The organism is Leucobacter insecticola (assembly GCF_011382965.1).
Classification (GTDB): Bacteria; Actinomycetota; Actinomycetes; order Actinomycetales; family Microbacteriaceae; genus Leucobacter; species Leucobacter insecticola.
The window spans coordinates 2588770-2702704 of the sequence record NZ_CP049934.1 but is presented as its reverse complement, the minus strand read 5'-3'; the positions used below and the strand labels follow the sequence as shown (position 1 = coordinate 2702704).

Sequence of the window (113935 nt, the reverse complement as noted above, 5' to 3'; positions counted from 1 at the left end):
TTCAAGTTATGGCCGAGGTGTTTGATTGCTCCGATAGTTCACAGTTGCTTTCGGGTACCCGGACGGCCCGCCAGGTGCTCGGGCGCGGTGAGCTGCTAGTGCTGCCGACCGACACCGTTTACGGGGTCGCGGCAGACGCTTTCAACCCCGAGGCGGTGCAGAAGCTTCTTGACGCGAAAGGCCGCGGTCGTCAGTCACCGCCCCCGGTGTTGATCCCGAACACGGCGACCCTTGGTGCGCTCGCCGCAGAGCTGACAGCCCCGCTAACCGCACTCGCCGAGGCGTTTTGGCCCGGTGCGCTCACGATCATCACCCGGGCCAACCCGTCGTTGAGTTGGGATCTTGGCGACACCGGCGGCACCGTCGCACTCAGGATCCCGAATCACCCGCTCGCGCTTGAGCTGCTGCGGGAGACAGGACCGCTGGCAGTCTCCTCAGCAAACAAGACCGGCCAGCCCGCGGCGCGCACCGCGGCAGCAGCGAGGGAGATGCTCGGAGATTCCGTCGCTGTCTACCTCGAAGCGGGGGCATCAGGTGACGGTGAGGCTTCCACGATCATTGATGCGACGCAGCTCACCGAAGGGGGCGGCGAACTGCGGATTCTCAGGCAGGGGGCCGTGACCCGTGAGGCGCTCGCCACAACCCTGCCGCAGGTGACGATCAAGGACTAGGCTCACCACTCATGTTCTCGTATCTGGTTGCCTTTGTCGTCGCAGCGACGGTCACGGCGATGGCATCGTACCTCGTACTGAGGGTCAGTCGACGCTTCGGGTTGGCCCCTGCTGTGCGCGCCCGCGACGTGCATAGCACCCCGACCCCGAGGCTGGGCGGCATCGCAATGCTCATCGGCCTGCTTGTCGCCTTCCTGATCGCGGGTACACAACCCGAGTTCGCCACGATCTTCGCCAGCAGTGCGCAGGTGTGGGCGCTGCTGGGTGCCTGTGGAATTGTCGCGGTGGTGGGGATTCTCGATGATCTGCTCGACCTGGACTGGATGATCAAGCTCGCGGCGCAGCTCGCAGCAACCGGACTTCTCGCCTGGAACGGAGTCCAGATCCTGTCCCTGCCCTTCGGCGACACGCTGATCGTTGGTTCCCCGGCGCTGAACTTTGTGCTCACCGTGTTCCTGATGACGCTCGTGATGAACGCGGTGAACTTTGTCGACGGGCTTGATGGGCTTGTCGCCGGGGTGGCGATCATCGCAAACTCGCTCTTCTTCATTTACACGAGACTGCTCGCCGAACAGCAGGGACGGGTTGACTCGGTCACCTTTGCGAGTCTGATTGCGATTATTGTGGTCGGGATCTGCGCCGGTTTCTTACCGTTCAACTGGCATCGGGCGAAGATGTTTATGGGAGACACTGGGGCGCTGCTTGTGGGACTGCTCATGGCGACCTCGACCGTGTCGGTGACGGGGCAACTCAACCCCGCGACTCTCGACCAGAAGCTGGTGCTCGCGGCTTACATCCCGATCATCTTGCCGATCGCTGTACTCGCGTTGCCGCTTGCAGACTTCTCGCTTGCGGTGATTCGGCGGCTGAAGGCCGGAAAGAGCCCGTTTGCTGCGGATCGCCTGCACCTGCACCACCGCCTGCTCTATATGGGCCACTCTCCGCTGCAGGCCGTGCTGATCTTTTACCTCGGCACGGCAGTGCTCTCAGTTGCGGTGTTGCTCGTGTTTACCACGCAGGACTTTCTGTGGCCGGTCATCGTGCTCGTGGTCGGGGGAGCCGCGACGCTCTTAATGCTCCTGTTCCCCGCCGAGCGGGTGCGGGATGCTGCCGCTCAGCGCGGCTTGATAACGTTGAAGAGCAAAACACCTACTAAGCAGCTAGCCGCGGTGCCCACTCAGGGGCCTGCAACCGAAAGGACCCCGAGTGACTACTCCCGCACTGCCCGAACCGAACGATTCGGTGGAGCAGGATCTCGGCCCCATCCAGATGCCGGCATCGCAGCCGATGCTGATGACTGCGCTGCGCTGGGGCATCATCGCGACCGTCGCACTTATCGTGGTATTCGCAGGAATCGGGTGGCTCGTATCTGATACACGCGGGCTTGTCGGAGGCGTCCTCGGCGCCGCGATCGGTGGCATTCTTCTCGGCATCACGGTCGGGAGCATCGCGTTTGCGAACCGCTTTATTGAGAGCCCGTCGTACATTGTCGTGTTCTTCGTGATCGTTTTGGGCTCCTGGATCCTTAAGTTTATTGGGTTTCTCGTCGCTGCCGTGTTGCTGCGGGATCAAAGCTGGCTCGATCCAAAGGTGATGTTCTTCGGGATCATTTCCGCGGTGATCGTCTCGCTAGCTCTGGATGTCCTGGTGATCGCAAAATCGAGAATTCCGACCGTATCTGGAGCAAAATAGATGGGTTTTGGGTTTCGCCTCGGGTGAAATTCTTGTTAGGATAAACGATGTTCCCCGCTGGGCTTGATTCATCTATGCCTGCTTCGTTTTGGGGACACGACCACCGTTCGACACTGTGCTGGCCTGTGCCGCACCAAAGTCAGGAGAATGGCGCTGTTTTCTCAAGCTCTGCACCTCGTGACCCCTGTTCTCTTTTCAGTGGACGAGGGTGAGTTCCACGCGCCGACAATCGGCGAGTTTTTCCCGGACATTGTCTTGTTCGAGGGGACACCGTTTGCGATGAACCGAATCATGATGATTCGGGTTCTCATGATGATTGTGATCCTTGTGCTGATGTGGCTCGGCACCCGCAAGATGAGGGTCATCCCGAAGCGGGGCCAGTCCCTCACCGAGATGGCGCTCGATTTTGTGCGCGTCAACATCGCGGAGGATCTGCTCGGCCAGAAAGACGGTCGTCGTTTCTTGCCGATCCTCACCGCGATCTTCTTCACGATTCTCGCGTTCAACGTGACGGGCATCGTTCCCGGTCTCAATATCGCTGCCTCGTCCGTGATCGGCTTCCCCCTGGTGCTGGCGGCGGTTTCCTACGTCACCTTCATCTACGCGGGGATCAAGAAGAGCCCAGGCAACTTCTTCAAGAATGCGCTCTTCCCGCAGGCGTGCCGAAGGCGATCTACGTCATCGTGACTCCGATTGAGTTCATTTCGACGTTTGTGATTCGCCCGGTGACGCTGACGCTGCGACTCCTCATGAACATGATGGTGGGCCACCTCCTGCTGGTTCTTCTCTTCGCAGCGACCCAGTTCTTCCTGTTCTCGGGAGAAGGATTCTTCAAACTCTTTGGCGTTGGTACGTTCGCGTTCGGTTTCGCGTTCACGCTGTTTGAGATCCTGGTCGCCGTGCTGCAGGCCTACGTCTTCACGCTTCTCACCGCTGTCTACATCCAGCTCGCGCTGGCTGAAGAGCACTAACTCGCAACAACTACAGGGTTCGGCAACCGCCGCGCTCACATACGGAAGGAAACACATAACGTGTCTGTTCTCGCTGAAATCTCGGGCAACATTGCAACCGTCGGTTACGGTCTCGCCGCCATCGGCCCCGCCATTGGTGTGGGTATCGTCGTTGGCAAGACGATCGAGGGCGTCGCTCGTCAGCCCGAGCTCGCTGGCCGCCTCCAGGTCCTGATGTGGATCGGTATCGCCTTCACCGAGGCACTCGCCTTTATCGCAATCGCGACGCCGTTCATCTTCTAGCCTTCATCCACCTTTCCACAGTCTCGAAAGGGAGGCTTGATGATTAACGCAGTCTTTGTTGCTGCTGAAGCGTCGGATCGTAATCCGTTGCTGCCAGCGGACTATGACATCGTGTGGTCTGCCGTCATCTTCGCCGTTATCCTCGTCGCCTTCTGGAAGGTTTTCCTTCCGAAGATGCAGGTGATGCTTGATGCGCGCGCAGAGGCTATCGAGGGCAACATCGCCAAGGCAGATGAGGCCCAGGCGAAGGCTGAGGCAGCGCTGCAGGAGTACACCGCGCAGCTTGCAGGAGCCCGCCAGGAAGCCGGCGAGATCCGTGATTCGGCTCGCGCCGACGCAACCAAGATCGTTGCCAAGGCGAAGGAAGACGCGACGGCAGAGCAGGCCCGCATCACCCAGGCCGCTCAGGCGCAGATCGAGGCCGAGCGCCAGAGCGCGGCGGTTTCGCTGCGTAAGGACGTCGGGTCGCTCGCCATTGACCTCGCTTCGGGGGTTGTTGGAGTTTCGCTCGCGGACGATCAGAAGGCTTCGGCCCTCGTTGATCGCTTCCTCGCAGACCTCGAAGCTTCAGAGAAGGCAGCTCAGTAATGGGAAGCGCGTCACGTGAAGCTCTCGCAAAGGCTCGCGGCTCACTGCAGGGGCGGCTCAGCAAGACCGCTGGCAGCGAATTGCTCGAGGCCGCAGATCGGATTGCCAAGGCACCCGCTCTCGGCGCGGCGCTTGGCGATGCCTCGGCGCTGACCGAGAGCAAAACCGGTCTGGTCGAGCGCCTGTTTGGAGCGCTCTCCGCCGGTGCACGTGGTGTGCTTCTTGCTGCGGTTGCCGAGCGCTGGTCGAACGCCGATGAGTTCGTGGCCGGCGTTGAAGAGCTGGGCCTGCGTGCCGAGGCTCTCGCCTACGCCGAACTTCCGCAGGAGCTCCTCGCCGTCGCCGACCTGGTTGATCGCAGCCACGAGCTACAGCTCAGCCTCGGTAGCAAGCTCATCGAGGCAGAGGGCAAGGTCAGCCTGGTGCAGCGTCTGCTCGAGGGCAAGGTTTCTGCTTCCGCTATCTCGGTGGTGAGCCATCTCGCAGCCAACCCCCGCGGCCGCCGCCTCGACGCGGCACTGCGAGAGGCTGCTCGCGTCGCTGCGGATCAGGGCGGCTTCGAGCTCGCGACGGTCACCGTCGCGGCCCCGCTGTCCGCGGATCAGCAGGATCGCCTCGCGAAACTGCTGCAGCGCTCGGTCGGCCGTCAGGTGCTGGTCACGACCGTGATCGATCCCGAACTGCTCGGCGGCGTCCGCATCCAGCTTGCTGACGATGTCATCGACGGTAGTGTCCGGGCTCGCCTGGAAGATCTCCGGCAGAAGCTCGCGGCTTAGGCTTTTACTTCAATTCCCGGCGGCCCAGCTTCCGGAACAGACAGAGGAAACGAAATGGCAGAACTCTCAATCAGCCCGGACGAGATCCGTGACGCGCTGAAAGACTTCGCAGCGTCATATGAGCCGGCCCAGGCTGACAAGACCGAGGTCGGCACCGTCATCGACGCTGCTGACGGCATTGCACACGTTGCGGGTCTTCCCGGCGTGATGGCTAACGAGCTCGTCCGCTTTGCAGACGGCACGCTTGGTCTTGCACAGAACCTTGACGAAGACGAAATTGGCGTGGTCGTGCTCGGTGAATTCACCGACGTCGCAGAGGGCCAGCCGGTCACCCGCACCGGTGAGGTGCTCTCGGTGCCCGTGGGCGAGGGCTACCTCGGCCGCGTGGTGGACCCGCTCGGCAAGCCCATCGACGGCCTCGGCGAGATCGCCAACCTCGAGGGCCGTCGTGCACTCGAACTGCAGGCGCCCGGCGTGATGCAGCGTAAGTCGGTGCACGAGCCGATGCAGACCGGTATCAAGGCGATCGACGCCATGATCCCCGTCGGCCGTGGTCAGCGTCAGCTGATCATTGGCGACCGCCAGACCGGCAAGACCGCGATTGCGATCGACACGATCATCAACCAGAAGGCGAACTGGGAATCCGGTGACGTCAACAAGCAGGTTCGCTGCATCTACGTTGCGATCGGGCAGAAGGGCTCGACCATCGCCTCGGTGAAGGGCGCACTCGAAGACGCTGGTGCAATGGAGTACACCACGATCGTGGCCTCTCCCGCATCCGATCCCGCAGGCTTTAAGTACCTCGCCCCCTACACCGGCTCGGCGATTGGCCAGCACTGGATGTACGCGGGCAAGCACGTCCTCATCATTTTTGATGATCTCTCCAAGCAGGCAGAGGCCTACCGTGCGGTATCGCTGCTGCTGCGCCGTCCGCCGGGCCGCGAGGCATACCCCGGCGACGTCTTCTACCTCCACTCGCGTCTGCTGGAGCGTTGTGCAAAGCTCTCCGACGAGCTGGGCGCAGGCTCGATGACCGGTCTTCCGATCATCGAGACCAAGGCCAACGACGTGTCTGCATACATTCCGACCAACGTGATCTCGATCACCGACGGCCAGATCTTCCTGCAGTCCGACCTCTTCAACGCAAACCAGCGTCCCGCTGTTGACGTCGGCATCTCGGTGTCGCGTGTGGGCGGCGACGCACAGGTGAAGTCGATCAAGAAGGTCTCGGGCACCTTGAAGCTCGAGCTCGCGCAGTACCGCTCGCTCGAAGCCTTCGCGATGTTCGCGTCCGACCTCGACGCGACCAGCCGGAAGCAGCTGGAGCGCGGTGCACGTCTGACCGAGCTGCTGAAGCAGCCGCAGTACACGCCGTACCCGGTTGAAGAGCAGACCGTGTCCATCTGGGCCGGCACCAAGGGCTTCATGGATGACGTGCCAGTGGAGGACATCCTCCGCTTCGAGCGCGAGTTCCTCGACTACCTTGGCCGCAACTCAGAAGCGTTGAACACGCTGCGCACCACCAACGTGCTCGACGACGACACCGTCGCTGAGCTCGAGGCGCAGATCGCGAAGTTCAAGAGCGAGTTCCGCACCTCGTCCGGGCAGAGCCTGGCAGAGCAGTTCGATGCCATCGACGAGGCCGAGATCAAGCAGGAGCAGCTGGTCGTTTCGAAGAAGTAGGGATCCGCGCTTGGGGGCATCCGCCCCCAAGCGATCCTGAACCTTTGATCACCAGCCAGCCCCGACCGAAACAGGAGAGACATGGGAGCGCAACTTCGGGTCTACCGGCAGAAGATTCGTTCTGCCCAGACGACCAAGAAGATCACCCGTGCGATGGAGCTGATCGCGGCATCTCGCATTCAAAAAGCGAAGGCCCGCGTTGAAGCTTCGACACCGTACGCGACCGCGATCACTCGCGCCGTCTCGGCCGTCGCAACGCACTCGAAGATCGACAACCCGCTGCTCGTTGAGGCCGAAAAGGTCGAACGTGCCGCGGTCGTGATCCTGACCTCTGATCGCGGACTCGCGGGTGCCTTTAACTCGCAGGTGCTGCGCGAGGCCGAAGAGCTGAGCGAGCTGCTGCGAGAAGAGGGCAAAGAGGTCATCTACTACCTCGTCGGACGTAAGGCGCAGGGGTACTTCTCGTTCCGTCGCCGCGCGTCTGAGCGTGTGTGGACCGGAGACACCGAGAACCCCGGCTTTGAGACCGGCAAAGAGGTCGCCGACGCGCTGCTTGAGGTGTTCGCGCGCCCAGCTGCAGAGGGTGGTGCTCAGGAGATCCACTTGGTCTACAACCGCCTCATCAGCATGGTCAGCCAGGTGCCGCAGGTTTTCCGCTTGCTGCCGCTGCAGATCGTTGAGGGTGTCGCGCCCGCAGACGAAGGCCCCACGCCGCTCTACGAGTTTGAGCCCGATGCCGATACCGTGCTGGACCGGTTGTTGCCGGCCTACATCGAGTCGCGCATTTTCAATGCCATGCTCGAGTCGGCGGCCGCGAAGCACGCTGCGACGCAGAAGGCGATGAAGTCCGCGAGCGACAACGCAGACACGTTGATCCGCGACTACACCCGCCTCGCAAACAACGCGCGCCAGGCAGAGATCACCCAGCAGATTTCCGAGATTGTGGGCGGCGCTGACGCGCTGTCCGGTTAACAGCAACGAAGAGAGAGAATCATGACCGAAACCGCCGCAGTGGCGACAGAGGCCGTCAAGGTTGTCGGGCGGATCGCTCGAGTAACCGGGCCCGTCGTTGATATTGAGTTCCCGCACGATGCGATTCCCGCCGTGTACAACAAGCTCGAGACCGAGATCAGCTTGGGCGAGGGCCAGGAAGCCTTCACCCTCGTGCTCGAGGTTGCCCAGCACCTCGGTGACAACCTGGTGCGTGCGATCGCGCTGAAGCCGACCGATGGTCTGGTCCGTGGGCAGGAAGTCGTCGATACCGGCGGCCCCATCACCGTGCCCGTGGGCGACATCACCAAGGGAAAGGTGTTCGACGTTGCCGGCAACGTGCTGAACCTGCCCGACGGTGAGAAGATCGAGGTCTCGGAGCGCTGGAGCATCCACCGCACCCCGCCCGCCTTCGACCAGCTCGAGTCGAAGACGCAGCTCTTCGAAACCGGCATCAAGGTCATTGACCTCCTGACCCCCTACGTGCAGGGCGGCAAGATCGGCCTCTTCGGTGGCGCCGGTGTTGGCAAGACCGTGCTGATCCAGGAGATGATCCAGCGTGTTGCGCAGGATCACGGCGGTGTGTCCGTGTTCGCCGGTGTTGGTGAGCGTACCCGTGAGGGCAACGACCTGATCCACGAGATGGAAGAAGCGGGCGTCTTCGACAAGACCGCCCTTGTCTTCGGCCAGATGGATGAGCCGCCGGGGACGCGTCTGCGCGTCGCACTGTCGGCGCTGACCATGGCGGAGTACTTCCGCGATGTGCAGAAGCAGGACGTGCTGCTCTTTATCGACAACATCTTCCGCTTCACGCAGGCCGGTTCCGAGGTCTCGACGCTGCTCGGCCGTATGCCCTCCGCTGTGGGCTACCAGCCGAACCTCGCCGACGAGATGGGCATCCTCCAGGAGCGCATCACCTCGACCCGCGGTCACTCGATCACCTCGCTGCAGGCGATCTACGTCCCCGCGGACGACTACACCGACCCCGCTCCGGCAACGACGTTCGCGCACCTCGACGCGACCACCGAGCTGTCGCGTGAGATCGCGTCGAAGGGTCTGTACCCGGCCGTGGATCCGCTGACCTCGACCTCGCGTATTCTTGACCCGCGTTACTTGGGTGAGGATCACTACCGCGTCGCGACCACGGTTAAGCAGATCCTGCAGAAGAACAAGGAACTCCAGGAGATCATCGCGATCCTCGGTGTTGACGAGCTCTCTGAAGAAGACAAGATCACCGTGGCACGCGCACGTCGCATCCAGCAGTTCCTGTCGCAGAACACCTACATGGCGAAGAAGTTCACCGGTGTTGAAGGTTCGACAGTGCCGCTGAAGGACACGATCGAGTCGTTCGACGCGATCGCCAAGGGCGAGTTCGACCACGTGGCTGAGCAGGCGTTCTTCAACGTCGGTGGCATCAGCGACGTTGAAGAGAACTGGGCGAAGATGCAGAAGGATCTGGGCTAACCATGGCCGGACTCAATGTAAGCGTCGTTTCGGCGGAGCAGCGTGTCTGGGAGGGATCTGCCTCCCAGGTCATCGCTCGCACCGTCGACGGCGAGATCGGTATCCTGCGCGGGCACCAGCCCATGCTCGCGATCCTCGCCGAGGGTGAGATTCGCGTGACGACTGATGGCGGCGAGAAGATCACCGTGGATGCGGCCGGAGGGTTCCTTTCCGTCGACCACGACAACGTGACCATCGTTGCGGGTACGGCTTCTATTGCTGCTGCCGCCTAAATCGCTGAAGTAGTGGCGAAGGCCGTGCGTTCTTCGGAGCGTGCGGCCTTTGTCATCCCCGCACACAACCGCCACACCTCCAGGAGAACCATGCACATCTTGCTCCCTCCCTCCGAGACGAAGCGTGTGGGGGGAACCGGGATCCTGAACTCGGCGTCGCTGCGTGATGCTGACATACTGCACTCGGCCCGGGCCGCCGTGCGCACCGCCCTCGAATCACTCAGTGCGGATCCTGAGGCCGCGGCCAAAGCGCTGGGGCTTGGGGTCAAGAATCGTGCCGAACTTGAATACAATCATCGCCTCGGCGACAGTGGTGTGCTGCCTGCGGGGGAGCGCTACACGGGGGTGCTCTACGACACGCTCGACGTGGAGTCGCTGGATCCTGCAGCACGAGCTTGGTTTGACGACCACGTCTCAGTGCAATCGGCGCTCTTCGGGCTCATCAGCGTGGCAGATGAGATCCCGGCCTACCGCCTCTCTGCGGGTTCGCGCCTCCCCGCGCTCGCGGGCAGTACCAAGGCGGTGTGGCAGGCCGCGCACGCAAATATTGACTGGGCAGGGTTTGGTTGGATCCTGGATCTGCGTTCCAAGGACTACGCGAGGCTTGCGCCACTGCCCGAGGGTGCTGGAAGCTCGTTGCATGTCGCGCAGCGCAGCGCCGCAGGCGAGGTGCGCGCGCTCAACCACTTCAACAAAGCTGCAAAGGGCGATCTCGTCCGCAGGCTCGCGCTGTCGCAGGCACAGATTGGCTGCGAAGAGGAATTGATTGAGTGGGCGAGCGGAGAACAGATCGAGCTTTCACGTGGTGGAGAACACCATCAACTGACGCTGGTTACGGAGCTTGGGGCACCGAGTCTGAGCGCGCGTGGCAATCAAGCGGCGCTGGCGCGGTAGGATACTCGGGTGCCTATGCGGAGTGAGCGATGACCGCGCGCGGGGAAAATGCCGTGCGACGTCGGCTTCGCTACCGCGAAAACTGCGAATTGGAGATTGAGCTCTCCTGGTTTGCGCTGACCGACGTTGGTCGGCGACGCGAGACCAATCAAGACAGCTACTTGACGGTGCCGCCGGTGTTCGCTGTCGCAGATGGCATGGGAGGGCACTCCGCGGGCGAGATTGCCTCTGCCGCCGTTGTTCGCCGTCTGGCTGAGCTTGGAGGCAGCAACTCGGTGTCTGAGGGTGACATCGACGGCGTGCTGAGCGATGCGGTAGACGACATCGAGCTTGATGCGGGTGAGACGGAACTCGGCGCCGGGACAACTGTCACTGGAGTCATCATTGGCACTGATGCTGAAGAACCGACCTGGAAAGTCTTCAACATCGGTGATTCCCGGGTCTACCAGTACTTCAAGGGTGCCCTGAGTCAGATCACCGTCGATCACTCGGTGGTGCAACACCTGATCGACACAGGTGCGATCACAGCGGAAGAGGCGGAGGTGCATCCGCACGCCAACGTGATCACCCGCGCCGTCGGCTTCAATGAGGCGCCGGTGCCCGATTACACCTCGCTTGCGTTGATCCCGGGACAGCGGATTCTGATCTGTTCAGACGGCCTCACCAAGGAGCTCACCGATATCGGGATCCAGCACTTCCTTGCGACAGAGCGCACCGCTGAGCAGGCGGCACGTAAGCTCGTGCAGCAGGCGCTCGATAACGCCGGGCGCGACAACGTCACCGTCGTAGTGATCGACGTTCACGCTGTGGGGGACGTGATCGACACCGGCAGTGTCGAGGCTGCCGGGCTGACCGCTGAGGACTACGCCACGTAGCACCTGACTTGATCCCGCTCGATCCTTCTCACACGATACTGATTCCACGTAGAACACCGATTCCACGTAGAACACCTCGAATCGGTCAAGACGGGGTGTTCTAGGTCGAATCGGTGTCCTTGGGGCACCGAGCTAGCCCAGGGCCTCGGCGAATGACTCGTCGAGTACCGAGAGTACATCTTCGATCAGCGCGTCGCTCATCTTCAGTGAGGGAAGGAACCGGATCGCTTGGTTGTAGGCGCCGGAGCTGAGAAGTAGCACGCCACGCTTGGCTGCCTCGTCGATCACGCGCCCCACGATCTCCGGCGCGGGCTCGAGCGTTCCTGGCTTCACGATCTCGATCGCGAGCATCGCGCCCTTTCCGCGTACCTCGGCAATCACGTTGTACTTCTCCTGCAGTTCACGCAGGCCTGCGCCAAAGGTTGCCTCGATGCGCTTCGCCTCGGCGAGCAGGCCGCGCTGTTTGATCTGTTCGAAGACCGCGACGGCCGCGGCGCACGATACTGGGTTGCCACCGAAGGTGCCCCCGAGGCCTCCCGGCTGAGACTTTGCCATGATCTCGGCGCGACCGGTGATGCCAGCCAGGGGGAGACCGCCAGCAATGCCCTTCGCGGAGAGCACGATATCCGGCACGACTCCGAACTGTTCGATCGAGAACATCGTGCCGGTGCGCGCCATCCCAGCCTGCACCTCATCGGCGATGAACACGATGCCGTTCGCTCGGCACCATTCGGCCAGCGCCGGGAGGTAGCCGTCAGCGGGAACGATGAACCCTCCCTCGCCCTGGATGGGTTCGACAACGAGACAGGCGAGATCCTCCGCCCCGGCAACCTTTTCAAGGTAGTTGATGGTTCGCTTGGCAGCCTCGGCGCCGCTCAGTCCGTCATGCAGCGGGTAGGAATTGGGTGCTTTGTAAACATCGCTCGCGCGCGGACCGTAGCCGAGCGCGTAGGGTGCAGCCTTGAAATTCATGGTCGAGGTGAGCATGGTGCGTCCGTGATAGGCGTGCTCGAGCACGGCGACACCGGGGCGGCCCGTGTACTTGCGTGCGATCTTGACGCCGTTCTCTACGGCTTCGGCGCCTGAATTCATGAGGAGTGTCGTGTAGCCTTCGCCGCCCGCAATGGCCTGCGCCAGATGCTCCGCGACCTGCACATAGGGTTCGTAGGGGGTCATGGTGAAGAGCGTGTGTGTGACCTTGCCGAGCTGTTCGCGCGCTGCCTGGATCACGGCGTCGTCGGTGTGGCCGATCGTCGTGACGCCGATCCCGCCGCAGACATCAATAATGTGGTTGCCGTCGACATCGACGACGATCGAGTCGTGTGCGCGATCAATGTAGACGGGGAGCACGCTGTGCACGCCCGGCGGCACGACGGCCTTGCGGCGCTCATGTAGTTCGCGAGAGCGGGGACCGGGGATCTCGGTGACCAGGCGTCGCTCCTGTGCGATCGCTTGCTCGCTCGTGGTGGACGGTGCTGCAGGGCTCAAGGTCACTTCAGTCATACGCTCGATCCTACTCCGCGCGGCCGTGTCGCGGGGTGATCGGGTGGCGCTCTTTTACCTCGGCCTATATGCTTATGATTATCGTTCTCAATAGAGAGGCGAGTTCGGCTTCGTCGAGCCGACCAACACTGAAAGGTACATCTGCATGCTCACCAAGACTCGCGCTCGAGGCGGTGCCCTCATTGGGGTGCTCGCGCTGATGGGCGGGCTGGGGATCCCTACCGCTGCATCCGCGGTGGAGGCTCCCCTCGTCATCGAAGACCCCGTTCGCCTCGAATCAGGCCACATCGACGCCTTCAATCTCATCCTGAACGAAGATGACACTCCGCGGCTCGTACTCAAGGAAGACGTCACCGGAACCCATGTACTGCGCACGCCGGAGTCTGTGGAACTCGCGGTGAAGAGCCAGTCCTTCAGCACAGGCTTCCCCGCGGCCGCGGTCCCGCCGGGAGCGCCCACAAGTTTCTATCATCTGCCCCTCACGCAGGATTGGAACCTCATTTGGCCAGGCTGGGATACGCAGGGAGTGCAGTCCGCGTTTCCTGGCGCGGACACAAAGATCAGCGTTGCCGTAGACGGGCCCGGGCAGGTGTACCTGTGGACCCAAGGCCTCTGGGGTGCTCCGGCATCGCTTCTCGTCGACGGTGGCTACTCCCTGCCCGGTACGATCGACCAGCCCTTCCCGGCACACACACATGCCAACTGGGCGTTCACCGAACCAGGAACATATAAACTGAGCGCTCAGGCCACCGTGAAAAGCGGCGACGGAGCGAAAACAGCGGTCACGAATTCGGCAAGCTACACCTTTGTAGTGTCGCCGATACCGACCGCTGTGACGGTTACCGGCGCAGACGCCGTGGTGGCCGCTGGGGATAACGTGACGTTGTCTGCAGCACAGATCCCCGCGGAATCGAGCTTCAATGAGTATGCGTGGTCGACGCGCAACTCGGACACGGATGCCTGGCAGGCCGTGGCGGGCGCGAACAGCGCGACACTGACGGTCGCCGCGGCCGAGGGAGCGCAGTATCGGGTCGCTGTGTCGGGTGGGCAAGATTTCGCTTCGGGATCGGCGAAGCCCCTGGTGGTTGAATCGGAGCCTGTGAAGATCCAGGTCGCCGCCCCGTCCGTGCAGACAATCGCGATTGGCAAGCTTGCCCACCACTACCACAGCAACTCGCCCATCAATCTCTCAGTGACCGGCGACCCGGCCGTGGAGAACGGCACTTACCGCTGGTTCCTGCAGCGCAGCGACCAGGCTGCGCCGGTGCAGATCGAGGGGGCGACAGGCGCGAGCCACCGTCTGACAGCGGAACAGGCGCTGGACGGTGCACAGGTCACCGCTGAGTTGATCGGCGAGGGAGCCACTGTGCTGGCGACCGCGAGTGCAGTGAAGATATCGGTGAACGACCACGGTGCGGCCCCGCTACAAAAGGTGAGCGTGAGTGGGATCGCCGACCACTACCACAGCGGCGACACGGTACAGCTCTCGGCGAGCGTGACCCCCGCCTCGGTGCTGAACCGCTATGAGTGGTACGTGCAGAAGCAGGGCGAGGCTGCCCCGATCCTCGTCGATGGCGCGAACGACGCCAGCTATTCCTTCGCCGCGAGCGAGGAACTGAACGGTGCCGCTGTGATCGCGAAGCTGAGCTACGATGACGGGCGCCCCTACGTGGAATCTGCGCCGGTCGTAGTGAAACTTGACGACCACCACGGCGGCGAGGTACCCGAGACGGATCTGACGATCAAGACGAACCGGGCCGCTGACGACTACTGGGTCGGCCAGGGCGCGACCCTGACGGCCGAGCAGTCCACCCCGACCGGGCTGAGCGAATACCAGTGGTGGGTGAAGCTGCCTGGCGCGGACTCCTTTGCCGCGGTCGACGGACAAACTGCCGCCACCTACAAATTCAAGCCGAGCCTTGCCAACAGTGGGATCCAGGTCAAGGTGCAGTTGCTGCACAACGGCAAAGTGCACGCCGAATCCAAGCCCGTGACGATCACCGCCAAGCAACGCGAGATCGCCACGGTGCTGAACGTGACCACCGACAAGCACAGCTATGTGCCCGGCGACGTCGCGAAGCTGACATCCACGCAAACACCGCAAACGGATCACGATCACTACCACTGGTATATCAAGCGGGCAGGTGCAACCGACTTTGTCTGGGTCGACCAGTCGCGCGACAAGGATCTCGCATACCCGGTGACCGCGGAAGACGCGGGTGCACAGCTCGTGCTGCGTCTCTTTGACGAGACTCACGCCGTACTCGCAGAGTCGGCACCCGTCACCCTTTCCGTGACGACAAGCGGCGAGAATCCGGTCCCGGAGACAACGTTGACTGTCGAAGGACTCGCTGCGGGCTACTACGCTGGCGACACGGCGAAATTGACCGCGGTGCAGAACCCTGTCACGGGCGAGGATCACTACCACTGGTTCATCAAGCGGGCGGGCGACGCGGATTACTCCGTGATCTCCGGGGCGCGAGGGGCGGAGCTGAAGCACGAGGTGAAAACCGGCGATGCTGGTGCGCTGATCGTGGCAAAGCTCTACGGACACGGACACAAGGTCATCGCAGAGTCGCAGCCGGTCGCACTCACGGTGCTGCCTGGATCCGCAAAGCCGAGCAAAGCACCGCAGGCGCAGAGCGAATCCGCGCTGGATCACACGCAGGCCGGTGGGATCTCCCTATCGACGAAGGCTCCTGTGCAGGGGCAGGTCGTCTCCGTGCAACTCGGCAAGGGGAACGAACGCGCAGGTGAGTGGATCGCCGCGTGGATGTTCTCAGAGCCAAAGCTGCTCGGCAACGATTGGGTGCAGGTTGCGGCGGATGGCAGCATCGCGGTTACGATTCCAGCCGACCTCCCTGTCGGAGCACACCGCCTCGCCGTGTTTGATGCGGCTGGGCAGGTCATCGGCTGGGAACAGTTGCAGGTCAGCGCTGCTGGAACAGGCGGCGGCACGACGCCGGGCGCCAAGCCCGGCGATGTGAAGCCTGGCGCGGTGAAGCCCGGCGGCACAGCGGGGGACAAGGCCGGAGCGGCCGGCTCAGGTCTCGCAAAGACCGGTAGCGAGCTCCCCATCGGGATCGGCTTTGCTTCAGGTCTGCTGCTCCTCGCGGGTACTGGCACGGTGCTGCTGCAGCGCCGCCGTAACACAACACCGATCGACTAACACCCGGGGTGTGGGTGGGGCAGTTGTTTCCTGCCCCACTCACACCTCCTCGTACCTATTTCTCAATTTGAAAGAAGTGTTGTGCGTATTCGGTCCCTGAAACTGGCGGCCCTGGCGGCCGCCTCCGCCGCGCTCCTTGCCGGGTGCGTGGCGGCCTCACCGGCCCAGTCGGCGCAGCACATGCAGCCGGCGGCGCAGCGATCCGCCGCCGACCCGATCCAAGTGGTCACCACCACCGGTATTCTCGCGGACCTCGCCCGCAACGTCGCCGGTGATCGAGCAGAAGTCACCCCACTCGTTCCCCAGGGGGCGATCCCCACAGTTACGAGCCCACGCTGCGCGATGTCCGCGACATTGTCTACGCCGATGTTGCGTTTACGAACTACCTTATGTTCGAAGAACAGAGCCTGATTAAGGCGATCGACACGAATCTGCCCGATGGCATCCCCAACGTTGCGCTCGCGGAAGAAGCGGTGAAATACGCGGCGGAACTCATTCCACTCGTCGAAGACGCCTCTCTCGACACGGTTTGGCTGGGATTGCGCGTGAAGGGCGACGGCGCGGCGCTCGGAGCAAACCGCACCTCAACCGTTCTTCTTTCTGCAACCGCGGCCTCGGGCCCCGGCGATCTCGTCGCGTATCTCACGGGGAGCTTCGGTGACGTCGATGTGTACTTTGAATCCGCAAACGGTTTTGATGCGACCAACGGATACCGCGACGACACAGTCAGCTTGCCTCCGGACGCGCACACACACCTCAGTTGGGCCTTCACAAAACCCGGCATCTACACCCTGGATCTTGAGGCGAAACTGCAGACCGATGCCACGCAGAAGCCGATCCCGATCGCCTCAGATCGGGTCACCTTTGCGGTCGGTGTCAACCCGCACACCGTTCCGGGGAAAGAGACCGCGACGGTTTTGGATTCTGGTCACTCAGACCTGACAGTAGATCTGGCCACTCGTAGCTTCGAGGTGCTACTCGACCATGAACACGGCTCGGGAGACGTGCATCAGGAGTTCTTTCCGATCGCCGACGTCATTGTGGAGGTGCCGAACAAGGCGCTCCACGAAATCCCGGGCGACCCCGCCTATCGCTTCCTCGGGCGGGCGGGGAGCCGATCTATCAGCTACCGCAGGCGGTGCTTGGCAAGCACGTGCACGGGGAAATCGATCCGCACCTGTGGCAAAACGTGCGCAACGCGATGGCCTACGTTGAGATCATCCGCGACACCCTCAGCGAGGTCGATCCTGCGGGCACTGCCGAGTACTCGCGCAATGCCGCAGCCTACCTGACCGAGCTCGCGGATCTTGACCTTGAGGTGCGCGACACCGTTGCGCAGATACCGCGCCAGGATCGCACCCTCGTGACGACCCACGATGCCTTCGGATACTTCGCGCAGGCCTACGACCTCAGCGTGTCGGGGTTTGTGACGCCGAATCCGGCGGTGGAGCCCTCGCTCGCGGAACGAAAACGCCTCACAGAGACGATCCGCAATTTGCAGGTGCCGGCAGTGTTCCTGGAACCCAACCTGGCCTCCCGTTCGTCAACCCTTACGGAGGTCGCGAAGGAGCAGGGGATCAGCGTCTGCCCGATCTACGGCGATGCATTCGACGAAGACGCCACCACCTACATCGACATGATGCGCTTCAACGCGCAGTCCGTGCGCGACTGCCTGACCGCGCCCAGAAAAGGAACACCATGAACAGAGTGAAGCCGACACGATTCACACCACTGAGATCGCTGGTGCGCGCTGCGGCGCTGGCTTCAGCGATCGCGCTGGCCGGGCTCTTCCTCGCAGCCCCGGCTAGTGCCTTCGCGGAACCAGGAGACGGCCTCGACCAGATCCTCGATCCGAATCAGGCGCAGGGCAGCGGGCAGGTCGTGTTGGATCGCGGACACGTTGACTTCGGGCCGACGCTGAACACCGGCGAGTGGATCATTCAGATTCACGACGACACGGCCTCGCCGTCGTATTGGCGGAACCTTGAAGACGTCGTGTTGAAAGTCAGTGATGCGGCCATGCTCCAGGTCCCGGATGCGCCAGCCTACGCATTCCTCGGTCAGGCTCCCGGCTCCGAAGTTTGGGTGGTGCCGCAAGCCCAGAAGCCCGACGTGGTGTGGGCAGGCTGGAATACGCAGGAGCCCAACGTGCTTGGCTCCCTGAAACTTGGCACCACGCTGACCGTTCTGGGGTGGAGGGACCGGGCGACGTAGTGGTCTACCTGCAGAGCGGCAACTTCGGCGATCCTGAACCCCTGTGGTCTTCGCTCGAGTCCTTTCCGCAGCAGTCCTGGATCGAGGTCAACACGCACACCCACGCGAACTGGGTGTTCAGCGCACCCGGGATCTACCTCGTCGACATTCAGTTCGACGCGGAGCTCAACACAGGGGAGGCCGTGACCGCCCAGGGCACACTCCGCTTCGCAGTTGGAGATGCGACGGACCCGGCTCCCGCGTTCACGATGACCTCGCAGCCGCACGACACGAGCGCGCAAGACGGCGATACGGCCAAGGCTCAGGACGGCTCGATCGCAGAGCCCGAGGCGGGCGCAAATACGCTCGCCATCGTGGTGTGGTGTGTCGTCGGAGTGATCGCTCTCGCGCTGATCGCTGCGGTGATCATCGCGATGGCGGCGTCGAGACGAGCGAAGGCGCGCGCGTTCGCCGCACGCGAGCCGCAGACTGACCTCCCAAACCCCATAGAGAAAGCAGATACGGTATGAGCCGCGCACTGACCGTGACCGACCTGACCGTGCACTTGGGAGGTAGACGGGTGCTGCACAACGTCAATCTTGCGCTCGACGTCGGCGAGTTTGCGGGGCTGATCGGGCCGAACGGAGCGGGTAAGACGACGCTGCTGCGGTCCGTGCTCGGGCTCATCCGCACCGAATCTGGTCGCGTCGATGTTGCGGGGCGAAGCGGCACCCAGGCGCGCTCACGGATCGGCTATGTACCGCAAAGGCACGAGTTTGCGTGGGATTTCCCGATCACCGTGGAAGACGCCGTAATGACGGGGCGCGTGCGCCGAATCGGGTGGCTTCGGCGACCCGGTGTGGCAGATTTTGACGCTGTTGCTGAGGCGCTTGAGCGCGTGCATATGGCCCATCTGCGGTCCAGGCCCGTGGGAGAACTCTCCGGCGGGCAACGACAGCGGGTGCTCGTCGCCCGGGCCCTCGCGCTGCGCCCGACACTGTTGCTGCTGGACGAGCCGTTTACCGGGCTGGATATGCCCACCCAAGAGCTTCTGATCGAGCTGTTTCGGGAACTCGCACACGAAGACAAGGCGGTACTGATGACCACACACGATCTTGTCGGCGCGATCCACGAGTGCTCTCGCCTGTGCCTGATCAACCGCACGATCATTGCAGACGGGTCACCCGTGGAGCTCAACGATCCCGAAACCTGGATGCGCACCTTCAGCATCAAGGCCACGAATCCGCTGCTCACGACGCTGGGGTAGCCGCCTGATGCTGACACCCATCGACTTTATTCACGACCTCCTCAACCCCGACCTCGCGTTCCTCCCAAAAGCGCTGATCATTGCAGTGATGTCGAGCATTGTGTGCGGGGTGATCGGCAACTATGTGGTGCTGCGCGGTATGGCGTTCATCGGAGACGCGGTTGCGCACGCGGTGTTCCCCGGTCTCGCGGTCGCGTTCGTGATCCAGGGCAATCTCGTGCTCGGCGGGGCCGTCGCGGGCGTGCTCACCGCGATCCTCGTCGCGATCTTCTCGCAGAATCGGCGCATCAAAGAAGACTCGATCATCGGGGTGTTCTTTGTTGGCGCCTTCGCGCTCGGGATCGTGGTGATCTCGCTCGCGCCGGGGTATGCCGGATCGCTGCAGCAGTTTCTCTTCGGTTCGATCACCGGGATCCCCGACGAAGATATCTACACGGTCGCGATCACCGGCATCCTGCTGATGCTCACCGTGTTCCTGTTTCACAAGGAGTTCGTCGCGGTCACCCTCGACCGTGAGATGGCCCGTTCCACAGGGTGCCGGTGTTTGCCCTCGACCTGCTGCTCTACGTGATGGTCGCGGTCGCGATCGTGATCTCGATCCAGACGATCGGTAACATTCTTGTGCTCGCGCTGCTGATCACCCCGGCGGCTGCCGCGCGGCTGCTCACTGACCGGCTGGTGCTGATGATGGTGCTCGCGCCCGTGATTGGGGGAGTTCGGCGCTCGTCGGGCTGTATGCGTCGTGGAGCTTTGATCTGCCAGTCGGCGGCATGATCGTGCTCGTCGCAACCGCCGTCTTCATGCTGGCCTGGTTCTTCGCGCCCAGGCACGGCCTCGTGGTGAAGGCGCTGCGGAAGAAAGCGCGGGCAGTTGAAGGGGAAGGAGAGCCGGCGTCGGGATCGGAATCCGCCGATATTGACATTCGCGAACTTCAGAAAGAGGTGGTGGTGTGAAACCGCTACGGGGTGCGCATATTCGAAGCGCGAGGGTGTTGGCCGCAGGGCTTAGCGCGGCGCTTCTGACGGGGATGCTCTTTCCCTCCGTCGCGGTGGCCACCGACGAGGTGTTGTCAGTTGACACGGCGGAGGTAGTGGCGGTGCCCGGCGCTGGGGCGGACGCGGAGGATTGGGAGATCCCCGGAGAGGATCGAGAACCCCGGTAGAGAATCCTGTCGAGGATCCGGCGGAGGATCCGGCAGGGGATACCGCTGCAGAACCGCCCGTTGACGACACACCTAATGAAGCGGAACCGTCAGAAGCGGAGCTTTCCGTGGACACTCTCGCTCCGTCTTTCACGCAAACGGTGCCTTTGCCCGCGGGACAATCGCGCGATCCCGCCCCGGCGAGCCGGGCAAAACGGGTGATCGGAGCCGTGCACACCGACGCGGTTTCCGCCTACCTTGATGGCGGAGCGCTCGTCTTGGAATCGAAAGCAGACATTGATGTCACCGGCGATGGTGTGATCGATCTGGGATCAAGGCTTACCGCGCGCGAACTGCTGTTTCACCTTTCCGACCAGGGCAAAATTACGGTGCCTGATCTCCCTGCCTACGCCTTCCTCGGGAAGCCGGGATCAACGATCTGGATGGCGCCGCAGACGCAAAACCACCAGATCATTTGGCCGGGGTTCAGCACAGAAGATCCGAATCTTTCGGGTCGGGTGCAGGGCAACTCGCTCCAGGTGCGACTCGTGCGTGCGCAGGGACCGGGCACCGCCGAGGTGTACATGCAAGACGGTGCGCAGGTGAAGCGCATCTTCAGCAGCACCGCCCCGCTGCCGGACTGGAAGATCGGCGTACCGCAGCACACTCACATGAACTGGGCGTTCAGCAAGCCTGGCAGCTACACCCTCACCTTCGAGATGAGCGGGATCATCGACGGGCGCCCTCAGACCGCCGCAAACGATTACACCTTTGTGGTCGGCAACCTCGACGCGCACACCCGCGCCACAACCGCCTCGCTCACCGCTGCAACTCGGCAGCTCGCCGTCGGGGAATCAGTGGCGCTCACGGCGCGCGTTGATCCTGCAGCCGCCAGCGGTGCGGTGCAGTTTCGTAACCTCACCACCGGCACGTTGCACGGGCACGCATTGCTGCGACAAGGATCTGCCGAGTTTCGCGTTGATGACCTGCCGCCTGGAACCCACAAAATCGTCGCGGAGTTTGTGCCGACGTGGAGTGACGACTTTGTTCCCGCCACCTCACGGCCCGTCACTATTGAAGTCGCTGGTCAGGTAGAGAAAAAACCCGCCCACGATGACACCTCGCCGGTGTCTGAGGCGGAGATTGCCGCGAGCCGCCCGGGAGTCGCGGCTCTCATCACCACGAAGGACAAGCGAGTGGATGTTGGGGGAACACTGGCCGTGCGACTCGCGGATCCAGCTCTCGCAGGCAAATGGGTGTCGGTGTGGCTGCAGGGGCAGCCGCCCGTCTGGCGAGGATGGGTGCAGGCCGGGTTGGGCGGTGCGCTCACCGTAGAACTGCCTCCGGCGGCGAAGGCGGGGAGCCACCGGCTCGTCATTAAGGACGTCGCTGGCAGCTTCATCGGCTGGGATACGTTTACCGTCACCGATCGCAGTGGTGGTGGTCCCGCCGCACCGCCCGCCCCGCCGCCTTCTGGGCCCGCTGCACAGGCTCCGGCTCAGAGCTGCAGTCCGGGAGTGACGCTCGAAACCGGGCACATCGATGCCTTCTATGTGTCCGCTGCGAACAACAAGGCGGTGCTGCAGCTCATGGAGGACGTCACCGGGCATCACGTGATCCGCGAGGCGGAGACGGTGCTGTTGAAGGTCAAAGAATCGGCGTATCGGTCGAACATTCCCGCAGGTACGCCAGGCGCTCCCGCCGGCTATGTGCTGCCGCTGACGCAGGATCCTGCCCTCATCTGGCCGGGCTGGGATACGAACCGCACCGCTGCCAGCGGCCACAGTGATGTCTCCATCAACGTGACAGCGGTGAACGGCCCCGGCAGCGTGTTCCTGTCGAGCCAGGGCTCCTTCGGAGGTCTGTCATCGCTGTTGCAGGGCGGCGGATACAGCTTCCCGGGAACGATCCGAGAGGCGGTACCTGCACACACGCACGCGCAGTGGGTGTTCAGTGAGAAGGGGATCTATAAGCTCACCGTGCACGCGGTTGCGACGAACCCGTCGACCGGGCGATCCCTCACGACAGTGCCACACACCTACGTGTTTCAGGTCGGCGATGTGCCCCTGGGAGATGCGTTTTGCGGACTGCAGTCGGCGGGTGTCGCGGACGCCGCCGAGGTGAACGCCGCCGTCAACAAGGCTGCTGCGGCTGCGGTCGCGGCGGATCAGGAGGCTGCCGCCGCTGACGCGACCGCGGAAGCTACGGCAAACGCGCGGCGAACTTCCGGCGCGGGTAGCAACGCTGAGGAGCTGCTCCGGCAGGCAATCGGGGCAGGGGCAGACCCCGCTGTTGTGGCCGGGCTGATCGCGGGCGGTGCGTTGGTGCTGCTCGGGATCGCGGGCGGGACCGTGTGGTACCTGCGCCGGCTGCGTGCGGGCGTTGATGCAGGGGCCGTGGCAGATGCGTGACTGGCGCGGATCGGGCAAAGCCCTGATCCTTGGTTCTGTAGCAATGCTGCTCTTAGGCGTCGGTGTGATTGGCGCCTCCTTTGTGGTGGGGAACACCGGCGCCACGCTAGCCGCGGCCTCAGCGGAGGTGGTGCCGGTAGATCCTCCGAAAGCTCCTCTGCGCACTGACCCTCAGATCCTCGCGGCACAGCCGCAGATCCTCAGCGAACGCGCCGACCCGGAATGGGTGAAGACGGTTTCGGGGCGGACGGGGATCCCGGCGCGGGCACTTGCGGCATACGCGGGAGCCGCGATCCAGGTCGCAGCGGAGGCTCCCGGATGCAGTCTCGGCTGGAACACCCTCGCCGGCATCGGTCACGTTGAGTCGGAACACGGCACCATCGGTGGCGCACACATCGATGCTGCGGGCAATGCCGTCCCCGTGATTATAGGGATCGCGCTCGACGGGCGCACTACCGACGCGATCCCCGACACCGACGGCGGCACTCTCGACGGTGATTCTGTGTGGGATCACGCTGTCGGCCCCATGCAGTTCATCCCCTCAACCTGGGCCACGTGGGGTGCCGATGGGAACGGCGACGGCGCGAAAAACCCGCAAAACATTGACGATAGTGCGCTCGCCGCGGCCCGCTACCTGTGTGATGTCGGCGGTGACCTGTCGCGTCCAGAACGTTGGATCGCGGCTGTTGCTGCCTACAACAACACCGTGGAATACAACAACCGCGTGGCCGAGGCCGCCAGTCACTACGGAGCGCTGGGGTGAGCGAACGCGGGAGTGCCGGGATATGCGAAGTGAATTTACGGCGCAGGACACTAGCTCGTCAACACCGCCAGCACGCTTGGTGCGTAGTACCTGCGTTTGTAGCCAGCTGGATTGAGAGCTTGGAGAATTCCTAGATCCGCCAGTTGATTCACGAGTTTGTTGGCCCGACCGTAGGAGAGACCGAGCTCAGTCTCGACCTTGGCAATAGTTAAGCTTGGGTTTGCGATGGCAAGATCCACAAGTGCATGGGCTGAGTCAGCCCGCAGATGCGAAGCTCGCACCTGTTCCTTGAGCCTTGCCTGTACCGAGACAAGCGCAATCATTTGATTCTTGGTCTGCTCAGCCGCGCTCGAGAGGCCATCTGCGAAGAACTTGACGTATCCATTCCAATCCCCGTCGGTGCTCACCGTGAGGAGGTGATCGTAGTAGGCGGCTCTTCGAGCCTCAAACCAGGGTGAAACAGTGAGCGTGGGCTCGCTCAGCACGCCTGTGGCTTGCAGATGCAGAACGATCAGGTAGCGGCCGACACGACCGTTTCCGTCCATGAACGGGTGCAATGTCTCAAACTGGTAGTGCGACATTGCCGCGGCAATGACAGGATCGATCGCAGCAGAGTGATCCTGGCGCATCCAATCGGTCAAATCTCGCACCCCGCTTTCAAGCGTGAGCCCAGGCGGTGCGGGCACAAACCGTGATTTTCGCGCAGGAAAGTCTTGCGGGTCAGCATCCGTGCGTTGACCGATGACCACCTGCCTGTCTCTCACTTGACCAGAGAGCTCCTCCAACTGGGTTCCTCGCATGAGCTGGGCTTGCAGCTCGCAGATGAGCGTGACGGAGATCGGAAACCCGGAGGCAACTTTGTCAAACCCGATATTCGCCATCGATACATAGTTCAATACCTCGATGAGCTCCGGAGTTGCGGGCGCGTCTTCATCTGCGGTGAGAACGTCTGCAAGTGGGGCATACGTGCCTTCGAGCGCGGAAGTACTCTGCGCTTCTCTGCGGAGCGTCGGAAGTCTCAACAGGGTGGGATTCGGAAGCTGCTTCGCTGTTGCGTCCAGTGCCGAGAGGGCAGCTCGCGCTTTGAGGACGGAGAGGTAAGTTTCTGCGGATAGCTCTGGGACTGAACTCGGCAGTGGGGTTGGAATAAACGCGCTGTGTGTCCACTCCCCAAGCTGCGGGTCGGTTCCGTAAATGGGTACAAGTGTTCCCATGTCGGCATTCTTAAACGATTCGATATCCACAGCTTCACTCTACGAGTGAATGGGGAGTCTTGTCTATGTTAAAAGTGTCTTCAAGCGACGTTTAAGGACATGTTTTTTGTAAGAATTGTCGTCAAGTGGCACTTGAGGGAAGATGTTTCAGGGAATCTGTCGTCAAGAGATGCTTGGAGGGAGAATGTGGGGGACTGTCTAAAATGAAGGCATGAACGGACTGCACGAGTACCGAATCGGCGTCGAGTGGACGGGCAACCGCGGCACGGGCACGAGCGGGTACCGCGAGTACGGGCGGGAGCTGCTGATCCACGCCGCAGACAAAGATCCGCTTGCAGGATCCGCCGATCCCACCTTCCACGGCAACGCCGAGCGCTGGAACCCCGAGGAACTGCTCGTCGCCGCGCTCTCACAGTGTCACATGCTGTCGTATCTGCATATGGCGGTGCGGGCCGGTGTGGTCGTGACCGACTACACGGACGAGGCCACTGGAACCATGCAGCAGCAGGGACTCGGCGGCGCGTTCACCGAGGTGACGCTCAGGCCGCGAGTCACGGTTGCAGAGGCGTCGATGGTGGAGGCGGCGCGGGCCGCCCACGCAGAAGCACGTGAGCACTGCTTCATCGCGAACTCGGTCAACTTCCCTGTGCATCACGAGCCGGAGATTGTGGTCGCGGGTTGACTGAAGCCTTCAGAATCTCCCCGCCGTAATACGGAGGATGCGTGTCGGTGGTTCCGAATAGAATGGACCCCATGGCCAAGCCCGATTCGTTCTTTCTCACCACGCCGATTTTCTATGTGAATGACGCGCCCCACATCGGGCACGCCTACACGGAGGTCGCGGCTGATGTGCTCGCGAGGTGGCACCGGCAAGCTGGTGACGATACCTGGTTCCTCACCGGCACAGACGAGCACGGGCAGAAGATCCTGCGCACGGCGACCGCCAATGGTGTCGAGCCGAAGGAGTGGGCGGATCGCCTTGTGGAGTCGGCCTGGAAGCCGCTGCTCAACACGATCAACATTTCCAACGACGATTTCATCCGCACCACTGACGCTCGGCATGAACAGGGCGTCGCGAAGTTCCTGCAGAAGCTCTACGACGACGGCCACGTCTATGCGGGCGAGTTTGAGGCGCTGTACTGCGTCGGGTGCGAAGAGTTTAAGCCGAAGAGTGAGATCCTTGACGGTGAGGGGGAGTTCGAGGGCCAGAAGGTCTGCATGATTCACTCGAAGCCGCTTGAATTGCTGCAGGAGAAAAACTACTTCTTCAAGATGAGTGCGTTTCAGGATCGCCTGCTCGCGCTTTACGAGGAGCGCCCGGACTTCGTGCAGCCGGCGAGCGCGCGCAACGAAGTCGTAGCGTTTGTGCAGCAGGGACTCGAAGATCTTTCGATCTCCCGCACCTCTTTTGACTGGGGTATCCCGATTCCCTGGGACAACTCACACGTGACCTATGTCTGGTTTGACGCGCTGCTCAACTATGTCACGGCGACCGGCTACGGGGTCGATGATGAAGAGTTTGCTCGTCGCTGGCCGGGCACCCATCTTGTCGGCAAGGACATTCTCCGCTTCCACGCGGTGATTTGGCCTGCGATGCTGATGGCGGCGGGGCTTGAGGTACCGGATCACGTCTTCGCACACGGCTGGCTGCTTGTCGGTGGCGAGAAGATGTCGAAGTCGAAGCTGACAGGCATCGCGCCGAACGAGATCACTGACACCTTCGGTGCCGACGCGTTCCGCTACTACTTCATGCGCGCGATCTCCTTCGGGCACGATGGTTCTTTCAGCTGGGAGGATCTCGCGGCCCGCTACCATGCCGAACTCGCGAACGGTTTTGGTAACCTCGCGAGTCGAGTGCTCGCGATGAACGCGAAGTACTTTGACGCGCAGGTGCCGGATCCGGGGGTTGAGCTTGAGGCTGATGCGGTGATCCGTGATCTCGCGGCCTCTGTGGCGTCCCGCGCCGACGCACACATCAACGCGTTCGCGATCCACGAGGCCATTGCCGCGATCTGGGAACTGGTCGACGCCCTGAACGGCTACATTACGGAGCAGGAGCCGTGGGTTCTCGCGAAGGATCCCGCACAGCGTGACCGGCTCGCGCGCGTGCTCTACACCACTTCCGAGGGTCTGCGTGTGCTCGCTGAGTTGCTGTCGCCGGTGCTGCCGGAAGCCACCGCGAAGCTGTGGGGCGCGCTGGGCGCAGAGGAATCTTTGGGGGCCTTGGTTGCGCAGCCGATCCGGGAGGCCGGTACCTGGGGCAAGCTGGTGCCGGGCACCACGCAGCATGCGCTCGCGGTGCTCTTTCCCCGCATTGAGACCGAGGTCTCATCGTGAGCGGTGAGATGCCAGCTGCGGGTCTGCGCAAACGCCATCAGTCCGAGGGGCGAGACTTGACGCGGCCGGAGAGCCCCGAGCCGCTGCCGTTCCCGCTGTACGACAACCATGCACACCTTGAGTTTGAAGACGGCCACGAGCAGCTCGATCCGAGCGATTCACTCGATCGCGCTGCAGCCGTTGGGGTGCGCGGGATCGTCCAGGTTGGCACCGACCTTGAGACGAGTCGCTGGAGTGCGCAACTTGCCGAGCATGATCCCCGGGTGCTCGCCGCGGTCGCGCTGCACCCAAACGAGGCTCCCAAACTCTTCGCGCAGGGCCAGTTAAGCGCGCACCTCTCCGAAATCTCGCGCCTCGCCGCCCAGCCCTGCGTGCGCGCGGTAGGGGAGACCGGCCTCGACTTCTTCCGCACGGGTGAAGACGGCCGTGACGCCCAGATCGAGTCGTTTGAGACGCATATCGAGATTGCGCGCGCAAACAAGATCGCGCTTCAGATCCACGATCGCGACGCGCACGACGAGGTCGTGGCCACCCTGAAGCGTGTCGGCGCGCCCGACAAAACCGTGTTCCACTGCTTCTCGGGAGACGCAACGCTCGCCCGAATCTGCAATGAGAACGGCTGGTACATGTCGTTCTCCGGCACCGCGACATTTAAGAATGCGCCCGCGCTGCGCGAAGCACTGAGTGTGGCCCGACCCGAGCTTGTGCTCGCGGAAACCGATTCGCCGTTCCTCACACCCGAGCCCTTCCGAGGCCGCCCGAACGCACCCTACCTGCTGCCCTACACGGTGCGGCGTATGGCTGAGGCCCTGGGCGAAGACCTCGCAGAAGTCTGCGCTCGCATCGCAGCCAACACCGAGCGAGTGTACGGATCTTGGGATCCAGCTGAGGCGGCAGCGTGACAGACGCCTCCGAGAGCCCGCAGGGCGGGGCACTGCTCGGTCCGAAAGAGGTGCGCGAGCTCGCCGAAAGGCTTGGAGTCTCGCCGACGAAGAAGCTGGGGCAGAACTTCGTCATCGACCCCAACACGGTGCGCAAGATCGTCCGCCTCGCCGGCGTCGAATCGGGGGATCGCGTGATCGAGGTCGGTCCGGGGCTGGGATCTCTCACCCTCGGCATCACCGAGGTCGGTGCCCGAGTCACCGCCGTCGAGATTGATCACCGGCTCGCGGCTGAGCTCCCGCAGACAGCGCGTGCAATTCAGCCCGAGATCTTCGCTGACGAGCAGGATCCACGGCTGCGGGTGATCCGGAGCGACGCGCTTGAGATTACCGCGGCTCAGCTCGCAGACGCAGCTCCCGAGAGACTCGTTGCCAACCTTCCCTACAACGTGTCGGTGCCGATCCTGATGCACCTGCTTGAACTGATCCCGGAGCTTCGTGGCGGGCTCGTGATGGTGCAGGCAGAGGTGGGCCACCGCATCGCAGCGGATCCCGGCTCGAAAGAATACGGCTCACCGAGCGCGAAAGCGGCATGGTACGGCGAATGGCGGATCGCGGGCACCGTGAGTCGCCGCATCTTTTGGCCTGTGCCCGGGGTCGATTCAGTGCTGGTGTCATATGAGCGACGCTCCATCCCGCTAGGCTCCGATGCGGAACGAGAACTCACTTTTGAGATCGTGAATGCGGCATTTGCGCAGCGCCGCAAGATGCTGCGACAGGCCCTGCAACCCGTATTGGGGCCGCTCGATCAGGCCGTTGCCACGCTTGAAGCGGCTGGGGTGGCTCCCACCGATCGTGCGGAACAACTGAGTATTCGCGACTATCTCGCGGTCGCACGGGCGCACGGAAACGGGCACAAAGCAAACACGTAAGTTCGGGGTGTGCGGGTGCGCTAGCGTGGTCTCATGGGCGGAACACAGCGAGGATCAGTCACGGTGCGCGCACCGGGCAAGATCAACGTCTTCTTTCGAGTCGGGGCCCTGCAAGATGACGGGTATCACGATGTTGCGTCGCTGTACCAGGCCGTGTCACTGTTTGAAGAGGTTACCGCGACCGACGCCACCGATTTTTCGGTGCGTTTCAGTGGCCCCATCGACTGCTCGGGGCTCAGCACGGATGACTCTAACCTTGCGGTGAGGGCGGCAAAGCTGCTCGCGGTGCACACCGGCTATGAAGGGGGCGTCAGCCTCACCGTGCTGAAGCGCGTGCCGATCGCGGGGGCATGGGGGGCGGATCCGCCGACGCTGCTGCAACGCTCGTTGCCTGCGATGAACTCTGGGGGACCGGTGTGGGGCGTGCGGGGCTGCTCGCGCTCGCGGCACAGCTCGGCGCCGATGTGCCATTCGCGCTCGAAGGCGGCACCGCGGTGGGCACGGGGCGCGGTGACGAGCTCAGCCCGGCGCTCGCCAAGGGGAATTTTCACTGGGTGCTCGCGCTGTCTGATGCGGGTCTCAGCACTCCCGTCGTTTACAACACACTCGATCAGCACCGGGCAGATCACCTGCGAGATCTCGGCCCGCAGCCCGAATACGTGAAGGTTGACACCGCGGTGCTCCAGGCCGTGCGCGTCGGCGATCCCGAATCCCTCGCCGAAGCGATGCACAACGATTTACAGGCGGCGGCACTCCGGCTCGCCCCCGAACTCGCCGAACTGCTCGAACTCGGTGAATCTCGCGGTGCGCTCTCGGGTATCGTCTCAGGATCCGGCCCCACGGTCGCGTTTCTCGTTGACAACGCTCAGGAGGCCGCGGAGCTGCTTGGCGTGCTCACGCGAGCGGGACACCGCGCCCTCACCGTCACGGGGCCGGTCTCCGGCGCGCGTGTGGTGCATAAAGGAGGAGATATCCTTGACTGCTAAAGGGATATGGATTACGGCGTGGTCAGTCGTGGGTCTGCTTGTGTTGGGCGGTGGCTTGATCTTTGGAAAGGTATTCATGGATAAGGGTGCGACTGAGCAACCACTCTCGGATAGGAGTGCGATGGAGCTCGCCTACCAAGACGGCATGCGACAGGTACAGGAGACCTTCACGGAATACCTGCTGGAGAATTATGAAGGTGTCGCTGCTGTTGAGTGGGAGGGCGTGGAAGTGGAATGGCGTGATTCCCCCGTCTTCGGGCCTTCGCTCTTAGGTAACGGCGTCGCAAGCGATTTCAAAGTGTATGTGAATGATACGGACTACTTCACCAGCTACTACTGGCTAAACGACAAGATGGAGTACGATCACGATCTCGAACGATATGTTCCCACAGGGACGCTGTCACCGAAAAATATGGATATGAGAATCGAGGATGGCATCTCGGGTTTGCGCGAAGAGACGGGCAGCGCATTTGATGAGTTTCGTAAGTCTGCGACGGGAAGTCCTGGAGCAAGAGTTGTCTATGACCTTGAAATTCACGAGCCAAGGTACTAGGCAGAACCAGCGCGGGAGGCTGTCATGAGCGAGGAGATCACGACCGAAGTAATCGCAAAAGCCATCGACAAGACGAGAGATATTGCTCGTTCTGGTGCAGAGGAGGTATGGCTTGATATTGGCGACAAAGAAGTCAAGTTCGTCGTGTTGGATAGCATTGGGGCGATGATAGCAATGCCATGAACGCGATGGCTTTTGCTCCGATAAAAGGAGATGGCACGCCTGACTACAGCAATGTTGCGGTGGTGTTTGCGGGGACGAATAACGTCAATCTCATGGGTGACACAGGCAAGACCGGAACGGGCGGTGCGATACGTTCGATGGGCGGGTATTTGTCGCCGGAGTACAAGCCTGCATCTGCTTTCCTGGAAAAGACCTTGATGTCTGTTGAAAGCAAGCCGGGGGGACGTGTGACGGATGTTGGCGGGTTTAGCCAGTCTGGTGCGTACCTGATGAAGATGACTGCCGTGTATGCTCCGGTGCATGGGTTTCGGTCAGTCAGTTTTGATGATTTTGGGGGGATGCAGCAAAGGACGCTGACTACTGACGAACTCGCCTGGTTGAAGGAGAATCCACAGGCGTTTCTGCGGTATCGAAATGCAAGATCGTTCGCGGCCTATTCGCTTCGCGACCACATGTACGGCACCATCGTCTCAGTCTCATTGAAAGAGCACGACACGCTAGCGCGGTATTTTGATGGCGATGCGTTGAATCTTGACCGGCTTGCAAAAGATGGTCATTTTGTATCTGGTATGTCTGCGGAACAGGTTGCTCTCGCGGCAAGAACGTTTCTCAAGGATAACCCCTCCTGGATGTCAGGTTCGAGCGAGAAAGAGAGAATTGCCGCGCGGATCAAGGAGTGAATTGGCCTGGGTTTAGTTCCGATCTTTCAACAAGGAAGATGGAAACACCATGGCAAGAAAATACGATCTAGAATTCCGTGAACGCGCACTCCGCATGCTCACCGAAGCGCTCCCCGAGCATGCAAGTCTCAACGCAGCGAGTAACCACGTCGGAGGCTTGCTGGGTGTCTCACCAGACACGCTCCGTATTTGGCACCGTCAATTCCTGATTGATACCGGCCATAAACATGGCGTGACGACCGACATCACTGAGGAGAACCGGCGTCTGCGCCGCGAGGTCGCTGAGTTGAAGAAAGCGAACGAGGTTTTGCGGGCTGCGAGTATATTTTTCGCCAAGGAACTCGACCACCCACGAACGAAATGATCAGATTCATCGATATGTATCGTGATCGTTTCGGGGTCGAGTTCCTCTGCCGAACACTCCGTGCGGTAGTTCGTGGTTTCCTTACGTCTCGCGAGTATCGGGCTGCGAAGCACCGCCCGCCCTCTGGGCGGCAGCTTCGCGATGAACTCCTCGTTCCTGAGATCCAGCGCCTCCACGAGAAGCATTACAGCGTGTATGGGCGTCGCAAGATGCACGCGCTCCTCAACCGTGAGGGGTGGGACGTTGGCCGTGATCAGACCGAACGTCTCATGAAAGCTGCCGGGGTGCGCGGAGTGCGCAAATCGAAGCGAGTGTTCACCACGCGCTCGGACCGGTCGGCGGTCTTGCCATCTGATTTGGTGAACCGGGAGTTCACCGCTGCAGCGCCGAAACGATTACTCGTGTGTGATGTCACCTACGTCGCGACATGGTCCGGGTTCGCGTATACCGCGTTCGTCACTGACGTATATTCACGCAGGATTGTGGGCTGGAACGTCGCTTCGACACTCAGATCAGAGGTACTCCCGATGCAGGCGCTTGATATGGCTGCCTGGCAACTCGGGGGCGACCTGAACGGAGTAATTCATCACGCTGATCACGGATCGAATTACACCGCGATGGTCTACACCGATCGCATTGTGGAACTGGGTGCGCTCCCCTCAACTGGAACTGTTGGAGACAGTTTTGACAATGCGATGGCAGAAGCGGTGAACAACCTCTACAAGACCGAGCTAATCCGTCAGCAACGTCCTTGGAAGAGTGTCGAGCAGGTCGAGCTCGCGACTTTGAAGTGGGTGTGGTGGTGGAACCATGAGCGCCTCCATGGGGAGCTCGATATGCGCACCCCACTCGAGGTTGAGGAAGCGTACTACGCTGACAGTACAAAGCTTCCGCAACCAACTGGTTGACGGATACAACGGTCGGAACTAAACCCAGGCCAATTCAGAGTACCTGAGGATCTATGGCCCCTATGGCACGGGCGCACTGACTTCCCGCACTACTTCTGGCTTGGGCACTGTGGGCTTGGTGAGCGGCTTTGCTGCGAGTGGTGCAAAGCTGATCGATGACGCGATTGACCACCTTCAGGATGCTCGTCAAGTGAATGATGATATTCCTAGAGAACTTCAGGAGTCGTATCAACGGGTGCTGCAGGAAACTGGTGCAATGTGGTTCTGGGTTATCGATTCGTATGACGTGGAAGAAGAGGCACATCGGCGCGGTTTGCAGCCTGAGCGCCACATGAATCTTGACGCGATCTCACAGGCGAGCGCGAAGATTGGAAAAGAGATCGAGGAACTGGACGAGTTGAAGGCCACTCTGTTGAATGTTTCGAGTGGGCGTGAGCGGCAGGACGTTCAACAGGCCGCCGGGTTCCGTTTCTAAATGAGGTGCGAAAGGGTTGGACTTCGATGGTTGATGTATCGTTTCTGGAGCAAAAAGCGAAAGATCTTGCCAAGAGGACTGCCGGGGCGATTATGGCGGCACGGTTGAACACTGAGCGTTCCGAAGTGAAGCGGAATGCTTCCCGCAAGATTGAGGCTGCCCGTGCGGGCAAGGCAGCCGCTCTGAAGTCTCTTGATACACAAGCTCAAAAGGGGATGAAGGGTAAGGCTGGGAAGGCCTTGTCACAACGAGCCGGGGTTATTCAGGCGACGACCTACCACCATGACGGCGTGGAGAGCGTTTCTTGAAATGAGTGATCGCCTTGAACGGGAGCAACTGGAGCAAGAGTTGCTGATATTGAGACGCGAAGTAGATGAGGCTGAAGAGTCCATTTACGAGAGCGTGCGCCTGTTTTATCGGGTGCAGGATGCCGCGTACGAGGATGCTTCGCGTCATGGCGTATTTGACGGTGAAGTCAAGCGGGTGCTTGAGCAGAACCAGGATGAGTTTTTCGAGGTGAAGCGTGACGCGGATCGTCTTGTGGAGTGCAAACAGGAAGAGTGTGATCGGCTCGCAGCAAAACTAGCCGACCTATAGAACTGATGACGAATGAGCGAGCAGGCATTGAACTGCTTGTCGCGGGAATAGTCGCTCATAGTAACCGGTTGCATCAATTGTGAGTGAAACGATCCGCGTAGATATCTGGTCCGACATCGCCTGCCCGTGGTGCTACATCGGCAAGCACCGATTCGAGGCGGGCGTGGCGGAGTTTCGCGCCGCGCACCCCGAAGTCACCATTGAGGTGGAGAGCCACAGCTACGAGCTGGCCCCCGATACGCCGCTCGATTTCGCGGGCAGTGAGATTGACTTCCTCGTGAAGCACAAGGGAATGCCTCGCGAGCAGGTCGAGCAGATGCTCGGGCAGATGACGGAGCTGGCAGCGAGCGAGGGGATCGTGTTCGACTTCGGCAGGGTCAAGCACGCAAACACTAGACGCGCTCACCGGGTGCTGCACCTCGCGAAGGATCGTGGTGTACAGCCCGAGGTGATGCAGCGGCTCTTCCGCGCCTATTTCGAAGAGGGCGAAGATATGTCGGATCCCGACGCCCTTGCTCGTCTCGGTGCCGAGGTCGCGCTCGACGCCGATGAGGTGCGTGCGGCGCTCGACAGCGCGAAGTATGGTGAAGCCGTCGACCGCGACATCACCCGGGCGCAGATGCTCGGTGTGACCGGTGTTCCGTTCTTCTTGATCGAAGAGAAGTATGGAGTATCGGGGGCGCAATCGGCCGAAGCTTTCGCGGGAGCGTTCGAGCAGGTGCTCGGGCTTGTCCGCGGTGAAGAACCAGTTCAGCGATAAGACCCGAGGGAGCACAACATGACCGATCAGAACCGTGTGACCGACACCAAGGTTGCTACGAACCCCGAGGCTGAGGCCGCGCCGGCGCTGGATCCCGCAGCCGGGCTGGCCTCGGCCGCAGCGTTTGCCAGCGCCGAAAGCCAGGAGATCCTGAATCTGCTGGGTGACTCCGAGGCAGGATCCTGCTGCGGCGGGAGTTGCTGCAGCGTGTAGGGGCCCACCCAGCCGGGTGAACTACGCTTGAGAGGTTATGGCGCATCTTCTCGGGGCAGAGTCCCTACATCTTGAGGTTCCGACGAAAGTCGTGTTCGATTCTGTGACGCTCGGAGTAGCGGAGGGGGATCGCATCGGCATCGTCGGCCGCAACGGCGACGGCAAGTCGAGTCTGCTGATGATGCTCGCTGGCAGGCGGGATCCCGATGGCGGCAAAGTCACCATGCGCGGCGGCACCACCATCGGGGTGCTGGATCAGGCCGACAAGTTTGTGGATGGTGAAACCGTCGGCAACGCAATCGTCGGTGACCGCCCCGAATACGAGTGGGCAGGTGACGCACGCACCCGCGACGTCATTGCCGGACTCGTGAAAGATCTGGCATGGGACGCGCCCGTCGACTCTCTCTCGGGCGGTCAGCGGCGGCGTGTAGCGCTGGCCCGGCTACTGGTGGGGGACTGGGAGATCCTGGCCCTCGATGAGCCCACGAACCACCTCGACGTCGAAGCCATCGCGTGGCTGGCGAACCACCTCAAGCGGCGCTGGCCGCAGGGTCAGGGCGCACTGCTTGTGGTGACTCACGACCGGTGGTTCCTCGATGAGGTCTGCAACACGACCTGGGAGGTGCACGACCGTATCGTCGAGCCCTTTGAGGGCGGGTACGCGGCATACATTCTGCAGCGGGTGGAGCGGGACCGCCAGGCCGCGACGATCGAGCAGAAACGGCAGAACCTCGCGCGCAAGGAGCTCGCCTGGCTGCGCCGCGGTGCCCCTGCCCGCACCTCAAAGCCCAAGTTCCGCATCGACGCGGCGAATGAGTTGATCGCTGATGTGCCCGAGATTCGGGATCGCGTCTCCCTGCAGTCGATGGCCGTCGCGCGCCTCGGCAAAGAGGTCGTGAACATCGTTGATGTCCGGGTGGCATACGGTGACCGCGAGGTGCTCGACGATGTCACCTGGCTACTCGCCCCCGGTGAGCGGACCGGGATCCTCGGCGTCAACGGCGCTGGCAAGTCGACGCTGCTCGGCCTCATCTCGGGAGACGTCGAACCGACCTCCGGGCAGGTGAAGCGCGGCAAAACCGTGAAAATCGCGACGCTCACGCAGCAGCTCGACGAGCTTGAAGAGCATCTGAACGATCCCGTGCGGGTCGTGATCTCGCGGCTGCGCACAAGCTTCACGGTGGGGTCGGGATCGAAGGCCCAAGAGCTCACCCCCGGGCAACTGCTCGAGCAGATGGGCTTTGCGAGCGCGCAGCTGTCGACCCCGGTGAAGGATCTCTCGGGAGGGCAGAAGCGGCGCCTGCAGTTGCTGCTGATCCTGCTCGATCAGCCGAACGTGTTGATCCTTGACGAGCCGACCAACGACCTCGATACTGACATGCTCGCCGCGATGGAGGATCTACTCGACTCGTGGCCGGGTACGCTGATCGTGGTGTCACACGATCGGTACTTCCTGGAGCGCGTCACGGATCAGCAGTACGCGATTCTGAAGCATCACCTCCGGCATTTGCCTGGCGGGGTCGACGAGTATCTGAAGCTGCGTGCGGCCGAGGAGCGCGAGAGCGAGGCCGCTGGCCAGCAGGCAGGGTTTGCGGGATCCTCCGCGGCGGCCTCTGCGCAGCAAATTTCAGAATCCTCGCCCGCATCTGCGCTCGTGCTGCCTCCGGGAAGCGCCGAGCGCCGCGCGGTCGAAAAAGAACAGCAGGCGGCGGAGCGCCGCCTCGCCAAGCTCGACACCGAGGTGAAGAAGCTGCACGCTCGCATGGCCGATCATGACCAGAGCGATTACGAAGGTCTCGGCAAGATCGGCGACGAACTCCGCGCGCTTGAAGCAGAAGTCAACGAGACTGAGGAACGCTGGCTGGAACTCTCCGAACAACTCGGTTAGCTCATAGCCCACTGCGGCGCGCGGCCGTCGCTCACCAGCCGCGGTCAGCGAGGCGGTGGGCGACGGGGAGCTCAGCAACGCTGATCCCGACCATCGCCGCGCCGAGCCCGCGCGATGCCTTGGCGACGGCGGCGGGATCCCCGAAGTGTGCGGTCGCGGCGACGATCGCCGCCGCACGCTTCGCGGGGTCGCCGGATCCGAAGATCCCTGAGCCGACGAACACGCCGTCCGCGCCGAGTTGCATCATGAACGCGGCATCAGCGGGAGTGGCGATCCCGCCAGCGGTGAACAGGGGAACGGGGAGCGTGCCGGTCTGTGCGACGTTCCGCACGAGCTCGTAGGGCGCCTGCAAATCCTTCGCTGCGACGAAGAGTTCGTCGGGGGTGAGGGCGCCAAGTCGGGCGATTTCCCCCTTGATCGTGCGGATGTGCCGGGTCGCCTCCGAGACGTCTCCGGTGCCCGCTTCTCCCTTTGAGCGGATCATCGCGGCCCCCTCGGTGATGCGGCGCAGAGCTTCGCCGAGGTTGGTGGCGCCGCAGACGAACGGTGTCGAAAACGCTCGCTTGTCGATGTGGTTGACGTAGTCCGCGGGGCTCAGCACCTCGGACTCGTCGATGAAGTCGACGCCGAGCGCCTCGAGTACCTGTGCTTCAACGAAATGACCGATGCGCGCCTTGGCCATGACGGGGATCGACACCGCGGCCCGAATACCGTCGATGAGGTCGGGATCGCTCATGCGGGCGACACCGCCCTGCGCGCGGATGTCGGCGGGTACTCGCTCAAGTGCCATCACCGCGACGGCCCCCGCGCCTTCGGCGATGCGGGCCTGCTCGGGGGTGACGACATCCATGATGACGCCGCCGAGGAAGGTGTCTGTGTTGTGGTGAACGGGGGGCTGAGGAACGCTGTTAGAAGACATCTGTATACCTTGACAGGGTTAATGGTCCATCTCAAGGTCCACTTGTTGCTGATATCAATGAACCAATGTCCCTGCGGGGATGGCTGGAATACTGTGCTCGGCGTCAATGGACCGCGTATTGACGAGAGGACCCCTCGTTCACCTTGTGTGACGCGTCACTGTGCGGTCCGGTGGTGAATGGGCGGTCCACTGGGATCGGCATCGTTTGGGTCACAGGATCTGGCAAGGGGGCGCAGACTCTGACTATCGCCCGATATCTCTGCGGTTGAACAGGATCCAGCTCGCGACGATCAGCGCGGCCGCGACGCCGTAGAGCAGACCCAGCCCGGACCAGTCGAAGCCGTTCGCCAAGGGCAACTTGCCGTACGCCCAGTTGTAGGGAGAAGCGTCGGACATCCAGCTCAGCGAGTCTGACTGCCCGCCGAGTGCCTGCATGATGTACGACAGGACCAGCACGCCTGCGCCCGACATGAGGGCTGCATTTCGTCGTCCCGTTGCGGCTCCCATCATCACCGACACGCTGGCGGCGAGAACTGTGAGGCCGAGTAGTGCGAGGGTCACCGCAATCATGTGCGCAAACTTGATCCCCAGATCCGCCATTGCATTGAGCAGCGAAAGCGTGGCGACAATGACGACGCCAAGCAGCAACAGGCGGATCAGGATCGCGGTGACCCGTTCAAGAAGCACCCTGGTGCGTGAGACACCGTGTGCAAGAGTCAACTCCAGGGTGCCGCGTTCTTCGTCGGACGCGATCGCGGCGGTGCCCCACGACACGGCCAGGATCGCGTAAAGAACGAACCCCAGTAGCCCAAAGAACGTGGACTGTGCATAACCGGCACCCGTTGAGATGCTGTCGAGCCCGAGCGTCGCTACGAGCTCAGAAGGCAGGGACGCGATGAGGTCTTCGAGTCCCTGGGAGTCGGTCGACAGCGAGGGGTAGAGCCCGAGATAGAGCGTCATTGCTGCTGCGGTAGCAACAGCCCAGACCGCGGTGGAGAACCACGTTTCGCGCAGCGTGTGGCGGAGAAGAGGAAGCGTTTGTGTGGTCATTTGGTGTGCTCCTGTGTGCCGTCGTGAAGAGTGGGTGCTGCGCCGCTGCTGGGGCGAGCGTCGTAGAGGTCGAGCACGGCGTCTTCGAGATTCGGTGCCGCGATGGTGACGTCAGCGACCGCGCAGCTCGCGAGTGCCCGGATGAACGCGTCAGGGCCTCCAGAAAGCCTGCCGGTGACGGTGGTCGTGTTGTCGTCAGACCGTGCGACTGTGACTTCGCTGAGCTCCGTTACGGAACTGAGCAGCTGAACAACCTCGGCTTTGCTGCGATCCGTGATGGTCGCTTGTACGCGCCGTTTCGCTGCCGCTCGCAGTTCAGTCACGGTGCTCGCCGAGACGACCTTGCCCTTTCTCACGACTGCGAGCTGCTCGGCGATGCTTTCGATCTCGCTGAGAACGTGGGAACTGAGCAAGACCGTCTGGCCATTTGTCTGAGCCTCCCGCACGAGCTCGTGGAATGTCTGCTGGACGAGGGGGTCGAGTCCGCTGGTCGGTTCGTCGAGTACCAGTAAATCGGGCTCGTGCATGAAAGCTTGAATGAGGCCCAGCTTTTGCTTGTTGCCCTTCGAGAGTTTGTGGGTCGATCTGTCGAGGGGGACATCGAATCTCGCCGCGAGCTCCTCGATTCTGCCGGCGCGCACGGGCCCGCTGATGCTGGCGTAGTGTTTCAGGAGCTGGCGGCCGGTGCTGCGACCGTCGAGGATGAGCTCGCCGGGCAGATAGCCGATACGTCGTCGTAAAGCCGGGCCACCCTCGCGTGGGTCGATCCCGAACACCGACACGCTGCCGCTCGTTGGCCGCACAATGTCTAGCAGCACCCGCATCGTGGTGGTCTTGCCGGCGCCGTTCGAACCGATCAGCCCGAAGACCGCACCTCTCGGCACGGCCAGGTCAATGCCGTTGAGCGCGTGGTTTGATCCGAAGCTCTTCTTCAGATCCTGAACCTCAATTGCGTGGGTCATGGTGTCTTCTTTCCTTGAAGCTCTATTCTTACGATTCGGGGCGCTCTGCCGCGAAGGCGTCCCGGGTGGCGCTGAGTAGGGTGCTGTTTGCGTACAGGCCGTCGGTGTAGATATCCGCCATGGTGAGCATCATCCGTTGCATGTTCGCCGGTGAGAAGCTGTCGGATCCGAGCATCTCGCTGACGTGGCCGCGGAGCATGAGTGACGCCAGACCCTGGCTGGTCAACACGATGGCCACCATTTCAGGGTCATCGAGTTGCCGCATGACGCCAGCATCCATCTGTGTCTGCACGATAGTGACGGTGTCGCGCACCAGATTCTTGAAGAGCTGCAGGCCGGGATCACCGCCGTCCATCAGCATTCTCGTGAGGTAGTTGAGGAGCGTGTCGTAGCGCGAGGGATCTTGCATCCAGGTGTCGAGCGTGCCGCGAATGCCCACGGAAGTTGGGGCCCCGTCCTTTGTTTGGACGAGCTGCTTTGAGACGTGAGCGTTGCAGGCTTCTCGCAGCTCTTCCTTGCTACCGAAGTGGTGGATCACGAGCCCCGGGCTTACTCCCGCGCGTGCCGCGATTGCTCGTACGCTGACCCCGTCAACACCGTGTTGCCCAAAGAGCTCAAGCGCGGCCGCGAGGATGCTGTCTTCACGCTGCGGGAAACGCGCGGTTGATTCAGGAGTTGAACGCATGTTTAAAGATTAAACGATTGTTTAGTGGTGTGCAAGGGGCGCAGAAACCGGGCGGAGGAGCAGGTCGGCCCTGGGCGTGTGAGGCCAAGCGTGCGTAAGCTGTCACCATGACCGCACCGAAGCCCGCCAACTGGGTTTCACGCGTGCTCGGAACACCCGGCTCGGTGTCTCTCAAGCGCTTCGCGAAACCGACACCCTTCACCGAACAGGCCAGCCTGGCAGCCGCCGAAGCACTCGGGCTGCAGCCCTTCCCCGAACAGGTGCAGGCTGCCCGCGCGTTGATGGCGGGTCACGCGATCGAGATGGACACGGGGGAGGGCAAGACGCTCGTGGGCGCGATGGCCGCAGCCGGACACGTCGCGCGCGGGCGAACGGTGCACGTGCTGTCGGTAAATGACTACCTTGCGCAGCGCGACGCCGAGTGGATGCGGCCGTTCTACGCCGCGCTCGGGGTGACCGTTGCCTGGATCGGGCAGCACACGAGCCACGCCGATCGACAGCGCGCCTACCGCTGCGACGTCGTGTATGTCCCGGTCAGTGAACTCGGCTTTGACGTGCTGCGGGATCGTTTCGCCGTCGCTCAAGAAGCACGCGTGGAGCCGATCCGCGACGTTGCGATCGTCGATGAGATCGATGCCGTGATGATTGACGAGGCAATGGTGCCTCTCGTCCTAGCGGGGAGTAGCGACGGTATCGCGCAGGATCTGACCGAGGCGACGGCGCTCGCCGCAGCCTTGGAACGGGACACCCATTTCACGGTGAGCGAAGACCGTGCGGTCGTGATGCTCACCGATGAGGGGCTTGAATACCTTGAGGGGCAGCTGGGCGGCATCAACCTCTACACCACGGCACACGCGGATCGCCTCACCGCCATCAACCTTGCACTCCACGCCCGGGTCGCGCTGCTACGTGACGTTGACTACCTCGTCACAGAGGGCAAGATCCGCCTGGTGAACGCGCAGCGGGGCCGGGTCGCCGCACTGCAACGCTGGCCAGATGGCCTGCACGCGGCCTTGGAAGCGAAGGAGGGGCTGCTCGCGACGCCGGCGGGTGTGGTGCTCGATACCGTCACCGTGCAGGAGGTGTTGCGCGGCTATGAGACGCTCTCGGGTATGAGCGGCACCGTTCTCGCGGTCGCGGAGGAGCTCGAAGAGTTCACCAGCCTGAAATCGGGCAGGATCGAGCGGCACGCACCCAAGCGACGCGTCGACGAGCCCGACCGAGTGTTCATCACCGAAGCCGAGAAATGGGACGCTGTCGTTGCGGAGATTGCCGTCAGGCACGGTACGGGCCAGCCGATCCTGATCGGTACACGAAGCGTGGCCGAATCCGAGTTGCTCTCCGCGAGGCTTGTGGCCGCGGGAATACCTCACCGGCTCCTCAACGCGAAGAACGACGCTGAAGAGGCCGCGGTGATCGCCCGCGCGGGTGAGCTGGGCGCGGTGACGATCTCCACGCAGATGTCGGGTCGCGGAACCGACATTCGCCTCGGCGGCGAGGATGAGCGCGAACGAGAGCGCGTGGTTTCGCTCGGTGGCTTGGCGGTGCTCGCAGCCGGCCGCGATGAATCGGCGCGGCTTGACGCGCAGCTTCGTGGCCGCGCTGGTAGGCAGGGCGATCCCGGATCGAGCATCTTCTACGCCTCACTCGAAGACCCGCTGGTGCAGCGGCACGCCCCCAGACATCTCTGGAAGCAACTGGACCTGCGTGAGCAGAGCGGCAGGAAACAGATCCTCGACACCTCGCAGCGTATTGCCGAGGGGATTCGGCGCGACCGCCACCGTGCGACTCAGCGCTACAACGCAGCGATCTCGCATCAGCGGGCCGCGGTGCTGCGGCTGCGCGCGCAGATCGAGTGCGAGGGGCTCGCGCTGACGCAGCTGCGGGAGTCGATTCCGCGGCACCTCACCGAGCTTGAAGCGACGTGCGGCGCCGCTGACGTTGCCGAGACCGTGCGCCTCGCGGCGCTCTATTTCATCGATGACGCGTGGACCACGCAGCTCACAGAGCTGCAGGAGATACGCGACGGGATCCACCTGCGCGCGCTCGGCGGGCAGGATCCTGCGAGCGAGTTCCACCTCACCGCGCTGCGGGTCTTCGAAGGATTCCTGGAGTCCGTGGTTGAGCGCACGGCGCAGTTCGTGCAGCATCTCGCGGCGGAGGACGTGGGGAAAGATCTGGAGGCCCTCGGGCTGGTGCGCCCCTCGGCGACCTGGACCTACATGACCCGTGATGATCCGTTTGGCAGCGCGGGCGATCGAGCCGTCCGTAACCTGGCCCAGCGGTTTCGCCGAGCGGTGCTCAAGATCGAGTAGTGTGCTCAGGAATGTCGGTAGCCTGGGATAGCCTGGTGCGAGGCTGCCCGGGCCCTTCCCGAAAGGAATTCACATGGTGTATCGAGTGCAGGGTGTCATTGTGCGTGAGAAGAACGCGCCCGCAACTATCGAGACGGTGTTGGTGCCGGATCCCGGCCCCGGTGAGGCTGTGGTGGACATCATCACCAGCGGCGTCTGTCATACCGATCTGCACTATCAGCAGGGTGGCATCAACGACGAGTTCCCCTTCTTGCTGGGCCACGAGGCCACCGGCCGAGTCGCTGCTGTTGGCGAGGGCGTGACCGAGGTAGCAGTGGGGGATCGCGTGATCCTGAACTGGCGCGCGGTCTGCGGTCAGTGCCGCGCCTGCGCGAAGGGTCAGCCGCAGTATTGCTTCGCCACCCACAACGCGAAGCAGAAGATGACCCTCGAAGACGGCACCGAGCTCTCGGCCGCGCTCGGCATCGGAGCCTTCATTGAGAAGACGCTTGTCGCCGCGGGCCAGTGCACCAAGATCGACGAAGAATCCGATGCCGCCGCCGTCGGATTGCTCGGCTGTGGGGTGATGGCGGGCATCGGCGCCGCGATGAACACCGGTGAGATCCAGCGCGGCGAGTCCGTTGCCGTGATCGGCTGCGGTGGGGTCGGCACGGCCGCCATCGCGGGAGCGCAGCTTGCGGGTGCCACCACGATCATCGCCGTCGACATTGACGACGCAAAGCTTGCACAGGCGAAGCAATTCGGTGCGACGCACACGGTCAACTCACGGAGCCAAGATCCCGTCGAGGCGATCCGCGAGCTCACCGGGGGCAACGGTGCCGATGTGGTGATTGATGCGGTCGGTCGCCCCGAAACGTACAAGCAGGCGTTCTACGCGCGTGATCTTGCCGGACGAGTCGTGCTCGTGGGGGTCCCCACGCCCGAAATGATGCTTGAGTTGCCGCTGCTCGACGTGTTTGGCCGCGGTGGATCGCTGAAGTCCTCGTGGTATGGTGACTGCCTGCCGAGCCGGGACTTCGCAATGCTGATTGACCAGTACAAGCTGGGCCGGCTGGATCTTGACGGCTTTGTGACCGAGCGGATCGGCCTGGGAGACGTCGAGGCGGCGTTCGCGCGTATGGCCGAGGGTACCGTCCTGCGATCGGTGGTGGAGCTGTGAACGCGCGCATTGAGGGCTACGTGACAAGCGGGACGTTCTCGCTCGACGGCGGCACCTGGGACGTTGACAACAATGTCTGGATCGTCGGTGATGATGCCGAGGTCATCGTTATCGATCCCGCGCACAATGCCGCGGAGATCGCTGATGCGGTGGGGGAGCGACGCGTGCGCGCGATCCTGCTCACCCACGGGCATGACGACCATATTCGCGCGGCCCGGGAGACTGCGGCCCTGCTCGAGGCACCGATCTATCTGCACGCCGCAGACCGCATGCTGTGGGATGCGGTGTACGACGAGGCGCCCGATGCGGAACTGGCGGACGGCGACGTGTTTGAGGTGGCGGGCGTCGAGCTGCACGCCATGCACACGCCTGGGCACTCTCCGGGGTCGACGAGCTTCACCGCGCCTGCGCTCGGCGCTGTTTTTACGGGTGACACACTCTTCCAGGGTGGCCCGGGGGCGACCGGGCGTTCCTACAGTGACTTTCCGACCATCATCGAATCGATTCGGGATCGGCTGCTGACGCTCCCGAGTGAGACGGTCGTGCACACGGGTCACGGTGAGAGCACCTCGATTGCGGCGGAGGCACCCCATTTGCAGGAGTGGATCGACCGCGGGCACTGAAAAACCGGCGCGCTGTCGGCTGGGCAGCACGCCGGTTTATCAGTAGTCGCCTTCTGAGTGAGCCACTGCGCACTACTGGCAGCGGCTCACCCGGAAACTAAGTGGTGGGCGTCGCCGTACAGCAATCAGGAGCGCGCCGCCGAGGAGGGTAGCGATACTGCCCGCGCTCAGGTAGGCGGCGATCGGCGCTCCGGTGACCGCGAGCGTCTGTTCGCTCTGCGAGTCTGCTGAGCCAGCGGAAGCTGCAGCGCCCGCGGGGCCCTGGTTCCCGCCCTGCGCAGGCAACACCGCTGAACCGCTCGGGGGAACCGTGCTGCTGCCGAAGACGTGGTCGACCGTAACGGAGGCGGTCTTCCCGCTCTCCATCACCACATCGTTGGTGGTGATCGATGCGCCGCTTGCGTTCCCGCGATCGATTGACGTGAGACGGCAGGTCGCGCCCGCCTCGACCGTAATCTGTTGGCTGCCGGGGCTGTCAAAAATGACGGTGCGAGGGAAACCGGGAAGTGACGTACCGTTGATCACGCAGTCGACCTCAACGATGAATGGGCCCTGTGCCTCGTCAGCCCCATCGCCCGAGAGCGAGTTGTTGATCTCGAGGATCGCGTCATCGGCCTGCTGCGTCGGCTCTCTGTAGCAGGGTGTGCGAATCTGAATCGTGTCTCCGTTGACGACCCTATTGCGCGTCTCGTACGTTGCGGGATTCTCGCGGAGATTTTCCCCGGTTGCTGTGGTCTGGTTGAACTGTGTGTTGTAGCGGTCCCACGCCGTGAACCAGTCCGAGAACATGATGGTGCAGGTGAGATCGTAGTCATCGTTGGCGTCCCGGTTTGAGGCCCAATGCAGGTCGGCTTCCGCGACGGCGTACTGCACCTGGCAGGAGACGGACTCACCGGGAGCCAGGAAGCGCTGGCTGACGCAGCCGTCGATCGACTTGATGTAATCGTCAGAAATGCTGCTGTTCGCGGTCGGGGAGCCGGGAAGGTCATTGTACGGATTGTCTTTCACGTCACTAGACGCGCTGAACCGGTGGAACCCAGCATCAAAGCCGTTGAGCACGGTGTTGCCCGTGTTGGTGATGTCTATGGTGAAGGTGATCACCTGGCCGGCGTACGCAGCGAGGTCAGTGTCCGCGGTGATCTTGACATCGAGGTCCGGGGAAAAGGTATCACCGTAGGGCAGGTTAGCGCCGCGAGTGTGCGACACCGAGACGGTGGCGTTCTCGCTGCCGGACGCAACCGTCACGGTTGTCGGTGCGGCGGAAAGTGCGTAACCATCGGGCTGATAGATCTCCGTGATGGTGTACGTCCCATAGGGCAGATTCTGCACGGTGATCACCCCCGGGGGTGCTGTTGGAATCGTTGAGCGGCGCGGTGCGGATCGTCCGGTCCTGGTCGGCCACAACCAGCTCGACGCCGTTGTCTCCCTTGATCAGGAAGAACGCGTAGTGGGAAGAGAATGCCTGACCTGCACCCGGAGTCTTCGCGGGGAGTCGGTTTCCTTGCTCATCGAGGACGTTGATCGTCACCGAACCTGGCCCGCTGAGTGCACGCGCATGCGTATCTGTTGTGGTGTCCGAGGTGTCCTCGGGGGCAGCTTGCGCGGCAGATGAAAAGGTGCCGACGAGCAGTGCAGTCAAGAGTATGCTGCCAGTGGCAGACAGCATACTAGTGAGCTTATTCATGAGATTCTCCAGTGTTGGAATTGCTGACGCATTGGGTCAGCCGTCAATTTTCTACAAACGGAGGATCTTGTCCCAGAACGTTTGCAAATGAATGCTACGGTTGTCTCCTAGTGTCCCGTGTGGTGGCCAGGAAGAAGCGGATACTAAGTCTCGACATGCTGGGGACGGTCCGGTCGCCTTGTGGCCTGCCTCACACGCGGGCGAGTCGCAGTGGAGGATGTGTGGTGGGTGTCGCCAGAGGGCCCATCATTTGGGGCTGAGATGTGTGAGACTCAGTCGCAGCCACCGCGACTGCGACCGGGCACGATCCCGGCCCGCGCAATCACTCAGAGAGGATCCGCAATGCCGCAGAAAGCACACCTCCCCATCGCACCGGGCACCCAAGAGCCAGAGTACGAACTCTGGGAGCCGCTCGATCCGGACGTCGCCGGGGTCTTTCGAAATATCTCTGACGCAGACCTGGCCTATCGTGACCGGGCGCGCGCCTTTGTGCAAGACGAAGTGCGGCCCGTCATCGCGGGTCACTGGGATCGCGCCGAGTATCCGCTCAACCTTGCGAAGCGCCTTGGTGATCTTGATCTGCTGCGCGATGGCGTCGACGTGCCGGGGTTTCCTGAGCAGAGCCTGCTTGCCGCAAGTCTGACGACGATGGAGCTGGCGCGCGGGGACGGATCCGTCGCCACGATTGTTGCGGTGCAGGGCGCACTGGCGCTGCGTGCCATCGCGGAGTGTGGATCAGAGGTGCAGAAGGAGCGCTGGCTCGAGCCGCTCGCGCGCGGCAGGGAACTTGGTGCGTTCGCGCTTACGGAGCCCACCCACGGATCTGACTCGGTGAGTCTCGAGACGCGCGCTGAAGTTTCGGGAGACGGCTACGTCCTCAATGGCCACAAGAAATGGATCGGCTCGGGCAGTGTCGGCCACGTCGCCGTGGTGTGGGCACGCGGCGACGACGGTCAGGTGCAGGGATTTCTCGTTCCCCAGGATGCGCCGGGGTACGATGCGAGGACCATTGAGGGGAAGGTCTCTCTCCGCGCGATCTGGCAGGCGGACATCTCCCTCAATGATGTGAAGGTTTCTGCGAGTGCAAAAATGCCGGGGGCAGCGAGTTTCAAAGACACGGCTCGGATCCTGCAGGCCACAAGGCTCGGTGTTGCGTGGTCTGCTCTCGGCCACGCGACGGCCGTCTACGAGACGTCAGTGCACTATGCCAAGCAGCGCGTGCAGTTCGGGCGCCCGCTCGCAGCTTCGCAGATCGTGCAGGCGCGGCTCGCCGAAATGCTGAGCCAGCTCACTTCCCTGCAGGCGCTACTTATGCAGCTCACTCGCGCGGAGGAACGGGGGAGCTCTCCGGCCCCGGCGCCTCGCTCGGCAAATACACGGCGACCCGGACCGCACGGGCGATGGCCGCGAATGCGCGGGATCTGCTCGGTGGGAACGGGATCCTGCTGGAGAATCGTGTGGCGCGACACTTCGCAGACATTGAGTCGCTGCACACCTATGAGGGCACCGAGACGGTGCAGGCGCTGATCATAGGCCGCGAAATCACGGGGATATCCGCGTTCGCGTGATGGTGCTATCCGCCATCACCACGTCGACCCGCCATCTGTTCCGCGCGAAACAGGTGGCGGGTCGCTGAGATCATTCGGTCTCGGCAGGAGAGGCGTCGTCGCCGGTGCCGGGGAGTGCGATAGCGGCCGTGAGCGGTCGACCCTCGCGTTCCAGGCGGCGCTTCGTGAACTGCCACATTACGGCCAGGATCACGAACCAGATTGGTGTGAATGTGAGCGGCACCCGCGTGTCTTCAGCCATGAGTAGTGTGAACACGATGAACACGAAGAAGGCGAGCACGACCCACGGCACGATCCGGGCAAGCGGTGTCTTGAACGTCGAGGCCGCGTGACGCTCGGGGTACTTGCGCAGATACTGGATGAAGCTGACGGCGATCATGCCCCAAATGAACAGAATGAATGTTGAAGCGACCGAGCTCACGAAGGTGAAGGCCTCGATGACGCTCTCTCCGAGCAGCAGGATCGGCACTGAGGAGAAGACAAATACGGCGGAGAAGAAGACCGCGCGGCGGGGTACTCCGCGACTATCGGTGAGCGCGAAGCGTGCGGGGGCGTGGCCGTCGTGGGCGAGACCGTGCATCATTCGTGTGCCGGAGTAGAAGCCCGAGTTTGCGCTCGAGGCCGCCGACGTAAGCACCACAAGGCTGATCGCGAATGCGGCGGAGGTGAAGCCTGCGTAGGCGAAGGTCGTGACGAACGGGCTTGCCTCCGGGTCGATCTTGTCCCACGGTGTGAGCGCCATGATGACCGTGAGGGCTCCGACGTAGAAGATGATGACGCGGACGACGATGGAGTTGATGGCGCGCGGCAGGTTGCGGTGCGGGTCCTTCGTCTCCGCGGCCGCGGTGCCGACGAGCTCCACGCCGATGAACGAGAAGATCCCGAGCTGGAATCCCAGGATGAAGCCGCCTGCTCCGTAGGGGAACATGCCGCCGTTGTCCCAGAGATGCGTGAGCGAAGCAGAGGTGCCAGTGTCGGGGTTCTGGAAGCCGCTCACGATCAGCACCACCCCGGTGACGATCAGCGCGAGAATCGCGACGATCTTGATGATCGAGAACCAGAACTCGAACTCGCCAAAGAACCGCACCGGTTGCAGGTTCAGGATCGTCAGCACGATGGCGGTGATGAGCGCGGGGAGCCACACTGGCGTGTTCGGCTTCATATCGAGGACGTAGGCGGTGATCGCGATGATGTCAGCGATGCAGATCGTGGCCCAGGTCACCCAGTAGGTCCAGGAGACGAAGAAGCCCGCCCAGGGACCGATGAGGTCTTTCGCAATGTCGCCGAAGGTCTTGTAGTTCAGGTTGGAGAGGAGTAGCTCTCCGAGTGCCCGCATCAAGAAGAACATCATGCAGCCGATGATGGTGTAGATGAACAGGATGGAGGGCCGGTGAGGCTGATGACCTTGCCGGAACCGAGGAACAAGCCCGTGCCGATTGCGCCGCCAATCGCAATCAGCTGCAGGTGCCGATTCGACAGTCCTCGTTGCAGTTGCTCCTGCTGAGGTAGTGATGCGTCAGTGGACATGACTGCGTTCCTCTCGATGGTCATCAATGAATCGGTGCAATCCGGATTCCGTGGCACGATGTCGGCGATCCGCCGTGAGCCCCAATGTTTGATTCTAGGCCGCCAATGGCTCAGAGCGTGGTTTCCTTAGGCCCCGCTGGGTACCCCGGGCGCGTCGGATTCACTGAGCCCGAGTCCGTGGAGCGCGAAACGCACCGCGTGTTGCGCCTCGTCTGCGGTGATCTGGCCGGTCAACCATCGCCCGGACAACCCCTCGACGAGTGCGGTGAGAAGGAGCGCTGTGGCTGCCGGCCCGGTGTTCTGCTCAGGTTCGTGATCCTGCGGGGTGCAAGCGAGGATCGCCTCGCCGATGAGCGTCTCTACCGCGCTCTGCCACTCCGCGGTAGAGCGGGTGAGAGCGGCGGCGCTCGTTGGCTCAAACACCGAGACCGCCCGCAGCTCGTTCCACACGATGGAGCCGGCGCGGACCTGCGCGTCGTCACCGAACTCTGAGCACAACAGGGCGCTCAATCGCTGTGCGGGGGTGTGGGCGTGAGGGGTTCGTCCTGCGCGGTCGGAGCTCCTAGCGTTGACGTGGTCGAGGGCGGCCTGAAGGAGGCCGTCGCGGTCGCCGAAGTGGTACGACAGGAGACCGATGGAGACTCCCGCTTCCCGTGCAACGTCCTGCATTCTGAAGCTGCGCAGCCCCGAGCGGGCAATTGTCCGTTCGCAGGCCTGCAGGATCTTGTCTCGGCTATCTGCTCTGCTGTCGGCTTGGGTGTTCTCTGCCACGCTGCCTCCTCCGGCTGCTGGAACTGAAACTATTTTCAGGATACGATACTTTCGACACGGAAACGAGGAAGACATGAGCGATCCTGCAGCCGGCTTCAATCTAATCGAGGCAAGTATCGAAGAGATCCTCGCGGCATTTGCGCGCGGTGAGATCACGAGTACTCAGCTTACCGAGCGCTATCTTGCCAGGATCGACGCATACGACAGGGGATCTGGCGGCCTCAACGCGATCCCGGTGCTGAACCCCGCAGCGATGGCGCAGGCTGCCGAGTCAGACCGCCGCTGGCGCGAGGGCACGGCGCGGCCCCTTGAGGGTGTGCCGTTTACCGTCAAGGATTCGTATATGGTGCAGGGCCTCACGGTCGCCGCGGGATCGCCGGCGTTCAAGGATCTCATTGCGCAGTGGGACGCGTTTTCCGTCGCCAAGCTCCGCGAAGCCGGCGCGGTTCTCATCGGCAAAACCAATATGCCTCCGATGGCAGATGGCGGCATGCAGCGCGGCGTATATGGGCGCGCCGAAAGCCCCTACAATCGTGACTACCTCGCCGCGGCCTACGCCTCGGGATCCTCGAACGGCTCGGGGGTTTCAACCGCCGCGAACCTCGCGGTGTTTGGCATGGGGAAGAGACGGTCTCCTCGGGCCGCAGCCCCGCCTCAAACAACGGTCTCTGCGCATATACTCCGTCCTGGGGTGTGCTCTCCATTCGCGGCAACTGGCCGCTGTTTCCCGCCCGCGATGTGGTGGTCCCGCACACCCGTTCCATGCCTGACATGCTGCGGCTGCTTGACGTGCTGGTGCAGGATGACGAGATCACCCGCGGCGACTTCTGGCGCAACCAATCAGTCGTGCCGCTTCCGAAGCCGAGCCAGCACCGGCCCGAATCGTATCTCTCGCTGCAGGATCCCAACGCCCTGCGCGGCAAGCGTTTCGCGGTGCCGGCGATGTATCTCGGCCAGGATCCGCGGTTCCCGATCGCGGTGCGCCCGTCGGTGCTCGCACGGTTCGAGATCGCTCGGGCGCGGCTTGAGGAGCTTGGTGCCGAGGTCGTGGTGACGGGATTCCCGCTCATTGAGCAGTACGAGGGCGACCGGCCCGGGCAGGAAAACGTCGGCGCGCTCGGAGTACTCCCCGAGGGCTGGATGGACACCGAGTTCACCGACTTCCTCGGGTTTGGTTGGGACGATTTCTTGAAGGCGAACGGCGATCCGGCGATCCCGAACCTGGGGGTGGTGGATCCCGATCAGATTTTCCCCAGGCCGCCGGGCGCGCTGCCAGACCGCTACGAGGAGGTCGAAGACTACGACAACCGCTACCGCGCCACTGTTGCCGCGGCGCGAGCGGGTATCGCGGATCCGCGCGAGCGACCGGATTTCGCGGACGGGCTGCGCGCGCTTGTGCGGCTGCGCGAGGAACTGTTCGAGGCGTGGCTTGCTGAGCACGGGTACGATGCGGTGGTGTTCCCCGCGAACGCCGATGTGGGGGCGGCGAACGCCGACGTCGATGTTGCCGCCGCGGATCACGCCTGGTCGAACGGTGTGTTTTTCTCGAACGGCAACTACGCGCTGCGCCACCTCGGCATCCCGACCGTGACTGTCGCCATGGGACTGATGGAGGACATCGGGATGCCGGTCGGATTGACCTTCGCCGGTCCGGCCTACGCGGATCCCGAGCTGCTTGGATATGCCGCGGCGTTTGAGGCGGCGGGATCCATGCGAGTGCCCCCTGCCTCGACGCCCTGAGCTTGAGCTTGAGCTTGAGTAACAACATCATTTTGCTGAGAACACCGATTCCACTGAGAACACCTACTTTGCTGGAACTTGGGTGTTCTGAGTGGAATCGGTGTTCTCAGTGAAAAGGGGCCATTGCGGAGCGCCCGTGAACGCGAGGGCGGGAATCGCGCGGGTAACAGGGGTCAGAGGATCCCGCCAATCATCGCGAAACACGGCCCGATGAGGATCAGCCAGGCTGCCGCGGTAAGAATCAGTGCGCCGATTCCCAGGCGTCTCGTTCGCGGAAGAACTGCGAGCAGGATCCCGATCGCCAACGGGGAGAAGAGCAAGAGCAGAAAGACGTTGCCTGAGAAGTAGACTCCGGAGCCAAGCAGTACAAAGCCGATGAGGAGAACGAAGACATAGGAGCCGCATCCGATTCCGACTCCGCCCCAAATGCTGCCTCCGCTGGATCCATCAGGCAGTTGCGAATCCGGCTCCTGGGATTCAGGTGGGTCGATACTCATGGATGTTCCTCCAAGACACTAAACGAAGAGATCGATGCACATGCTCAGAAAAACAAGCCAGAGTGAGGCTGAGAGGATGAGCACCCCGATACCGGTCTTACGAGTACGCCGAAGAATCGTGAGCACGATACCGAGGATGACGGGGCGAGGACCCAGAAGCGGATTGCCTCAGTCGAGGGATATCTGTTCGGGCCGAAAAGGGAGAGGATGACGAAGATGGCGACCACATACGCGCCGACTCCGATCCCGATTCCGGCCAGAATGCGGCCACTGGGTGGTCGCTCCGGCGGCAGATTGTCAGGCAGGAGATTGTCAGGCGGGAGATTGTCAGGCGGGAGCTCAGGCGGGTTGATGTTCATCAGCTCTCCTTTCTTGAGGGACGGTGAGCTTGCCGTGGCGCGCCAACCAGATCACCCGGACGGCAAAAAGTGGGATCGTCAGCAGCAGAAATAGCTGCGGTCTGGTGAGCCCGAGCCACGCGATCTCGTTGCCGCGCACGAACTCGACGAAGAAGCGGAAGACCGCGTACGCGCCAATATAGAGCGTCAGGATCTCACCGGGCGCGATCCTGAGCCGCCGGAGCCACCACCAGATCACCGCGAACGCGACCGCGTGAAAAATGATCTCGTAGACGAAACTGGGGTGGAGGCCGACCCCCGCGGGAGTCCTAGTCTCTCCGCCTGCGCCGCGTCGAGCACGATACCCCAGTCGCCGCCGGTGGGCGTGCCCGGACGTTCGGTCAGGAGGCAGCCGATCCTCCCGATCGCGAGCGCGAGTGCGACTGCCGGAGCGAACAGGTCGCCCGTGCGCTCGCGGTACCCGACGAGCCGTTTCGCGATGTGCACGCCAAGCCAGGCGCCAACGAGGGCGCTCAGGATCGACGCGTTGCCGCGTAAGAGTTGTTCACCGAGATTGAGGTTCTCAGACGGGTCCAGATGCTGCCCCCAAGTTCCGAGCCTGGCAAACACCGCGGCGCCCACGAGCGCCCCGAGCACCAGATACGGGATCCGCGGGTCGTGTACGCGGCGGCGACGCGACTCGATCCAGAACACGATGCCGCCCGCGGCCAGGCCGAGAGCCACAAACGCTCCGTGGGTATCAATCGGCAAGCCAAAGCCGAACAGGTCAGAAAGCGTGGGATACATGTGTCAGCCGCCGAAGACCCGCACCCACAGCATGATCCAGAACGGGATCGCGACCGCCGCACCAACGGCCAGCACGCTGAGATAGGCCAGCACCAGCCGGGTGTCACCCAGCTTGCACTTTGACCGCATCAGGCCGCCGCGGCGCGCCCGCGCGTACCCGGCGATCGCGATGAGGGCAAAACCCAGCAGTGAGATTGGCCCGAGCACGCAGGTGATGAGTGCGACCGTGGTGTGCACGCACAGTCTGAGTGGGTCGAAAGCCGGAGCGGGGTCACCGACGGTCGGGTCGTAACTGCCGAGCGGCGGCATCTGCGCGGTCACCGGGAACTCCTTGATTTCACGGGGATGAGTCTCGAAGCGTCAGGCGCAAACTGTGGTGGTTGGGGCTCAGGATCCTGCCCTGGATCAACGCCCCGCACCCCGGTCGCGGTGGACAGCCTGCGCGCGCCGAGCGGCGCCCACGCCTGCACGGCACAGAACGGCGCGCACTGGTGCACGTTGCCGCCATCCTCCGCTGCGCTCTCGTTCACGGTGGCGACGTGCACGCAGCACTGGGTGAGGCGTTCCTCGATCATCGTGTTGATATCCATGAAGGGTTTGACGGTGATGCGTTTCACACGCTCGCCCAGAAACTTGCGCATGCGCCCGTGCTGACCAGGCAACGCCGAAGTTGCGAGCGCCGTGAGCGTCCCGATGCCGAGGTCGCACGCCGTGCACACATCGCGCCAGATCCCGGCGATTGAGGGGTGGGAGAGTGACGACTGCTCGCTAAAGAGATCCAGCAGCGACTGCTTCACGTTCTCTTTCAGCTTTCTGTTGATCTCGCTGTCGGCGATCCGGTTCGCGATGAGATCGGGTTCCAAATCCAAGAACTGCTTCAGCCGCTCGTGGCCAACGATCGCGGTGAGGGAGCGCCACTCGTCAGAGTCGTCGCGGAGCATGTATCCGACTGAGCAGCAGTGGGGGTGGCTGCAGGGGAGCGCGGTCAGGTCGCGCCAGGTGACGGTGCCGTGTGTCTGCGATTCGAGCCGCTTCAGCACACCGCCGTGGGTCAGCCGATTCATCGGGTCGACGCCGGCCGAACGCCCAGAGCCGAACACCGGCTGGATCGTCACGCCACCGACGTAGGGCGTATCCATCGCCCGCTTGATGACCGCGCCGATCTCGTGGTCGTTGACGCCGAGCGTAGCCGTCATCGTGAGTGTCGTAAACACGCCAGCCTCCGAGAGGCGTGCAAGCGCGCGATCCTTGAAACGGCGAATATCGGCACCGCGGTGAAACTTCGACGACTCGGGCTCTTCGCCGTCGAACTGGAGGTAGATTTCGACCCGCTCTCGGTGTTTCTTGAGCGTTTCCACAAAAGCGTCGTCGTTCGCGATGCGCAGGCCGTTGGAATTGATCAGGATCCTGACCACCGGGCGGGTAGCGAGATGGTCAAGCAGCTGCTCCAGCCACGGATACAGCGTCGGCTCGCCGCCGGAGAGCATCAGCACGTCGATCCGGTTGTTTTCGCGTGCGAGGCGCTGATCCACCGACGCAAGCACCTCGGCGAGAGGCGCGACGGCGCTCGCCGCCGGGCTTGATTCCGCGAAGCAGGTCGGGCACTTGAGATTGCAGTGATCCGTGATGTCTTGCAGCAGGATGCAGGTGTGTTGCGTATGCATCTCCGGCAGGCCGTCTTCGAAGGCCTCGGGTACCGGTTTGAAGTTGCCGGCGAGATCGGGGGTGTGGACCTTTGTCGGTGCCGTCCACTCTTCGAGGTAGCTCAGGATCTCGGCAGACTCGTCGTAGAGGGTGCGCTGTAGGCCGTGAGTGCGGCAACCTCGCTCAAGCCAGATCACGCCGTCACGGTCGGCAAGCCAGCCGCTCAGCCGCTGGACCTCCGAGAGCGGCTGGTCCGGGTTTTCCTCGTGGCACTGCGGGCAGAATGCGTTGACGTAGCGGTGCACACGGTAATCACGCAGGGGCATGCCTGCGCTTGCTGTTGTTGCCATGTGGCTAAGCTATCCCACCTCGGGTCCCGGTTCGGGAATGGTGATTGGTTCGGTGACGGGCTGCTCGAAGCGGTCGACGCTGATAGCGAGACGGCGCAACAGAGCAGCGAGGCGATCGCGTTCGGCCCGCGGAAGACCGCCCAGGAGTCGCTCTTCCGCGTCGCTCAGTCGCGTCATGGCGGCATCGACGAGGGTCTGCCCGTGCGGGGTCATCTCCACGAGCACGCCGCGACCGTCATTGGGGTCGGTGAGTCGGCGTACCAGTTCGCGGTCGGCCATCCGGTCGATGCGATTGGTCATCGTGCCGCTCGAGACCATCGTTTGGCGGACGAGGGTTTTGGGGCTCTGCCTGAACGGGGCACCGCTTCTGCGAAGTACCGCGAGCACGTCAAATTCCCAGGAACTTAATCCTGAGCGTTCAAACGCGTGTGCTCGTGCGCGATCGAGATGCTTGCCGATGCGAGACAGTCGCGAGAATACAGCGAGCGGGGCGAGATCCAGGTCCGGTCTCGCGCTTGACCACTCGGCGATGATGCGGTCAACTTCGTCCTCGTATTTCATCCTCCTATTATCGGGGTCGGTACAAGAATTGTGTGCTGTCCGCGCGGGGCCTCCGAATCTGGCAGACTATAGGACGTGCGTTTTCGCACGATCCGCCTTGGTGTAATGGCAGCACGACAGCCTTTGGAGCTGTTAGGTCCAGGTTCGAGTCCTGGGGGCGGAGCTGTAAAACAAGAGCCTAGGCTCTTGTTTTACAGCTCCGTGCAGCGCTCACAAGCGCTGTCAGGGCAGGGCAAAGCGAAGCTTTTCCGTGTGTGGGGAGCTGTTTTGTGGGAGCCTAGGCTCTTGTTTTACAGCTCCGTGCAGCGCTCACAAGCGCTGTCAGGGCAGGGTAAAGCGAAGCTTTTTCCGTGTGTTTGGGAGCGGTAATTCAAGAGCCCAGGCTGTTGAATTACAGCTCCGTGCAACGAGAGAGGCAATCTCAGATGACAGAACGATCCCTCGCGGTTGTGATCCTCGCAGCGGGGCAGGGTACCCGCATGAAGTCGGCTCTGCCGAAGGTGTTGCACCGGATTGGGGGCGTTCCCTCATCGCGCACGTGCTCGATGCCGCTGCCGGAGTGTCTCCGCAGCAGGTGATCGCCGTGGTGCGACACGAGCGCGAGCGGGTCTCTGCAGCGATCGTCGATCACGCCCCCGACACGATCATTGTTGATCAGGATGATGTTCCCGGCACGGGGCGTGCGGTCGAGCAGGCGCTTGCGGCGCTGCCTGGCGACTTCGACGGCTCGGTTGTGGTGCTTTCGGGCGACGTGCCGCTTATCGACGCGGTCACGATCGAGCGCCTGGTGCGCGGGCACCTTGACGGCGGTCGGGCGATGACGATGCTCTCCGCGATCTACGAAAATCCCACGGGTCTCGGCCGGATCCTGCGTGATACCAACGGTGCCGTCACTGGCATCGTTGAGGAGAAAGACGCGAGCGAGGTGGAGCGCCGCATCACAGAGATTAATGGCGGCATCTACGTGTTTGCCCGCCGCGATATTGAGCGTGCGCTCTCCGAAATCGATACGAACAATGCGCAGGGAGAGAAGTATCTGACCGATGCTGCGGCCCGCATTCTCGCGAGCGGTGGGGTTGTCGAGGCCGTCGCAACCAACGATGCCTGGCTGATCGCCGGTGTCAACGACCGCGTACAGCTGGCTGAAGCCGGACGCGAACTGAACGCGCGTATCGTGCAGGCTCACCAGCGTGCGGGTGTCACGATCCAGGATCCGAGTGCGACGTGGATCGACGCTGACGTTTCGATCCAGCAGGATGTTGAGATCCTGCCGGGAAGCTACCTGCACGGTGCGACCTCGATCGCGAGCGGCGCGATTATTGGCCCGGATACCACCCTCGTGGACTGCGAGGTGGGGGAGGGCGCGAGGATCCGACGCAGCGAGGCGACGCTCGCAGTGTTCGCGGCGAATGCTGAAGTTGGGCCTTTCACCTACATTCGCCCCGGGACAGAACTTGGCGAGGGCGGTAAATTGGGTGCTTTCGTCGAAGTGAAGAATGCGAAGATTGGCGACGGCAGCAAGGTGCCGCATCTTTCGTACGTCGGCGATGCCACGATTGGCGAGGAGTCGAACATCGGCGCGGGCACCATTGTTGCGAACTACGACGGCGTGAAGAAGCACCAGACCGTCGTTGGTGACTCGGTCAAGGTCGGCTCCAAGAATGTTCTCATTGCTCCGGTTACCATTGAAGACGGCACGTACACGGCGGCGGGTACTGTGGTGCGTAAGAACGTGCCTGCAGGATCCCTCGCAATGAACGTGGCACCCCAGCGCAATATTGAGGGCTGGGTGGCCGAGAATCGGGCGGGTACGAGTACCGCTCGGGCAGCGGAGCGAGCACAACTGAATAAGACTGAAGCGGCGAACAATGGCGGGAACGAGCTGAGATGAGGAACACGCAGCGATGAGCAATATCGAGATGGCCGGGCAGAAGAAGCTCGTCTTGATTACGGGCCGGGCCTATCCCGAACTTGCTGAGCAGGTGGCTGCCGAGCTGGGAGCCGAGCTTGTCCCCACTGATTCGCGGACCTTCGCGAACGGTGAACTCTATGCTCGTTTTGACGAGAGCGTGCGTGGCTCGGATGCGTTTGTCATCCAGTCACACACGAATCCCATCAACGAGTGGTTGATGGAGCAGCTCATTATGGTGGATGCGCTGAAGCGTGCGTCTGCGAAACGCATCACCGTGGTTGCCCCCTTCTACCCTTACTCGCGCCAGGACAAAAAGGGTCGTGGGCGCGAGCCGATTTCTGCGCGCCTCGTCGCTGATCTGTTTAAGGCGGCTGGTGCGCACCGCATCATGTCGGTGGATCTGCACGCCTCGCAGATTCAGGGCTTCTTTGACGGCCCGGTTGACCACCTGTTTGCGATGCCGGTGCTGCTGGAACACTTCCGCAAGACGATCGACCGTGACGATCTGACCGTCGTATCACCCGATATGGGTCGCGTGCGCGTCGCCGATATCTGGAGTGACAAGCTGGGCGCTCCGCTCGCCATTATTCACAAGCGCCGCGATCCGATGGTCGCAAACCAGGTCTCGGTGCACGAGATCGTTGGTCAGGTGAAGGATCGCTGGTGTGTCGTTGTTGACGACATGATCGATACTGGCGGGACGATCGCGAAGGCTGCGGAAGCGCTGAAGGCTGCCGGGGCACGCGGTGTCACGATTGCGTGCACGCACCCCATTTTCTCAGGGCAGGCGACGACGCATTTGTCGCAGGATTTCATCGATCAGGTTGTTGTTACGGACACGCTTCCGGTACCCGAGGAGAAGCGTTTCGAGAAGTTGACGGTGCTGCCGATCGCTCCGCTGCTCGCGAAGGCGATCCACGAGGTCTTCGAGGACGGCTCGGTCACCTCGATGTTTGAGGGCGCGGCGTAGAAAAAACGCGTACCAGCGTTTTTCAAGCCGCGGTGAGGGCGTCGCCCGAGGCCTACGGAGCGAAGCGAGAGGTGGCGGCGTAGCGCGAATCACTAGAACGAAATCGCATCGCGATTTCGCGTGATTCGCGGTGCCGCCACTGCGGCAGACGCATCGCGTTCTTTACGCCGCGGTGAGGGCGTCGCCCGCCGCGCGAAGCCCCTCACACGGCCTGGGCCGCGGATCCTGCGGGGAGCTCGGCGAGATGCCGCAGAGACGCGGGGATCTCACGGCCTTTCGCGGTCATCGCCTGCGCCCACAGCCTGCCCGCGCGGTAGGAGGAGCGCACGAGGGGCCCCGCGAGCACCGCGGCGAACCCCATCTCCTCGGCCTCGATCCGCAACTCCGTGAACTCTTCTGGCCGCACCCAGCGGTCGATCGGGTGGTGCAGTCTCGAGGGGCGCAGGTACTGGGTTAGGGTCAGAATGTCGCACCCGGAATCGCGCAGTTCCCGCATGGTGTCGATGATCTCGGCGCGATCCTCACCCATGCCGAGGATCAGGTTTGACTTCGTCACCATGCCGGCCTCTTGCGCCTGCCGAATGACGCCGAGGGAGCGGTCGTAGCGAAACCCTGGGCGAATGCGTTTGAAGATGCGCGGTACGGTTTCGAGGTTGTGGGCAAACACCTGAGGCCCGGTCTCGAAGACCTGCGCAAGATCTTCGGGCCGGCCGCCGAGGTCATCCGCAAGGACTTCAACACCGGCGCCCGGGTTGAACTCTTTGATCTTGCGGATCGTTTCGGCATAGAGCCACGCGCCGGTATCTGGCAGATCGTCGCGGGTCACGCCCGTGATGGTGGCGTAGCGCAGTCCCATGGTGCGCACGGATTCGGCGACGCGGCGCGGCTCATCGGTGTCGAGAGCGAGGGGCTTCCCCGAGGTGATCAAACAGAAGTCGCACCGCCTGGTGCAGATAGAACCGCCGATCAAGAAGGTCGCCTCGCGATCCTCCCAGCACTCGTAGATGTTGGGACAGCCGGCTTCTTGACAGACCGTGTTGAGGCCTTCGCGTTTCACGAGTGCCTGCACGTCGCGATACTCGGGGCCCTGGCGTGCGCGGGTCTTGATCCATTCGGGCTTGCGTTCGATCGGGGTTTCGGAGTTGCGGACCTCCACGCGCAACAGCTTGCGGCCTTCTGCGAGGGGGGTACCGAGATTTGTGGCGCTCACTGGGCGACCTCCTGAAGTGCTGCGGTGAGATGTTGAACGAGCGCGGGGGCAACGTCGCTCGGGGTGATGGTGCGCCCGGTCAGGCGACTCATGGTGGTGACTCCGGCATCGGTGATGCCGCAGGGCACGAAGGATTCAAAGGGCGTGAGAGAGTTGCTGCAGTTCACAGCGAGGCCGTGCGTGACGATGCCCTCGCTTACTCGGATCCCGATCTGCGCGAACTTTTCGGCGGGCAGGCCGTCGGGATCCGCCCAGACGCCTGTGCGCCCCTCGATTCGGCGGCCGGTGACGCCAAAATCGCTGGCGGTGTCGATGATGACCTGTTCGAGGGTGCGGATGAAGTCGACGAGGCCGAAGCGGTTGTTCAGGCGCACCACGGGGTAGGCGACGAGCTGGCCCGGGCCGTGCCAGGTGACTTTGCCACCGCGGCTCACGGGCACGACGGGGGTGCCGTCATTGGGGTATTCCTCGGGGAGGGATCTTCGGCCTGCGGTGTAGACGGCGTCGTGTTCGAGGATCAGTAGCGTGCCGGGATCGCCGTCTGCGAGCCGCGCGGCCGCTTCGTTTTGGAGTTCGAGTCCGTGCTCGTATGGGACGAAATTGGGGGAGAGGCCAGCGTGAACCACTCGGGTGTTACCGAAGGGGTGCGGGGTTTGTGCGGATGGGTGAGCGGAAGTCGATGCGATAGCCACACCCCACAGCTTAGTTGAACTCGGTCTATTAAAGGCAAGTGTCGCTCACACACTCAGCTGAACTCATGTAGACTCTTGTGCTGTACTTCGGCGAGGGGCGCATGCGCCCGTAATCGACGCGGGACGGGCTGCCTCAGCGGGCCATCTTGCTGCGTAATCACGCGAGTGCGAGACACCAATTCCGGCGGCACCACCGCCACATTGGGCGAGAGCCCGTCTAGGAGATCAATCATGAGTGAAACTAACAAGCTGGTAGCGGAAGTTCGCAATTCTTTCGGTAAGGGCGTCGCCCGCAAGCTCCGCGCAGCAGGCCGCACCCCCGTTGTCGTCTACGGACACGGCACCGACCCCGTGCACCTGTCGCTCGAGACCCACCCGCTGAGCCTCATCATCCGCCAGGCGAACGCGATCATCGAACTCGACATCGAGGGCCGCAAGGAGCTCGTGCTCGTGAAGGACGTGCAGAAGGATCCGGTTCGCCAGATCATCGAGCACCTCGACCTGATCGTCGTGAAGAAGGGCGAGCTCGTTGAGGTTGAGGTTCCGGTCCACGTTGAGGGCGAGTCGTTCTCTGGCACCAACGCGCTGCTCGAGCTCAACACGCTGCGCCTGAGCGCTCCCGCCACGTCCATTCCCGAGAACGTTGTCGTCAACATCGAGGGTGCTGAAGAGGGCACCCAGGTGCTCGCTGGCGGTATTGCACTGCCCAAGGGCTGCGCACTGCTCGACGATCCCGAGCAGCTGGTTGTTCACGTTGTTGTGCCGCGTGGTTCTGCAGCTGACGAAGAGGCCGACGCAGCAGCCGCCGAAGAGGCCGCTGCCGAGTAGGCATCTCTCGCACATTCTGGCCCGTCGAGTTGGCGCTTTCACGCTGACACGACGGGCCGTTTGTCTGCCCGGGTCATCTTGGCCATCGTGTTTGTCGGTGGCTCCTGCGATTATTACTACTGGGAGATCACATGTTCTGGCGACGCAAGAAGAAAACGGAGGATCGCGTGTCGAGTGACAGCTGGCTCATCGTCGGTCTGGGCAACCCCGGGGCGAAGTACGAGGCGACCAGACACAACGTCGGGCAGATGGTCGTTGATGTGCTCGCGGCCAGGGTTGGGGCTAAGTTTTCACCGCATCGCAGCAATGCGCGTATTGCGGAAGGCCGGATCTCACCCGGAGGTCCGAAGCTGATTCTCGCGAAGTCGAACGGGTATATGAACACCTCAGGTGGTCCGGTGTCGGCGCTCGCCCGCTACTTCGAGATCCCTGCAGAGCGCATCATCGTGATCCACGACGAGCTCGATCTGCCTTTCGACACGATCAAGCTCAAACAGGGCGGCGGTCACGGTGGCCACAATGGTCTGCGTGACATTGCGAAGGCGCTTGATACTCCCGAGTTTCTGCGCGTGCGCGTGGGAATTGGTCGCCCGCCAGGCCAGCAGGATCCGGCAGATTACGTGCTTCGGCCGTTCGGATCCTCAGAGCGGGCAAACCTCGGCGTACTCCTCGAAGACGCGGCCGACGCGGCCGAGGTGCTCACTACTGCCGGCCTCACTGCCGCGCAGCAGACCTTTCACGGGCGGGCGAGTCAATGACACTTCGCGGAATTGACCGTCTACTTGAGGCTTCCTCATCGTTTGCGCGAGCGCTCGACGCGAGCGCGAGCGACGCCGAGTTTTCGGTTGCCGAGGGACTGCGTGCGCCACTGATCGCGGGGCTCCTGCGCCGCCGTCGCGAGGGCGGGGATCGTGGGCCACTTCTCGTAATTGCTGCCACCAGCCGCGAGGCCGATGCGCTGCGCACGGCTCTCGCCTCACTGATCCCAGAAGCGGTGACCGCAGAGTTCCCCGCGTGGGAGACGCTGCCACACGAACGGCTGAGCCCGAGCGTCGAGACGGTCGGAAGACGTGCTGCGGCGCTGCGCTTGCTGCGTGACGCCGATCCAGCGCGGCCACTGATTCTCGTTGCCTCGGTGCGTGCCGCACTGCAACCGGTGTCGCCGCATGCAGTTAACGCCCGGTCGATCGTGCTCCGCGGTGGCGACACGGCAGCGCCGCTGGAGGAGATCTCACGTGGCCTAGTCGATCTGGCCTACACCCGCGTCGATATGGTGACCAGGCGCGGCGAGTTCGCGGTGCGCGGCGGCATTCTTGACGTGTTTCCCCCGATGGCGGAGCAGGCCGTGCGGGTTGACTTCTTCGGTGACGAGGTTGATCAGATCAGGCGCTTCGCGGTGTCGGATCAGCGTAGTGTCGGAGAACCGCTGCCAGAGGTCGAACTGTGGCCCGCCCGCGAACTGCTCCTCACGGACGAGGTGCGTGAGCGGGCGGCCGAGTTGCTCCCGCGGTTCCCCGCGCTGGGAACACTGCTTGAAAAAATGAGCCAGGGCATGCCGGTTGAGGGCATGGAGAGTCTGCTGCCGCAGCTGGTGTCTGGGCTGCAGCCCTTGACCGCGTTGCTGCCGGATGGCGGTGCCGTGCTCGTCGCTTCGCCGGAGCGCGTGGCGAGCCGTGCGGTGAGCCTCGCCGACACCAACCGCGAGTTCTTGGAGGCGGCGTGGCAGGCGGCGACCGCCGGTGCTGAGGCTCCGGTTCCGGTTGAGGACAGCGGACTGTTGTCGCTGACGGAACTGCGTGCTGCGTCACCCGGTCGGCCCTGGTGGTCGGTGTCGAGCTTCGTGCGTGACGAGGCCGCCGGTGACGAGGCCGTGATCCCGCATGAGCCCCAAGCCATCGCGGTGCATGGCGGCCCCGTCTCCAAACTCAGCGGTGCCGAAGCGACGGGTGCCGCGATCAAGCTCCTGAGTGACCGACTTGCCGCGGGCTGGCACACGATCGTGACCGCGCAGGGTGCCGGGCTTGTCGAGCGGGCCCGTGACGTCCTCGCCGAGGCTGGCGCTGCGGCTCGCATTGTTGACGAACTTCCCGAGCGACTCGATGACGGCGTGATCTACCTGGTCACGGGCACCGCCTGGTCCGGCTTTGAGAGCGCGGAAGCCAAACTGCTGCTCGCGACCGAAGCGGAGTTCTTCGGGCGAGCAGTGTCGAGTCAGGCGGCGAGCGGGCAGAAGCTCGCGAAGCGACGCGGCAAGAACGTTGTCGATCCGCTGAAGCTGGTCGCGGGTGATTTTGTGGTGCACGAGACGCACGGCATCGGCCGCTTCGTTGAGCTGACGCAGCGTATGGTGCCGACCGGCGTTGGGAGGGACGCCACGAAGGCGCTGCGTGAATACCTGGTGCTCGAGTATGCCTCGAGCAAGCGCGGCATGCCCAAAGACAAGCTGTACGTGCCCACCGATCAGCTCGACCAGCTGTCGCGGTACGTCGGCGGTGAGGCCCCCGCGCTCTCGAAGATGGGCGGCAGCGACTGGGCGAACGCGAAGAAGAAGGCGCGCAAGGCCGTCAGGGACATCGCGGTTGAACTCGTGAAGCTCTACTCAGCGCGCGTCGCGTCGAAGGGCTTTGCGTTCTCGCCCGATACGCCCTGGCAGCACGAACTCGAAGAGGCGTTCCCCTACGCCGAGACGCTCGATCAGCTGACCACCATTGACGAGGTGAAACGCGACATGGAGCGGGCGATCCCGATGGATCGCCTGATCGCGGGTGACGTCGGCTTCGGCAAGACGGAGGTCGCGGTGCGTGCGGCGTTCAAGGCGGTGCAAGACGGGAAGCAGGTGGCGATGCTCGTGCCCACCACCCTGCTTGTGAACCAGCACTTTGAGACGTTTCAGGATCGATTCGCTGGGTTCCCGGTGCAGCTGCGGCCGCTCAGCCGCTTTCAGAGCGACAAGGAAGCGAAGGAGACGATTGAGGGTCTCGCCGCGGGCACGGTCGATGTGGTGATTGGCACCCATCGGCTGCTCGCCGAGGGTGTGCTGTTCAAAGACCTCGGTCTGCTCATTATTGACGAGGAACAGCGGTTCGGCGTGGAACACAAAGACGCCATGAAGAAGCTGAAGACCAACGTTGATATCTTGGCGATGAGCGCAACGCCGATCCCGCGCACGTTGGAAATGGCGGTCACCGGGATCCGTGAGATGTCCACGCTCGCGACCGCCCCCGAGGATCGCCACCCGATCCTGACGTTTGTGGGTCCGCGCAGCGACAAGCAGATCGGGGCTGCGATCCGCCGCGAGATGCTGCGCGAGGGACAAGTGTTCTTTGTCCACAACCGGGTGGCGTCGATTTCTCGGGTCGCGGCGCACATCGCGGATCTGGTGCCAGAGGCGCGCGTTGCGGTCGCCCACGGCAAGCTCAGTGAGCACCAGCTTGAACAGGTGGTGCAAGACTTTTGGGAGCGTAAGTTCGACGTGCTCGTGTCGACCACGATCATCGAGACGGGCCTCGATATCGCCAACGCGAACACGATCATCATCGATGCCGCCGACAAATACGGCTTGAGCCAACTGCACCAATTGCGTGGCCGGGTCGGCCGCAGCCGCGAACGGGCCTACGCCTACTTCCTTTACGATCCCGACAAGCCCCTGACCGAGCACGCGCACGAGCGGCTGGACACGCTCGCGAAGAATAATGAGCTTGGCTCGGGCATGCAGGTCGCGCTGAAGGATCTCGAACTGCGCGGTGCGGGCAACCTGCTCGGCGGCGAGCAGTCCGGCCATATCGCGGGCGTCGGGTTCGACCTCTATCTGCGGATGATTGGCGAGGCCGTCAGCACCTTTAAGGGTGAGGACGTGCAAGACAACACTGAGCTGGTGCTCGAGTTGCCCGTCGACGCGCACATCCCCGAGGAGTACGTGGAGAGCGATCGTCTCCGGCTCGAGGCGTACCAGAAGTTCTCTGCGGCCTCGCACCCGCAGGCCCCAGAAGATCACGTCACGCTTGTGCTGGAGGAACTCACGGACCGCTACGGCGAACCCCCCGCTGAGGTGCAGCGACTCGCGGCGATCTCGGCGCTGCGTCGCCGTGCCGCACGACTCGGGCTCACCAAGGTAGTCGCGGCCGGCACCGTGCTGCGCATCGAGCCGGTGAAGCTGCTCGACTCCAGAAAGATGCGGATGAACCGGATGTACCCCGGATCCCGCTACACCGAAGCGACGCAGAACCTACAGATTCCGCTCCCCGGCGGCACCGCCTCCTCCCGTAGTCCGCTCGCAGGGGTGGGGCAGCGTCACGTCGGAGACGAGGGTGACATTGTGGCCTGGACCGGCCGGGTGCTTGCGACCCTGCTGGAGGAAGACGCCCCGGCGGCGGAGTAGTGTGCTCGGAGCAGCTGGAACTATTGCGCGTTGCAGGCCTCCTGAAGCGCGGCCCCGGTAGCCTGCAACTCGGGCAGGCGCGCGGAGACGATCGCTGAGAGTTCCTCGCCGTAGCCCTGCAACGTGCTGAGCGAGCCGAGATCGCCGAGTGATCCTAGATCGCTGAGAGATTTCACGTCCCCGAGAGATCCGAGATCCCCGAGATCCAGACCACTGAGGTCTGGCGCACCGAGCGCCTGCACGTCAGCGGCGAGACCGTTCCAAGAAGCGCGAGCGTCGTCGATGGCCGCGATCACGGCCGGGTCAGTTGCGGTGCCCGCCGCCGCATCGAGGGATTCGAGTACCGGATCCACGAGCGCGGCCGCGTCGAACTTGCCGCTGGTGATCAGCTCCGCGATCATCTTGGGAGCGTTTGCTTGTGCGTCAGCTATGACGGCATCGATCTTTTCGGCCGCCACCCGGCAACTCCCGTTGCCCGAAACGGAATCTGTAACCTGGCTGATCCCGCTGCAGGCAGCAAGCGGAGCGACGAGCAGCGTCGCAGCGAGCGGTAGCGCAATCCTGCGTGCTGTGAAACGAGACAAAGACATGGGGGCAACCTTTCTTGCGTGAAACACAACTCTAGAATCTCCACCTTAGAAGTCCGTGCTTCAGCGCCGTAACCGGGAATCTCGCCATTCCGCAGCAGTGAGTGCATACACAGCCGTGTCGCTCCAACTGTCGTCATCTTGCGGCCAGTCTGCGTGACTGTGCTGTTCGAGACGCAAGCCGAGCCTGGTTGCGAGGGCAGCCGAGGGGAAGTTATTGGGATCAAGATACGCGATCACTCGGTGGGCGCCTATCTTCTCAATCGCGAGATTGAGAAGGGCGGTGGCGGCTTCGGAGGCAAGACCCTTACCTTGGTAGGTCGGTGAGAGAATCCAACCGATCTCGAGTTCCCGAGCTTCGGCTGAAGAGACCTGTAGTTTGACCCGACCCATGCACCGACCCTCATATTCAAGAGCCAGTTTCACCGCATCCCCGTCCTTGGCAAGTGTCATACCGCGACGATCCTGCTCGATCACAGACGCGGCTTCGGGCATGCTCATCGGACTGACGCGCAGGTAGCGCGTCACCTCGGGGTCTCCCAACAGTGATTGCAATGCGCGGGTGTCGCCGTCGCTGTAACGCCGAATCTTGAGCCGTTCGGTCCGCAGCGGAATTGCTGATTGCTCAATGAAATTGTAGGGGAGCGGGAGTGGAGCGGGCGGCCCTTCGCTGGGCAGTGCAGGGGGCACCGGAACAGGTGAGGGACTACGAGGAACCGGTGATCCTGAAATCTGTGCTGCCCATTCCTCCCGATCGATTCCGTAGAGCGCGAGATTGACCCAGCCACTCGGTTCCCACTCCTTCTCGAAAGCCGTACCCTCGTGGCGCATGCCGAGCCGGGTACAGAGTGTAGCTGAAGCCGTGTTGCGATCATCGAGCTGCGCAATCACCCGCTGGGCTTCCAGGCTTTCGAATGCAAGCCGCAACACTTCTGCGGCAGATTCGGCAGCATAACCGCGCCCGTGCTGATCCCGAGCGAAGACCCAGCCCACCTCGATCTCGTGCTTCACGGTGCTCGCGACCCGCAGCATCAGATCCCCGATGACACGCCCGCGTTCGGTGCCCGCGGCAAGTTCAACGGCGAGAAACACGCGGTCGCCGTCATTGCGCAGAGCGCCCTCGCCTGCGGTGTTATCCGTTCCCGCGCGAAGCTCGGTGTGCGCCCGGGCCTCCTCCCGTGTTCGTTCCGGCCAGGGGATGTAGCGCAGGATCTCCGCATCGCTTTGGTACCGCCAGACGTCATCGGCATCGCGTGCGGCGAGAGGCCGGAGCAGCAGTCGCTTGGTGCGGATTGGTTGTCGCGCGAATATTTCACGGAACCAGGTGTCTGGTGGCCAGATGGTAGTCACGACAGTTTCCTCAGCCATGTAGACGAGGCTATCTCAGAGAGGCCTTGTTGCAGCACACGAGTAGGCCTGCGTCTGTTGGACGATTAACCCAACTCCGCGAGAGCGGCGATCGCCACCGCACCGTTCGGCGCTATCGCTGCGAGCTCAATGCGGGGCCCCCCGGTGTTTGAGTGCACGTCGGGGTTTTGCTCGGCGACTCGTCCGCAGAGGTGCGCTGTTTCGTTCGCGAAAAGCGGTGCGCGGGCCAAGAATCGGAAGCGGGTGATCGTCGCGCCCGGCAGCTCCTGGAGCAGCGCGCTCAGCAGGAACGTCGCCAACAGTGGGCCGTGCACGACGAGCCCGGGGTAGCCCTCCTCGCGAGTGGCGTATCGCAAGTCGTAATGGATACGGCTTGTGTCAAAGGTCAGTGCTGAGTAGCGAAAAAGTGTGACTTCATCAGCGCTGGTCGAGCGAACCCAGTCCCACCCCTCGGGAGCCGGACCGTCTGGGCGGGGAGCTTTGCGGGTCGCGAGTGGGGACAGTATGGCCGGCTCCCTATACAGCAGAGTCTGACGTTCGACGAGCGCGAGATCCCGAGGGGTCTGTACTTCGTGGCGGAGCCTCACAAAGCAGTGGGCACCCATGTTGTTCTTCTTGGGAACGATCGCCTCAATGGTTGTGGTCCGCGTCAGGTGTTCGCCCACGGTGATGGGGAGTGGAAGGAAATGTCGCTGCCGGTCCACATGCGGCGCGGTAGCCCGAATCGAGTGACGAAGTCGCAAAGCAACGAGTGACCCTCAGGCCCGGGCTTGTCATCCGTGGTCGGTGGGTTGAACTGCAGCCAGTGTCCGAGCGGAAACAGGCTCGCGGTGTCAACGGAGTCAGGATCCAGCGGGGCGTTGAGGAGGGTGGCGAGTCCGAGCGCGCCTGCGCGTGAAGCGATGTCGCTGGTGGTTTCAGAGCGTCCAACCCATGAGCTGAGGGTTGCTTGGGTGGTTGTCACCGACATGAGAAGTTCCCTTCAGGACTGCGCGGCAAACTGTTGAGGTGCCCCGCGAGACGACCCGTTACTTTGTTCGTAGCTCCTGATCCGCGAGGATGAGGAGTGAGGCAGCCAGCCGGGGCCGGCATGATTGTTGCCCCCTGTCGTACCAATGATCTGGGGGTGTTGTCACCGACCTCCGGTCTGGCGGTCGGTGATCGCTGATAGGGGCAAGACCACAGCCGCGCATATCGGGGCAGGGTCGTTCGTAACGTGGATGCCGACGCCTACCGCCACCTGACTGCCGAACACATACAAGCAGGACGGAGGAACACCCCTTGAACAGCATTGAGCACTACGACGACGTCGCGGTCTTCATCGGCCTCGATGTCGGCAAGAGCGAGCATCACGCGGTCGCGCTCACCCGCGACGGGAAGAAGCTCTACGACAAGCCGCTCCCGAACACCGAAGCCAAGATCATATCGGTGCTAGATCAACTCGCTGAGCACGGCCCCGCTCTGCTGGTCGTTGACCAGCCCGCCACGATCGGGGCGCTCCCCGTCGCCGTCGCGCAAGCGCATGGTGTGCTCGTCGGGTATCTCCCCGGCCTCACGATGCGCCGCGTCGCTGACCTCCACCCCGGTGAAGCGAAGACCGACGCACGGGACGCGTTCATCATCGCGGAGACCGCCCGCACGATGCCCTCAACTCTGCGATCGATCAAAGTCGCCGATGAGCAGATCGCGGAACTCTCGATGCTGTGTGGCTTCGATGATGATCTTGCCGCGCAAATCACGCAAGTCTCCAACCGCGTTCGAGGTCTCCTCACCCAGATCCATCCCACCCTGGAACGGGTACTCGGGCCGCGTCTGGATCATCCCGCGATCCTCGATGTGCTGCAGCGTTACCCATCACCGGGTGAGTTGCGCCGAGCCGGGCAGAAGCGCGTCGCGGCCAGGCTCCTCAAGCGTGCCCCGCGCAAGGGCGGGGCATGGGCGCAGGAGATCTTCGACGCCCTCGATCAACAGACCGTGACGGTCACCGGCACGAACGCCGCGAGTATCGTGCTGCCACGGCTCGCGAAGCAACTCAGCGAACTCCGCCAGCAACGCACCGATATCGCGTCCGAGGTTGAGAAGATCGTGGAAGCGCACCCTCTTCACCCGGTCCTGACGAGTATGCCGGGAGTCGGCGTCAGGACCGCAGCCAGACTCCTCACCGAGATCGTCGGGAAACATTTCCCCACGGCCGGGCACCTCGCGTCTTACGCCGGGCTCGCGCCCGTCACCCGCCGATCCGGCACCTCGATCCGCGGCGAACACCCCTCAAAGCGCGGCAACAAGGTCCTGAAACGTGCAATGTTTCTTTCCGCGTTTGCAGCGCTCCGAGATCCCGAATCACGGGCCTACTACGACCGGAAGATCGCGCAAGGCAAACGCCATAACCAAGCACTCATCGCACTGGCGAGGCGCCGCTGCGACGTCCTCCACGCAATGATCAGAACCGGCAGCCTCTACCAGCCACGAACCCAATCAGAAACCGCCCTCGCCGCTTGACAAACAACATAGGGGCACCCCCCATAACTAGTATCGTATACGGTACTCGGTATTTTGTTTCTAGAATTTGTAAGCCTACGCACAGGATGGAGTGCTCGACATGGGTGCAAGCTCAGAAGGTGCTGGTAACTCACGGTTGGTTCTTGGCTGGAAGTGGAGGGCGCCGCAACTTGGAAGGTTAAGTATCTGGTATACGATAGTTGTCGTTGAGCTTGTGGATCTCTCGTGAATCCCTCGCAAATATTCTTAGCAAACCAAGGGAAGCGGCACAGCTCGGTGGTCATTCAGAAGATCTCTCTTCAACGCGAAAGTCTGGGAGAGATTGCCTACAGACACCTCTTCGAAGCGTTTTTGAATGACGCACTGATCCCGGGCACACGGCTTCTGATGGATGACCTCGCCGAGCAAATGGGAATCAGCCGTACCCCGATTCGCGAAGCTCTGCAGCGACTCGAACGCGAAGGGGTGATCGAGGCTCACGGTCGGCGGGGATATGTGGTGCGGGAGACTACCGCGGAAGAACTGAACCAGCAATACCAGGCCCGCTCCGCAATCGAACGCTTCGCGATGGAACAATTAACCATTGACGGAGACGCGGGGCCACGGCTGCGGGCGATGCTCGATGAGCTCACCGCGCGGCCGCAAGAGACAGCGGATCAGGTGTTTCGCGCAAACCGAGACTTCCATCGCGGTGTTCTTGAGATGCTCGACAATGAGCTCCTTGAAGAGATGTTTGACCTCGTCTGGAACCGCGGGCTGACCTCAGGGATTTGGGCGAAACTGGCGCGGGACGAGGACTGCGTTGAGAAATTCTATGCTGACCACCTCGCGCTGATTGAGTCGATCGAATCCGGCGACATTGAGACGGCTCACGTTGCCGGGCTCGCGCACATCAATGCGGGCCGCGCGATGTACGAGATATAGGCGATCCTGCGCACAAAGCAAGAGCCGCGAGGCCCCCGACTGCGTGGACGCGGTGGTCGGGGATCTCGCGGCTCTCGGCGTGTCGGACGACTAGCTCGCGGGGCAGAGCTTGTTCCACTCGTCGAGCGACTTCTGCATGGACTCCTGGCGCCCTTGGAGATTCTCAGCGAGCGCTTCTGCTTCCTTCTGCATGTCCTCTAGCTTGCTGAGCGAAGCGGGGTCGGAGTAATCGATGTCGCTCATGTCGGGGAACTTGTAGTCGGCGAGCTCATCTGAGAACGCTTTGAATTCGCCAGCAACCTTGCCGAGCGCATCCGAAACCTCGACGTTGGTGACCTTTGAAGTTGCCTTGTCGAATGCGGCGTTGATCGGGTCGAAGAGCTTCGAAAGATCCGTATCTCCCGCGCCAAGCTCGCTCATTGCTTTCTGTGCATCGCTCTGTGCCTCATTGACGGTGGCATTTGCAACGTTGCACGCCGCTTCAACGCTCTGCCCGCCCGAGCAAGCTGCGAGCGGGAGGGCGAGGGCGATTGCTGCAACGACTGCGGAGGTGCGGCGGATGGACTTCATTTCGAGTGGCTCCTTGGAGTAATTTTGGGGGAAATTTTGTGCAGACTCCCAGTTTGGTGGGTGCCGGGAAAATTCTAGTAGACACCCGTGCGAAAGCAAGAAACCGACTCGCTCAGAGATGTCCCCTTGCTCGGAGGATGCCCAACGAGGTGCAACCTCTCGGGGCGACCTCTAAACTTGGCGCATGGTAAATGAAGCTGCCGGACAGGTCGAGCGGGCCTACCAGACCGTGCAACAGATGGTGGCTCCGGGGGGCTGTGCGTGGCACGAAGCGCAAAGCCATGAGTCGCTCACTCCTTTCCTGGTGGAAGAAGCCGCTGAGTTTATTGACGCAGTGGAGCGTCAAATGCCGGCGGAAGAAATCCGCTCTGAGCTTGGTGACGTGCTCTACCAGGTTCTTTTCCACGCCGCCATCGCTGAACGTGATGGTGAGGGCTACACGCTAGACAGCGTCGCAAGTGCGCTGAATGAAAAACTGATTGCGCGCCATCCGCACGTGTTTGGTGACCGCGGCTACATGACGGTCGAGGAACTGCATGCGGAGTGGGAACGACTGAAAGAGGATGCGGCGGGCGAGGCGCGCGGATCCCGCGGCCCACTCGAAGGAATACCCGCGGGGATGCCGACGCTCGCCCGCGCCGCGAAGGTGCTTGAACGGCTCAAACGGGCGGGGTTGATTGATCTGGCCGCCGAAGTGGGCGATGCTGAAGCCGTCGTAGCAGCGAGCGTGTCGGCAGACGTCACGGAAGACCAGCTGGGTGACGCGTTGCTCGATATTGTCGCCCGCGCAAATGTGGCGGGGGTGGATCCGGATCGTGCGCTTCGCCGGGCCGTCGACCGCAAGGCTTCGTCACTACTACGGCAATAGCCCCGCTTTGCGGGCGGCAGAAACCGCCGCATGCCGACCTGAACAGCCGAGCTTGGTCGAGGCCGTCTTGAGGTAACTCTTGACGGTGGACTCGGTGAGTCCGAGCACCTGCCCGATCTCAGTGTTGCTGCTGCCGAGCGCCACATGCGCAAGCACGTCGCGCTCTCGCGGCGAGAGATTCACGTTGCTTTCGTGGACGATCTCATCGGATCCTGAACCACCGCTGAGCCGTTTCAAGCGACTCTCCAGCGCAAGCAGCTTTGCGCGAAGCGCCGGATCAGAAACCCCCGCAGAAATGCCGCGCAGCTCGGCGTAGCTCTCGCGTAGCTCCTCGAGTGTTGCGGCCGGCATGGTGGGCTGCTCGACGAGTCGATTCGGGATCTCTGCCAGGCGCCTGGTGACCTCGTCGTTGATGCGGATATCGCGTATAAAGGCGCGGGTGACATTGGAGGCCGCGTCGAGGAGCGCATTACCGGGGGCGGAGGAGGTGCGGGATCCGCCATACACTACCGCGCGCACGCAGCCATCCACGATCACGGGGACCGCGAAGAGCATCCGGATCCCCTCACCGAGCACCTGAGCGTCGTAATCGTGCGTAATCTTGGAGGACCGCGCATAATCGGCCGTGAGCCGGGGGCGGCTCTCGCTCATCGCCCGCCCGCCGAGGCCGCGTCCCACCGCAACCTCCAGACCCTTGAGACTCTGCGTCTGGTTTCCGTGAAGCGAGGCAACGGTCGCAACGCCACGGTGCTCGAACCCACCAAAGGTGATATCAAATTTGGTGGCCTGTGCGAACGCTCGCACCGCAGCGTCGAGACTCGACTGCTCGGGTGTGAGCGTGTCTTGCTTCATCGCAGTACCTACTTTCGGGGGTATCACGATGGTAGCCGAAATCTCTACCGTTGGTACGCACGGCACCACCGTTGGTGTCGACCGGTATTTCAAAGGAGAAGTACATGTCCCATCACACTCACCCGCATGCATCCGCAAGCTACCGCGCGGTTTGGGATCGCAGCCAGGCGGATCGCGCAGCATTCTGGCTTGACGCGGCGAAGGCCGTCGACTGGATTGTTCCGCCCAGTGACGCGATTGAGGAGCGCAGCGAAACCGAGTGGCGCTGGTTCCCCGGCGGCAAAATCAACGTGTCTGCCAACGCATTGGACCGTCACGTCGACGCGGGTCGCGGCGAAAACACCGCCCTCATCTACGACTCGGCGATGACCGGCACGCGCGCCAGCATCAGCTATTCCGAACTGCGGGACCGGGTCGCTCGTTTCGCGGGGGCCCTCCGCGCGCAGGGCGTCGAAGCTGGCGACCGCGTGCTCATCTACCTGCCGATGACGCCCGAGGCGGTGACGGCGATGCTTGCGTGTGCGCGCATCGGCGCGATCCACTCCGTCGTCTTTGGCGGGTTTGCGGCGAGCGAGCTGGCGGTGCGGATACAAGACGCGAAGCCGAAGGTCATCGTGACCTCCTCTGGCGGCATGGAACCCGGCCGGGCCGTGGAATACCTGCCGCTCGTGAAGCGCGCGCTCGACATCTGCGGTGGCACCGAATCTGGTGTTGAAGCCGTGATCGTGCGTAACCGTGACACCGTACCGGGATCCGCGGCCGACTATGCCAGCGATCCCCACGCTCGCTGGGTGGACTGGGAGGGCGCGCAGCAGGGTGTCACCCCCGCGGACCCCGTGCCGCTTCCCTCGGATCACCCCCTCTACATCCTCTACACCTCGGGCACCACCGGAAACCCGAAGGGTGTCGTGCGCGACAGTGGCGGCTACGCGGTGGGGCTCTCCTGGGCAATGCGCGGCATCTACGACTTCGGCCCGGGTGACACGATTTTCACGGCCTCAGACGTCGGCTGGGTGGTTGGCCACTCCTTCATCGTTTACGGGCCGCTGCTCGCCGGCGGCACCACGGTGCTCTACGAGGGCAAACCGGTCGGCACCCCAGATGCGGGCGCGTTTTGGCGGATCCTGTCGTCGTACGGCGCGAAGATCCTGTCGACGGCGCCAACGGCGCTGCGCGCGATCAAGCGGGAGGATCCCGAGCTCTTGGAGCTTCAGAAGTACGACACCTCCTCCCTCAAGGCCGTCTACCTCGCGGGCGAGCGGATGGATCCCGAGACCTGGCACTGGGTCAACGACGGGCTTGGAGTACCCGTGGTCGATCACTGGTGGCAGACCGAAACCGGCTGGCCGATCTGCGCGAACCCGCTCGGAATCGAACCGCTGGAATCGAAAGCCGGCTCAACCACGGTGCCAATGCCGGGCTTCGATGTGCGCATCGTCGATTCCAAGGGCACCGACATTACGGCTCCCGGAGTAGAAGGCAACATCGCCATCAAGCTGCCGCTCGCGCCGGGTGCGCTGCTCGGGATCTGGGGGAGTGAGGAACGGTTTGTGAGCTCGTATCTTCAAGCGTTCCCCGGCTACTACGCCTCGGGAGATGCCGGCCACTTCGACGAAGACGGCTACCTGTTTGTGATGGGTCGCACCGACGACGTCATCAACGTCGCCGGGCACCGGCTGTCGACGGGCTCGCTCGAAGAGGTGCTGACGATGCACCCGGCCGTCGCGGAGTGTGCCGTTATCGGCGTACACGACGAGCTGAAGGGCCAGCACGCCGCGGGCTTTGTCGCCCTGAAGCACGGCGTCGAGGTGCACCGCGAAGAGCTCGCGGCGGAACTCATCAGGCTCGTCCGCGAACACGTCGGACCCGTCGCCTCGTTCCGTGACGTCACCATCGTCGAACGGCTCCCCAAAACCCGCTCGGGCAAGATCCTGCGTAAAACCATCCGCCAGATCGTTGATGGTGAGCCGTACAAGATCCCGGCGACCATCGAGGATCCGGCGGTGATTGACGCGCTGATCGTGGCTCTTGGGCGCACCGTACATGCCCCGGCGACCACGCAGGTCAAGATCCCTGTCGGCTGATCCCGAGCTTTCCCCTATCCATTTCCATGCGGCAAGGAGGCCACATGCCACACAACACTGAGGGTGCACAGGCGCACCCCATCGACTACGAAGCTTTTCAAGATAGGCCAGAATTTCAGGCCTATCGACGCAAATTCAAACGCTTCGTGTTTCCGGTCGCGATTGGATTCATGCTGTGGTTCCTGGGCTATGTGGTGCTCGCCGCATATGCGCATGAGTTTATGGCGCAGCCACTCTTCGGCATGAACGTCGGCCTCGTGCTGGGGCTCGCACAATTCATCACGACCTTCGGAATCACCATGTGGTACGTCTCGTTCGCGAATAGGCACCTCGACCCAGACACGACGGCGCTTCGTGCTGAACTCGAAACCCTTGAGCGCGACGGCACACTCGAACACGCAATTGACGGAGGCGAACGATGAACGCTGCAATGATCCTGCACCTTGCCCCCAAACAGGTCGAACAAAATCCGGTGCTCAACATTTCCATCTTCCTCGCGTTCGTCGCGGTGACGATGGTGATTGTGGTGCGCGCGAGCCGCAACAACCGCACCGCGGCCGATTACTATGCTGGCGGGCGATCCTTCACCGGCACACAAAATGGCGTCGCAATCGCGGGAGATTACCTCTCCGCGGCCTCGTTTCTCGGTATCTGTGGCGCGATTGCCATTTACGGTTACGACGGTTTCATGTACTCGATCGGATTCTTGGTGGCGTGGCTTGTCGCCCTGCTTCTTGTCGCCGAGCTGATGCGCAACACGGCAAAGTTCACGATGGCGGACGTGCTGTCGTTTCGGCTGAAGCAGCGCCCCGTGCGTATGGCGGCTGCGGCAACGACGCTCGCGGTGACCTTCTTCTATCTCCTCGCGCAGATGGCGGGCGCCGGTGGCCTCGTATCGCTGCTGCTGGGGCTTGAAGACAAGACCGCGCAGTCGCTCGTGATCGTGGTGGTGGGCGTCGTCATGATCATGTATGTGCTGATCGGCGGGATGAAAGGCACCACCTGGGTGCAGATCATCAAAGCCGTGCTGCTGATCCTGGGTGCCGGTGTGATGACCGTGTGGGTGCTCGCCCTCAACGGCTTCAGTTTCCATGCGCTGCTTGAGGCCGCGGTAGCGAACCCCGAGAACGCCAACGGTGCCGCGATCTTGGTACCGGGCCTGCAATACGGCGCGAACCCGCTTGATTTTGTGTCGCTCGCGCTCGCTCTCGTGCTGGGTACTGCCGGCCTGCCGCACGTGCTGATGCGCTTCTACACCGTGCCGACCGCGAAGGCGGCCCGCAAGTCAGTGGTGTGGGCAATCTGGCTGATCGGGATCTTCTACCTGTTCACCCTGGTGCTCGGCTACGGTGCCGCGGCGCTGGTGGGGCCGGAGACGATTCTCGCCGCGCCCGGTGGGCAGAACTCCGCAGCACCGCTCGTGGCTCTCGCACTCGGCGGGCCGCTGCTGCTCGGCTTCATTTCGGCCGTGGCGTTCGCGACAATTCTCGCGGTCGTTGCGGGGCTCACGATCACGGCTTCGGCATCGTATGCGCACGACATCTACAACAGCGTGATCAAGAAGGGGAAGGCAACGCCGAAGCAGGAAGTGAAGGTCGCAAAAATCACGACCCTCGTGATTGGCGGCATTGCGATCATCGGTGGTATCGGGGTGCAGGGGCAGAACGTCGCGTTCCTCGTGGCGCTCGCGTTTGCGGTGGCGGCGTCTGCGAACCTGCCGACGATCCTGTACTCGCTCTTCTGGAAGAAGTTCACGACCCGCGGCGCCGTGTGGAGCATGGTCGGCGGACTCGCCTCGGCAGTCCTGCTGATCGTCTTCTCGCCGGTGGTGTCGGGCACCGAAACCTCGATGTTGGGGGACGGCGTGAACTTCGCGATCTTCCCGCTGAAGAACCCGGGCATTGTGTCGATCCCGCTCGGATTCCTCCTGGGGTGGATCGGGTCCCTCACCGATCCCGGTGTTGAATCGCCGAAGCTCGCCGCCGAGATGGAGGTGCGCGAGCTCACCGGCTTCGGTGCGGAACCGCCCGTGAACCACTAGCGGCAGGCTCCTGGGATGGGTGAAGCCCTGTTGCCGGTTGAGGACATTTCAGCCGGCACAGGGCTTCACCCGTTTGTGGGCTACGGGGTTGCGCCGCCGTGCGCAACCCACACTGCGCGCAGTACTGCGACGGTGTCGTCGAGGCTCAAGCCCTCATGTTGAGCAGACTCGGTGAGGGCGCGCGCCTGGGCGACCGTGGTGCCAGCCGCCCGCGATGCGCCGGGCGCGACGCGCGTGCCGGCGGCCGTGCGGGTGACGACGAGGCCTTCCTGCTCGAGGGCACGGTACGCCTTCGCGGCCGTGCCCTGGGCGACGCCGAAGTCGCGCGCTGTCTGCCGCACGGTTGGCAGGCGTTCGCCGTCACCGAGCTGCCCGGAGCGGATCGCCCCACGAAACAGTTCGGTGATGTCGTCGGCGGTGGGAGCTTGAACAATCTCGGGGCTCATAGGGATGCCCCGCCCGGCTGTGCCGCGGGCGTCTCAGCCGGTCCAGTTTTTGTGCTGGCGCGTGAGGCCCAGGCCACGCGTGCCGTGTCGAACACGACCCGAAGCATGAGCGCTGCCCCAACGCCCTGCACAACATAGCCGCCCAGGTGCATCGGAGCGGCGATATCGCTATACCCGGTGCCGACGGAGAACCGTCCGGGGCCGGCTTGATCGCCATTTTCTTCGAAGACGGCGATAGACCTATCTCCCATAAACCCGACGTGAGCCCAGACCGCACCGAGGGTGAGGAGCAGTCCCGCAAGAATAATGAACGTGATCAAGCGCGCTGTCGCTGTACGCTCTTCCTTTACATCGCTTGCTGTGGCCCGGGCGAACATCGGGCGGTTCGCGTCAGCGCTGAGGGTGAGGATCAGCGTGACCGCCGCCCCGCAAGTATCAGCAGTGTCGCCAAGTGGTTCGGCCAACCGGCGCCCCAGATATACCCCATGTCACCCTGCATTCGCATGAAACTGGGGAGTCCGTCGTTCTCTGGACCGACGCCGTACCGGTTCGCTCCCTCGGGCATGCTGACGCCGATGGCAGTGTGCCACGCGGTCGTGAGTAGCAGTAGTGCAGCGATGCCGATACTGACCCACAGCGGGGTGCGGGGTGTGAATACCCACCAGCGACGCCGGGGTGAGATCGCGCGTTCGCCGGGCGCTGGGAGCGGTGAGCTTCGCAGCGCGAGTGCGGAAACGGCGACGACGAGCGCTGCGGCGAAGAGCGGGGCGGGACGCTGCCACCAACCGCCCGTGCGCGTGAATGAGTCGGTCATTGAGAGCCACTCTGCCGCCGTTGCAACAGCCAGCACGAAGAGTGGCCCGGCGATCCCTATGCCGGCCAAGGCTGAGTGCCGCGCCCGTGTCGGCAGCGTTACGATCGGACGCCAGCGAAGCAGTGAAATCGCGAAAATGACCACGCCGAGGGTGAGCGCGATCTCCACGGGGAACACCGTGAGTATTCTGCGGAGAAAGGAAACGGTGAGTTGGAGTATGTCCATGTTGGTGCCTTTCGCGAGCGGGAGCAGGCCCATTCGAATAGTTGTGTCAAAAGGGTAACACAACTTGTGTTGATGTGGTGGTACAAGATCTTGTGGGGTTCGGCGCTGCTCTTGGCACATGAAAGAATGGCCTGCATGGCAAACCCCGTACACCCGCCGCGCGGCATGCGCGATTTCCTGCCCGCTGACAAAGCACGCCGTGAGCACGCCCTCAGCGTGATCCGCGGCGTCTACCGTGCGCACGGCTTCGACGAAATTGAGACTCCGGTGGTCGAGGACTACGCTCGGCTTCACGCGGGACTCGGGGGAGACAACGAGAAGCTGTCGTTCTCGATCCTGAAGCGCGGGATCCGGCCCGAGGCGCTCGCCGCAGCAGCCGAGGCAGGCAACGCGGAGCAGCTCGCCGACCTGGGTCTGCGCTTCGACCTCACGGTGCCGCTCACCAGGTTTTACGCGAGCCACCGGGCTGAGCTGCCCCGGTGTTCCGTGCCATCCAGATCGCACCGGTGTGGCGGGCCGAGCGCCCCCAAAAGGGCCGCTACCGCCAGTTCGTGCAGGCCGATATCGACATCATCGGTGAGCCGGGGCTGCTCGCCGAGATCGAACTCGTCACCGCCACCTCGCAGGCGCTCGCTGAGCTCGGACTCAAGGGCTGCGTGATCCGCGTCAACGACCGCCGCATTCTGTTCGGGCTGCTGGATCACTGCGGTTTCGCACCAGAAACCCACGATAGCGCGCTGATCACGATCGACAAGCTCGACAAGATCGGTGCCGCGGGCGTGGTCGAAGAGCTGCGCGGGATCGACGCGTCTGCGGCCGAGAGGATGGGAGGCGTGCTCGCCGCCGTTGAGCCTGCGCTCGCCGGAACCGAAGCGGGCACGGGTGGGATCCCGCTCACGCGTGAGGCCATTGAGTCAGTGCTGCCCGCGGGCGCGGCGAGCGAGGGCGTTGACAACCTGGCCGCCCTGGGGTCCGCGCTCGAGGGCGGACTGCCGGAGGGGGTCACGGTTCGTTTTGACCCGACGCTGGTGCGTGGCATGGGCTACTACACCGGAACCATCTTTGAGGTTGCGCACCCGGGTTCTGGCAGCTCGGTCGGCGGCGGTGGCCGCTACGACGGCATGGTCGGGCGGTTCCTCGGCCAGGACGTGCCGGCGGTCGGTTTCTCAATCGGCTTCGAACGGGTCGTGGATCTTGTTGAGCTGCCTGCAGGATCGGGTCCCGAGGCCGTTGTGCTCGTCGCAGACGCGGAAGCCTCATTCGAAGATCTCCTCGCCCTCAAGCGGGATCTCGTCGCTCGCGGGCATCGCGTGCGCCTCGAAAAGCGGCAGAAGAACATGAAAACGCTGCTCGCCAGGGTCGCCGCCGAAGGCTTCACGAGCTTTGCTGCGGTGCGCGCTGGGGTGCGCAGTGCGGATGAGCTGGAGTTTCGCGCGCTCGCTGAATAGCCCTGGCCGTTCTGCGATTCCTGTGCACGCAGGATGACGGATTCGAAACCATTGACGTAGCCACAGCAAGGTGGCAGCATTCCCTCATGAAAACAGACATTTTCGTCAATGTGACGACCACCGACCTTGAACGCTCGAAGGCGTTCTATTCGGCGCTCGGCTGCGAGATAAATCCCCTGTTCACGGACGACAACGCGGCCTGCATCGTGTGGAACGAGCACATCTATTTCATGGTCCTCACGCACGAACACTTCACCGGTTTTATTGACAAGCCGCTCGCGGATCCGCGCACGGCAACCCAAGTGATCCTGGCGCTTTCCCGTGAATCTCGTGGCGAGGTCGATTCCATCCTCGTCGATGGACTTGCTGCGGGCGGGCGTGAACCCCGCGAGGCGACTGATTACGGCTTCATGTACTCGCGCACGCTTGAGGATCCCGACGGTAATATCCTTGAGTTTCTCTACATGGATCCCGTGGCCTCCGACGAAGGACCGACTGCCTGGGAGTCCTAGCCACTCAGGGCGACTGCGTGCCCGCTAAACTAGCGGAGTGGTGCGGCGGATCGCCGTGCCGTTTGGTAACGCAGGCACAAGCTTTAGGAGCGCATGGTGGCATTTATCGACGCGGTGATCGCACGCGAGATTCTCGATTCACGCGGAAACCCGACCGTTGAGGTCGAGGTGGGGCTGAGCGACGAATCTGTGGGCCGGGCTGCAGTGCCATCGGGTGCCTCAACCGGCGCGTTCGAGGCCTACGAGCTGCGCGACGGAGACAAGGATCGCTACCTTGGCAAAGGCGTCACCAAGGCTGTCGACGCGGTGTTTGACGAGCTGGCGCCCGCGATCGAGGGCTTTGCCGCTGACGATCAGCGCATTATTGACCAGATCTTGCGTGACGTCGACGGCACCGACAACAAGCAGCGGGTCGGTGCGAACTCGATCCTTGGCGTGAGCCTCGCTGTCGCGCACGCAGCAGCAGCCTCGGCTGAGCTGCCGCTGTACCGCTACCTCGGTGGTCCCAACGCGTGCACGCTTCCCGTGCCGCTCATGAACATCATTAACGGCGGTGCGCACGCGGACACCGGCGTCGACATTCAGGAGTTTATGGCGGTGCCCTCGGTGCCGAGACTTTCTCCGAGGGACTGCGCTGGGGCGTTGAGGTGTACCACGCGCTCAAGGCGCTGCTCATCGAAAAGGGGCTTTCGACCGGGCTTGGTGATGAGGGCGGCTTCGCTCCGGATCTGCCGCACAACGCCGAGGCACTCGACCTCATCGTCGAGGCGATCAAGCGTGCCGGCCTCGAGCCGGGCCGAGATGTCGCCGTCGCGCTCGACGTCGCTTCGTCCGAGTTCTACGCAGACGGCGTCTACACCTTCGAAGGCGAAAAGCGCACCGCCGAACAAATGACCGCCTACTACGAGGATCTGCTGAACCGCTATCCGCTCGTGTCCATCGAGGATCCGCTGGACGAGGATGACTGGGCCGGCTGGAAGCACCTCACCGATCGCCTGGGCAGCCGCGTGCAGCTCGTCGGTGACGACCTCTTTGTCACCAACCCGACGCGTTTGGCTGACGGCATCGAAAAGGGCGTCGCGAACTCGATCCTGGTCAAGGTCAACCAGATCGGTACCCTCACCGAGACCTTCGACGCCGTGCAGCTCGCGCAGCGCTCCGGCTACACCGCCGTCATGTCGCATCGCTCCGGCGAAACTGAGGATGTGACGATCGCCGACCTCGCCGTCGCAACCGACTGCGGCCAGATCAAAACGGGTGCCCCCGCGCGCTCCGATCGTGTCGCAAAGTACAACCAGTTGCTGCGGATCGAAGAAGAGCTCGGTGGGGCCGCGAAGTACGCGGGCCGCGCCGCATTCCCGCGATTCACCGCATAACACGCTGCACCACCGCACAACGACGGCACAACAACACGAGCACAACGACACGGTGAACTGATGAAGCGCTTGACTGACGATATCGCGGAATGGGCCTCGAGTCTCCGCTTTAGCGGCTTTACCGTGCTCGTTGTTGTGCTGGTGCTTGCCGGGGCCGTGATCGTGAGTCCTAGCCTCTCCACCTTTGTGCAACAGCAACGCGAGATCTCTGAACTGCGTGAGAGCGTGCGGCTAAGCCAGCAGGCCGTTGACAGCATCGATGAGGAGCGCGCGAAGTGGAAGGATCCCGTCTACGTGCGCGCCCAGGCTCGGGACCGTCTCTTTTATGTGCTGCCCGGTGAGACACAGGTGAGTGTGATCGACGACGTTCTCCTGCCGGCAGAATCCAAGGAAGAGACTAACGCCGAGCTATCGCGGATTCAGAGTAACTGGGCCAGGGGCCTCGCAGTGTCTTTCCTGAACGCGGGCACCACCGATGCGGCACCCGAAGAACTTGCGGGGGATGATCCCGCACCTGACAATACCCCGAACACGGAGGAGCCCAGCGAATGAGCCGGCCACCATACACGACGCCCACCGCCGCGGATATTGAGGCCGTGAGCGAGCAACTAGGTCGCGAAGCGCGGGGCGTCGTGGGGATCGCGGCCAGGGCAGTCGACGGGAGCCCCGCAGTTGTTGCGACCGCTCCCCGTCTGCCTGACGGATCCCCGTTTCCGACCTTTTACTACCTGTGTCACCCAGAAATTGTGGCGGCGGCTTCCCGGCTTGAGGCTGCAGGGGTCATGAACGAGTTCAATGAGTTGCTTGCTGCTGACGAAGAAGTTCGGGCTCAATACGCGCGAGCTCACGAGCAGTACATCGCGGATCGTGACTCGGTGGGCGAAGTACCGGAAGTTGCTGGGGTCAGTGCTGGCGGCATGCCGAGCCGCGTGAAATGTCTTCACGCGCTGATGGGCCACGCTCTCGCTGTCGGCCCAGGAGTTAACCCCATCGGTGATCTTGCGCTTGAACGCAGTGGTTTGGGGCCTTCGGGAGCGTAACTGGCGGTATTTTTTCGAGATTCTCGCAGAATCGTCGCTTTTTCTTGTTGCAACCGAGGAAAGCACGTTTCTTGTCGCATTTTCGGTCTAGAATAGGAGGATGGGCGGCTTTCGCCCAGTTTTTCTGTGCCCACGCGGGGCATAGTTTCCGATCCTGCTCTATACGCAACAAGGAGATCGCTTCGTGGCGAAGAAGATTCTGATCGTTGGCGGCGGCTACGCCGGCTTCTATACCGCATGGAAGCTCGAAAAGCTGCTTCGCTCCGGCGAAGCTGAGGTGACGATCGTTGATCCGTTGCCCTACATGGCGTACTTGCCATTCCTTCCCGAGGTCGCTGCGGGCTCAATCGAGCCGCGTCACGCGGTGGTTGCGCGCCGCCGCCACCTCAAGAAGACCGCGAATATCGCGGGTAAGGTCACTGGCATCTCACACGCCACCAAGACAGCGACGATCACGCCCAATGTGGGCGAGGCATACGAGTTTGAGTACGACCAGATCGTGGTCACCACGGGATCCGTGTCGCGCACCTTCCCCATCGCCGGCATTGCCGACAACGCGATCGGCATGAAGACCATCGAAGAGGCCGTCGCCGTGCGTGATCGTATGGTCGGCAACTTCGAGCGTGCGGCGTCGCTGCCCGCGGGATCAGCCGAGCGTGCGCGCTTGCTGACAGTGACGGTCGTCGGCGGCGGATTCGCCGGTATCGAGACGATCTCCGAGCTGCGTTCCTTCGCGACCACGCTGCTGCGCCGCTACCCCGAGATCAGCTTCGACGAGACCAAGTTCCACCTCGTTGAGGCGATGGGGCGGATCATGCCCGAGGTCGCGCAAGAAACCGCGAACTGGGTGGTCAAGGATCAGACCCGTCGTGGAGTGGATATCCACCTCGACACCCAGCTCTCCTCAGCCGTTGACGGCAAGATCGAACTCTCCACCGGCGAGAGCTACGAATCTGACCTCATCGTGTGGACCGCCGGTGTGATGCCCCGCCCGTTCCTGCGCGGCACCGACCTGCCGATCGGCCCTCGCGGTCACGTCGTTGCAAGCCCGAACCTCCGCATCACTACTGAAGATGGCGAAGAACTCGAGGGCGCCTGGACCGCGGGCGACACCTCACAGGTACCCGACATCTCGCCGACCCCCGGACCCGGAGGGTTCTGCGTGCCGAACGCTCAGCACGCCGTGCGTCAGGGCCGCCTGCTCGCGAAGAACATCGTCGCTGATCTGCGCGGCGAAGGCGCACGCGACTACAACCACAAGAACCAGGGCGCCGTTGCTGGTCTCGGCCTTAACACTGGCGTGTTCCAGTCCGGCAAGTTTGCAATGCGCGGCTACCTGGCGTGGCTTGCGCACCGCTTCTATCACGGTCTTGCGATCCCGACGTGGGAGCGCAAGTGGCGCGTGTTTGGCGGCTGGATGAGCCACTTCTTCCTCGCTCGTGACATCGTGAACATCGAGGCCGTTCAGGAGCCTCGCGCGATCTTCGAGGAGTTCGCGAGCCGACCGAAGGCCTAGACCTTACGCTTCGAGCGACAGAAACCCCGCGTCTTGCGCTTGCAGGATCGCGGGGTTTCTGCGTTTCAGGATCCCCGCCCTCGACGAGAAAGCACTCCCTCGACGAGAAAGCACTCTACCGACGCACGGGGGATGGCTTCTCGTCGGGGTACTAGCTTCTCGTCGGCGTGGCCCTAGTCTGCGGCAGTGGCCGCAGGTCCCTCGGCGGAGAAAAGCTGATTCGCTTTTCTCTCTAAACCGAGGGAGCATGCCGCGACAGAAACTCGTACATGTCGGCATCATCGACGCCGGGAAAGGTGCCAGTGGGGAGGGGCGTGAGTACGTGGGCGTGCATGCGTGCGCTTGGCCAGGCCTTACCTTCCCAACGCGAGAGTAACTCCGGCCGAGGCGTGCGACAGCAGCTGTCATCGGGGCACGTCGACACCGCCCTAAGGGTGGTGTCGCGCCCACGGAACCAGCGCGCGTCATCAAAGCCAACCCCACACGCAATCGCGAACGGACCCTGCTCCGCATCACCTGTTTGCACGCTCGTCCAGAACGTACCGGCCGGAGTATCGGTGTACTGATAGAACTCGCTCGTGCGGTTCGTGCGATTGAACGCGGCTCGGCCACCCCATTTGTGACACAGCATCTCGCCCTCGATCGAACCCACCTCGTCCGAGGGAAAAGGAAGGCCATCGTTTTCGTAGCCGCGGACCAGGGATCCTGCGCCATCCGTGCGATAGTGGTGCACTCGCAGATCAAGGTGGTGCGTCGCGAGGTTTGAGAAGCGGTGAGCGGCAGCCTCGTGCGTGACACCAAAAGCATCGCGCAGATCCTCGATCGCGAGATTTCGATTTCGTTTGGCCTGCTGCAAAAACTCGACCGCTCGCGCCTCCGGCAACAGGCAAGCCGCGGCGAAATAATTGATCTGGAGACGCTGTTCGAGAAATTCTGCATAACTTGACGGCTCGGAATGGCCGAGCACCCGGTGGGCCATGGCCTGCAGCGCGAGTGAGCGCAGCCCGTGCCCGCCCGGAATAGACGCGGGAGGCAGATAGATTCGGCCGTTCTCAAGGTCGGTGATGCTTCGCGTGTTCGAGGGCAGATCATCGACAAAGATCAGCGTGAAACCAAGCAGTTCGGCCAGCATTGCGACGGCGCGGTGGGTGACCGCTCCCGTGGTGTGGCCGATCCGGCGCATCAGATCCGAGGCGACCAGTTCGATTTCGGGAAGGTAGTTGTCACGCTCCTGCATCTGCAGGCGCATTTTTGTGTTGATCCGGCGGGCTTCCTCAGACGTGGTGGCTGCCGCCCGGGATCGCCGCGCTAGCTCGCGGTGTAGCCCAACAAGGGCTTCGAGAGTATCGTCGCCGAGGGTCCGCGGCGTGCGCACGTGGGGGAGGCCGAGACTGAGGTATCCGGGCGCTGACTGCGCGCGTTCGAGCTCGATCTCCAGGGCGCTACGCTGATCCGGAGCCTCGTGTTTCAAAAGCTCCGTTGGGTCAATGTTCAACTCGCGCGCAACCGCCTGGAGCAGGGTGAGCTTGGGTTCGCGCTTGCCGTTCTCAACCAGGGAGAGCTGGCTCGCCACCACTCCGACTCGTTCGCCAAGTTGGTCCAGGGTGAGGCCGGCGCGTGTGCGGAAGTGCCGCAATCGCTTGCCGAGGAGCAGCCGGTCTACTTCCGCGTCGCTGATGGAGGGGGTTGCTTCAGGAGCCATAATTTGACTATATGGCAAAAACCTTAAAACTTTACAAGCCAATCGGTCAATGGTGGGGTGTCCGAGTGTTCAGAATGGATATGACACCGATTCTTACCACTCAAGGTTTACAGCCGAGGAGATCGTCATGGGCAACAGCCAGGTCATCGAGATTGCGGATCTCGTCGAAGCCGAAGCAAACACCAGCAACCACGAAGTGCTGAAGTGGGTGACCGAGGTCGCCGAACTTACGCAGCCCGACGCTGTGGTGTGGTGCGACGGATCGCAGGACGAATGGAACCGCATCACCGGCGAGATGGTCGAAGCGGGCACGCTGATCCCGCTCAATAAGGACCTCCGTCCCGGGAGCTTCCTCGCGCGATCCCACCCTGCCGATGTTGCGCGTGTGGAAGATCGCACCTTCATCTGCTCCGAGAAGGAAGAAGACGCCGGCCCCACCAACAACTGGGTTGCCCCGGACAAAATGAAGGCCGAACTGATGCCGCTGTTTGCTGGCTCAATGCGCGGACGCACCATGTACGTGGTGCCGTTCTCGATGGGACCCGTTGGCGGCGCAATCACGCAGCTCGGGATCGAAATCACTGACTCACCCTATGCCGTGCTCAACATGCGGATCATGACCCGCATGGGGCAGACCGCACTCGATGGCATCACCCCCGGCAGTGAGTGGGTGCGCACCGTCCACTCGAGCGGTGCCCCGCTTGAGCCCGGCGAGGAAGACGTCGCTTGGCCCTGCAACGACACCAAGTACATCACCCACTTTCCTGAGACCCTTGAAGTGTGGTCGTACGGATCCGGCTACGGCGGCAACGCGCTGCTCTCGAAGAAGTGCTTTGCTCTTCGCATCGCGAGCGTGATGGGCAAGAACGAGGGCTGGCTCGCAGAGCACATGCTGCTCCTGAAACTCACCAACACCGAGACGGGCAAGGCCTACCACCTCTCGGCGGCGTTCCCGTCAGCGTGCGGCAAGACGAATCTCGCGATGCTGCAGCCGACCATTCCCGGCTGGAAGGTCGAGACCATCGGCGACGACATTGCCTGGCTGCGCCCGGGATCCGACGGCCGCCTGTACGCCATCAACCCCGAGGCAGGATTCTTCGGCGTCGCCCCGGCACCGGCGAGACGACGAACCCCGTCGCGATGGAGACGCTGTGGGGCAACACCATCTTCACGAACGTCGCGCTCACCGACGACGGAGACGTGTGGTGGGAGGGCAAGACCGAAAGCGTTCCCTCGCACCTCATCGACTGGCAGGGCGAAGACTGGACCCCCGAATCTGGTCGGGTTGCCGCGCACCCGAACTCACGATTCACCGTGCCGATCCAGCAGACCCCCACGCTTGCACAAGACTGGTACCAGCAGGACGGGGTGCCGCTCGACGCGATCCTGTTCGGCGGTCGCCGCGCCACCAACGTGCCGCTCGTCGCGCAGTCACTCTCGTGGGATCATGGCGTGTTTGTAGGCGCCACCATCTCTTCCGAGAAGACCGCCGCACAGGAGGGCACCGTTGGTGAACTTCGCCGCGATCCCTTCGCGATGCTGCCTTTCTGCGGCTACAACATGGCCGACTACTGGGGTCACTGGCTTGAGATGGGCGAGATCCTCGGCGACAAGGCACCCAAGATCTTCCAGGTCAACTGGTTCCGCAAGGGCGCCGATGGTCGTTTCCTGTGGCCAGGATTCGGCGAGAACTCGCGTGTGATCGACTGGATCATCCGCAGCGTCGAGGGCGATGTGAGCGGTCGCGAGACCGCGATCGGGACCGTCCCCGCCGCCGGTGAACTCAACCTTGATGGCATTGAGGTGCCCGAGGCCGACCTGGAGGAGCTGTTCTCAGTTCACGCAGATTCTTGGCTTGCCGAAGCCGATCTGACCGCGGAGTACTTCGCGCAGTTTGGTGACCGGCTCCCCGCAGCGCTCAGCGAGCAGCTTGCTGGTTTGCGGAGCCGTCTCAGCGCGTAACCTTCCGAAATTTGCCGCTTCTGGCGTATCAGGAGCGTGCCTCCCAGAGCCGTAGGCCCCGTCATTCTGCCCAACGACGGGGCCTACTCTGTGTTCGCTGTGTCACCGCGGGCGCTGGAATTCTGACAGAATCAATACGGCCCCCCATAGCCCAACCGGCAGAGGCAACCGACTTAAAATCGGTCCAGTCTGGGTTCGAATCCCAGTGGGGGGACTTCGTCCCGCCACCCGTCGATCGTCACGAGAAACCAGTAATCCGACGAGAAGCCATCCTGTCGGCGCACGGAGGACGGCTTCTCGTCGAGATAGTGCTTTCTCGACGCGATCGCCGCGACGCTGGCTTCTTTTCGGGGGCGATAGGCTACTCACGTGGTCTTTGCCAAAGTCGTGTTGATCGTTGCGCTCCTTGTTGCGATCGGGTTCGGGGCGCTCATGCGTGCGCGGGCTTGGTTGCGGCGTCGGGCTGAAGCCAAGACCGCGTGGGAGGCTGAAGCGGAGCGAAACCAAGAGCTCGCGCCGATAGGTGCGCCGTAGCGAGGATGTGTGTGGCAGAAATCTGGCAAGGCGGAGGAGGGGGGCTTCACTGGCGGTGAAGACTCCGACGACAACGCAGCCAGATTTCTGCCACAGACACCGCAGTAGGTGTGACCTATCGGCGCGACCTCTAAGCCACGCGTCACCGCCGAGCAACGACCCTGGCGGGATCGCGAGCACGTTTTGGGGGCGTGACAAATGTTGGTTTTGGGTTCAATACCCAGGCGATTCCTGGGAGCGGCCGATAGGATGCAGGTATGTCTGGTGGATTAATTGCCGTGTTGATCGTGGCTGCTGTCGTAGTCTTGCTGATCGGCTATGTCTGGGTCACGTACAACTCTCTGGTAACGCTGCGCGTCCGGGTCGACGAGGCCTGGAGCGATATCACGGTTCAGTTGAAGCGGAGGGCCGATCTGATCCCCTCCCTCGTTGAAACGGTGAAGGGATACGCGGCCCACGAGAAGGGTGTTTTTGAAGCGGTCACCCAGGCGCGTGCTGAAACGGTTTCTGCGCAGGGCCCAGCTGAGGCATCTGCTGCTGAGAACCACATGCAGCAGGCGCTCAAGAGTATCTTCGCGGTAGCAGAGGCCTACCCGCAGCTGCAGGCCAGCCAGAACTTCCTCCAGTTGCAGGGTGAACTGGTTGACACCGAGAACAAGATCCAGGCCTCCCGCCGCTTCTATAACGGCGGCGTGCGCGAGTTCAACACCAAGATCCAGGTCTTCCCGAACACTATCTTCGTGCGGGGAATGGGCTTCACAGAGCGCGAATTCTTCGAGGTCGAGGATGTCGCCGCGATCTCGGAGCCGCCGCGTATCCAGTTCTAGCGAGGTAGCTCGTGTACAGCGCGATACGTCGCAACAAGGTCAACAGCGTCCTCATTATTCTGCTGTTCATCGTGATCGTTGGTGGGCTCGGCTGGCTCGCCGCCTACATCTATCGTTCACCCGGGATCGTGATCGCGGTCGTAGTGATCTCGATCGGCTACGCGGCGATCCAATATTTTGCCGCCGGCAAACAGGCGATCTCGATGAGCGGCGCCCAGCGCATTAGCGAAGCAGACAACCCCCGCCTGTATCGCATCGTCGAGAACCTGTCGATCACTACGGGTACGCCGATGCCCGAGGTGTACATCGTCAATGATCCCGCCCCAAACGCGTTTGCGACTGGACGCGATCCTGCGCACGCGATGGTGGCTGCGACAACCGGCCTGCTCGACATCATGACCGACTCCGAGCTGGAGGGCGTCATGGCGCACGAGCTTGGCCACGTGCGCAACTACGACATCCGTGTCTCGATGATCGTGTACGGGCTTGTCGTGGCGATCGGCATGATCGCTGACGTCATGATGCGCATCGCCTTTTTCGGGCGTAGCAACAACAACAGCAATCCTGTTGTGCTCGTCTTTGGTCTCGTCGCCATGATCGTTGCCCCGCTGATAGCGACGATCGTGCAGCTCGCCGTCTCCCGGCAGCGCGAGTACCTGGCCGACGCGACAGGGGCGTTAACGACGCGCCACCCCGAGGCGCTCGCGAGCGCGCTGCACAAACTCTCGGAGTACGGCCGCCCGCTGCAGAAGCAGAGCTCCAGCATGGCGCACCTGTGGATCGCGGATCCGCTCAAGCCCGGCATGATGCAGAAGTTGTTTGCGACTCACCCGCCGATCCCGGATCGCATTCGCCGCCTACTCGATATGGGCGGGAAGTTTTAGCGGCAACGCCTGCGCACACAATGGTCGGTTGCGATGCGTGAGATGCTCGTCTGACGCGGGCGTAAAGTGGAGGGGTAGCCGAGGAGGTCGACACGCCACCAATGTCAAACATGTTCCGCTCCCTATCGATTCGTAACTACCGAATTTGGTTTCTAGGGGCGCTTGTTTCAAACGTTGGTGCGTGGATGCAGGCAACCACGCAGAACTGGGTGGTCTTGACCGAACTCACGTCCAATAACGCCTCGGCGGTCGGGGTGACGATGGCGCTTCAGTTCGGGCCGCAGCTGCTCCTCGTGCCATTCAGCGGCGCGATCGCGGACAAGTTTGAGCGGCGAAAGGTGCTGCTCGTGACACAATCGCTCCTGATGCTGCTTGCTGCCGGGCTCGGGACCCTGCTTTTTACCGGTGGCGCGGAGCTGTGGCACCTCTACTCCTTCGCTTTGGGGCTCGGGATCGTGAACGCGTTCGATACGACGGCCCGGCAAGCGTTCGTGTCAGATCTGGTGGGGCGGGCAGAGCTGTCGAACGCTGTTGCACTGAATTCGGCCTCGTTTAACTCCGCGCGCCTGGTGGGACCTGCGGTGGCTGGTGCGTTGATCGCGGCAGTCGGTTCGGGCTGGGTGTTCCTCATCAATGCGGTGTCGTTTCTTGGGGTGCTCGGCGCGCTCCTGATGATCCGTACGACCCGGCGGGTGGTCGAGGCTGAGGGGAAACGCGAGTCGCAACTCAGGCAGCTCTCTGCGGGGCTGCGTTATGTGCGGGGCAGGCACGATCTCGTGGTGGTGTTCACGATTGTGTTCATGCTCGGCACCTTTAGCATGAACTTCCCGGTGATGTCTTCGACGATGGCCGTCGAATTTGGGCGAGGAGCTAGCGACTACGGCTTGCTCTCGTCGATCCTCGCTATCGGATCCCTTACGGGCGCGCTGCTCGTGGCACGGAGGTCGGCGGCACGGATGCGGGTGGTGATTTTGGCGTCGGGGGGCATCGCCTTGGTGAGTGTCATCGCCGCATTGATGCCGAGCTTCTGGACCTTCGCTTTCATGCTCATCTTTCTTGGCTTTTCAATTTCTACCCTGCTGACGACGGCGAACGGCTTCGTGCAGACCACGACTAAGCCTGAGTTGCGCGGTAGGGTACTCGCCCTATATATTGCCGTTCTGATGGGAGGGACACCTCTCGGTGCACCTCTCGTTGGTTGGGCGGCGGATGCACTCGGGGCCCGCTCAACGCTGTACATTAGTGCGATCTCCTCTGGCCTCGCCTTCGGTATTGGCATCACGTGGTTGGTGGTGGCGCGACAGCTGCGTTTTCACCGCGGAGTCGGGTGGCGAATCGCCGTCACCCACGCTGGGCGGCCCGGTGTTGGCGACCGGGGCGACCAGATCGAGACGCTCACGGCACCTCTCGAGGTTCTCCGACGGGATGAGCCGGCGGTGTTGCCTGGCGAATCTGCGCCGCAGGATGTGGCTGTTGCGGACGCGGCGACGGGCGCGATCAACCTCGACGGCATCGAGATTCAGGATCCGGAATCCGGTGATTCAGCTGGCGAGGATGACACGCCTGGAAACGGTGTTGGCGGCATTGGCTGATAACCGCACGGGACACTAGGCTGGGGTATGACCATGCGGGAAGACCCGCAAGCCTTTGAAAATGGAGCCAAGATAACTGGTGAGTGACTACCTCGCAGCACAGACCCGTACCGAAACGGACTCGATTGGCAGCCTGGAGATACCGGCAGCAGCCTACTGGGGAGTGCACACTGCCCGTGCACACGAAAACTTCCCCATCGCGCGTCGTCCCATTTCGGTGTATCCCGATTTTATTCGTGCCTTCGCCTGCGTGAAGCAGGCCGCTGCCCGCGCGAACCTTGAGATTGGAGCGCTCGATGAGCAGCGCGCCGTGCTGATTGATCGCGCGTGCGAAGAAATCAAGACCGGCATGCTGCACGATCAGTTTGTCGTGGGAGTGGTGCAGGGCGGCGCCGGTACCTCGACCAATATGAATGCGAACGAGGTCATCACGAACCGTGCGCTCGAGTTGGCTGGCCACGCCAAGGGCGACTACTCGTTCATCAACCCGAACGATCACACGAACCATAGCCAGTCGACCAACGACACCTACCCGACCGCGATCAAGATCGCTCTGGCGTTTTCGCTTGAGAGCCTGCTCGAAGAATTGAAGCTCCTCTCCGAGTCGTTCGCGTCGAAGGGCCGCGAATTCTCGCACATCGTCAAGGTTGGCCGCACTCAGTTGCAGGACGCCGTACCGATGACCCTGGGGCAAGAGTTCAACGCATTCGCGGTGACCCTGCGGGAAGACATTGAGCGCCTGCAGGAAGCCGTCAGCTTGCTGCGTGAGGTCAATATGGGTGCGACCGCGATCGGCACCGGCATCAACGCGCCAAAGGGATACAAAGAGGCGGTCATCAAGCACCTCCGCGAGATCACCGAGCTTGAGCTGGTGACCGCGGGCGACCTCGTGGAGTCGACGAGCGATACCGGCGTCTTCATCACCTTCTCCGGGGCGCTCAAGCGCAGCGCGCTGAAGCTGTCGAAGATCTCGAACGACCTGCGCCTGCTTTCCTCGGGTCCGCAGGCCGGTCTTGGTGAGATCAATCTTCCCGCTCGCCAGGCCGGATCCTCCATTATGCCGGGCAAGGTAAATCCGGTGATTCCTGAGGCCGTATCGCAGGTCGCCTACGCCGTCGCCGGCGCCGACGTCACCGTGTCGATGGCGGTTGAGGCCGGCCAGCTTCAGCTGAACGCATTCGAGCCGATTATCGCGCACTCGATCTTCCAGTCAATCACCTGGCTGGAGCGTGCGTGCCAGACGCTCCGAGTGAACTGCGTCGACGGGATCACGGCAAACGAGGATCGTCTCGAAGACATCGTCTCGCGCTCGGTGACCGTGATCACGGCCCTCGCGCCCGTCATCGGATACTCGGAAGCGGCCAAGCTTGCGAAAGAGGCGCTCGCCACGAACGCCAAGATCTCCGAGCTGGTCGTGTCTCGCGGGTTGCTCGGCGAGGACGAACTCGCGGACATCTTGCAGCCGATGAAGCTTGCAGGGCTTGCGCCCGAGACCGGTGCGATCGATGTCATCCTGGGCGATGCTGAAAAGGCAGCGGCCGAGGAGAAGTAGTTCCGGACAGACTAAGAACCGAGGCCGTGAAGCAACCCTTCACGGCCTCGGTTCTTTCGTGTGTGCGGTCGCGTCTCGTTACCCCTGCACGCAGTGCGAAGTGAGGGATCCGATGCCCTCAATCGTGACGGTGACCTCGGTGCCGGGGTTGAGATACAGCGGGGGTTTGCGGGAGCGCCCTGCGCCGCCCGGGGAGCCCGTTGAGATGACCGTTCCCGGAAGCAACGTCAGCGATTGCGAGATCGAGGAGATGAGCTCCGCGACCGAACGGATCATGAAGCTCGTTGAGGAATCCTGCACACGGAGCCCGTCAACATCGGTGGTCAGGTGCAGGTTCTGCGGATCCGGAATCTGATCGGCCGTGACCACCGTGGGGCCCACGGGAGTGAAGCCGTCAAACGACTTGCAGCGAGACCACTGCGGCTCTTGGAACTGGATGTTGCGCGCGGTGATGTCGTTGATGACGGTGTAACCAAACACGTGCGAGAGGGCGTCTTCGGGGGCGACGTCCTTCGCTGCAGTGCCAATGATGACGCCAAGTTCTCCCTCGTAGTCGACTTCTTCGCTGAGGTGGGTGGGGATCCGCACCTCGGCTTCGTGTGCGCCGAGAGAGTTGGGGAAGAGTGAAAATAGTACGGGGCCGGAATCGTTGTCGAGGCTCAACTCGCTCGCGTGCTCGTCGTAGTTGAGACCCACCGCAAGCACGATCGGCGGGGAGATGACGGCGGGCGCGAAGCGTGTGCCGGCGAGCGGCGTGCCCGCGTCTTCGGGGAGCTTAGCGAGTTCCAAGCGCACGTGATCCTGCGCTGCGGGGCCAGCTTCGATGAATTGTTGAAGCGTGTGCGCAACCACACCGAGCTCGCTCACAGGGACATAGCGTTCCCCTCGCACAGCCACGAGCTCGGGGGCGGAACCGGGGGAACTGATCACATGTGCAAATCTCACCTCACCAGGGTATCGGAACCCGAGAGTTTCCTCTGAGTGAACTCGGAGGGTGATTCGCCGAGAAATCCGGGAGAATGGTGGGCATGAGTGAAACAGCGAAGACGAAGCCCGAAATCGATGCCCCCGAGGGGCCCGCACCCGCTGAACTCCAGATCGTAGATCTGGTGGAGGGAACCGGCGAGGAGGCGCTTGCGAGTTCCACTGTCGATGTTCACTACCTCGGCGTCGAGTACGACTCCGGTGAAGAGTTTGACTCCTCGTGGAGCCGCGGCGAGTCCATCAACTTCCCGCTGCGCTCCCTTATCCAGGGCTGGCAGATCGGGATCCCCGGCATGAAAGTTGGTGGCCGACGGAAGCTCGTTGTGCCGGCAGCGCAGGCTTACGGCACCTCCGGTGGACATCCGCTCTCCGGCAAGACACTGATCTTTGTGATTGATCTGCTCGGTGTGAGCTAGATTCTTCCTGCGATCAAGCCTCCCGAGTGTTCGTCGCTCGGGAGGCTTTTTGCTGCCCGAGGCGCGTAGCACGCTCTCGTAATGTTAGGGTTTTTCTTGTCCAGGAAACACCCAGACTGAAGGATCGGAGAACCCTGTGGCCGAGGCGAGCCAGAAGGAAGCAGTAGCAGGGGGAGCGGTCGACCGTTTCTTCCAGATCACAGAACGCGGATCAACGTTTGGAACGGAGATCCGCGGCGGCCTCGTCACCTTCGTGACCATGGCCTACATCGTCATCTTGAACCCGATCATCTTGTCGGGAAAGCCGGACGTTGCGGGCAATATCCTCGATTTCGGTCAGGTGAGCGCTGTCACGGCTCTTGCCGCCGGTGTCATGACGATTCTTTTTGGTCTCATCTCTCGCCTGCCCTTCGCGTTCGCCGCAGGTTTGGGGATCAACGCGTTTCTGGCTTTCTCCGTCGTGCAGGAGGTGACCTGGCCCGAAGCGATGGCGATCGTCATCATCAATGGTCTCCTCATCGTGCTGCTCGCGGCCACCGGCCTGCGCCGGATGATTTTCGATGCCGTCCCGGTGCAGTTGAAGCTTGCCATCACCGTCGGTATTGGCTTCTTCATCGCCTTTATTGGCTTCGTAAATTCGGGCTTCGTTGATGCGACCGGGCAGTCCTCACCGCCAGTTGGCTTGGGGCCGGCCGGTGTCGGCTTTATTGGAACGGTTCCGACACTTATCTTCGTCGTTACCCTGGTACTCACGGGCATTCTGGTCGCGAAGAAGGTGAAGGGCGGGATCCTGATTGGCCTCGTCAGCGGCACCGTCATCGCGGTCATTGTTGAGGCAATCTGGAAAATCGGTCCAAAGTTTGGTGCTGACGGCGCGGTGAATCCCGGCGGTTGGAGCCTCACGGAACCCGTGCTGGGCGGTAATCCCTTTGCCGTTCCGGATCTCGGCCTGATCGGCGCTGTCAGTTTTGATTTTGGCAAGGTCGGCCTTGTCACCGTCATCATGCTCGTTTTCACCCTGCTCTTCACGAACTTTTTCGACGCGATGGGCACCATGACCGGGCTCTCGCGCGAAGCAGGGCTCGCCGACGAGAAAGGCAACTTCCCCCGGATCAAGTCCGCCCTTGTCGTTGAGGGTGTCGGTGCCGTCGTCGGTGGCGGAACATCTTCCTCCTCGACCACAGTGTTTATCGAGTCAGGCGCCGGGATCGGCGAGGGCGCCCGCACCGGCCTCGCAAACGTGGTCACCGGGCTCGTGTTTTTGCTCGCGATGTTCTTCACCCCGCTGACCGAGGTCGTGCCGACAGAGGTTGCGGCCGCGGCCCTGGTCATCGTCGGGGCCATGATGATGTCGCAGATCTCGAACATTGATCTCGGCGATTTCCGGGTACTCCTGCCGGTGTTCCTCACCGCGGCCGTGATGCCTCTCAGCTACTCGATCGCCAACGGCATCGGCGCGGGTTTCGTGTCGTGGGTGCTGGTCCACGCGTTCACGGGGAAGGCGAAGCAGGTGCACTGGCTGCTGTGGATCGTGTCCGTCGGCTTCGTGATCTTCTTTGCGCGCGGGCCGATCGAGACGCTGCTCGGCGTGTAGCTACGCATGTGAGAAGGGGGTTGCGCCGAACGGCGTAGCCCCCTTCTACTTTCTCCGCTCACAAGGGCAGTTTTTGGCGCGCGCACGGGGAGTTATCCACAGATTTGGAACTGACGCATTTCCCTGAGATGGCCCTGGCATTGTGTAGTGGAGTCAGTCACAATGGGAGGCATGGTTACAATGAACGAACCACAAATCTGGACCCTTATTGGGATCTTCGGCGTTGCGATAACCGGCGTCATCACGGTTATCTCACAAATGTTCATGCGGAGCATGAAATCGCAGTTTGGCGCTGTGGACGCGAAATTTGATGCAATGGGCGCGCGGATCGGGGCACAGTTCGAGATTGTTGCCTCCGGGATGCAGCTGATGAACGCGAAATTCGACGGTGTGAGTGAGCGAATCGATGGTCTCAAAGACGAGATGGTGCTGAGGTTCGAGCAGGTCGATCGAAGGTTCGAGGAGGTAGACCGTCGCTTTGAGCAGGTGGATCGGAGGTTTGAAGAGGTCGATCGGAGGTTCGAACAGGTGGATCAGCGTTTTGAACAGATGGACGTGCGGTTCAACCGTCTAGAGACGCAAGTCAACAATCTTGAAGGTGATGTGCAGGCGATCGCACGGAAAGCGTTTCCTGAGTAGCGAATCTACGGCGCAGGACACGAGTCATGCTTCCCGCCATGCGCCCGCTGGTCAAGTAAGTGTTCCAACACGGGAGCAATCACGGCGAGCCCGTCTCGGACCCCACCCGGTGAACCGGGCAGCGTCACCACAAACGTATTCCCCGCAAAACCCGCAACGCCGCGGGTGAGGATCGCGGCCGGGGTGCTCGCAGCTCCCAGACGACGAACTGCCTCGATGATCCCGGGAAGCTGAATATCAAGGAGCGGCGAAAGTTGCTCCGGGGTCTGATCGCTTGGCGAGACCCCGGTACCGCCCGTAACGATGATGATGCGCGGCTCTGCGGCGAGCGCGGTGCGCGCGGCTGCACCGACAGCATCGCCGTCCGCAACGACCACGGGAGGGGCGGTCGTGAAGCCCCTGGCCGTGAGCCACTCCCGGATCACAGGCCCGGTGCGATCCGCTGCCAGGCCCGCAGCGGCGCTGGTCGACGCGACGATGACGACGGCGTCCTCACTCATTCGAGGGACCAATCGCCGCTCTTCCCGCCCGACTTCGCAAGCACCCGGATATCGGTGATTGAAGCGTGTTTGTCGACGGCCTTGATCATGTCGTACAGCGTCAGGGCCGCGACGCTGGCCGCCGTGAGTGCCTCCATCTCCACCCCGGTCACGCCGCGCGTTGTGACGGTCGCAATGATCCGGACCCGGTCTGCGTGCGGCTCGAAATCGATCGCTAGTTTTGTGAGCGGCAGCGGATGGCACAGCGGAATCAACTCGGAGGTGCGTTTCGCCGCCATAATGCCGGCGATGCGGGCGGTCCCCAGCGCTTCACCCTTCGGCAGTTCACCCGCCACCAATAGCTCTACAACATCCGCGCGAGTGAGCAGTGTCGCTTCGGCGCGTGCGGTGCGCTTGGTGACGGCCTTCTCGGTGACGTCGACCATATGCGCGCTGCCGTCACCGCGCAAATGGGTGAGTTGTTGCGCCGAGCGAGCGGGGGTGTCAGTCATTGATTCTCCAGACTTCAAGCGGGGTGTTCTCGGGGAAGGCGTCGCGACCGGGCGGCAAATGCGCCAGCACATCTGCGGCGGCCAGTTCGCTCAGCAGGTGGGATCCAGGGGCGCTCAGCCGCACTCGCCCGTCGGACTCGATGCGCCCACGCCGCAGCTGATGCTTGTCGCGCGGGGACTGTGCGTCGTGGGCGAGGCGACGTTCCTCGCGGGGGCGCTCGGCCTGCGCGCCGGCATACGCTCTGAGTAGGGGCAGCAGGAAACACTCTGCCGAGATGAGCGCACTCACCGGGTTTCCTGGAAAGCACACGACCGGGATCCGCCCTGACGCGAGTGTGAGCGTTCCGAGTCCTTGCGGGCCTCCCGGCTGCATCGCGACCGACACGAACTCGGCGCCGAGGGGCGCCAAGGCCTCACGCACAACCTCAAAGGCGCCCGCGCTGATCCCGCCCGAGGTCAGCACGAGGTCGTAGCCGGGGGCGGCCACGGTGATCGCGCGCTGCAAGGCTTCGGCCTCGTCCTGGCAGCGCAGCGTGCCAACTTCCGCCTCCGCCTCGCGGAGGGCGGCGGCGAGCATCGGTGTGTTCGCGTCGTGGATCAGACCAGCGGTGAGGGGCTTGGACGCATCGCCCACACGAGCACCGCTCAATTCATCTCCGGTCGAGCACAGAAGTATGCGAAGCCGCGGCTGCACGGCAACCTCAGAGATCCCCGCCGCCGCGAGCGCACCGATGCGTGCTGGGGTGAGTCTGGTCCCTGCGGGCAGGATCGGGGTGCCTGCCGGGGCGTCTTCGCCGCACTGTCGCACGAACTGGCCTTTTGGCGCGGGCGCCGCAAAGCAGACGGTGCCGTTGGGGGGTGACTCGCCTCGCCTGCTGAGGCGTGGAAAGCGCGGCGGGATCGACTGTTCGACGGGAATGACGGTGTCGGCTCCGTGCGGGATCGGCGCCCCGGTCATGATGGGAGATGCAGTGCCCGGCTGATGCTGCAGTGGCGCATCGCCGGCGGCAGTGGTGAATCCGAGGGGGAGTGACACCGGCCGGCTCGAGCTTGCGTCAGCCAAATCCGCAGCACACACCGCGTAGCCGTCCATCTGCGAGTTGTCGAAGGGTGGGAGCGGAATCGCGGTGAGGATTTCGTGTGAGGTGACACGCCCGAGCGCGCCCGCAGCAGCCAGGGCAATCAGTTCAGGATCTGCCGCCCCGCGCGCGGCGAGGACGGGAGTAAGGAGCGACGCCACCGCTTCCTGATGCTCCCCGAGGGAGCGCCGAATCGTGCTCATCCGCCCGCAAACGGGGGGAGTACATCGACAACGGTGCCCCGCACCTCACCGCCGCTGGGCTGAATAGCGCCGTCGCGCCGCACCACACCGTCGACGAGGAAAGATCCGGAACGCAGTACCTTGCGCATGGGCTCGCCGTACTGCGCAGCGAGGGTGTCTCGCAGCGCCTCGAGGGTGCTCGCGGAAGACACATCGAAGTGTTCCTCGTCACGGCCCGCGGCCTCGGCGGCGGCGGCGAAATAACGAACAGTGATCTGCGCCATACCGCAATGCTACCCGGTGTGTTGCGCGAAGCTCTGGGCCGGAGGTCGTGAATAATCACGGCCGTGACCTACCCCGTGAGGATCTAGACTGGCCGCATGGATGCCGTGCAGACCGATCGCCCCGGGCCGCTCGTTTCTCCGCTGCCCGAGTTGAGTGAGGCACAGCGTGCGCGTGCGCAACGCCAGGTATTGCTCCCCGGGTTCGGGGAAGAATCGCAGCGACGTCTCGCGTCCGCGCGCGTGCTCGTGGTGGGTGCTGGCGGGCTCGGGAGTGCGAGCGTGCCCTACCTCGCCGGCGCGGGTGTCGGCACGATCGGGATCGTCGATGATGACCGCGTGGAACTCTCAAATCTGCACCGGCAGGTCGCCCATTCCACCGGTGACATCGGACGAAAGAAGGTGGATTCGCTGGCGGATACGGTGCATGCGCTTGATCCGGGAATCCGTGTTGAGTTGCACAGCTTTCGACTCACCGCCGGGAACGCGCTTGACCTCTTTCGCGGCTACGATGTCATCGTCGATGGCAGTGACAACTTTCCCACCCGCTACCTGGTGGCAGACGCCGCCGAGATCCTCGGGCTGCCGCTCGTGTGGGGGTCGATCCTGCAGTATCACGGTCAGGTGGGGGTGTCGTGGCGGCCGAAGTATCCCGGGTATCGGGATCTCTTCCCGGCGCCTCCCGCCCCGAGGACGTCGTCGACTGCGGCACCGGGGAGTGCTGCCCGGACTCTGCGGCACGATCGGTTCGCTGCTCGCGACCGAAACGCTGAAGCTCATCACCGGGATCGGAGATCCGCTGCTCGGGCGGGTGCTGATCTATGATTCGCTCCGCGCGGGCACCCGCGAGCTTCGCTTCTCCGGTGATCCTGCGGCCCAGCCGGTGACGGAACTGATCGATTATGAGTTGTTTTGTGCCGGACCGGATCCTGAGCCGCCCGCCGTCGCCGCGGAAGAACTTGCCGCGATCCTCAGCGCTGAAGCGCCTCCGGTGTTGCTCGACGTGCGGACCGTTGCGGAGCGCGAACAGCTGCGGATCAGAGGCTCCCTGGCTGTGCCGATCGACGAGCTTGAGGCCGGAGCTGCCGCAGTCCTTGGCCCAGTGATTGTCTACTGCGAACGTGATCCGCGCTCGATCCGGGCCGCGAAACTGCTGATCGCACGCGGCAATACTGATGTTCAGTTTTTGCGAGGCGGGGTGCGTGGTCTCGCGGATCTTGCCCCCGAACTTCTTGAAGGAAGTGCCAGGTGACCGAGATGCACGCCTACGTTACCGATGAGACGATCGACGAAGCCGCCGTGCGCGCGGCCGTCGACGCCCCCGATTGCGGCGCGACGGTGGTGTTTTACGGCGTGATCCGCAACCATGACGGCGGCGAAGACGTGCGCGCGCTCGACTACAGCGCGCATCCCGAAGCGGAGCGGTTCTTGCGCGAGCTCGTTGCCGAAGAACAAGCGGCCACTGGGCTGCGGTTCGCAGCGGTGCACCGCGTCGGGTCACTCAAGATTGGCGATGCTGCGCTCGTTGCCGCAGTCGCAGCCGCGCATCGCGGCGAGGCGTTTGCGGCGATCGAGCGTCTGGTTGAGCGGATCAAACACGAGGTCCCGATCTGGAAGCGGCAACATTTCGCCTCGGGCTCCTCTGAATGGGTGGGGCTCGACCGCTAAGGCGCGATGAGTGCGCCCTGCCATCCGTGGTGGGGGTGTCTGGGGGCCGGTGGACTTCCGCTCACAGGCACCTCTTTTTCCGATTCCGGGGCAACATATCCACAGATTGCGTTTGTGCCCGGCGGTCGGCGCCCTTCCCTGGCATTCTGTTTTGAAACAGGTCACAATGGGAGGGTGCTCACCATGAATGAACCGCAAGTCTGGACCCTGATCGGGGTGTTCGCTGCGACGATGATCGGATTGCTTACGATCATCACTCAGATGTTCATGCGCACCTTGAATGCGAAGTTTGACGGGGTGACCGCGCAGTTCGGGACCATGAATGCTAAGTTTGACGCCGTGAACGAGCGCATTGATGGGCTCAAAAGCGAGATGGTGTTGCGTTTCGAACAGGTTGATCGTCGCTTTGAAGAGGTTGATCGCCGTTTTGAAGAAGTTGATCGTCGTTTTGAGAGACTCGAAAAACAAGTTGATGGCCTCGATGGAGACGTGCAGGCGATCTCAAGGAAGATGCTGCCGGAATAGGCAGGCGTGCCCTCAGGCGACCACCGAAAGCCCGGCCACCAATCCCAGGAAAAGCGCGATAGCTGCCGGTGCAAAGAAGACAATGCGCCAGAGCGGACTGCTGTTGGAGCCCGCACCCTGATTCACGATCGTGTTCGCCACGCTCAGCCGCCGATGTACGACATCTCGATGCGGCGGTGCGTGGGGGACTGGCTCGGCGGAACCTGCGCCCGGAGTTCTGAGTAGCGATCGTCGCGCGCGCTCCAGACACCGGTGAGCGCTGCCGCGAGCTCGTCGTCACTCGCACCCCCGCGTAGCAGTGCGCGCAGGTCGGTGCCTTCGTTTGCGAAGAGGCAGGTGAAGAGCTTGCCCTCCACCGAGATGCGGGCGCGGGTGCAGGATCCGCAGAACGCCCCGGTGACACTCGAAATGACGCCGATCTCGCCCGCGCCGTCGGTGTAGCGCCACCGCTTCGCGGTTTCGCCCGGGTGGGTGGGGGTGAGGGGCTCAAGCGGGTGTACCTCACCGATTTGGCGCAGGATCTCCGCGGACGGCACCACATCGGCCATCTCCCAGCCGTTCGAGGATCCCACATCCATGTACTCGATGAAGCGCAGCGTGTGGCCTGTGCCGCGGAAGTGCTCCGCAAGAGCCAGCACTTCATCGTCATTGACGCCGCGCTTAATGACCGCGTTGATCTTGATCGGGCCGAGGTCCGCAGCCTCCGCTGCCGCGATGCCGTCGAGCACCCGCGCAAGCGGGAACTTCACGTCGTTGATCGCCTGGAAGCGATCCTCTCGCAGGGAATCGAGGGAGACCGTAACGCGCTGAAGGCCCGCCGCGCTCAGCGCCTCGGCTTTTACGGGAAGCGCTGAGCCGTTGGTCGTGAGGGCGAGGTCGACGCGCTTGCCGTCCGGGGTGCGCAGTGCTGCCAATTTGGCGACGAGATTCTCGATCCCGCGCCGCAGCAGCGGTTCACCGCCGGTCAGCCGGAGCTTACGGACGCCGAGGCTCACCGCGATGCGGGCGACACGTTCGATCTCTTCAAAAGTGAGGAGTTCGCTGCGCTCAAGGAACGGGTAATCGCGCCCAAACAGCTCTTTGGGCATGCAATAGACGCAGCGGAAATTGCAGCGGTCAGTCACCGAGATGCGGAGATCCCGCAGTTGACGCCCTCTCGCGTCGCGCAGCCCGGTCGAAGGAAGCTGTCGTGCTCCGTGCGGAGCCGCCATCGACGCCACTGTGCCTCCCAAGAAATCCGCTGCGCGTTTGCGCCTGCCCCACGACCATAACACCGAGCCCGCGGTGTGTCAGCGGAGATTGGCCGCTTTTAGTGCCCGTAGGTCTTGCTGAATCGCACCGCTTCCGCAGGCAGTTCCCACCGCGTCGGGGCGCCAGCGGTGACCCAGGGCTCGAACGCGCGGGCGACCGGCAGCTCGGCAAAGAGTCCCGGCCACTCGGCACACTCGACCCGGATCCCGGTCACCCCGGAGGATACCGCTCCAATGCTGCCCAGCCACGAGTTTGCCGCGAGCGAAGTCACCGCTTCGAGTGCGGGATCCGGGCTGACACGAACCGCCGAGGGATCGAAGCTCGCGATTGCCGCGGCGGCGGCCGGAGGAAGCTCACCCTCCCCGTGAAGCACAGGCAACGGCGACCCGGCTACCCTGAACCCGGTGCCCGTCGAGACACCTCGCAGCAGCACGCGGCCGGTGAATGCGGCGGCGAAGGGGGTCGCGGGGGATCCCAACACCTCGGCCACGGTTCCCGACTGTGCAATCTTGCCCGCTTCGAGCACGATGACACGCGAGGCGAGGGCGACAAGATCCATCGGATCGTGGCTGACGAGCACCACCGGGATCCCGAGCCGCCGTGCCTCCGCCGCGATGATCTCCCGAAGCTCAGCACTGCTCGCTACATCGAGGGCTGCGAACGGTTCATCGAGCAGTAACAATTCGGGGGCGGCCGCGAGTGTGCGGGCAATCGCTATCCGTTGCTGCTGGCCTCCTGACAGCTGAAGCGGGCGGTCGTCGCCGCGACCCGACAGTCCGACACGCGCCAGCCAGTCGTCTGCCGCGGCGTCCGCGCTGCGGCGGTCGACGCCCTGTGCCCGCGGGCCGAACGCGATGTTTGCGCGCGCGCTGAGGTGGGGGAACAGTCGCGCCCGCTGATCGAGGAATCCGACGCGACGGGCGGCGCGGCGCAGTGCCACCGAGGGGTTGTTTGGCTCGCGTGAGCACAGCACGCGTGCTCCGAGGGTCACCGTGCCTCGCTCGAGCGGGTGTGTTCCCGCGATCGCGCCGAGAAAGGTCGATTTTCCGGACCCGTTGGCTCCGATCACCGCGAGCACCTCGCCCGGTGCGGCCGTGGCAGTCACGTCAAGTACAAACGTGCCTCGGCGCACCCGGAGTGCGCAGTCGAGACCATTCGCCCGCTCGCGCCCGCTCATGCGGCGATCCCGTTCGGACGTGCCCGCGTGAACATCAGCGCGACGAGCGCCACGAGAACCAGCAGGAGTGAGAGCGTGACTGCGGTGTCTTGGGTGACGCCCGCGCCGTTAAACGCGGTGTAGATCGCGAGCGGCATGGTGCGTGTGGTGCCGGGCGCGTTCCCCGCAAACAGTGCCGTGGCGCCAAACTCGCCGAGCGCACGTGTGAAGCACAGGATCGTGCCCGCGGTCAGGCTGGGCCTCAGAAGGGGCAGGGTGACCCTGCGAAACACGGTCCAGGGCCGCGCTCCCAGGCTTTCCGCTGCGTGTTCGAAGCCGGTGTCGAGGCTGCGGAGCGCTCCTTCAACCGATATCACCAGAAAGGGAAGCGCAACGAAGGTTTGCGCAATCACGACGGCCGCTGTCGTGAAGGGGATGCGGATCCCCGCCTCTGCGAGCGCGTTGCCGAGAAGCCCGCCGCGGCCGAGCAGTGACAGCAGCGCGAGGCCGCCCACGAGCGGTGGGAGCACGAGCGGCAGCGTGGTGAGCGCGCGGAGGACGGTGGCGAGGGGCCGGGATGAACGCGCGATGACGAGGGCGAGGGGGAGTCCGAGCAGCACACACAACGCCGTGGCGATGCTTGCCGTGGTGACCGACAGGCCGAGCGCGCTAAGCGCCGCGGGGGATACCAGGGTCGCGGGCACGGCCGCCCAATCGACTCGCAAGAACAGTGCGACAAGCGGCAGGATCAGTACCGCCGCGGCAAGGCCTGCGGGCACCCAGAAGGCGGTCGGCACTGGCGTCTGCGTGTGCGTGTGACTCACGATGTTCCGAACCCGAGGTCTGTCAGAAGCTCCTGGGCCTCCTGCGAGGTCAGAAACGTGACGAACGCGCGCGCCGCCGCAGCGTGCGGTGTTCCCGCGACGGGCACGGCCAGATAGCTTCCGGCCGCCTCGGCTGATCCAGCAATTGAGACACCCGAGACCTCGCGTGCGGCGCGCTGCACATCGGAAGCGTAGACCAGGCCGGCATCGGCCTCACCGCTGCGCACGCGAGTGAGGACCGCGGTGACGTTCTGCTCCTCGCTCGCGGGCGTGAGGCGTACCTCGTTGCGTGTCAGGAGCGTGCGCGCGGCAGCCCCGCACGGCACCTCGGGTGCGCACAGTACGACGGTCGGCGGGGTGTCCGCAGGGAGTGGCTTCGCGAGATCCGCAAGCGAGGTGATACCCAGCGGATTGCCCTTCGCTACCGCGATCACGAGCTCGCTGCTGGCGAAGCGGACGGGGTCACCGTCGGTAAGCGATGCCCGGGTGAGCACAGCCATGGTTGCCTCGTCGGCAGACGCGAACACGTCGGCGGGGGCGCCATTCACGATCTGGGTTGCAAGCACTGAGGAGCCGTCGTAGGTGAAGGTGATGGTGATCTCGGGGTGTGTAGCGGCGAAGGTTTCGCGAAGCTGCTCAAAACCGGGTTCCAGGGAGGCTGCGGCATATACCGAGAGATCGGTGCGTGCCGGCGTACTCGCTGTCGACTCCCCAACAGGCCTCACGGAATGGTTCGCCGGCGCGCATGCCACCAGCAGTGACGCTGCCGTAAGGATGCCGGCCGCAGCGCGGGCGGCCGCTCCGCTTCTGCCCCGTCTCCGCACCGCCATGTACACCAGCATAGGCAAGAATGCGGTCACCATCGCTGCATCGCGATAGTCGATACGTTTGACGTACTACTTCTATCGTAGTATGTTTGCGATAGTACGAATTCGGGAGTCTGAATGCAAGAGGAGGGTGAGACGTGATCGGAGCAGACGCCATCCGCGGCTACGTGGATCTCATGGTGCTATCGCTTCTTCGCAGTGGGCCGTCATACGCCTACGAGCTCGCACAGCGCATCACCGCCATCAGCGGCGATGACTACGCCATCAAACAAACGACGCTCTACTCGGCCGTCAAGCGGCTCGAGGCGATCGAGTGTGTGAGTTCCTCACCGGGAGTATCGCCCAGTGGTAAACCTCGCACCTACTACAGCATCACCGCCGAGGGCCTCGCCCACCTTGCTCTGAAGATCGAAGAGTGGGGCTACACCAAAACCGTTGTTGATCGATTTATTGAAGGGGCACCGCAGTGAACGTCATCATTGCCTACATTGACACCATGTTTAGCGCCTATCCGCAGACGCCGCGGCTGCTTGAGGCAAAGGCCGAGCTGCAGGGCATGATGGAGGACGCCTACACGGGCCTCATTGCCGAGGGGCGCAGCGAGAACGAAGCCGTTGGTCAGGTGATTCGCGACTTCGGCAAGCTCGAGGAGGTCGCGCCGGTGCTCGGGATCACGGCCGAGCTGGATCCGAGCCCCGCGCCCGTGGGTCCAGCTGCGGCCCCGCGCACGCTTGAGCCGCCCGTCACGCTCGACGAGGCAACGGGGTACTCCGAAGCAAAACGGCGCACGCGGTTTCGCTTGGCCGCGGGAGTGATGCTGTTCGTGCTGTCGCCGGTGTCGCTGGTGGTACTGAATGCGGTCGCGGCGCGGGGGTTCCTCCCGGTCCGAGAAGGGGTTCTGCAGTTCGCGGGCCTCCTTCTGCTCCTGCTGTGTGTCGCCGCGGGCGTGATGCTGATGGTGTCGATATCGCGTGAGACGGCACCGTTTCGGCGCATTGAGGACGGCCGCTTCGGTCTCAACCCCGAGGTCACCCGTTGGGCGGAGGCGCAGCGGACACAGCGAGAGAGCGCGCGTATTCGAGCGCTGCAGTTTGCGATCAGCCTGTGGATTCTGGCCCCGATCCCGCTCATCGCCTTCTCGATGATCCTGGACGGTGGCCCGACGGCGGGCCTCTGGAGCAGCGTTGGCGCCGCGCTGGTATTGGTGTTCGTTGCGACCGGGCTCGGGATCCTGCTGCCGCAGACGTGGGCGCACTCGGTAGCCGAGCAACTGGGCAAGGGAAAGAATGCGCGCGGGGACCGGGCCAATGGAGATGGCAGTCAGGGATTCGTTGGAGTGATCGCCGCGTTCTACTGGCCCTTCCTCACCCTGATCTATCTGGCCTGGAGCTTTATCGGGAACGCCTGGGGTGACTCCTGGATCGTGTGGCCCATCGGTGCGGTGCTCTTTGCGGCGATTGCCGCGGGCGGCCGCGCGCTCGAGAGCTATCGCAAGGCGCGGCGCTAGCCACCCGCGGAGAACCGGAAAGGTATAGGCAGCTACACCTCGAAAAGTCGTGGCTGCTCCCTCGCACGTCATCAGAGCGGCGATAAGATTGAATGCAACGCATCCTCGTCGCTGTTCACGATCTCTTGTCCTGTGGCGTGCATGTCTTTCAGGAAAGGGGCAGCATGCTCATAGCTCAGGGTTTTGAACACGCCTTCTCGAGTGGACCCGTCGATGGCTGAACCTGACGAGACGCAGGCCACACCAGGGGTCGCAACCGTTCCGACGATCTCAGTCGTCATCCCTGCATTCAACGAAGAACGGATCATCACGCGCTGTTTACAGGCGCTCACTGAGCAGACTGATTTGCCTGACGAGATCATTCTCGTGGACAACGGCTGCACAGACGACACCATCCGTCTTGCTACTCAGTTCCCCAGGGTTCGAATCATCACGGAGCCTCGGCAGGGCATCACCTATGCCCGACAGGCAGGCTTCGACGCGTCACGCGGTGATGTCATCGCGAGGATCGACGCTGACACGATCGTGAATCCCCAGTGGATTGCTCGCATTCGGCAAGACTTCACCGATCCCGAACTTCACGGACAAGGCGGCAACGCCGCAATTGCGGAACTCTCACCCGGCAACCTCTTCTTAGGATCCTGGTGGTATCGCGGGTTCCGCTTTTGGCACCAGCGCAGCATCGGAGTGGCCCCGATGCTTTACGGCTTCAACAGCGCAGTGCGCCGCGAGGCCTGGCTGTCGGCGCGGCATCTCGTCGCGATGGGAGACGAGCATGTGAGCGAGGACGTAGATGTCACAATTGCCCTTCTGAAGTCGGGTCACCGCCTTCGCTACTCACCCCGAATGCTCGTCAAAGCAAGACTGTTCCGGTCAATTGATCGCGAGAAACTCGCCCGCTACTACGCGACTGACGGCATGACTCTCGCGCGACACCAGTTCGGGAACACGAGACGCTGGCCCGGCCGCAGCAGCTCCGATTCGGAATCTCCCTCGGGAACGACGCGGAACTCCTGATGCGTGAGCCAATAGACGCCCCGATGATCGGTTCAGGCGGCCAAGCTGCACCCGTGCCCTGGCACAGGTCACTGCGTTTTTGGGTCAGCATGATCACGGCACTCGTCGTCGCCGCGATCGCCTGGGCGGCATGGCCCACCATGATCGATGCGTTCCAGAGTATTCGTGACGCGAATCTCTGGGTGCTGATGATTCTGATCCCCACGCAGCTTCTCAGCTTTGCGGTGACCGGCGAAGTGCTCTTCGCCTATCTTCGGGCGCGCGGAGAACTCCGCGGGATGCATCCGTTCGCGGCGATGCGGATGTCCTTGGAGTTCAACTTCGCCAACCATATGCTGCCCTCCGGTGGGGCCGCCGGAATCACCTACGCGAGCTGGAAACTCAGCACACTGGGTGTTTCGCCCAGCAAAGGAACCCTGGCGCAGATCGCTCGCTTCGCGGTCACTTTCATCTCCTTCGCTCTGGTCGTAGGCGCGGCCACCGTCTGGCTTATCGTCAGTGGACAGAGCGAAGCGGCGATCGTGTGGACCGCCGTTGGAATCGGCGTTCTTGCCGTGCTGTCGGTGGTCGGTGCCGTGGTCTTGATTCGCAGACGTAGAGCACTGCATCGCTTTGCAGGGCATGTTGCAGGCCTCATCAACTCATTTGGGCGACTGGTGCGAAGGCCGAGGCTAGTTGAACCTGCCGCTCTCATTCGGTTCTTCGACGGACTGCATATCGAACTCCGGGAACTCCTCGCTCGGCCTCGCGCGCTCCTCGCACCCTTCCTGTGGTCGTTTCTCGTCCACGCGGCGGACGCTGGACTCTTCTGGATCGCGCTTGCGGCCTTCAACCTCTACGTTGATCCGGCACTGCTCATCGTCGCCTACGGCGCAGCCACCGTCGCCAGCATTATTATCGTTACCCCCAACGGCCTTGGCGCATACGAACTCGTGCTCATCGGCCTTCTCGTCGCGGGCGGGCTTCCGAACGCAACAGTGGTCGCGGCCATCGTCGTCGCTCGCGCCATCCTTCTCGCCGGCACCATCGTGTTCGGTTGGGCCTTCTACCAGCACAGCATCGCGACCTCAGCGCGAGGCTGAGCTCGTGGTGTGTCTCACACCACGAGCCCGAATCCGAAGCACGAATCATTGACATTCGTTGTGAAGCTGGGTACTGTCCGAGGAAACACTGAATCTTCTCAACGGTTGAGGGATCCGGTGGCATCCGTCAGGGATGCGCTCCACGTATCCACGGTTTCTTCACGCAATGAGGCGAGGAGGAGAAATGAGCAGTGTCGGGCTCCTGTACGTTGGTGCGGTGCTGTGCATCAACGGCCTGATGCTGCTGGGGCGGATTCCCCGCAAGGCCGCGGCAGCGATGAATCTCTTCGTCGGCGGAATGCAGGTCGTCTTTCCCACCCTCATCATTCTGCAGTCGGGCGGCGACGAGCTGACCATACTCGGGGCATCAGGGCTCTATCTGTTCGGCTTCACCTATTTCTACGTCGCGTGGAACGAACTAACGGGCGCGAGCGGCGAAGGCCTCGGCTGGTTCTCCCTGTTTGTCACCGGCTGTGCGGTGGTGTTTGGGGTGCTGCAGTTCACCCGATTTGACGATCCGGTGTTCGGCATCATCTGGTTTTCGTGGGCCGTGCTCTGGTATCTCTTCTTCGCGATGTTGGCCCTCGGTCGAGAGTCCCTGACCAAGCGGATCGGGTGGTTTGCGCTGCTGCTCGGGGTCTTCAGTGCGGCGCTTCCCGCGTTTCTCTTGCTTACGGGCAGCTATGTGACCGGCTTCCTGGAGGGGTGGATCGCGGCCGGTATCGCCGCACTGATCTTGCTGGCCGCCTGGATACTCGGCAAGCCCGCACCACGAGCCAACCCGATCGCGGTTTCTCAAACCATGGCGTCATCCTGACAGAAAGGTGGGATTTGTGCCCAGTTACTCGTTTCAATGCAGCGAAGGCTGTCGATTCGACGCGATGTTTACGATGTCCGAGGTCCCCGAAACGGCCGAGTGTCGCGCCTGCGGCGGTGTTGCACGGCGTGCCATTACGGCGCCTCATCTCTCTGCGGCCGGAACCTCGGCCTTTCAACTCGTCGACCACGCGGCGAGGAGCGCTCACGAGCCAGCCGTGGTCGACCGTCTCCCGGGGAGCGGATCCCGCGCCCCACAACGCGTCACCCGCAACCCGCTTCACGCAAAGCTTCCGAGAGCATAGGGCTCTCACCTCAATAGCAAAGGAGCTATTCGCATGCCGAAGAATCTATTTCCCCTCGATTCGTCTAAGAAGTTCACGGAGCAGGAGGTGCTCGGCCACAACAGGTGGCATCCCGAGATTCCGCCCGTCGCGACGGTGAAGCCGGGCGACAGCTTTCGGGTCGATTGCCGCGAGTGGTTTGATGGCGCGATCCAGAACGATGACTCGGCGCAAGATATTCTCGATGCCCCGTTGCTGACCGTGCACACCCTCAGCGGACCGTTCAGGGTCGAGGGCGCGAAACCGGGTGACTTGCTCATCGTCGACATTCTTGACGTCGGGCCGATCCCGCAGGAAGATTCGGGACCACTCGCCGGCCAGGGATGGGGATACACCGGGATCTTCTCCAAAAATAACGGCGGCAGTTTTCTGACTGACCAATTCCCTGACGCCTACAAAGCCGTCTGGGACTTTAGCGGCCAGACCGCGACTTCGCGGCACATTCCGGGTGTCTCGTTCACCGGCATCACCCACCCGGGCTTGATGGGCACGGCCCTTCGGCCGGGCTGCTCGCGACCTGGAATAACCGGGAGGGGGCCCTGATCGCAACCGACCCCGAGCGGGTACCGCCGCTGGCATTGCCACCGGAGGCTGAGCACGCCGTCCTGGGCGGCCTGCCGCGGGATCAGTGGGCTCGCGTCGGATCAGAGGCCGCTCGCACGGCGCCTCCGCGCGAGAACGGAGGGAACCAGGACATTAAGAACTTCACCAAGGGATCGCGCGTGTTTTATCCGGTGTTTGTCGACGGGGCGAACCTCTCGGTCGGCGACCTGCACTTCTCGCAGGGGGACGGCGAGATCACCTTCTGTGGGGCAATCGAGATGGGCGGTTTCATTGACCTCCGCGTCGACATCATCAAGGGAGGCATGGAGACCTACGGTGTCAGCGAGAACGCAATCTTTATGCCCGGCAACGTCGAACCGAACTACAGTCATTGGCTTGCCTTCTCGGGCACCTCGGTCACCCTGGACGGTGAACAGAGGTATCTCGACTCACATCTGTCGTATCAGCGCGCGTGCCTGCACGCGATCGATTACCTGACGAAGTTCGGCTACAGTCCCGAGCAGGCCTACCTGCTGCTGGGCGCGGCCCCCATCGAGGGGCGACTTTCGGGCGTTGTTGACATTCCGAACTCGTGCTCGACGGTGTATCTGCCAACGGAGATCTTCGACTTTGACATCCGCCCATCCGCGGCGGGGCCGACGCAGATCGATCCGGGGATCGGCGCGCCTGCGGCAGCCAACAGGTAGCTGCCGCATTCTGGGGCACCGACTCAGATTCCGAGCGTCAGCTTGATGCCCGCGATGACCTCTGACATCAGATAGGTGGGCAGGGTGCCGACAGGATAGGGGGTAATGAATTCTCGGCTCACGGGCCCCAGTTGAGAGACCACCGCTACTGAATCCTTGTCCAAGCTGGTTGCTTCTTTGGGGAGGAGCGTGTTTCCCGGGAATACGTCGAGGGCAAGGTTCGAGGTGAGCGGGACGACGAGTACGGTGTTGATCTGTGTTGCGAGAAGCCAGTCGCCCTGCATGACAACAGCAGGCCGAAGCTTCGCGGGTTCTGAACCCCTGGGGAGACCAAAATCCACCCAGACAACATCGCCGTGATTGATTACCACTCGGTTCCCTCGAGCATTGAGCGCTCCGATTCGCTCAGGAAGGCTCCGTCTCCCGCGGGTTGGCCCGCGCGAAGAAGTGCTGCATTAGCGAGGGCTGTGAGCCTCGATCCGCCCTCGAGTTCGTCGGCGAGTTTCTGAGCAGCGAGACGATAGAACTCTGAACGTTTGAGGCCGTGGCGAGCGGCTACGGCCTCAAACCGCTCAAAATCGGGGTCGGGGAGCGAAATGGCGGTCTTCATGCTTGCAGTATAACCAGTTATACTTACGGTGGTGAAGCCCCGTCACACCGTGATGGGGCGCCCCACGCCCGCGGGGACACTCGAGGGTTCAAGGCGCACCACCACGGCCTTTGACACCGGGGTATTGCTTTCGAGCGCGGTGCTATCGAGCGGGATCAGCACGTTTGCCTCAGGGAAGTAGGCCGCTGCGCAGCCGCGGGCCGTGGGGAACGCGACGGTGCGGAAACCGCGCAGCACCCGATCCGGCTCGTCTTTCCACTCGCTGAAGATGTCGACGGTCTGGCCATCTGTGAGCCCGAGATCCGCGAGGTCATCCGGGTGCACAAACACCACATAGCGGCCCTTCTTGATGCCGCGGTAGCGGTCGTTCAGGCTGTAAATGGTGGTGTTGAACTGGTCGTGCGAGCGCACCGTCTGCAGGATCAGCCGGCCGGGCGGGCACTCGACGGGCTCGAGCTCATTGACGGTGATCCGCGCCTTGCCTGTTTCGGTGTTGAATGTGCGCGAGTCGCGCGGGCCGTTCGGCAAGATGAAACCATCGCGTCTGCGGGTCTTCTCGTTGTAGTCTTCGCAGCCGGGTACGACGCGCGAGATGTGATCCCGAATCACGTCGTAGTCGCGGATCATGGCCTGCCAGTCGATGCCGTGGCGGTCGCCAAAGGTGGCGTGCGCGATCCCTGCAACGATCGCGGTTTCAGAGCGCACCTGATCGGAGATCGGTGGCACCTGGCCGTGCGAGGCGTGTACCGCGCACACCGAATCCTCGACCGTGATGTACTGCGGGCCCGTGGCCTGCTCGTCGACCTCGGTGCGGCCGAGTACGGGGAGGATCAGCGCCTCCTCGCCGGTTACTACGTGGGAGCGGTTGAGCTTCGTCGAGAGCTGCACGCTCAATCGGGTCTT

At 62.8% G+C, this 113935-nt stretch carries 109 protein-coding genes, 2 tRNA genes and 12 pseudogenes (1 of these 123 cut by a window edge); 83 read left to right on the top strand and 40 right to left on the bottom strand.

Annotated elements, in window-relative coordinates:
• The first annotated feature begins 8 nt into the window (after positions 1–8).
• The 13 genes and pseudogenes from G7067_RS12685 (at position 9) to G7067_RS12625 (ending at position 11158) form a co-directional block, all read left to right on the top strand.
• Positions 9–671, top strand: a complete 663-nt coding sequence (locus G7067_RS12685) for an L-threonylcarbamoyladenylate synthase (protein WP_166325035.1) — start codon at positions 9–11, stop codon at positions 669–671.
• Positions 672–682: 11 nt separating this feature from the next.
• Positions 683–2044: a glycosyltransferase family 4 protein gene (locus tag G7067_RS12680; RefSeq protein WP_166325032.1), complete on the top strand. Its 1362-nt coding sequence runs from the start codon at positions 683–685 to the stop codon at positions 2042–2044.
• Complete coding sequence (locus G7067_RS12675; RefSeq protein ID WP_244301119.1) at positions 1965–2363, top strand: Cg1360 family ATP-synthase-associated protein; 399 nt, start codon at positions 1965–1967, stop codon at positions 2361–2363. The genes G7067_RS12680 and G7067_RS12675 overlap by 80 nt, the downstream gene beginning before the upstream one ends.
• Positions 2364–2510: 147 nt before the next feature.
• Positions 2511–3334: pseudogene (gene atpB, locus G7067_RS12670) on the top strand (F0F1 ATP synthase subunit A).
• A gap of 60 nt (positions 3335–3394) precedes the next feature.
• Positions 3395–3616, top strand: a complete 222-nt coding sequence (gene atpE, locus G7067_RS12665; RefSeq protein WP_166325026.1) for an ATP synthase F0 subunit C — start codon at positions 3395–3397, stop codon at positions 3614–3616.
• Between the two features lie 39 nt (positions 3617–3655).
• Positions 3656–4204 (top strand): F0F1 ATP synthase subunit B, encoded by a 549-nt coding sequence (locus G7067_RS12660; protein ID WP_166325023.1) that lies wholly within the window; start codon positions 3656–3658, stop codon positions 4202–4204.
• Positions 4204–4980: a F0F1 ATP synthase subunit delta gene (locus G7067_RS12655; RefSeq protein WP_166325020.1), complete on the top strand. Its 777-nt coding sequence runs from the start codon at positions 4204–4206 to the stop codon at positions 4978–4980. Before G7067_RS12660 ends, G7067_RS12655 begins: the two co-directional genes overlap by 1 nt.
• Before the next feature lie 54 nt (positions 4981–5034).
• Entirely contained in the window at positions 5035–6663 is a 1629-nt protein-coding gene (atpA, locus tag G7067_RS12650) for a F0F1 ATP synthase subunit alpha (RefSeq protein WP_166325017.1), read from the top strand.
• An 81-nt stretch (positions 6664–6744) separates the two neighbouring features.
• On the top strand, positions 6745–7635 hold the full coding sequence (locus G7067_RS12645) for a F0F1 ATP synthase subunit gamma (protein WP_166325014.1): 891 nt from the start codon (positions 6745–6747) through the stop codon (positions 7633–7635).
• A 21-nt stretch (positions 7636–7656) separates the two neighbouring features.
• A complete protein-coding gene (gene atpD, locus G7067_RS12640) occupies positions 7657–9117 on the top strand; it encodes a F0F1 ATP synthase subunit beta (RefSeq protein WP_166325011.1) in 1461 nt (486 codons plus the stop codon).
• A gap of 2 nt (positions 9118–9119) precedes the next feature.
• Positions 9120–9389, top strand: coding sequence for a F0F1 ATP synthase subunit epsilon (locus tag G7067_RS12635; RefSeq protein ID WP_166325008.1), 270 nt, complete (start codon positions 9120–9122; stop codon positions 9387–9389).
• A 90-nt stretch (positions 9390–9479) separates the two neighbouring features.
• The gene (locus tag G7067_RS12630) at positions 9480–10283 is read left to right on the top strand and encodes a YaaA family protein (RefSeq protein WP_166325005.1); all 804 of its coding nucleotides are present in this window, start codon (positions 9480–9482) and stop codon (positions 10281–10283) included.
• A gap of 29 nt (positions 10284–10312) precedes the next feature.
• Positions 10313–11158 carry a PP2C family protein-serine/threonine phosphatase gene (locus G7067_RS12625; protein ID WP_166325002.1) on the top strand — a complete coding sequence of 282 codons (846 nt, stop codon included), beginning with the start codon at positions 10313–10315 and terminating at the stop codon, positions 11156–11158.
• Positions 11159–11290: 132 nt separating this feature from the next.
• On the opposite strand, the gene G7067_RS12620 is transcribed toward G7067_RS12625, so the two are convergent.
• Positions 11291–12661 carry an aminotransferase class III-fold pyridoxal phosphate-dependent enzyme gene (locus G7067_RS12620; protein WP_166324999.1) on the bottom strand — a complete coding sequence of 457 codons (1371 nt, stop codon included), beginning with the start codon at positions 12659–12661 and terminating at the stop codon, positions 11291–11293.
• A 145-nt stretch (positions 12662–12806) separates the two neighbouring features.
• Between G7067_RS12620 and G7067_RS12615 the strand changes: the two genes are divergently transcribed.
• From G7067_RS12615 to G7067_RS12575, 11 genes and pseudogenes are all read left to right on the top strand, one after another.
• A complete protein-coding gene (locus G7067_RS12615) occupies positions 12807–15830 on the top strand; it encodes a choice-of-anchor M domain-containing protein (protein WP_166324996.1) in 3024 nt (1007 codons plus the stop codon).
• Positions 15831–16010: 180 nt separating this feature from the next.
• A pseudogene (locus tag G7067_RS14500) lies at positions 16011–17122 on the top strand (anchored repeat ABC transporter, substrate-binding protein).
• Complete coding sequence (locus tag G7067_RS14495; protein WP_244301118.1) at positions 17032–17532, top strand: metal ABC transporter solute-binding protein, Zn/Mn family; 501 nt, start codon at positions 17032–17034, stop codon at positions 17530–17532. Before G7067_RS14500 ends, G7067_RS14495 begins: the two are co-directional and overlap by 91 nt.
• Positions 17529–18044 (top strand): choice-of-anchor M domain-containing protein, encoded by a 516-nt coding sequence (locus G7067_RS14730; RefSeq protein ID WP_166324993.1) that lies wholly within the window; start codon positions 17529–17531, stop codon positions 18042–18044. The genes G7067_RS14495 and G7067_RS14730 overlap by 4 nt, the downstream gene beginning before the upstream one ends.
• Entirely contained in the window at positions 18023–18553 is a 531-nt protein-coding gene (locus tag G7067_RS14725) for a choice-of-anchor M domain-containing protein (RefSeq protein ID WP_166324990.1), read from the top strand. The genes G7067_RS14730 and G7067_RS14725 overlap by 22 nt, the downstream gene beginning before the upstream one ends.
• Positions 18550–19290 carry an anchored repeat-type ABC transporter ATP-binding subunit gene (locus G7067_RS12595; protein ID WP_166324987.1) on the top strand — a complete coding sequence of 247 codons (741 nt, stop codon included), beginning with the start codon at positions 18550–18552 and terminating at the stop codon, positions 19288–19290. The genes G7067_RS14725 and G7067_RS12595 overlap by 4 nt, the downstream gene beginning before the upstream one ends.
• Positions 19291–19297: 7 nt before the next feature.
• A pseudogene (locus G7067_RS12590) lies at positions 19298–20048 on the top strand (anchored repeat-type ABC transporter permease subunit); the annotation flags it as partial.
• A 12-nt stretch (positions 20049–20060) separates the two neighbouring features.
• Positions 20061–20243: a hypothetical protein gene (locus G7067_RS15295; protein WP_425280720.1), complete on the top strand. Its 183-nt coding sequence runs from the start codon at positions 20061–20063 to the stop codon at positions 20241–20243.
• Positions 20240–20452: a hypothetical protein gene (locus G7067_RS12585; RefSeq protein WP_166324984.1), complete on the top strand. Its 213-nt coding sequence runs from the start codon at positions 20240–20242 to the stop codon at positions 20450–20452. Before G7067_RS15295 ends, G7067_RS12585 begins: the two co-directional genes overlap by 4 nt.
• A gap of 107 nt (positions 20453–20559) precedes the next feature.
• Positions 20560–22842, top strand: coding sequence for a choice-of-anchor M domain-containing protein (locus tag G7067_RS12580; protein WP_166324981.1), 2283 nt, complete (start codon positions 20560–20562; stop codon positions 22840–22842).
• Positions 22835–23605 carry a lytic transglycosylase domain-containing protein gene (locus tag G7067_RS12575; RefSeq protein ID WP_166324978.1) on the top strand — a complete coding sequence of 257 codons (771 nt, stop codon included), beginning with the start codon at positions 22835–22837 and terminating at the stop codon, positions 23603–23605. Before G7067_RS12580 ends, G7067_RS12575 begins: the two co-directional genes overlap by 8 nt.
• Positions 23606–23655: 50 nt before the next feature.
• Here G7067_RS12575 and G7067_RS12570 read toward each other — a convergent pair whose 3' ends face one another.
• Positions 23656–24819 carry a Fic family protein gene (locus G7067_RS12570; protein WP_166324975.1) on the bottom strand — a complete coding sequence of 388 codons (1164 nt, stop codon included), beginning with the start codon at positions 24817–24819 and terminating at the stop codon, positions 23656–23658.
• Positions 24820–25030: 211 nt separating this feature from the next.
• On the opposite strand from G7067_RS12570, the gene G7067_RS12565 reads away from it, so the two are divergent.
• The 15 genes and pseudogenes from G7067_RS12565 to G7067_RS12495 all read left to right on the top strand — a co-directional run bounded on the left by G7067_RS12565 (position 25031) and on the right by G7067_RS12495 (position 36576).
• Entirely contained in the window at positions 25031–25501 is a 471-nt protein-coding gene (locus tag G7067_RS12565; protein WP_166324972.1) for an OsmC family protein, read from the top strand.
• Positions 25502–25572: 71 nt separating this feature from the next.
• Entirely contained in the window at positions 25573–27156 is a 1584-nt protein-coding gene (metG, locus tag G7067_RS12560) for a methionine--tRNA ligase (protein WP_166324969.1), read from the top strand.
• 8 nt (positions 27157–27164) lie between these two features.
• The gene (locus tag G7067_RS12555; protein ID WP_166326189.1) at positions 27165–28058 is read left to right on the top strand and encodes a TatD family hydrolase; all 894 of its coding nucleotides are present in this window, start codon (positions 27165–27167) and stop codon (positions 28056–28058) included.
• Complete coding sequence (rsmA, locus tag G7067_RS12550; RefSeq protein WP_166324966.1) at positions 28055–28969, top strand: 16S rRNA (adenine(1518)-N(6)/adenine(1519)-N(6))-dimethyltransferase RsmA; 915 nt, start codon at positions 28055–28057, stop codon at positions 28967–28969. The genes G7067_RS12555 and rsmA overlap by 4 nt, the downstream gene beginning before the upstream one ends.
• Before the next feature lie 33 nt (positions 28970–29002).
• Positions 29003–29955 (top strand): annotated as a pseudogene (locus G7067_RS12545) (4-(cytidine 5'-diphospho)-2-C-methyl-D-erythritol kinase).
• Positions 29945–30508 (top strand): hypothetical protein, encoded by a 564-nt coding sequence (locus G7067_RS12540; protein ID WP_166324962.1) that lies wholly within the window; start codon positions 29945–29947, stop codon positions 30506–30508. The pseudogene G7067_RS12545 and the gene G7067_RS12540 overlap by 11 nt, the downstream one beginning before the upstream one ends.
• A gap of 24 nt (positions 30509–30532) precedes the next feature.
• Positions 30533–30691 (top strand): hypothetical protein, encoded by a 159-nt coding sequence (locus G7067_RS12535; RefSeq protein WP_166324959.1) that lies wholly within the window; start codon positions 30533–30535, stop codon positions 30689–30691.
• Positions 30688–31371, top strand: a complete 684-nt coding sequence (locus G7067_RS12530) for a serine hydrolase family protein (RefSeq protein ID WP_166324957.1) — start codon at positions 30688–30690, stop codon at positions 31369–31371. The genes G7067_RS12535 and G7067_RS12530 overlap by 4 nt, the downstream gene beginning before the upstream one ends.
• Before the next feature lie 49 nt (positions 31372–31420).
• Positions 31421–32643, top strand: a protein-coding gene (locus G7067_RS12525; RefSeq protein WP_166324954.1) for an IS3 family transposase whose coding sequence is annotated in 2 segments (ribosomal slippage) — positions 31421–31706 and positions 31706–32643 — 1224 coding nt in all. Because the reading frame shifts where the segments join, the coding sequence is not laid out codon by codon here.
• Positions 32644–32761: 118 nt separating this feature from the next.
• Positions 32762–33118, top strand: a complete 357-nt coding sequence (locus G7067_RS12520; protein ID WP_166324951.1) for a hypothetical protein — start codon at positions 32762–32764, stop codon at positions 33116–33118.
• Positions 33119–33144: 26 nt separating this feature from the next.
• Positions 33145–33426, top strand: coding sequence for a hypothetical protein (locus G7067_RS12515; RefSeq protein ID WP_166324948.1), 282 nt, complete (start codon positions 33145–33147; stop codon positions 33424–33426).
• Position 33427: 1 nt separating this feature from the next.
• Positions 33428–33715, top strand: coding sequence for a hypothetical protein (locus tag G7067_RS12510; RefSeq protein WP_166324946.1), 288 nt, complete (start codon positions 33428–33430; stop codon positions 33713–33715).
• A gap of 79 nt (positions 33716–33794) precedes the next feature.
• Positions 33795–34475 (top strand): DsbA family oxidoreductase, encoded by a 681-nt coding sequence (locus G7067_RS12505; protein WP_166324943.1) that lies wholly within the window; start codon positions 33795–33797, stop codon positions 34473–34475.
• A gap of 18 nt (positions 34476–34493) precedes the next feature.
• Complete coding sequence (locus G7067_RS12500) at positions 34494–34688, top strand: hypothetical protein (RefSeq protein ID WP_166324940.1); 195 nt, start codon at positions 34494–34496, stop codon at positions 34686–34688.
• A 37-nt stretch (positions 34689–34725) separates the two neighbouring features.
• Complete coding sequence (locus tag G7067_RS12495; protein ID WP_166324937.1) at positions 34726–36576, top strand: ABC-F family ATP-binding cassette domain-containing protein; 1851 nt, start codon at positions 34726–34728, stop codon at positions 36574–36576.
• A gap of 31 nt (positions 36577–36607) precedes the next feature.
• Here the strand turns inward: G7067_RS12495 and pdxS are convergent, their stop codons facing one another.
• The 4 genes from pdxS to G7067_RS12475 all read right to left on the bottom strand — a co-directional run bounded on the left by pdxS (position 36608) and on the right by G7067_RS12475 (position 40192).
• Positions 36608–37495: a pyridoxal 5'-phosphate synthase lyase subunit PdxS gene (gene pdxS / locus G7067_RS12490; RefSeq protein ID WP_166324934.1), complete on the bottom strand. Its 888-nt coding sequence runs from the start codon at positions 37493–37495 to the stop codon at positions 36608–36610.
• 243 nt (positions 37496–37738) lie between these two features.
• Positions 37739–38545 (bottom strand): ABC transporter permease subunit, encoded by an 807-nt coding sequence (locus tag G7067_RS12485; protein WP_166324931.1) that lies wholly within the window; start codon positions 38543–38545, stop codon positions 37739–37741.
• Entirely contained in the window at positions 38542–39507 is a 966-nt protein-coding gene (locus tag G7067_RS12480; protein WP_166324928.1) for an ABC transporter ATP-binding protein, read from the bottom strand. Before G7067_RS12480 ends, G7067_RS12485 begins: the two co-directional genes overlap by 4 nt.
• A 28-nt stretch (positions 39508–39535) precedes the next feature.
• Positions 39536–40192 carry a TetR/AcrR family transcriptional regulator gene (locus G7067_RS12475; protein WP_166324925.1) on the bottom strand — a complete coding sequence of 219 codons (657 nt, stop codon included), beginning with the start codon at positions 40190–40192 and terminating at the stop codon, positions 39536–39538.
• Between the two features lie 107 nt (positions 40193–40299).
• Between G7067_RS12475 and secA2 the strand changes: the two genes are divergently transcribed.
• From secA2 to G7067_RS12460, 3 genes are all read left to right on the top strand, one after another.
• Complete coding sequence (secA2, locus tag G7067_RS12470; RefSeq protein WP_166324922.1) at positions 40300–42507, top strand: accessory Sec system translocase SecA2; 2208 nt, start codon at positions 40300–40302, stop codon at positions 42505–42507.
• A gap of 73 nt (positions 42508–42580) precedes the next feature.
• On the top strand, positions 42581–43666 hold the full coding sequence (locus G7067_RS12465) for an S-(hydroxymethyl)mycothiol dehydrogenase (protein ID WP_166324919.1): 1086 nt from the start codon (positions 42581–42583) through the stop codon (positions 43664–43666).
• Positions 43663–44289, top strand: coding sequence for an MBL fold metallo-hydrolase (locus tag G7067_RS12460; protein WP_166324916.1), 627 nt, complete (start codon positions 43663–43665; stop codon positions 44287–44289). Before G7067_RS12465 ends, G7067_RS12460 begins: the two co-directional genes overlap by 4 nt.
• Before the next feature lie 72 nt (positions 44290–44361).
• On the opposite strand, the gene G7067_RS12455 is transcribed toward G7067_RS12460, so the two are convergent.
• Positions 44362–45618, bottom strand: coding sequence for an MSCRAMM family protein (locus G7067_RS12455; RefSeq protein ID WP_166324913.1), 1257 nt, complete (start codon positions 45616–45618; stop codon positions 44362–44364).
• A 697-nt stretch (positions 45619–46315) separates the two neighbouring features.
• Between G7067_RS12455 and G7067_RS12450 the strand changes: the two are divergent.
• Positions 46316–47541: pseudogene (locus G7067_RS12450) on the top strand (acyl-CoA dehydrogenase family protein).
• 70 nt (positions 47542–47611) lie between these two features.
• Here the strand turns inward: G7067_RS12450 and G7067_RS12445 are convergent.
• A pseudogene (locus G7067_RS12445) lies at positions 47612–49068 on the bottom strand (amino acid permease).
• A gap of 126 nt (positions 49069–49194) precedes the next feature.
• Positions 49195–49839, bottom strand: a complete 645-nt coding sequence (locus G7067_RS12440) for a TetR/AcrR family transcriptional regulator (RefSeq protein ID WP_244301116.1) — start codon at positions 49837–49839, stop codon at positions 49195–49197.
• 73 nt (positions 49840–49912) lie between these two features.
• On the opposite strand from G7067_RS12440, the pseudogene G7067_RS12435 reads away from it, so the two are divergent.
• Positions 49913–51579, top strand: a pseudogene (locus tag G7067_RS12435) (amidase).
• Positions 51580–51752: 173 nt separating this feature from the next.
• On the opposite strand, the gene G7067_RS12430 reads toward G7067_RS12435, so the two are convergent.
• From G7067_RS12430 to G7067_RS12410, 6 genes are all read right to left on the bottom strand, one after another.
• Positions 51753–52076 (bottom strand): hypothetical protein, encoded by a 324-nt coding sequence (locus tag G7067_RS12430; RefSeq protein WP_166324907.1) that lies wholly within the window; start codon positions 52074–52076, stop codon positions 51753–51755.
• A 339-nt stretch (positions 52077–52415) separates the two neighbouring features.
• Positions 52416–52697 carry a prolipoprotein diacylglyceryl transferase family protein gene (locus G7067_RS14720; RefSeq protein ID WP_280115767.1) on the bottom strand — a complete coding sequence of 94 codons (282 nt, stop codon included), beginning with the start codon at positions 52695–52697 and terminating at the stop codon, positions 52416–52418.
• Positions 52670–53221 (bottom strand): prolipoprotein diacylglyceryl transferase family protein, encoded by a 552-nt coding sequence (locus G7067_RS12425; protein ID WP_280115719.1) that lies wholly within the window; start codon positions 53219–53221, stop codon positions 52670–52672. Before G7067_RS12425 ends, G7067_RS14720 begins: the two co-directional genes overlap by 28 nt.
• A 3-nt stretch (positions 53222–53224) precedes the next feature.
• Positions 53225–53542, bottom strand: a complete 318-nt coding sequence (locus G7067_RS12420; RefSeq protein ID WP_244301115.1) for a hypothetical protein — start codon at positions 53540–53542, stop codon at positions 53225–53227.
• Entirely contained in the window at positions 53539–55215 is a 1677-nt protein-coding gene (locus tag G7067_RS12415) for a radical SAM protein (RefSeq protein ID WP_244301114.1), read from the bottom strand. The genes G7067_RS12420 and G7067_RS12415 overlap by 4 nt, the downstream gene beginning before the upstream one ends.
• Before the next feature lie 9 nt (positions 55216–55224).
• Positions 55225–55776 carry a MarR family winged helix-turn-helix transcriptional regulator gene (locus tag G7067_RS12410; RefSeq protein WP_166324904.1) on the bottom strand — a complete coding sequence of 184 codons (552 nt, stop codon included), beginning with the start codon at positions 55774–55776 and terminating at the stop codon, positions 55225–55227.
• A 91-nt stretch (positions 55777–55867) separates the two neighbouring features.
• On the opposite strand from G7067_RS12410, the gene G7067_RS12405 reads away from it, so the two are divergent.
• The 3 genes and pseudogenes from G7067_RS12405 to G7067_RS12395 all read left to right on the top strand — a co-directional run bounded on the left by G7067_RS12405 (position 55868) and on the right by G7067_RS12395 (position 58658).
• Positions 55868–55939 (top strand) — tRNA-Gln (locus G7067_RS12405).
• 262 nt (positions 55940–56201) lie between these two features.
• Positions 56202–57667: pseudogene (gene glmU, locus G7067_RS12400) on the top strand (bifunctional UDP-N-acetylglucosamine diphosphorylase/glucosamine-1-phosphate N-acetyltransferase GlmU).
• Positions 57668–57680: 13 nt separating this feature from the next.
• Positions 57681–58658, top strand: coding sequence for a ribose-phosphate diphosphokinase (locus tag G7067_RS12395; protein ID WP_166324901.1), 978 nt, complete (start codon positions 57681–57683; stop codon positions 58656–58658).
• Between the two features lie 202 nt (positions 58659–58860).
• On the opposite strand, the gene lipA is transcribed toward G7067_RS12395, so the two are convergent.
• Together lipA and lipB are read right to left on the bottom strand one after the other, a co-directional pair.
• A complete protein-coding gene (lipA, locus tag G7067_RS12390) occupies positions 58861–59868 on the bottom strand; it encodes a lipoyl synthase (RefSeq protein WP_166324898.1) in 1008 nt (335 codons plus the stop codon).
• A complete protein-coding gene (gene lipB, locus G7067_RS12385; RefSeq protein WP_244301113.1) occupies positions 59865–60560 on the bottom strand; it encodes a lipoyl(octanoyl) transferase LipB in 696 nt (231 codons plus the stop codon). Before lipB ends, lipA begins: the two co-directional genes overlap by 4 nt.
• Before the next feature lie 231 nt (positions 60561–60791).
• Between lipB and G7067_RS12380 the strand changes: the two genes are divergently transcribed.
• The 3 genes from G7067_RS12380 to mfd all read left to right on the top strand — a co-directional run bounded on the left by G7067_RS12380 (position 60792) and on the right by mfd (position 65766).
• On the top strand, positions 60792–61388 hold the full coding sequence (locus G7067_RS12380) for a 50S ribosomal protein L25/general stress protein Ctc (RefSeq protein ID WP_205881147.1): 597 nt from the start codon (positions 60792–60794) through the stop codon (positions 61386–61388).
• A gap of 131 nt (positions 61389–61519) precedes the next feature.
• Positions 61520–62146, top strand: a complete 627-nt coding sequence (gene pth / locus G7067_RS12375) for an aminoacyl-tRNA hydrolase (RefSeq protein WP_166324895.1) — start codon at positions 61520–61522, stop codon at positions 62144–62146.
• Positions 62143–65766 carry a transcription-repair coupling factor gene (gene mfd / locus G7067_RS12370; RefSeq protein ID WP_166324892.1) on the top strand — a complete coding sequence of 1208 codons (3624 nt, stop codon included), beginning with the start codon at positions 62143–62145 and terminating at the stop codon, positions 65764–65766. Before pth ends, mfd begins: the two co-directional genes overlap by 4 nt.
• A 20-nt stretch (positions 65767–65786) precedes the next feature.
• Here the strand turns inward: mfd and G7067_RS12365 are convergent, their stop codons facing one another.
• The 4 genes from G7067_RS12365 to G7067_RS12350 all read right to left on the bottom strand — a co-directional run bounded on the left by G7067_RS12365 (position 65787) and on the right by G7067_RS12350 (position 68691).
• Positions 65787–66356, bottom strand: a complete 570-nt coding sequence (locus tag G7067_RS12365) for a hypothetical protein (protein ID WP_166324889.1) — start codon at positions 66354–66356, stop codon at positions 65787–65789.
• A 60-nt stretch (positions 66357–66416) separates the two neighbouring features.
• The gene (locus G7067_RS12360) at positions 66417–67721 is read right to left on the bottom strand and encodes a GNAT family N-acetyltransferase (RefSeq protein WP_166324886.1); all 1305 of its coding nucleotides are present in this window, start codon (positions 67719–67721) and stop codon (positions 66417–66419) included.
• Between the two features lie 65 nt (positions 67722–67786).
• Positions 67787–68386, bottom strand: a complete 600-nt coding sequence (locus tag G7067_RS12355; protein ID WP_166324883.1) for an HTD2 family dehydratase — start codon at positions 68384–68386, stop codon at positions 67787–67789.
• Positions 68371–68691 (bottom strand): HTD2 family dehydratase, encoded by a 321-nt coding sequence (locus tag G7067_RS12350; RefSeq protein ID WP_166324880.1) that lies wholly within the window; start codon positions 68689–68691, stop codon positions 68371–68373. Before G7067_RS12350 ends, G7067_RS12355 begins: the two co-directional genes overlap by 16 nt.
• A gap of 320 nt (positions 68692–69011) precedes the next feature.
• Here G7067_RS12350 and G7067_RS12345 point away from each other — a divergent pair, with 320 nt between their 5' ends.
• Positions 69012–70220, top strand: a complete 1209-nt coding sequence (locus G7067_RS12345) for an IS110 family RNA-guided transposase (RefSeq protein ID WP_166325516.1) — start codon at positions 69012–69014, stop codon at positions 70218–70220.
• 276 nt (positions 70221–70496) lie between these two features.
• A complete protein-coding gene (locus G7067_RS12340) occupies positions 70497–71144 on the top strand; it encodes a GntR family transcriptional regulator (RefSeq protein ID WP_166324877.1) in 648 nt (215 codons plus the stop codon).
• A gap of 90 nt (positions 71145–71234) precedes the next feature.
• Here the strand turns inward: G7067_RS12340 and G7067_RS12335 are convergent, their stop codons facing one another.
• Positions 71235–71714: a hypothetical protein gene (locus G7067_RS12335; RefSeq protein ID WP_166324874.1), complete on the bottom strand. Its 480-nt coding sequence runs from the start codon at positions 71712–71714 to the stop codon at positions 71235–71237.
• 184 nt (positions 71715–71898) lie between these two features.
• On the opposite strand from G7067_RS12335, the gene G7067_RS12330 reads away from it, so the two are divergent.
• A complete protein-coding gene (locus tag G7067_RS12330) occupies positions 71899–72582 on the top strand; it encodes a MazG nucleotide pyrophosphohydrolase domain-containing protein (protein ID WP_166324871.1) in 684 nt (227 codons plus the stop codon).
• Here the strand turns inward: G7067_RS12330 and G7067_RS12325 are convergent.
• On the bottom strand, positions 72571–73434 hold the full coding sequence (locus tag G7067_RS12325; protein WP_166324868.1) for a helix-turn-helix transcriptional regulator: 864 nt from the start codon (positions 73432–73434) through the stop codon (positions 72571–72573). The two genes, G7067_RS12330 and G7067_RS12325, sit on opposite strands and share 12 nt — an antisense overlap.
• A 104-nt stretch (positions 73435–73538) precedes the next feature.
• Here G7067_RS12325 and G7067_RS12320 point away from each other — a divergent pair, with 104 nt between their 5' ends.
• From G7067_RS12320 to G7067_RS12310, 3 genes are read left to right on the top strand one after another with little or no spacing between them, the layout of a single operon-like run.
• Entirely contained in the window at positions 73539–75518 is a 1980-nt protein-coding gene (locus G7067_RS12320) for an AMP-binding protein (protein WP_166324865.1), read from the top strand.
• Between the two features lie 44 nt (positions 75519–75562).
• Positions 75563–75940 (top strand): DUF485 domain-containing protein, encoded by a 378-nt coding sequence (locus tag G7067_RS12315; RefSeq protein WP_166324862.1) that lies wholly within the window; start codon positions 75563–75565, stop codon positions 75938–75940.
• Positions 75937–77559, top strand: coding sequence for a solute symporter family protein (locus G7067_RS12310; RefSeq protein ID WP_166324859.1), 1623 nt, complete (start codon positions 75937–75939; stop codon positions 77557–77559). The genes G7067_RS12315 and G7067_RS12310 overlap by 4 nt, the downstream gene beginning before the upstream one ends.
• Positions 77560–77639: 80 nt before the next feature.
• On the opposite strand, the gene G7067_RS12305 is transcribed toward G7067_RS12310, so the two are convergent.
• From G7067_RS12305 to G7067_RS12295, 3 genes are all read right to left on the bottom strand, one after another.
• The gene (locus G7067_RS12305; protein ID WP_166324856.1) at positions 77640–78005 is read right to left on the bottom strand and encodes a GntR family transcriptional regulator; all 366 of its coding nucleotides are present in this window, start codon (positions 78003–78005) and stop codon (positions 77640–77642) included.
• Positions 78002–78325, bottom strand: a complete 324-nt coding sequence (locus G7067_RS12300; protein WP_166324853.1) for a hypothetical protein — start codon at positions 78323–78325, stop codon at positions 78002–78004. The genes G7067_RS12305 and G7067_RS12300 overlap by 4 nt, the downstream gene beginning before the upstream one ends.
• Positions 78326–78414: 89 nt before the next feature.
• A complete protein-coding gene (locus tag G7067_RS12295; protein WP_166324850.1) occupies positions 78415–79077 on the bottom strand; it encodes a hypothetical protein in 663 nt (220 codons plus the stop codon).
• A 102-nt stretch (positions 79078–79179) separates the two neighbouring features.
• On the opposite strand from G7067_RS12295, the pseudogene hisS reads away from it, so the two are divergent.
• From hisS to G7067_RS12265, 6 genes and pseudogenes are all read left to right on the top strand, one after another.
• Positions 79180–80492 (top strand): annotated as a pseudogene (gene hisS / locus G7067_RS12290) (histidine--tRNA ligase).
• Between the two features lie 86 nt (positions 80493–80578).
• Positions 80579–81004, top strand: coding sequence for a VOC family protein (locus G7067_RS12285; RefSeq protein ID WP_166324847.1), 426 nt, complete (start codon positions 80579–80581; stop codon positions 81002–81004).
• Positions 81005–81100: 96 nt separating this feature from the next.
• Positions 81101–82380, top strand: a pseudogene (gene eno, locus G7067_RS12280) (phosphopyruvate hydratase).
• Positions 82381–82440: 60 nt separating this feature from the next.
• The gene (locus G7067_RS12275) at positions 82441–82932 is read left to right on the top strand and encodes an FtsB family cell division protein (protein ID WP_166324844.1); all 492 of its coding nucleotides are present in this window, start codon (positions 82441–82443) and stop codon (positions 82930–82932) included.
• The gene (locus G7067_RS12270; RefSeq protein WP_166324841.1) at positions 82929–83420 is read left to right on the top strand and encodes a DUF501 domain-containing protein; all 492 of its coding nucleotides are present in this window, start codon (positions 82929–82931) and stop codon (positions 83418–83420) included. The genes G7067_RS12275 and G7067_RS12270 overlap by 4 nt, the downstream gene beginning before the upstream one ends.
• Positions 83421–83604: 184 nt before the next feature.
• Positions 83605–84936, top strand: coding sequence for an NAD(P)/FAD-dependent oxidoreductase (locus tag G7067_RS12265; protein ID WP_166324838.1), 1332 nt, complete (start codon positions 83605–83607; stop codon positions 84934–84936).
• A 232-nt stretch (positions 84937–85168) separates the two neighbouring features.
• On the opposite strand, the gene G7067_RS12260 is transcribed toward G7067_RS12265, so the two are convergent.
• Positions 85169–86638, bottom strand: coding sequence for a helix-turn-helix domain-containing protein (locus G7067_RS12260; protein WP_166324835.1), 1470 nt, complete (start codon positions 86636–86638; stop codon positions 85169–85171).
• A gap of 49 nt (positions 86639–86687) precedes the next feature.
• On the opposite strand from G7067_RS12260, the pseudogene G7067_RS12255 reads away from it, so the two are divergent.
• The 7 genes and pseudogenes from G7067_RS12255 to G7067_RS12225 all read left to right on the top strand — a co-directional run bounded on the left by G7067_RS12255 (position 86688) and on the right by G7067_RS12225 (position 93989).
• Positions 86688–88600: pseudogene (locus G7067_RS12255) on the top strand (phosphoenolpyruvate carboxykinase (GTP)).
• 140 nt (positions 88601–88740) lie between these two features.
• A tRNA-Leu gene (locus tag G7067_RS12250) sits at positions 88741–88814 on the top strand.
• 155 nt (positions 88815–88969) lie between these two features.
• Positions 88970–89134 (top strand): hypothetical protein, encoded by a 165-nt coding sequence (locus tag G7067_RS12245; RefSeq protein ID WP_166324832.1) that lies wholly within the window; start codon positions 88970–88972, stop codon positions 89132–89134.
• 257 nt (positions 89135–89391) lie between these two features.
• Positions 89392–89961, top strand: a complete 570-nt coding sequence (locus G7067_RS12240; RefSeq protein WP_166324829.1) for a LemA family protein — start codon at positions 89392–89394, stop codon at positions 89959–89961.
• Positions 89962–89972: 11 nt separating this feature from the next.
• On the top strand, positions 89973–90845 hold the full coding sequence (locus G7067_RS12235; protein WP_166324826.1) for a M48 family metalloprotease: 873 nt from the start codon (positions 89973–89975) through the stop codon (positions 90843–90845).
• Between the two features lie 110 nt (positions 90846–90955).
• Entirely contained in the window at positions 90956–92437 is a 1482-nt protein-coding gene (locus G7067_RS12230) for an MFS transporter (RefSeq protein ID WP_166324823.1), read from the top strand.
• Positions 92438–92516: 79 nt separating this feature from the next.
• Positions 92517–93989, top strand: a complete 1473-nt coding sequence (locus G7067_RS12225) for an aspartate ammonia-lyase (RefSeq protein WP_166324820.1) — start codon at positions 92517–92519, stop codon at positions 93987–93989.
• A gap of 78 nt (positions 93990–94067) precedes the next feature.
• On the opposite strand, the gene G7067_RS12220 is transcribed toward G7067_RS12225, so the two are convergent.
• Positions 94068–94934, bottom strand: a complete 867-nt coding sequence (locus G7067_RS12220; RefSeq protein WP_166324817.1) for a fumarylacetoacetate hydrolase family protein — start codon at positions 94932–94934, stop codon at positions 94068–94070.
• Between the two features lie 83 nt (positions 94935–95017).
• Between G7067_RS12220 and G7067_RS12215 the strand changes: the two genes are divergently transcribed.
• The 3 genes from G7067_RS12215 to G7067_RS12205 all read left to right on the top strand — a co-directional run bounded on the left by G7067_RS12215 (position 95018) and on the right by G7067_RS12205 (position 97622).
• On the top strand, positions 95018–95389 hold the full coding sequence (locus tag G7067_RS12215) for an FKBP-type peptidyl-prolyl cis-trans isomerase (protein ID WP_166324814.1): 372 nt from the start codon (positions 95018–95020) through the stop codon (positions 95387–95389).
• A gap of 136 nt (positions 95390–95525) precedes the next feature.
• Positions 95526–96983 carry an NCS2 family permease gene (locus tag G7067_RS12210; protein WP_166324811.1) on the top strand — a complete coding sequence of 486 codons (1458 nt, stop codon included), beginning with the start codon at positions 95526–95528 and terminating at the stop codon, positions 96981–96983.
• A gap of 180 nt (positions 96984–97163) precedes the next feature.
• Positions 97164–97622, top strand: coding sequence for a hypothetical protein (locus tag G7067_RS12205; RefSeq protein WP_166321101.1), 459 nt, complete (start codon positions 97164–97166; stop codon positions 97620–97622).
• Positions 97623–97627: 5 nt separating this feature from the next.
• Here G7067_RS12205 and G7067_RS12200 read toward each other — a convergent pair whose 3' ends face one another.
• From G7067_RS12200 to G7067_RS12185, 4 genes are read right to left on the bottom strand one after another with little or no spacing between them, the layout of a single operon-like run.
• On the bottom strand, positions 97628–98122 hold the full coding sequence (locus tag G7067_RS12200) for a molybdopterin-binding protein (protein ID WP_166324808.1): 495 nt from the start codon (positions 98120–98122) through the stop codon (positions 97628–97630).
• On the bottom strand, positions 98119–98613 hold the full coding sequence (moaC, locus tag G7067_RS12195) for a cyclic pyranopterin monophosphate synthase MoaC (RefSeq protein WP_166324805.1): 495 nt from the start codon (positions 98611–98613) through the stop codon (positions 98119–98121). The genes G7067_RS12200 and moaC overlap by 4 nt, the downstream gene beginning before the upstream one ends.
• Positions 98606–99895, bottom strand: coding sequence for a molybdopterin molybdotransferase MoeA (locus G7067_RS12190; RefSeq protein WP_166324802.1), 1290 nt, complete (start codon positions 99893–99895; stop codon positions 98606–98608). Before G7067_RS12190 ends, moaC begins: the two co-directional genes overlap by 8 nt.
• On the bottom strand, positions 99892–100158 hold the full coding sequence (locus tag G7067_RS12185; protein ID WP_166324799.1) for a MoaD/ThiS family protein: 267 nt from the start codon (positions 100156–100158) through the stop codon (positions 99892–99894). Before G7067_RS12185 ends, G7067_RS12190 begins: the two co-directional genes overlap by 4 nt.
• A 96-nt stretch (positions 100159–100254) precedes the next feature.
• Here G7067_RS12185 and G7067_RS15020 point away from each other — a divergent pair, with 96 nt between their 5' ends.
• The 4 genes from G7067_RS15020 (at position 100255) to G7067_RS12170 (ending at position 102348) form a co-directional block, all read left to right on the top strand.
• Positions 100255–100980 (top strand): HesA/MoeB/ThiF family protein, encoded by a 726-nt coding sequence (locus G7067_RS15020; RefSeq protein ID WP_341872837.1) that lies wholly within the window; start codon positions 100255–100257, stop codon positions 100978–100980.
• The gene (locus G7067_RS15015) at positions 100967–101407 is read left to right on the top strand and encodes a rhodanese-like domain-containing protein (protein ID WP_341872836.1); all 441 of its coding nucleotides are present in this window, start codon (positions 100967–100969) and stop codon (positions 101405–101407) included. Before G7067_RS15020 ends, G7067_RS15015 begins: the two co-directional genes overlap by 14 nt.
• A 5-nt stretch (positions 101408–101412) precedes the next feature.
• A complete protein-coding gene (locus G7067_RS12175; RefSeq protein ID WP_425280714.1) occupies positions 101413–101823 on the top strand; it encodes a molybdenum cofactor biosynthesis protein MoaE in 411 nt (136 codons plus the stop codon).
• Positions 101824–102006: 183 nt separating this feature from the next.
• Positions 102007–102348: a hemagglutinin gene (locus tag G7067_RS12170; RefSeq protein WP_166324793.1), complete on the top strand. Its 342-nt coding sequence runs from the start codon at positions 102007–102009 to the stop codon at positions 102346–102348.
• A gap of 12 nt (positions 102349–102360) precedes the next feature.
• Here the strand turns inward: G7067_RS12170 and G7067_RS14715 are convergent, their stop codons facing one another.
• From G7067_RS14715 to modA, 5 genes are all read right to left on the bottom strand, one after another.
• Positions 102361–102489 (bottom strand): hypothetical protein, encoded by a 129-nt coding sequence (locus tag G7067_RS14715; protein WP_280115718.1) that lies wholly within the window; start codon positions 102487–102489, stop codon positions 102361–102363.
• 2 nt (positions 102490–102491) lie between these two features.
• On the bottom strand, positions 102492–103559 hold the full coding sequence (gene moaA, locus G7067_RS12165) for a GTP 3',8-cyclase MoaA (RefSeq protein WP_166324790.1): 1068 nt from the start codon (positions 103557–103559) through the stop codon (positions 102492–102494).
• 98 nt (positions 103560–103657) lie between these two features.
• Positions 103658–104776, bottom strand: coding sequence for a sulfate/molybdate ABC transporter ATP-binding protein (locus G7067_RS12160; protein ID WP_166324787.1), 1119 nt, complete (start codon positions 104774–104776; stop codon positions 103658–103660).
• Complete coding sequence (locus G7067_RS12155) at positions 104773–105579, bottom strand: ABC transporter permease (protein WP_244301112.1); 807 nt, start codon at positions 105577–105579, stop codon at positions 104773–104775. The genes G7067_RS12160 and G7067_RS12155 overlap by 4 nt, the downstream gene beginning before the upstream one ends.
• Positions 105576–106409 carry a molybdate ABC transporter substrate-binding protein gene (gene modA / locus G7067_RS12150; RefSeq protein ID WP_166324784.1) on the bottom strand — a complete coding sequence of 278 codons (834 nt, stop codon included), beginning with the start codon at positions 106407–106409 and terminating at the stop codon, positions 105576–105578. Before modA ends, G7067_RS12155 begins: the two co-directional genes overlap by 4 nt.
• Positions 106410–106543: 134 nt before the next feature.
• Between modA and G7067_RS12145 the strand changes: the two genes are divergently transcribed.
• From G7067_RS12145 to fmdA, 7 genes and pseudogenes are all read left to right on the top strand, one after another.
• Positions 106544–106876, top strand: coding sequence for a PadR family transcriptional regulator (locus tag G7067_RS12145; protein ID WP_166324781.1), 333 nt, complete (start codon positions 106544–106546; stop codon positions 106874–106876).
• Positions 106873–107913 carry a permease prefix domain 1-containing protein gene (locus G7067_RS12140; protein ID WP_166324778.1) on the top strand — a complete coding sequence of 347 codons (1041 nt, stop codon included), beginning with the start codon at positions 106873–106875 and terminating at the stop codon, positions 107911–107913. The genes G7067_RS12145 and G7067_RS12140 overlap by 4 nt, the downstream gene beginning before the upstream one ends.
• 213 nt (positions 107914–108126) lie before the next feature.
• Positions 108127–108930 (top strand): glycosyltransferase family 2 protein, encoded by an 804-nt coding sequence (locus G7067_RS12135; RefSeq protein WP_166324775.1) that lies wholly within the window; start codon positions 108127–108129, stop codon positions 108928–108930.
• Positions 108930–110012, top strand: a complete 1083-nt coding sequence (locus G7067_RS12130) for a lysylphosphatidylglycerol synthase transmembrane domain-containing protein (RefSeq protein WP_166324772.1) — start codon at positions 108930–108932, stop codon at positions 110010–110012. Before G7067_RS12135 ends, G7067_RS12130 begins: the two co-directional genes overlap by 1 nt.
• A 184-nt stretch (positions 110013–110196) precedes the next feature.
• On the top strand, positions 110197–110829 hold the full coding sequence (locus tag G7067_RS12125) for an AmiS/UreI family transporter (protein ID WP_166324769.1): 633 nt from the start codon (positions 110197–110199) through the stop codon (positions 110827–110829).
• 7 nt (positions 110830–110836) lie between these two features.
• On the top strand, positions 110837–111133 hold the full coding sequence (locus G7067_RS12120; protein ID WP_341872835.1) for an FmdB family zinc ribbon protein: 297 nt from the start codon (positions 110837–110839) through the stop codon (positions 111131–111133).
• 33 nt (positions 111134–111166) lie between these two features.
• Positions 111167–112422, top strand: a pseudogene (gene fmdA / locus G7067_RS12115) (formamidase).
• A gap of 23 nt (positions 112423–112445) precedes the next feature.
• On the opposite strand, the gene G7067_RS12110 reads toward fmdA, so the two are convergent.
• The 3 genes in view from G7067_RS12110 to G7067_RS12100 are tightly spaced (at most 42 nt apart) and all read right to left on the bottom strand, a layout consistent with a single transcriptional unit that may run on beyond the window.
• A complete protein-coding gene (locus tag G7067_RS12110) occupies positions 112446–112793 on the bottom strand; it encodes a type II toxin-antitoxin system PemK/MazF family toxin (protein ID WP_166324763.1) in 348 nt (115 codons plus the stop codon).
• Positions 112787–113032, bottom strand: coding sequence for a CopG family transcriptional regulator (locus tag G7067_RS12105; RefSeq protein ID WP_166324760.1), 246 nt, complete (start codon positions 113030–113032; stop codon positions 112787–112789). The genes G7067_RS12110 and G7067_RS12105 overlap by 7 nt, the downstream gene beginning before the upstream one ends.
• Before the next feature lie 42 nt (positions 113033–113074).
• On the bottom strand, positions 113075–113935 hold the end of the coding sequence (locus tag G7067_RS12100) for an FdhF/YdeP family oxidoreductase (protein WP_166324757.1). 1464 nt of this gene lie beyond the right edge of the window; the window shows 861 of its 2325 coding nt (coding positions 1465–2325); its start codon lies beyond the right edge, outside the window; it ends in the stop codon at positions 113075–113077.

Bases quoted from the DNA above. Each gene is read 5' to 3' on its own strand.
- G7067_RS12685 (WP_166325035.1), top strand. From the start codon at position 9: ATGGCCGAGGTGTTTGATTGCTCCGATAGTTCACAGTTGCTTTCGGGT.
- G7067_RS12680 (WP_166325032.1), top strand. From the start codon at position 683: ATGTTCTCGTATCTGGTTGCCTTTGTCGTCGCAGCGACGGTCACGGCG.
- G7067_RS12675 (WP_244301119.1), top strand. From the start codon at position 1,965: ATGACTGCGCTGCGCTGGGGCATCATCGCGACCGTCGCACTTATCGTG.
- G7067_RS12660 (WP_166325023.1), top strand. From the start codon at position 3,656: ATGATTAACGCAGTCTTTGTTGCTGCTGAAGCGTCGGATCGTAATCCG.
- G7067_RS12655 (WP_166325020.1), top strand. From the start codon at position 4,204: ATGGGAAGCGCGTCACGTGAAGCTCTCGCAAAGGCTCGCGGCTCACTG.
- atpA (WP_166325017.1), top strand. From the start codon at position 5,035: ATGGCAGAACTCTCAATCAGCCCGGACGAGATCCGTGACGCGCTGAAA.
- G7067_RS12645 (WP_166325014.1), top strand. From the start codon at position 6,745: ATGGGAGCGCAACTTCGGGTCTACCGGCAGAAGATTCGTTCTGCCCAG.
- atpD (WP_166325011.1), top strand. From the start codon at position 7,657: ATGACCGAAACCGCCGCAGTGGCGACAGAGGCCGTCAAGGTTGTCGGG.
- G7067_RS12635 (WP_166325008.1), top strand. From the start codon at position 9,120: ATGGCCGGACTCAATGTAAGCGTCGTTTCGGCGGAGCAGCGTGTCTGG.
- G7067_RS12630 (WP_166325005.1), top strand. From the start codon at position 9,480: ATGCACATCTTGCTCCCTCCCTCCGAGACGAAGCGTGTGGGGGGAACC.
- G7067_RS12625 (WP_166325002.1), top strand. From the start codon at position 10,313: ATGACCGCGCGCGGGGAAAATGCCGTGCGACGTCGGCTTCGCTACCGC.
- G7067_RS12620 (WP_166324999.1), bottom strand. From the start codon at position 12,661: ATGACTGAAGTGACCTTGAGCCCTGCAGCACCGTCCACCACGAGCGAG.
- G7067_RS12615 (WP_166324996.1), top strand. From the start codon at position 12,807: ATGCTCACCAAGACTCGCGCTCGAGGCGGTGCCCTCATTGGGGTGCTC.
- G7067_RS14495 (WP_244301118.1), top strand. From the start codon at position 17,032: ATGGCCTACGTTGAGATCATCCGCGACACCCTCAGCGAGGTCGATCCT.
- G7067_RS14730 (WP_166324993.1), top strand. From the start codon at position 17,529: ATGAACAGAGTGAAGCCGACACGATTCACACCACTGAGATCGCTGGTG.
- G7067_RS12595 (WP_166324987.1), top strand. From the start codon at position 18,550: ATGAGCCGCGCACTGACCGTGACCGACCTGACCGTGCACTTGGGAGGT.
- G7067_RS15295 (WP_425280720.1), top strand. From the start codon at position 20,061: ATGATCGTGCTCGTCGCAACCGCCGTCTTCATGCTGGCCTGGTTCTTC.
- G7067_RS12575 (WP_166324978.1), top strand. From the start codon at position 22,835: ATGCGTGACTGGCGCGGATCGGGCAAAGCCCTGATCCTTGGTTCTGTA.
- G7067_RS12570 (WP_166324975.1), bottom strand. From the start codon at position 24,819: ATGGGAACACTTGTACCCATTTACGGAACCGACCCGCAGCTTGGGGAG.
- G7067_RS12565 (WP_166324972.1), top strand. From the start codon at position 25,031: ATGAACGGACTGCACGAGTACCGAATCGGCGTCGAGTGGACGGGCAAC.
- metG (WP_166324969.1), top strand. From the start codon at position 25,573: ATGGCCAAGCCCGATTCGTTCTTTCTCACCACGCCGATTTTCTATGTG.
- G7067_RS12555 (WP_166326189.1), top strand. From the start codon at position 27,165: ATGCCAGCTGCGGGTCTGCGCAAACGCCATCAGTCCGAGGGGCGAGAC.
- G7067_RS12535 (WP_166324959.1), top strand. From the start codon at position 30,533: ATGAGCGAGGAGATCACGACCGAAGTAATCGCAAAAGCCATCGACAAG.
- G7067_RS12530 (WP_166324957.1), top strand. From the start codon at position 30,688: ATGAACGCGATGGCTTTTGCTCCGATAAAAGGAGATGGCACGCCTGAC.
- G7067_RS12515 (WP_166324948.1), top strand. From the start codon at position 33,145: ATGGTTGATGTATCGTTTCTGGAGCAAAAAGCGAAAGATCTTGCCAAG.
- G7067_RS12510 (WP_166324946.1), top strand. From the start codon at position 33,428: ATGAGTGATCGCCTTGAACGGGAGCAACTGGAGCAAGAGTTGCTGATA.
- G7067_RS12500 (WP_166324940.1), top strand. From the start codon at position 34,494: ATGACCGATCAGAACCGTGTGACCGACACCAAGGTTGCTACGAACCCC.
- G7067_RS12495 (WP_166324937.1), top strand. From the start codon at position 34,726: ATGGCGCATCTTCTCGGGGCAGAGTCCCTACATCTTGAGGTTCCGACG.
- pdxS (WP_166324934.1), bottom strand. From the start codon at position 37,495: ATGTCTTCTAACAGCGTTCCTCAGCCCCCCGTTCACCACAACACAGAC.
- G7067_RS12485 (WP_166324931.1), bottom strand. From the start codon at position 38,545: ATGACCACACAAACGCTTCCTCTTCTCCGCCACACGCTGCGCGAAACG.
- G7067_RS12480 (WP_166324928.1), bottom strand. From the start codon at position 39,507: ATGACCCACGCAATTGAGGTTCAGGATCTGAAGAAGAGCTTCGGATCA.
- G7067_RS12475 (WP_166324925.1), bottom strand. From the start codon at position 40,192: ATGCGTTCAACTCCTGAATCAACCGCGCGTTTCCCGCAGCGTGAAGAC.
- secA2 (WP_166324922.1), top strand. From the start codon at position 40,300: ATGACCGCACCGAAGCCCGCCAACTGGGTTTCACGCGTGCTCGGAACA.
- G7067_RS12465 (WP_166324919.1), top strand. From the start codon at position 42,581: ATGGTGTATCGAGTGCAGGGTGTCATTGTGCGTGAGAAGAACGCGCCC.
- G7067_RS12430 (WP_166324907.1), bottom strand. From the start codon at position 52,076: ATGAGTATCGACCCACCTGAATCCCAGGAGCCGGATTCGCAACTGCCT.
- G7067_RS12425 (WP_280115719.1), bottom strand. From the start codon at position 53,221: ATGTATCCCACGCTTTCTGACCTGTTCGGCTTTGGCTTGCCGATTGAT.
- G7067_RS12415 (WP_244301114.1), bottom strand. From the start codon at position 55,215: ATGGCAACAACAGCAAGCGCAGGCATGCCCCTGCGTGATTACCGTGTG.
- G7067_RS12410 (WP_166324904.1), bottom strand. From the start codon at position 55,776: ATGAAATACGAGGACGAAGTTGACCGCATCATCGCCGAGTGGTCAAGC.
- G7067_RS12395 (WP_166324901.1), top strand. From the start codon at position 57,681: ATGAGCAATATCGAGATGGCCGGGCAGAAGAAGCTCGTCTTGATTACG.
- G7067_RS12380 (WP_205881147.1), top strand. From the start codon at position 60,792: ATGAGTGAAACTAACAAGCTGGTAGCGGAAGTTCGCAATTCTTTCGGT.
- pth (WP_166324895.1), top strand. From the start codon at position 61,520: ATGTTCTGGCGACGCAAGAAGAAAACGGAGGATCGCGTGTCGAGTGAC.
- mfd (WP_166324892.1), top strand. From the start codon at position 62,143: ATGACACTTCGCGGAATTGACCGTCTACTTGAGGCTTCCTCATCGTTT.
- G7067_RS12365 (WP_166324889.1), bottom strand. From the start codon at position 66,356: ATGTCTTTGTCTCGTTTCACAGCACGCAGGATTGCGCTACCGCTCGCT.
- G7067_RS12360 (WP_166324886.1), bottom strand. From the start codon at position 67,721: ATGGCTGAGGAAACTGTCGTGACTACCATCTGGCCACCAGACACCTGG.
- G7067_RS12350 (WP_166324880.1), bottom strand. From the start codon at position 68,691: ATGTCGGTGACAACCACCCAAGCAACCCTCAGCTCATGGGTTGGACGC.
- G7067_RS12335 (WP_166324874.1), bottom strand. From the start codon at position 71,714: ATGAAGTCCATCCGCCGCACCTCCGCAGTCGTTGCAGCAATCGCCCTC.
- G7067_RS12330 (WP_166324871.1), top strand. From the start codon at position 71,899: ATGGTAAATGAAGCTGCCGGACAGGTCGAGCGGGCCTACCAGACCGTG.
- G7067_RS12325 (WP_166324868.1), bottom strand. From the start codon at position 73,434: ATGAAGCAAGACACGCTCACACCCGAGCAGTCGAGTCTCGACGCTGCG.
- G7067_RS12320 (WP_166324865.1), top strand. From the start codon at position 73,539: ATGTCCCATCACACTCACCCGCATGCATCCGCAAGCTACCGCGCGGTT.
- G7067_RS12315 (WP_166324862.1), top strand. From the start codon at position 75,563: ATGCCACACAACACTGAGGGTGCACAGGCGCACCCCATCGACTACGAA.
- G7067_RS12310 (WP_166324859.1), top strand. From the start codon at position 75,937: ATGAACGCTGCAATGATCCTGCACCTTGCCCCCAAACAGGTCGAACAA.
- G7067_RS12305 (WP_166324856.1), bottom strand. From the start codon at position 78,005: ATGAGCCCCGAGATTGTTCAAGCTCCCACCGCCGACGACATCACCGAA.
- G7067_RS12295 (WP_166324850.1), bottom strand. From the start codon at position 79,077: ATGGGCCTGCTCCCGCTCGCGAAAGGCACCAACATGGACATACTCCAA.
- G7067_RS12285 (WP_166324847.1), top strand. From the start codon at position 80,579: ATGAAAACAGACATTTTCGTCAATGTGACGACCACCGACCTTGAACGC.
- G7067_RS12275 (WP_166324844.1), top strand. From the start codon at position 82,441: ATGAAGCGCTTGACTGACGATATCGCGGAATGGGCCTCGAGTCTCCGC.
- G7067_RS12270 (WP_166324841.1), top strand. From the start codon at position 82,929: ATGAGCCGGCCACCATACACGACGCCCACCGCCGCGGATATTGAGGCC.
- G7067_RS12260 (WP_166324835.1), bottom strand. From the start codon at position 86,638: ATGGCTCCTGAAGCAACCCCCTCCATCAGCGACGCGGAAGTAGACCGG.
- G7067_RS12240 (WP_166324829.1), top strand. From the start codon at position 89,392: ATGTCTGGTGGATTAATTGCCGTGTTGATCGTGGCTGCTGTCGTAGTC.
- G7067_RS12230 (WP_166324823.1), top strand. From the start codon at position 90,956: ATGTTCCGCTCCCTATCGATTCGTAACTACCGAATTTGGTTTCTAGGG.
- G7067_RS12215 (WP_166324814.1), top strand. From the start codon at position 95,018: ATGAGTGAAACAGCGAAGACGAAGCCCGAAATCGATGCCCCCGAGGGG.
- G7067_RS12205 (WP_166321101.1), top strand. From the start codon at position 97,164: ATGAACGAACCACAAATCTGGACCCTTATTGGGATCTTCGGCGTTGCG.
- G7067_RS12200 (WP_166324808.1), bottom strand. From the start codon at position 98,122: ATGAGTGAGGACGCCGTCGTCATCGTCGCGTCGACCAGCGCCGCTGCG.
- moaC (WP_166324805.1), bottom strand. From the start codon at position 98,613: ATGACTGACACCCCCGCTCGCTCGGCGCAACAACTCACCCATTTGCGC.
- G7067_RS12190 (WP_166324802.1), bottom strand. From the start codon at position 99,895: ATGAGCACGATTCGGCGCTCCCTCGGGGAGCATCAGGAAGCGGTGGCG.
- G7067_RS12185 (WP_166324799.1), bottom strand. From the start codon at position 100,158: ATGGCGCAGATCACTGTTCGTTATTTCGCCGCCGCCGCCGAGGCCGCG.
- G7067_RS15020 (WP_341872837.1), top strand. From the start codon at position 100,255: ATGGATGCCGTGCAGACCGATCGCCCCGGGCCGCTCGTTTCTCCGCTG.
- G7067_RS12175 (WP_425280714.1), top strand. From the start codon at position 101,413: ATGCACGCCTACGTTACCGATGAGACGATCGACGAAGCCGCCGTGCGC.
- G7067_RS12170 (WP_166324793.1), top strand. From the start codon at position 102,007: ATGAATGAACCGCAAGTCTGGACCCTGATCGGGGTGTTCGCTGCGACG.
- moaA (WP_166324790.1), bottom strand. From the start codon at position 103,559: ATGGCGGCTCCGCACGGAGCACGACAGCTTCCTTCGACCGGGCTGCGC.
- G7067_RS12160 (WP_166324787.1), bottom strand. From the start codon at position 104,776: ATGAGCGGGCGCGAGCGGGCGAATGGTCTCGACTGCGCACTCCGGGTG.
- modA (WP_166324784.1), bottom strand. From the start codon at position 106,409: ATGGCGGTGCGGAGACGGGGCAGAAGCGGAGCGGCCGCCCGCGCTGCG.
- G7067_RS12135 (WP_166324775.1), top strand. From the start codon at position 108,127: ATGGCTGAACCTGACGAGACGCAGGCCACACCAGGGGTCGCAACCGTT.
- G7067_RS12130 (WP_166324772.1), top strand. From the start codon at position 108,930: ATGCGTGAGCCAATAGACGCCCCGATGATCGGTTCAGGCGGCCAAGCT.
- G7067_RS12125 (WP_166324769.1), top strand. From the start codon at position 110,197: ATGAGCAGTGTCGGGCTCCTGTACGTTGGTGCGGTGCTGTGCATCAAC.
- G7067_RS12105 (WP_166324760.1), bottom strand. From the start codon at position 113,032: ATGAAGACCGCCATTTCGCTCCCCGACCCCGATTTTGAGCGGTTTGAG.